General features: G+C 72.9%; 89 protein-coding genes. 64 read left to right on the top strand and 25 right to left on the bottom strand.

Annotation, left to right across the window (positions count from 1 at the left end):
* Together AH6_RS03035 and AH6_RS03030 are read right to left on the bottom strand one after the other, a co-directional pair.
* Positions 1 to 648 (bottom strand): helix-hairpin-helix domain-containing protein (locus AH6_RS03035; protein ID WP_281180180.1); only part of this gene is annotated, 648 nt, incomplete at its 3' end.
* Between the two features lie 135 nt (positions 649 to 783).
* Positions 784 to 1,737 carry an aldo/keto reductase gene (locus AH6_RS03030; RefSeq protein WP_067473060.1) on the bottom strand — a complete coding sequence of 318 codons (954 nt, stop codon included), beginning with the start codon at positions 1,735 to 1,737 and terminating at the stop codon, positions 784 to 786.
* Between the two features lie 161 nt (positions 1,738 to 1,898).
* Here AH6_RS03030 and AH6_RS03025 point away from each other — a divergent pair, with 161 nt between their 5' ends.
* A complete protein-coding gene (locus AH6_RS03025) occupies positions 1,899 to 2,528 on the top strand; it encodes a hypothetical protein (protein ID WP_067473057.1) in 630 nt (209 codons plus the stop codon).
* Between the two features lie 192 nt (positions 2,529 to 2,720).
* Here AH6_RS03025 and corA read toward each other — a convergent pair whose 3' ends face one another.
* Positions 2,721 to 3,707, bottom strand: a complete 987-nt coding sequence (gene corA / locus AH6_RS03020) for a magnesium/cobalt transporter CorA (RefSeq protein ID WP_067473054.1) — start codon at positions 3,705 to 3,707, stop codon at positions 2,721 to 2,723.
* Positions 3,708 to 3,856: 149 nt separating this feature from the next.
* On the opposite strand from corA, the gene AH6_RS03015 reads away from it, so the two are divergent.
* The 10 genes from AH6_RS03015 (at position 3,857) to mshC (ending at position 14,534) form a co-directional block, all read left to right on the top strand.
* Complete coding sequence (locus AH6_RS03015) at positions 3,857 to 4,555, top strand: MSMEG_4193 family putative phosphomutase (protein WP_067473051.1); 699 nt, start codon at positions 3,857 to 3,859, stop codon at positions 4,553 to 4,555.
* A gap of 10 nt (positions 4,556 to 4,565) precedes the next feature.
* Complete coding sequence (locus AH6_RS03010) at positions 4,566 to 5,114, top strand: DUF3090 domain-containing protein (protein WP_067473047.1); 549 nt, start codon at positions 4,566 to 4,568, stop codon at positions 5,112 to 5,114.
* 186 nt (positions 5,115 to 5,300) lie between these two features.
* Positions 5,301 to 6,077: an SCO1664 family protein gene (locus AH6_RS03005; RefSeq protein ID WP_083982168.1), complete on the top strand. Its 777-nt coding sequence runs from the start codon at positions 5,301 to 5,303 to the stop codon at positions 6,075 to 6,077.
* A 53-nt stretch (positions 6,078 to 6,130) separates the two neighbouring features.
* A complete protein-coding gene (locus tag AH6_RS03000; protein ID WP_067473044.1) occupies positions 6,131 to 6,895 on the top strand; it encodes an NRDE family protein in 765 nt (254 codons plus the stop codon).
* 214 nt (positions 6,896 to 7,109) lie between these two features.
* Entirely contained in the window at positions 7,110 to 8,891 is a 1,782-nt protein-coding gene (locus tag AH6_RS02995; RefSeq protein ID WP_083982167.1) for an ABC transporter substrate-binding protein, read from the top strand.
* Between the two features lie 80 nt (positions 8,892 to 8,971).
* Positions 8,972 to 10,171 carry an ABC transporter ATP-binding protein gene (locus tag AH6_RS02990; RefSeq protein ID WP_083982166.1) on the top strand — a complete coding sequence of 400 codons (1,200 nt, stop codon included), beginning with the start codon at positions 8,972 to 8,974 and terminating at the stop codon, positions 10,169 to 10,171.
* A complete protein-coding gene (locus AH6_RS02985) occupies positions 10,168 to 11,244 on the top strand; it encodes an ABC transporter ATP-binding protein (RefSeq protein WP_067473041.1) in 1,077 nt (358 codons plus the stop codon). The genes AH6_RS02990 and AH6_RS02985 overlap by 4 nt, the downstream gene beginning before the upstream one ends.
* The gene (locus AH6_RS02980) at positions 11,241 to 12,209 is read left to right on the top strand and encodes an ABC transporter permease (RefSeq protein ID WP_067473039.1); all 969 of its coding nucleotides are present in this window, start codon (positions 11,241 to 11,243) and stop codon (positions 12,207 to 12,209) included. The genes AH6_RS02985 and AH6_RS02980 overlap by 4 nt, the downstream gene beginning before the upstream one ends.
* A gap of 7 nt (positions 12,210 to 12,216) precedes the next feature.
* The gene (locus tag AH6_RS02975) at positions 12,217 to 13,161 is read left to right on the top strand and encodes an ABC transporter permease (protein WP_067473036.1); all 945 of its coding nucleotides are present in this window, start codon (positions 12,217 to 12,219) and stop codon (positions 13,159 to 13,161) included.
* Between the two features lie 104 nt (positions 13,162 to 13,265).
* The gene (gene mshC / locus AH6_RS02970) at positions 13,266 to 14,534 is read left to right on the top strand and encodes a cysteine--1-D-myo-inosityl 2-amino-2-deoxy-alpha-D-glucopyranoside ligase (RefSeq protein WP_067473033.1); all 1,269 of its coding nucleotides are present in this window, start codon (positions 13,266 to 13,268) and stop codon (positions 14,532 to 14,534) included.
* 3 nt (positions 14,535 to 14,537) lie between these two features.
* Here the strand turns inward: mshC and AH6_RS02965 are convergent, their stop codons facing one another.
* The 3 genes from AH6_RS02965 to AH6_RS02955 all read right to left on the bottom strand — a co-directional run bounded on the left by AH6_RS02965 (position 14,538) and on the right by AH6_RS02955 (position 16,923).
* Positions 14,538 to 15,092, bottom strand: a complete 555-nt coding sequence (locus tag AH6_RS02965; protein ID WP_067473030.1) for a TrmH family RNA methyltransferase — start codon at positions 15,090 to 15,092, stop codon at positions 14,538 to 14,540.
* A gap of 348 nt (positions 15,093 to 15,440) precedes the next feature.
* The gene (locus AH6_RS02960; protein ID WP_067473027.1) at positions 15,441 to 16,283 is read right to left on the bottom strand and encodes a PAC2 family protein; all 843 of its coding nucleotides are present in this window, start codon (positions 16,281 to 16,283) and stop codon (positions 15,441 to 15,443) included.
* 181 nt (positions 16,284 to 16,464) lie between these two features.
* The gene (locus AH6_RS02955; RefSeq protein WP_067473024.1) at positions 16,465 to 16,923 is read right to left on the bottom strand and encodes a universal stress protein; all 459 of its coding nucleotides are present in this window, start codon (positions 16,921 to 16,923) and stop codon (positions 16,465 to 16,467) included.
* A gap of 202 nt (positions 16,924 to 17,125) precedes the next feature.
* On the opposite strand from AH6_RS02955, the gene AH6_RS02950 reads away from it, so the two are divergent.
* From AH6_RS02950 to AH6_RS02895, 12 genes are all read left to right on the top strand, one after another.
* Entirely contained in the window at positions 17,126 to 17,953 is an 828-nt protein-coding gene (locus AH6_RS02950; protein WP_307190381.1) for an HAD family hydrolase, read from the top strand.
* Between the two features lie 184 nt (positions 17,954 to 18,137).
* Entirely contained in the window at positions 18,138 to 18,782 is a 645-nt protein-coding gene (locus AH6_RS02945) for a TylF/MycF/NovP-related O-methyltransferase (protein ID WP_169807790.1), read from the top strand.
* Between the two features lie 63 nt (positions 18,783 to 18,845).
* Positions 18,846 to 20,009, top strand: coding sequence for a cytochrome P450 (locus tag AH6_RS02940; protein WP_067473018.1), 1,164 nt, complete (start codon positions 18,846 to 18,848; stop codon positions 20,007 to 20,009).
* A 164-nt stretch (positions 20,010 to 20,173) separates the two neighbouring features.
* Positions 20,174 to 20,926: a class I SAM-dependent methyltransferase gene (locus AH6_RS02935; protein WP_067473015.1), complete on the top strand. Its 753-nt coding sequence runs from the start codon at positions 20,174 to 20,176 to the stop codon at positions 20,924 to 20,926.
* Positions 20,923 to 22,047: an aspartyl/asparaginyl beta-hydroxylase domain-containing protein gene (locus tag AH6_RS02930; RefSeq protein ID WP_083982162.1), complete on the top strand. Its 1,125-nt coding sequence runs from the start codon at positions 20,923 to 20,925 to the stop codon at positions 22,045 to 22,047. Before AH6_RS02935 ends, AH6_RS02930 begins: the two co-directional genes overlap by 4 nt.
* Positions 22,047 to 23,288, top strand: coding sequence for a cytochrome P450 family protein (locus AH6_RS02925; RefSeq protein WP_083982161.1), 1,242 nt, complete (start codon positions 22,047 to 22,049; stop codon positions 23,286 to 23,288). Before AH6_RS02930 ends, AH6_RS02925 begins: the two co-directional genes overlap by 1 nt.
* A gap of 348 nt (positions 23,289 to 23,636) precedes the next feature.
* Positions 23,637 to 24,083 (top strand): hypothetical protein, encoded by a 447-nt coding sequence (locus AH6_RS02920; protein WP_067473012.1) that lies wholly within the window; start codon positions 23,637 to 23,639, stop codon positions 24,081 to 24,083.
* Positions 24,084 to 24,597: 514 nt separating this feature from the next.
* Complete coding sequence (locus tag AH6_RS02915; RefSeq protein ID WP_067473009.1) at positions 24,598 to 25,599, top strand: ABC transporter permease; 1,002 nt, start codon at positions 24,598 to 24,600, stop codon at positions 25,597 to 25,599.
* Between the two features lie 40 nt (positions 25,600 to 25,639).
* Positions 25,640 to 27,394 carry an ABC transporter substrate-binding protein gene (locus AH6_RS02910; protein WP_067473007.1) on the top strand — a complete coding sequence of 585 codons (1,755 nt, stop codon included), beginning with the start codon at positions 25,640 to 25,642 and terminating at the stop codon, positions 27,392 to 27,394.
* A gap of 97 nt (positions 27,395 to 27,491) precedes the next feature.
* Complete coding sequence (locus AH6_RS02905) at positions 27,492 to 28,502, top strand: ABC transporter permease (protein ID WP_067473004.1); 1,011 nt, start codon at positions 27,492 to 27,494, stop codon at positions 28,500 to 28,502.
* Positions 28,502 to 29,596, top strand: a complete 1,095-nt coding sequence (locus AH6_RS02900; protein WP_067473001.1) for an ABC transporter ATP-binding protein — start codon at positions 28,502 to 28,504, stop codon at positions 29,594 to 29,596. Before AH6_RS02905 ends, AH6_RS02900 begins: the two co-directional genes overlap by 1 nt.
* 224 nt (positions 29,597 to 29,820) lie before the next feature.
* Positions 29,821 to 30,921, top strand: coding sequence for an ABC transporter ATP-binding protein (locus AH6_RS02895; RefSeq protein ID WP_067473099.1), 1,101 nt, complete (start codon positions 29,821 to 29,823; stop codon positions 30,919 to 30,921).
* 82 nt (positions 30,922 to 31,003) lie between these two features.
* Here AH6_RS02895 and AH6_RS02890 read toward each other — a convergent pair whose 3' ends face one another.
* The 5 genes from AH6_RS02890 to AH6_RS02870 all read right to left on the bottom strand — a co-directional run bounded on the left by AH6_RS02890 (position 31,004) and on the right by AH6_RS02870 (position 37,728).
* Entirely contained in the window at positions 31,004 to 33,505 is a 2,502-nt protein-coding gene (locus AH6_RS02890) for an ABC transporter permease (RefSeq protein WP_245679153.1), read from the bottom strand.
* Positions 33,502 to 34,341, bottom strand: coding sequence for an ABC transporter ATP-binding protein (locus AH6_RS02885; RefSeq protein ID WP_067472996.1), 840 nt, complete (start codon positions 34,339 to 34,341; stop codon positions 33,502 to 33,504). The genes AH6_RS02890 and AH6_RS02885 overlap by 4 nt, the downstream gene beginning before the upstream one ends.
* A gap of 354 nt (positions 34,342 to 34,695) precedes the next feature.
* Positions 34,696 to 35,379 (bottom strand): response regulator, encoded by a 684-nt coding sequence (locus AH6_RS02880; RefSeq protein ID WP_067472993.1) that lies wholly within the window; start codon positions 35,377 to 35,379, stop codon positions 34,696 to 34,698.
* Between the two features lie 66 nt (positions 35,380 to 35,445).
* Positions 35,446 to 36,669: a sensor histidine kinase gene (locus AH6_RS46460; RefSeq protein ID WP_067472990.1), complete on the bottom strand. Its 1,224-nt coding sequence runs from the start codon at positions 36,667 to 36,669 to the stop codon at positions 35,446 to 35,448.
* Positions 36,670 to 36,801: 132 nt separating this feature from the next.
* Positions 36,802 to 37,728, bottom strand: coding sequence for a RecB family exonuclease (locus tag AH6_RS02870; protein ID WP_083982160.1), 927 nt, complete (start codon positions 37,726 to 37,728; stop codon positions 36,802 to 36,804).
* Between the two features lie 132 nt (positions 37,729 to 37,860).
* Between AH6_RS02870 and AH6_RS02865 the strand changes: the two genes are divergently transcribed.
* The 13 genes from AH6_RS02865 (at position 37,861) to AH6_RS02805 (ending at position 52,820) form a co-directional block, all read left to right on the top strand.
* On the top strand, positions 37,861 to 39,165 hold the full coding sequence (locus tag AH6_RS02865; protein WP_307190380.1) for a site-2 protease family protein: 1,305 nt from the start codon (positions 37,861 to 37,863) through the stop codon (positions 39,163 to 39,165).
* Between the two features lie 42 nt (positions 39,166 to 39,207).
* A complete protein-coding gene (locus AH6_RS02860; RefSeq protein ID WP_157431222.1) occupies positions 39,208 to 40,230 on the top strand; it encodes a tRNA (adenine-N1)-methyltransferase in 1,023 nt (340 codons plus the stop codon).
* Between the two features lie 354 nt (positions 40,231 to 40,584).
* Entirely contained in the window at positions 40,585 to 42,348 is a 1,764-nt protein-coding gene (gene arc / locus AH6_RS02855) for a proteasome ATPase (protein WP_067472987.1), read from the top strand.
* Positions 42,349 to 42,563: 215 nt separating this feature from the next.
* Entirely contained in the window at positions 42,564 to 43,826 is a 1,263-nt protein-coding gene (locus AH6_RS02850; RefSeq protein ID WP_067472984.1) for an acyltransferase family protein, read from the top strand.
* 10 nt (positions 43,827 to 43,836) lie between these two features.
* Positions 43,837 to 45,354 (top strand): depupylase/deamidase Dop, encoded by a 1,518-nt coding sequence (gene dop / locus AH6_RS02845; protein WP_174555070.1) that lies wholly within the window; start codon positions 43,837 to 43,839, stop codon positions 45,352 to 45,354.
* A gap of 285 nt (positions 45,355 to 45,639) precedes the next feature.
* Positions 45,640 to 45,849, top strand: a complete 210-nt coding sequence (locus tag AH6_RS02840) for a ubiquitin-like protein Pup (RefSeq protein WP_067472978.1) — start codon at positions 45,640 to 45,642, stop codon at positions 45,847 to 45,849.
* A 141-nt stretch (positions 45,850 to 45,990) separates the two neighbouring features.
* Complete coding sequence (locus AH6_RS02835; RefSeq protein ID WP_245679152.1) at positions 45,991 to 47,145, top strand: endonuclease VII domain-containing protein; 1,155 nt, start codon at positions 45,991 to 45,993, stop codon at positions 47,143 to 47,145.
* Positions 47,146 to 47,282: 137 nt separating this feature from the next.
* On the top strand, positions 47,283 to 48,128 hold the full coding sequence (prcB, locus tag AH6_RS02830) for a proteasome subunit beta (protein ID WP_245679151.1): 846 nt from the start codon (positions 47,283 to 47,285) through the stop codon (positions 48,126 to 48,128).
* 21 nt (positions 48,129 to 48,149) lie between these two features.
* Positions 48,150 to 48,839, top strand: a complete 690-nt coding sequence (gene prcA / locus AH6_RS02825; protein WP_067472971.1) for a proteasome subunit alpha — start codon at positions 48,150 to 48,152, stop codon at positions 48,837 to 48,839.
* 203 nt (positions 48,840 to 49,042) lie between these two features.
* Positions 49,043 to 50,401: a Pup--protein ligase gene (gene pafA, locus AH6_RS02820; protein WP_067472968.1), complete on the top strand. Its 1,359-nt coding sequence runs from the start codon at positions 49,043 to 49,045 to the stop codon at positions 50,399 to 50,401.
* An 89-nt stretch (positions 50,402 to 50,490) separates the two neighbouring features.
* Positions 50,491 to 51,426, top strand: a complete 936-nt coding sequence (locus AH6_RS02815; protein ID WP_067472964.1) for an FKBP-type peptidyl-prolyl cis-trans isomerase — start codon at positions 50,491 to 50,493, stop codon at positions 51,424 to 51,426.
* A 63-nt stretch (positions 51,427 to 51,489) separates the two neighbouring features.
* The gene (locus tag AH6_RS02810; protein ID WP_067472961.1) at positions 51,490 to 52,194 is read left to right on the top strand and encodes a helix-turn-helix transcriptional regulator; all 705 of its coding nucleotides are present in this window, start codon (positions 51,490 to 51,492) and stop codon (positions 52,192 to 52,194) included.
* A 32-nt stretch (positions 52,195 to 52,226) separates the two neighbouring features.
* The gene (locus AH6_RS02805) at positions 52,227 to 52,820 is read left to right on the top strand and encodes a DUF3291 domain-containing protein (RefSeq protein WP_067472958.1); all 594 of its coding nucleotides are present in this window, start codon (positions 52,227 to 52,229) and stop codon (positions 52,818 to 52,820) included.
* Between the two features lie 30 nt (positions 52,821 to 52,850).
* On the opposite strand, the gene AH6_RS02800 is transcribed toward AH6_RS02805, so the two are convergent.
* On the bottom strand, positions 52,851 to 53,933 hold the full coding sequence (locus tag AH6_RS02800; RefSeq protein WP_174555069.1) for a DUF3866 family protein: 1,083 nt from the start codon (positions 53,931 to 53,933) through the stop codon (positions 52,851 to 52,853).
* A gap of 74 nt (positions 53,934 to 54,007) precedes the next feature.
* On the opposite strand from AH6_RS02800, the gene AH6_RS43325 reads away from it, so the two are divergent.
* The 9 genes from AH6_RS43325 to AH6_RS02755 all read left to right on the top strand — a co-directional run bounded on the left by AH6_RS43325 (position 54,008) and on the right by AH6_RS02755 (position 62,324).
* Positions 54,008 to 54,988 (top strand): helix-turn-helix transcriptional regulator, encoded by a 981-nt coding sequence (locus AH6_RS43325; protein WP_067472955.1) that lies wholly within the window; start codon positions 54,008 to 54,010, stop codon positions 54,986 to 54,988.
* On the top strand, positions 54,985 to 56,100 hold the full coding sequence (locus tag AH6_RS43320; protein ID WP_373861724.1) for a helix-turn-helix transcriptional regulator: 1,116 nt from the start codon (positions 54,985 to 54,987) through the stop codon (positions 56,098 to 56,100). Before AH6_RS43325 ends, AH6_RS43320 begins: the two co-directional genes overlap by 4 nt.
* Before the next feature lie 2 nt (positions 56,101 to 56,102).
* Positions 56,103 to 56,327, top strand: coding sequence for a hypothetical protein (locus AH6_RS02785; RefSeq protein ID WP_067473080.1), 225 nt, complete (start codon positions 56,103 to 56,105; stop codon positions 56,325 to 56,327).
* Positions 56,328 to 56,354: 27 nt separating this feature from the next.
* The gene (gene tatA / locus AH6_RS02780) at positions 56,355 to 56,759 is read left to right on the top strand and encodes a Sec-independent protein translocase subunit TatA (RefSeq protein WP_067472950.1); all 405 of its coding nucleotides are present in this window, start codon (positions 56,355 to 56,357) and stop codon (positions 56,757 to 56,759) included.
* 47 nt (positions 56,760 to 56,806) lie between these two features.
* Positions 56,807 to 57,673, top strand: coding sequence for a twin-arginine translocase subunit TatC (gene tatC / locus AH6_RS02775; protein ID WP_067472947.1), 867 nt, complete (start codon positions 56,807 to 56,809; stop codon positions 57,671 to 57,673).
* A gap of 126 nt (positions 57,674 to 57,799) precedes the next feature.
* Positions 57,800 to 60,568, top strand: coding sequence for a DEAD/DEAH box helicase (locus AH6_RS02770; protein WP_067472944.1), 2,769 nt, complete (start codon positions 57,800 to 57,802; stop codon positions 60,566 to 60,568).
* Positions 60,569 to 60,762: 194 nt separating this feature from the next.
* The gene (locus tag AH6_RS02765; protein ID WP_067472941.1) at positions 60,763 to 61,074 is read left to right on the top strand and encodes a DUF2470 domain-containing protein; all 312 of its coding nucleotides are present in this window, start codon (positions 60,763 to 60,765) and stop codon (positions 61,072 to 61,074) included.
* A gap of 232 nt (positions 61,075 to 61,306) precedes the next feature.
* Complete coding sequence (locus tag AH6_RS02760; protein ID WP_067473077.1) at positions 61,307 to 61,990, top strand: biliverdin-producing heme oxygenase; 684 nt, start codon at positions 61,307 to 61,309, stop codon at positions 61,988 to 61,990.
* Positions 61,991 to 62,141: 151 nt separating this feature from the next.
* Entirely contained in the window at positions 62,142 to 62,324 is a 183-nt protein-coding gene (locus tag AH6_RS02755) for a hypothetical protein (protein WP_245679150.1), read from the top strand.
* Between the two features lie 140 nt (positions 62,325 to 62,464).
* On the opposite strand, the gene AH6_RS02750 is transcribed toward AH6_RS02755, so the two are convergent.
* The 3 genes from AH6_RS02750 to AH6_RS02740 all read right to left on the bottom strand — a co-directional run bounded on the left by AH6_RS02750 (position 62,465) and on the right by AH6_RS02740 (position 67,151).
* Positions 62,465 to 63,250, bottom strand: coding sequence for a Crp/Fnr family transcriptional regulator (locus AH6_RS02750; RefSeq protein WP_083982158.1), 786 nt, complete (start codon positions 63,248 to 63,250; stop codon positions 62,465 to 62,467).
* 330 nt (positions 63,251 to 63,580) lie between these two features.
* The gene (locus tag AH6_RS02745) at positions 63,581 to 64,531 is read right to left on the bottom strand and encodes a 5'-3' exonuclease (RefSeq protein ID WP_083982157.1); all 951 of its coding nucleotides are present in this window, start codon (positions 64,529 to 64,531) and stop codon (positions 63,581 to 63,583) included.
* 121 nt (positions 64,532 to 64,652) lie between these two features.
* Positions 64,653 to 67,151 (bottom strand): SpoIIE family protein phosphatase, encoded by a 2,499-nt coding sequence (locus tag AH6_RS02740; RefSeq protein ID WP_067472935.1) that lies wholly within the window; start codon positions 67,149 to 67,151, stop codon positions 64,653 to 64,655.
* A gap of 214 nt (positions 67,152 to 67,365) precedes the next feature.
* Between AH6_RS02740 and AH6_RS02735 the strand changes: the two genes are divergently transcribed.
* The 5 genes from AH6_RS02735 to AH6_RS02715 all read left to right on the top strand — a co-directional run bounded on the left by AH6_RS02735 (position 67,366) and on the right by AH6_RS02715 (position 73,855).
* On the top strand, positions 67,366 to 68,487 hold the full coding sequence (locus AH6_RS02735; RefSeq protein ID WP_245679149.1) for a M24 family metallopeptidase: 1,122 nt from the start codon (positions 67,366 to 67,368) through the stop codon (positions 68,485 to 68,487).
* Between the two features lie 399 nt (positions 68,488 to 68,886).
* Complete coding sequence (locus AH6_RS02730) at positions 68,887 to 70,131, top strand: ABC transporter ATP-binding protein (protein WP_067472928.1); 1,245 nt, start codon at positions 68,887 to 68,889, stop codon at positions 70,129 to 70,131.
* Complete coding sequence (locus AH6_RS02725) at positions 70,128 to 71,450, top strand: ABC transporter substrate-binding protein (RefSeq protein ID WP_067472924.1); 1,323 nt, start codon at positions 70,128 to 70,130, stop codon at positions 71,448 to 71,450. The genes AH6_RS02730 and AH6_RS02725 overlap by 4 nt, the downstream gene beginning before the upstream one ends.
* A gap of 51 nt (positions 71,451 to 71,501) precedes the next feature.
* Positions 71,502 to 72,905, top strand: a complete 1,404-nt coding sequence (locus AH6_RS02720; protein WP_067472912.1) for an ABC transporter permease — start codon at positions 71,502 to 71,504, stop codon at positions 72,903 to 72,905.
* Positions 72,902 to 73,855: a carbohydrate ABC transporter permease gene (locus AH6_RS02715; protein WP_067472909.1), complete on the top strand. Its 954-nt coding sequence runs from the start codon at positions 72,902 to 72,904 to the stop codon at positions 73,853 to 73,855. Before AH6_RS02720 ends, AH6_RS02715 begins: the two co-directional genes overlap by 4 nt.
* 90 nt (positions 73,856 to 73,945) lie before the next feature.
* Here the strand turns inward: AH6_RS02715 and AH6_RS02710 are convergent, their stop codons facing one another.
* On the bottom strand, positions 73,946 to 75,175 hold the full coding sequence (locus tag AH6_RS02710) for an ABC transporter ATP-binding protein (RefSeq protein ID WP_067472906.1): 1,230 nt from the start codon (positions 75,173 to 75,175) through the stop codon (positions 73,946 to 73,948).
* A 115-nt stretch (positions 75,176 to 75,290) separates the two neighbouring features.
* Between AH6_RS02710 and AH6_RS02705 the strand changes: the two genes are divergently transcribed.
* Both AH6_RS02705 and AH6_RS02700 read left to right on the top strand, forming a co-directional pair.
* Positions 75,291 to 76,340, top strand: a complete 1,050-nt coding sequence (locus tag AH6_RS02705) for a LacI family DNA-binding transcriptional regulator (protein ID WP_067472903.1) — start codon at positions 75,291 to 75,293, stop codon at positions 76,338 to 76,340.
* An 86-nt stretch (positions 76,341 to 76,426) separates the two neighbouring features.
* Positions 76,427 to 76,867, top strand: coding sequence for an Lrp/AsnC family transcriptional regulator (locus tag AH6_RS02700; protein ID WP_083982156.1), 441 nt, complete (start codon positions 76,427 to 76,429; stop codon positions 76,865 to 76,867).
* A gap of 10 nt (positions 76,868 to 76,877) precedes the next feature.
* Here AH6_RS02700 and AH6_RS02695 read toward each other — a convergent pair whose 3' ends face one another.
* A complete protein-coding gene (locus tag AH6_RS02695) occupies positions 76,878 to 77,798 on the bottom strand; it encodes a TIGR03619 family F420-dependent LLM class oxidoreductase (protein ID WP_067472900.1) in 921 nt (306 codons plus the stop codon).
* Positions 77,799 to 77,977: 179 nt separating this feature from the next.
* On the opposite strand from AH6_RS02695, the gene trhA reads away from it, so the two are divergent.
* Positions 77,978 to 78,646, top strand: a complete 669-nt coding sequence (trhA, locus tag AH6_RS02690) for a PAQR family membrane homeostasis protein TrhA (RefSeq protein ID WP_067472897.1) — start codon at positions 77,978 to 77,980, stop codon at positions 78,644 to 78,646.
* A gap of 85 nt (positions 78,647 to 78,731) precedes the next feature.
* Here the strand turns inward: trhA and AH6_RS02685 are convergent, their stop codons facing one another.
* The 6 genes from AH6_RS02685 to AH6_RS02660 form a co-directional block, all read right to left on the bottom strand.
* Positions 78,732 to 79,271: an FHA domain-containing protein gene (locus tag AH6_RS02685; RefSeq protein WP_067472894.1), complete on the bottom strand. Its 540-nt coding sequence runs from the start codon at positions 79,269 to 79,271 to the stop codon at positions 78,732 to 78,734.
* Positions 79,272 to 79,562: 291 nt separating this feature from the next.
* Complete coding sequence (locus AH6_RS02680) at positions 79,563 to 80,771, bottom strand: acyl-CoA dehydrogenase family protein (RefSeq protein WP_067472891.1); 1,209 nt, start codon at positions 80,769 to 80,771, stop codon at positions 79,563 to 79,565.
* Positions 80,772 to 80,837: 66 nt separating this feature from the next.
* Positions 80,838 to 81,974 (bottom strand): DUF3616 domain-containing protein, encoded by a 1,137-nt coding sequence (locus AH6_RS02675; RefSeq protein WP_067472888.1) that lies wholly within the window; start codon positions 81,972 to 81,974, stop codon positions 80,838 to 80,840.
* 112 nt (positions 81,975 to 82,086) lie between these two features.
* On the bottom strand, positions 82,087 to 82,824 hold the full coding sequence (locus tag AH6_RS02670; protein ID WP_067472885.1) for a hypothetical protein: 738 nt from the start codon (positions 82,822 to 82,824) through the stop codon (positions 82,087 to 82,089).
* Between the two features lie 201 nt (positions 82,825 to 83,025).
* Complete coding sequence (locus AH6_RS02665; protein WP_067472882.1) at positions 83,026 to 84,240, bottom strand: cytochrome P450; 1,215 nt, start codon at positions 84,238 to 84,240, stop codon at positions 83,026 to 83,028.
* 60 nt (positions 84,241 to 84,300) lie between these two features.
* The gene (locus AH6_RS02660) at positions 84,301 to 85,722 is read right to left on the bottom strand and encodes a KamA family radical SAM protein (protein WP_067472879.1); all 1,422 of its coding nucleotides are present in this window, start codon (positions 85,720 to 85,722) and stop codon (positions 84,301 to 84,303) included.
* A 140-nt stretch (positions 85,723 to 85,862) separates the two neighbouring features.
* On the opposite strand from AH6_RS02660, the gene kdd reads away from it, so the two are divergent.
* Positions 85,863 to 86,921 carry an L-erythro-3,5-diaminohexanoate dehydrogenase gene (kdd, locus tag AH6_RS02655; protein WP_067472877.1) on the top strand — a complete coding sequence of 353 codons (1,059 nt, stop codon included), beginning with the start codon at positions 85,863 to 85,865 and terminating at the stop codon, positions 86,919 to 86,921.
* A gap of 46 nt (positions 86,922 to 86,967) precedes the next feature.
* Positions 86,968 to 88,299 carry a DUF2252 domain-containing protein gene (locus AH6_RS02650; protein WP_083982169.1) on the top strand — a complete coding sequence of 444 codons (1,332 nt, stop codon included), beginning with the start codon at positions 86,968 to 86,970 and terminating at the stop codon, positions 88,297 to 88,299.
* A gap of 24 nt (positions 88,300 to 88,323) precedes the next feature.
* Here AH6_RS02650 and AH6_RS02645 read toward each other — a convergent pair whose 3' ends face one another.
* A complete protein-coding gene (locus AH6_RS02645) occupies positions 88,324 to 89,187 on the bottom strand; it encodes a 3'-5' exonuclease (protein ID WP_169807789.1) in 864 nt (287 codons plus the stop codon).
* 199 nt (positions 89,188 to 89,386) lie between these two features.
* The gene (locus tag AH6_RS44510) at positions 89,387 to 90,544 is read right to left on the bottom strand and encodes a hypothetical protein (RefSeq protein WP_169807788.1); all 1,158 of its coding nucleotides are present in this window, start codon (positions 90,542 to 90,544) and stop codon (positions 89,387 to 89,389) included.
* A gap of 297 nt (positions 90,545 to 90,841) precedes the next feature.
* Between AH6_RS44510 and AH6_RS02635 the strand changes: the two genes are divergently transcribed.
* From AH6_RS02635 to AH6_RS02595, 9 genes are all read left to right on the top strand, one after another.
* On the top strand, positions 90,842 to 92,422 hold the full coding sequence (locus AH6_RS02635; RefSeq protein ID WP_067472865.1) for a fibronectin type III domain-containing protein: 1,581 nt from the start codon (positions 90,842 to 90,844) through the stop codon (positions 92,420 to 92,422).
* Positions 92,423 to 92,637: 215 nt separating this feature from the next.
* Complete coding sequence (locus AH6_RS02630; RefSeq protein ID WP_067472862.1) at positions 92,638 to 93,426, top strand: MlaE family ABC transporter permease; 789 nt, start codon at positions 92,638 to 92,640, stop codon at positions 93,424 to 93,426.
* Between the two features lie 2 nt (positions 93,427 to 93,428).
* Entirely contained in the window at positions 93,429 to 94,259 is an 831-nt protein-coding gene (locus AH6_RS02625; protein WP_245679148.1) for an MlaE family ABC transporter permease, read from the top strand.
* Complete coding sequence (locus AH6_RS02620; RefSeq protein WP_067472859.1) at positions 94,256 to 95,530, top strand: MCE family protein; 1,275 nt, start codon at positions 94,256 to 94,258, stop codon at positions 95,528 to 95,530. Before AH6_RS02625 ends, AH6_RS02620 begins: the two co-directional genes overlap by 4 nt.
* On the top strand, positions 95,527 to 96,567 hold the full coding sequence (locus AH6_RS02615; protein WP_067472856.1) for an MCE family protein: 1,041 nt from the start codon (positions 95,527 to 95,529) through the stop codon (positions 96,565 to 96,567). Before AH6_RS02620 ends, AH6_RS02615 begins: the two co-directional genes overlap by 4 nt.
* A gap of 305 nt (positions 96,568 to 96,872) precedes the next feature.
* Positions 96,873 to 97,967 (top strand): MCE family protein, encoded by a 1,095-nt coding sequence (locus tag AH6_RS02610; protein WP_083982155.1) that lies wholly within the window; start codon positions 96,873 to 96,875, stop codon positions 97,965 to 97,967.
* Positions 97,967 to 98,977, top strand: a complete 1,011-nt coding sequence (locus tag AH6_RS02605) for an MCE family protein (RefSeq protein WP_067472853.1) — start codon at positions 97,967 to 97,969, stop codon at positions 98,975 to 98,977. The genes AH6_RS02610 and AH6_RS02605 overlap by 1 nt, the downstream gene beginning before the upstream one ends.
* Positions 98,974 to 100,158 (top strand): MCE family protein, encoded by a 1,185-nt coding sequence (locus tag AH6_RS02600; protein ID WP_067472850.1) that lies wholly within the window; start codon positions 98,974 to 98,976, stop codon positions 100,156 to 100,158. Before AH6_RS02605 ends, AH6_RS02600 begins: the two co-directional genes overlap by 4 nt.
* A partial coding sequence (locus AH6_RS02595) for an MCE family protein (RefSeq protein WP_157431220.1) occupies positions 100,158 to 101,463 on the top strand: 1,306 nt, incomplete at its 3' end. The genes AH6_RS02600 and AH6_RS02595, both read left to right, overlap by 1 nt.

Genomic DNA, 101,463 nt, shown 5'->3' with positions numbered 1-101,463 from the left:
GGGCGCGCCCCGCCACACCGTCACGCCGGTGCGCAGCGCGGCGGTGACCGCCAGCGAGCGGTCCTCGGCGAGCCCGGCGCGCAACGTCTTGATCGCGGCGTCGTCCAGCAGCGGCGCGGCCGTCACCGTCAGCCGCTGGAAGCCCTCGCCCGCCGCCTCCTCGGCGACCGCCCAGCGCGCCAGGCCGAGCGTCTCCTCGGGCTCGGGCGACTCGGCGTCCTCGTCGTCGAAGGCGGCCTCGTCGAACCCCGGCTCCTCGGTGAGCGCGAGCACCTCGCCCTCGTTCAGGGCGTCCTCCACCGCGCGCCGGGGGTCGGCGGCGCCCGCCTTCTCCAGCGCCTTCAGCACCTCCGCCAGCGGCGTGACGGTGTGGCCGCCGCGGGCCGCGCCGGTCAGCAGGTGCACCGCCAGCGCCAGGCCGCGGCGCGGGTCGTCGGGGCGCGCGGCCTCGCCCAGCAGCCGCCGGGCGAAGTGGTCGGCCTGCTCGGGCCGCAGGCCCGGCACCCGCAGCAGCAACCACGGGTCGGCGCGCAGCCGCGCGGCGGCGTCGGGGCCGAGCCGGGCGGCGGCGCGGGCGGTGAGGGACGCGGGCACGCCGGTCTCGGCGAACAGCGCGGTCAGGTCCGTAGCGTCAGCGGTGTCGGTCACGGGCTTCCCGTACGAGGTCGGTGGGCGGGTCGGTGGGCTGGTCGGTGGGCTGGTCGATGGGCGGGGTCAGGGGCCTTCGGGGCGGCCGGGCGCGAGGCGGGGCGTTCCCGAGGGTGCCACGGCCGGGGCGGCCGGTCACGGATGAGCGGCCGCCATGTCGGAGACGTCGTCCAGCGCCGAGCGGATCTCCTGCGGCAGCGTCAGCGCGTCGCTGGCCAGCGCCTGGCCGAGCTGCGCGGCGGTGCGCGCGCCCACGATCGGGGCCGCCACGCCGGGCCGGTCGCGCACCCAGCTCAGCGCGACGCTGAGCGGGGACACCCCGAGGCCCTCGGCGGCGGTCACCACCGACTCCACGATGCGGCCGCACTCGTCGTCCAGGTAGGGCTGCACGAAGTCGGCGAAGTGCGGCGCGGCCGCCCGCGACCCGGCCGGGATGCCGGTGCGGTACTTGCCGGTCAGCACCCCGCGCCCCAGCGGCGACCACGGCAGCAGGCCCGCGCCCGCGTCCAGCGCGGCCGGCACCACCTCGCGCTCGATGTCGCGGCTCAGCAGCGAGTACTCCTGCTGCACCGCCACCACCGGCGCGCGGCCCGGCCAGGCCCGCTGCCAGGCGGCGGCCTTGGCCACCTGCCACCCGGCGTAGTTGGACACCCCGACGTAGCGGGTGCGGCCCGAGGCGATCGCCTCGTCCAGCGCGGCGAGGGTCTCCTCCAGCGGCGTCGCCGGGTCGTAGACGTGCAGCTGCCACAGGTCCACGTACTCCAGGCCCAGCCGGTCCAGGGAGGCGTCCAGCGCGGCCAGCAGGTGCCGCCGGGAGGCGTCGTAGCGGCCGTCGGGGCGGATCGCGGACTTGGTGGTGACGACCAGGTCGTCGCGGTCCACCAGCTCGCGCGCCAGGTGCCCCAGGATGCGCTCGCTGTCGCCGTCGTTGTAGACGTCGGCGGTGTCCACCAGGGTGCCGCCCGCCTCGACGAACGCGGTGAGCTGCGCGGCCGCCTCGTCGGGCTCGGTGTCCTGGCCCCAGGTCATGGTGCCCAGCCCCAGCCGCGACACCAGCAGGCCGCTCCGCCCGACGTGACGCTCTTCCATGCCGGTCAATCTAGCGGCCCTCCGGACCGCTCCACCCCCGGCCGCCCGCCTCGCGGTCCCGCGGGACGGGGCCACCCGTGCACCGTTCCCGTTGCCCCGCTTCACGCCCACATGGCCGGAATATGTCGCGATGAGCGGTGCGGGGGCTAGAGTGCGCGGTCATGGCGCCACCGCAGTTCCCGATGTACTCGCCCCGGTCCCCCGAGGACGACGGCGAGCCGGACTTCGCGCCGGTCCTGGGGGCCGGCCGGGGCGACGACCCCGGCTACCTGGCCTCGCTGCGCACCGCGACCGTGCTGGGCCGGATGCGGGCGACGCTGCTGGTGCTGCTGGTCGCGCCGATCCTGATCGCGGCGATCGCGCCGCTGATCGTGCAGGACGGGCGCGGGCGGCTCGGCGACGCGCCCTGGTGGATCTACCTGCCGCTGGTCGCCGCCGCGCTGCTGGCGGCGCTCGCCGCCCCGCGCGGCCCGCGCCCGCTGCCGCCCGGCCTGGAGCCCCGCCAGGCCGCCTGGACGGCGCTGCTGGCCTTCCGGCAGGCGCTGCTGCTGCGCTTCGCGCTCACCGAGGGCGTCATCCTGCTCGGCCTGCCGCTGGCGATGGTCGGGCGCAGCGAGCTGGTGTTCGCGGCCGGGTTCGTGCTCGGCTACCCGCTGCTGGTGTGGCTGGCGGTGCCGACCGCCCGCACGGTGGAGGCGATGCGCGCCCGGCTGGAGGCGGGCGGCGCGACCTCGCACCTGTGGGCGGCGCTGCTGGCGCCCGCGCCGGGGCCGGACCGCACCGACGGCTGACGACCGGCGGCCCAGCCCGCACCGATGCCCGGCGGCTGACGGCCGGCGGCTCAGCCCGCATCGGCGGCTGACGGCGGGCGGCGGCTCAGCGCGCGCCGTTGTGGATCAGCACGGTGATCACCGCGATCCACACCAGCACCAGCGTGATGACGGTGACCGGCCAGATCTTGTGCCGCTTGGAACCGCCCGCCATCACAACCATCCGCTCTTGCGCAGCCGCACGTACACCAGCACGCACACCACGACCATCACCGACATCATCGCCGGATACCCGTACAACCACTTGAGCTCGGGCATGTGGTCGAAGTTCATGCCGTAGAAGCCCGCCACCATGGTCGGCACCGCGATCACCGCCGCCCAGGACGAGATCTTGCGCATGTCCTCGTTCTGCTGCTTGCCCATCAGTGCGAGGTGCGCGGTCAGCACGCTGTTGAGCAGCTCGTTGTGCGCGTCCACCTGCCCGTCGACCCGCAGCAGGTGGTCCAGCACGTCGCGGAAGTACTCGCGGACCGGCTCGCACTCGGGCACCCGGCCCCGCACGATCTCCTGGAGCACCGGCACCAGCGGGTCCTGCGCGGTGCGGAACTCCAGCACCTCGCGCTTGAGGGAGTAGATGTCCTCGGTCACGTCGGACCCGCCGGGCCGGAACACCGCGCGCTCCAGCTCGATGATGTCCACCTCGACCTCGTGCACGATCTCGCTGTAGGTGTCCACGACCTGGTCGCACACCGCGTACAGCACCGCCGCCGGGCCGTGTTGCAACAGCTCGCCGTCGGCCTCCAGCCGCTTGCGGACCGGCCCCAGCGGGTTGCCGGTCCCGTGCCGCACCGTCACCACGAAGTCCGGGCCGACGAACAGCATGATCTCGCCGACCTCGATGTCGGAGGTGGCGTCGGCGTAGGTCAGCGTCTTCAGCACCGTGAACAGGGAGTCGTCGTAGCGCTCCAGCTTGGGCCGCTGGTGCGCCTTCACCGCGTCCTCGGCCGCCAGCGGGTGCAGCCCCAGCTCCTCGCGCACCAGCTCGAACTCCGCCTGGCTCGGCTCGTGCAGGCCGATCCACACGAAGCAGCGCCCGCCCTCCCGCTCCGCCTGGGCGCGGGCGGCGTCGAAGGCGTCGCTGATGTCGCCGTCGATGGTGCGCCGCACCCCTCGGGAGTAGATGGCCTGGTCAACGATCACGGTGGCCCGTCCTCACGCATGCCGGGGGAGCTTAGGGGAGAATGATGGACGATCGCGCCCCGTCCCCGCGACCCGGGCACCGCCTGGCGAACCGCGCGCACCCGGCCGGGGTGGGACGTCCCGGGCCCCGGCGTCGTAGAGTGCGTGCCGTGACGACGCTTCTGCTGGTGCGGCACGGCCTCACCGAGCTGACCGGGCCCGTGCTGGCCGGGTGGACGCCGGCGCTGCCGCTGGACGAGCGGGGACGCGCGCAGGCCGCCGCCGTCGCCGCGCGGCTGGCCGGGCTGCCGCTGGCCGCGGTGGTGTCCAGCCCGCTGGACCGCTGCCTCCAGACCGCCGAGGCCATCGCCGCCGCGCGCGGGCCCGCCGCCAAGGTCGAGGTGGACGAGCGGTTCGGCGAGGTCCGCTACGGCGACTGGACCGGCCGCCCCCTCAAGGAGCTGGCCGAGGAGCCGCTGTGGCGGGTCGTGCAGGCCCACCCGAGCGCGGCGCGCTTCCCCGGGCCCGAGGGGGAGTCGCTGGCGGCCGCCCAGCACCGCGCCGTCGCCGCCGTCCGCGACTGGAACGCCCGCGTCGCCGCCGACCACGGGCCGGACGCGGCCTACCTGGTGTGCAGCCACGGCGACATCATCAAGGCGGTCGTCGCCGACGCGCTCGGCCTGCACCTGGACCAGTTCCAGCGGATCGAGGCCGGGCCCGCGTCGCTGACGGTGATCCGCTACACCGAGCTGCGGCCGTTCCTGGTGCGCCTCAACGACACCGGCGGCGACGTCGCCGGACTGCTGCCCGCGCCCGACACGCGCCCCGCCGGGGGACAGGGTGACGCGCCCGTGGGCGGCGGCGCGTAGGGTCGTTGTCATGCCGGTCATCTCCTATGAACTGCCCGACAGGTTCGTCGCGGGCACCGTCGGTCGGCCCGGGGAGCGCGCCTTCTACCTCCAGGCCCGCTCGGGCGCGCGCGTGACCAGCGTGGCGCTGGAGAAGTTCCAGGTGACGCTGCTGGCCGAGCGGCTGGAGGAGCTGCTGGACGAGGTGCTGCGCCGGACCGGCGGCGACGCGGCGGTCCCGGCGGTCGCCCCGGCCGAGCTGCACGACGACGCGCCGCTCGACCAGCCGGTGGAGGAGGAGTTCCGGGTCGGCACGATGGCGCTGGCCTGGGACCCCGACGAGGAGCGGGTGGTCATCGAGGCGCAGGAGGTCACCGAGGGCGAGCCGGACGCCGAGGTCGGCGCCGACGACCCGGCGATCGCGGTGTTGCGGGTGCGCATCACCGCGGGCCAGGCGCGGGCGTTCGCCGAGCGCGCGCTGAAGGTGGTGTCGGCCGGGCGGCCGCCGTGCCCGCTGTGCGGGCTGCCGCTGGACGAGGCGGGCCACGTGTGCCCCCGCCAGAACGGGTACCTGGGCTGAGATGACGGCGACGGGGCGCGCGGGGGAGCGCGGAGCGGGCTGCGCGACGGGGTACACGGCGGGACGCGGCGCGGCGAGCACGGTGGCAAGCACGCCGGGAAGCACTGCGGCGAACACGGTGGCGAGCACGGCGGGGGGCGCGGCGGAGTGCTGGATCATGGGCGCGGGCACCGGGAGAATGGCGCCATGACGCAGCCCTCCCGGGATCGCACTCCCGCCGGCGACGGCCCGCTCGGGCCGCCGGTCTCCCCGCGTGACGTGGTGGCCGCCGAGCGGCTGCTGCTGCGGGGCCGCCTGGAGGTGGAGGGCCGCCTGGTGCAGGCGTCCAACGCCACCCTGTACTGCTCGATCGAGGGCGAGGGGCTGCGCGCGGCCTGCGTCTACAAGCCGGTGGCGGGCGAGCGCCCGCTGTGGGACTTCCCCGACGGCACCCTGGCCGAGCGGGAGGTCGCCGCCTACGCGGTCTCGCAGGCGATGGGCTGGAACGTGGTACCGCCGACCGTGCACCGCGACGGCCCCTACGGTCCGGGCATGGTGCAGCTGTGGGTGGAGCCCGACCCCGACGTCGACCTGGTGGCGCTGTCGCGTTCCGACGACGAGGCGATCCGCCGGATGGCGGTGTTCGACGCGGTCGTCAACAACGCCGACCGCAAGATCGGGCACCTGCTGCCGCCCGGCGGCGACCACGTCTACGGCTGCGACCACGGGGTGTGCTTCTCCACCGAGTACAAGCTGCGCACGGTGTTGTGGCAGTGGCGCGGCAAGAAGCTGACGGCCGAGGCCGTGCAGGCGCTGGAGCGGGTGGAGGCGGCGCTGCGCGACGGGCTGGGCCGCACCCTGGCGGGGCTGCTGACCGAGGAGGAGGTCGAGGCCACCCGCCGCCGCGTGGAGCTGATGCTGAAGCACCGCATCCACCCCTACCCGCCCGAGGACTGGCCTGCGGTTCCCTGGCCCCCGCTGTAGACCGCTCCACCCCGCCGTGAGGCGATTTGCCCGCTAGTGCTCAAATATGTGGCATGTGTACGGCGATCGTCAGTGTCGACCCCGCCTCCCCGGTCCCGGTGCTGCTCGTCGGCGTCCGGGACGAGTTCGTCGTCCGCTCCTGGACGCCGCCCGGCCACCACTGGCCCGACCGGCCCGCGCTCGTCGCCGGGCGCGACCTGCGCGCCGGGGGCACCTGGTTCGCCGTCGACCCGGGCGCGCCGCGCGCGGCCACCGTCCTCAACGGGCGCGGCCCGCTGGTCCCCGAGGCGCACCGCCTGTCGCGCGGCGAACTGCCGCTGCTGATGGCCGCCGAAGGCAAGCTCGGCGACCTGGACCTGCCCCGCTTCGACCCCTTCCACCTGCTGTGCGCCGAGCCCGACCGGGTCCGCCTGTGGGGCTGGAACGGCGCCGACCTCACCGAGCGCACGCTCGGCGCGGGCCTGCACGTGATCGTCAACAGCGGCCTGGAGGGCGAGGACCACCGGGAGGGCGGCACCGAGGACGCGTTCATGCTGGCGCGCCTCGCCCACTTCCGGCCGCGCCTCGCCGCCGCCCGGCGGCCCGAGCCGCTGCCCGGCCGGGGCGGCGCCGAGGCGTGGGGCGAGTGGCTGCCGCTGCTGCACGGCGACGGCCTGCCGCGCACCGACCCGCGGGCGCTGCTGCCCCTGCTCGACATCGGCGACGGCCGCGTGTGGGGCACCAGCTCGGTCAGCCTGGCCGCGCTCACCCCCGGCGCGGTCCGCTACGACTTCTCCGCCGCGCCCGGCGACCCCGACGCCTGGACCGCCGTCCTCTGACCGGCGCCTGACCAGCGCCGCCGCCCGTCCCGCCGGCGCGCCGCGCGTCCCGCCGCCCGACCTCCGCCACACGCCCTGATCGGGGTGCGTGCGCGCCCGTGACTCACCCTGAGTGCTAATTTGACTACCTAATGCGATCTTCGTGGGGCGCGGCGGGGCAGCCCCCTCACGGGATGGCTGGCCGAACGGTCATCACGCAGACGGGGGAGTGCAGATGGCAGCAGGGAAGCGGGGGGTGGCGGTCACCGCCGGGCTGGGCGTGGTCATGCTCGGGCTGGCCGCCTGCGGCGGCGGCGACAGCGGCAGCGGCGGCGGGGGCGGCGGCGGTGGCGGCGGGGGCACGCTGAAGGTGCTCGGCGCCTCCGACGTGGACCACCTCGACAGCTCCAGCACCTACACCACCTGGGGCGGGGTGCTGTCGCGCCAGTTCGCGCGCACGCTGTTCGGCTACAAGGGCGACGACAGCTTCGACGAGGCCATCAAGGTCCAGCCGGACATGGCCAGCGAGCTCCCGACCACCGACAACGGCGGCATCAGCGCCGACGGCCGGACCTACACCATCAAGCTGCGCGAGGGCGTGCAGTGGAACACGAGCCCGCCCCGGCCGGTGACCGCCGCCGACTTCGTGCGCGGCGTCAAGCGCGTCTGCAACCCGGCCAAGCCGTCGGGCGGCAAGGCGTACTACACCGAGACCATCGAGGGCATGGACGCCTTCTGCAAGGGCTTCGAGAAGGCCGACGCCAAGAGCGCCCAGTCGATCGCGGCCTACCAGAACGACAACCAGGTGTCGGGGCTGCAGGCCAAGGACGACACCACGCTGGTGCTCAAGCTGACCCGCCCGGCCAGCGACATCACCAACATCCTGGCGATGCAGTTCGCGGCGGCGGCCCCGGCGGAGTACGACAAGTACGTCCCCGACAGCCCCGAGTTCCGCAAGAACACGATCTCCAACGGGCCCTACCAGATCACCTCGTACTCGCCCAACAAGGAGTACGTGCTGGACAAGAACCCGAACTGGAAGCCCGACACCGACCCCACCCGGGCGCAGAACCCCGACAAGATCCAGATCACGCTGGGCCAGGAGTCGCCCGACGTCGTCCAGCAGCAGATCGAGCAGGGCGCCGCCGACATCGCCTGGGACCAGCCGGTGCCGACCGCCAAGATCCAGAGCCTGAAGTCCAACGACAACTTCAAGATCCAGGACGGCTCCAGCAGCAACCCCTACCTCGTCTTCAACACCCTCAGCCCGAACAACAACCGGGCGCTGGGCAAGAAGGAGGTGCGGCAGGCGATCCAGTACGCCGTCGACAAGACCGCGCTGGTGCAGATCTACGGCGGCCCCGACGTGTCGCAGGTGCTCAACCAGGTGATCCCGCCCGGCAGCGTCGGCTACGAGCAGGCCAATCCGTACCCGACGCAGGGCAACTCCGGCGACCCGAACAAGTGCAAGCAGATGCTCACCGCCGCCGGGTACCCGAACGGGCTGAGGCTGAAGTTCCCCTACCGGACCAGCAGCAACCACCCGAAGATCGCGCAGTCGCTCCAGGCGAACCTGAAGGCGTGCGGCATCGACGCCCAGCTCACCTCCGACTCGGCCGGCACCTTCTACAACACCACGCTGGTCACCCCGGCCGACGCCAGGGCCGGCAAGTGGGACATCGCCGCGCCCGGCTGGCAGCCCGACTGGTACGGCAACAACGGCCGCACCACCATCGTGCCGCTGTTCGACGGCCGGCACTACGGCCCCAACTCCACCAACTACGGCGGCTACAACAACGCCCAGGTCAACGCGCTGATCGACAAGGCGCTGCAGGCCAAGACCACCGAGGAGGCCGCGGGCTCCTGGGCGCAGGCGGACCGGCTGATCATGCAGGACGCGGCGATCGTGCCCTTCATGAACCAGAAGTACCCGATCTTCCACTCCTCGCGGGTGAAGAACGCGCTGTACCTGCCGCAGTACCAGGCCTACGACTTCAACCAGATCGAACTGTCGTGACCGGCCGCGGCCGGGACCGCCGCCCGGCGGTCCCGGCCGCGCCGCGGTCCGCCGGCCATCCCTGACGCGAAGGGGCGTCGATGAGTCTTCTCGAGGTGACCGACCTCCGGGTCTCCTTCAACACCGCCGACGGCGTGGTGCACGCCGTGCGCGGGGTCTCGTTCAGCGTGGAACGCGGCCGCACCCTCGGCATCGTCGGCGAGTCCGGCTCGGGCAAGAGCGTCAGCACCCAGACGCTGATGCGCCTCACCCCCGGCGCGACCGTCTCCGGGCAGGCGCTGTTCGAGGGCCGGGACCTGCTGACGGTCAGCGACAAGCGCATGCGGCAGATCCGCGGCGCCGAGGTCGGGATGATCTTCCAGGACCCGCTGTCCAGCCTGCACCCGCTGTACCGGGTGGGCCGGCAGATCGAGGAGATGATCAAGGCGCACGACCCCGGCGCCTCCCGCGAGCAGACGCGCAAGCGCGCGGTCGAGATGCTGGACCTGGTCGGCATCCCGCAGCCCGACCGCCGCGCCCAGGAGTACCCGCACCAGTTCTCCGGCGGCATGCGGCAGCGCGCGATGATCGCGATGGCGCTGGCGCTCAACCCCAAGCTCATCATCGCCGACGAGCCCACCACCGCGCTGGACGCCACCGTCCAGGCGCAGATCCTGGACCTGATGCGGCGGCTGCAGCGCGAGTTCGACACCGCCCTCATCATGATCACCCACGACCTCGGGGTGATCGCCGACATGGCCGACGAGGTGCTGGTGATGTACGGCGGCCAGGCCGCCGAGCGCGCCGGCCGCCGCGACCTGTACTACCGGCCGCACCACCCCTACACCAAGGGCCTGCTGGAGTCGGTGCCGTCGGCGGCGGGCGGCGACCGGCTCAGCGCGATCCCGGGCCAGCCCCCCAGCCTGATCAACCTGCCGTCCGGCTGCGTGTTCCACCCCCGCTGCGCCTACGTGATGGACCGCTGCCGCACCGACGACCCGCCGCTGCGCGAGGTGGGCGGCGACCGGCTGTCGCCCGGCGCGCCGCACGACTCGGCGTGCTGGTTGCCGGTGGAGGCGGCCGGGCTGGACGAGGAGACCGAGCACCTGCGGCTGCGGGCCGTCTCGGCGGGCCGCGCGCCCATCGGCCACACCCATGGCGGGACGCGCGAGCAGGTGCTCGGCGGAACGCGCGACGAGCCCGACGGCGCGCCCGGCGGGCCCCGCGACGCGACGGCCGGCGATCCTGGCGGCGAGCCGGGCGGCGCGACGCGCGACGACGGGAACGGGGACGCCCGGTGAGCGCCCCCGAGGAGCCCCTGGTCCAGGCGGAGGGCGTGGTCAAGCACTTCCCCATCAAGCAGGGCGTCATCTTCAAGAAGGAGGTCGCCCGCGTCCACGCCGTCGACGGCGTGGACCTCAGCATCCGGCGCGGCGAGACCCTCGGCGTGGTGGGGGAGTCGGGGTCGGGCAAGTCCACCCTGGCGCGCTGCATCACCGGCCTGCACCCGGTCACCGCCGGGCGCATCCTGTTCGAGGGCACCGACATCACCAGGCTGTCGGCGGCGGGCCTGAAGGCGTTCCGCCGCGACGTGCAGATGATCTTCCAGGACCCCTACGGCTCGCTGAACCCGCGCCGCCGGGTCGGGTCGATCATCGGCGACCCGTTCGCCATCCACGGCCTGGCCGACGGCGCCGACCGCAAGAAGCGCGTGCAGGAGCTGATGGAGCTGGTCGGGCTGAACCCCGAGCACTTCAACCGGTTCCCCGCCGAGTTCTCCGGCGGCCAGCGCCAGCGCATCGGGGTGGCGCGCGCGCTCGCGCTGCGCCCCAAGCTGATCGTGTGCGACGAGCCGGTGTCGGCGCTGGACGTGTCGATCCAGGCGCAGGTCATCAACCTGCTGAAGGACCTGCAGAACGAGTTCGGGCTGACCTACCTGTTCATCGCGCACGACCTGTCGGTGGTGCGCTACGTCAGCGACCGGGTCGCGGTCATGTACCTGGGGAAGATCGGTGAGGGGGCCGCGGCCGAGGAGCTGTACCAGCGGCCCCGCCACCCCTACTCGGCGGCGCTGCTGTCGGCCGCCTCCATCGCCGACCCCGACCTGGCCGAGCGCGCCGAGCGGGTGGTGCTGAGCGGCGACGTGCCCTCGCCCATCGACCCGCCGTCCGGCTGCCGGTTCCACCCGCGCTGCCCCAAGGCGCAGGAGCGGTGCGTGGCGGAGGACCCGCCGCTGGTGGTGCGCGAGGGCGACGCCGCCGACCACCGCACCGCCTGCCACTTCCCGGTCGAGCCGGGCGAGTCGCTGGCCCACAACAAGGCCGCGATCCGCCAGGTCTCGACCGAGCCGGACCTGCCGGAGGTCGAGCAGTGAGCAGCTACTCCGAACTCGAACCCGAGATCATCCCGCCCGACGCCGAACCGGTGGTCCGGGTGCAGGGCCGCAGCCCCTGGCAGTTGTCGTGGGCGCGGTTCCGGCGCGACCGGCTGGCGGTGGTCTCGCTGGTGGTGCTGGCGCTGATGCTGGTGTTCGCGCTGATGGCGCCGCTGTGGGCGTCCTGGACCGGGCACCCCTACGACCAGACCTTCCCCAAGACCGCGCTGGACCCCAACGGGCAGCCGGTGGGGCCGAGCGCCGACTTCTGGCTGGGCGCCGACCAGCTCGGCCGCGACGTGCTGGTGCGCGCCTCCTACGGCGCGCGCATCTCCCTGCTGGTCGGCATCGCGGCGGCGGTGCTGGCCTCGCTGCTGGGCGTGGCGGCCGGGACGCTGGCGGGCTTCGTCGGCGGCTGGCTGGACACCCTGATCGCCCGGCTGATGGACATCACGCTGGCGCTGCCCTACCTGCTGGTGGCGATCCTTTTGGCCACCACCTTCCAGATCTCCTCGGTGGCGGCGAGCCTGACGATGACGGTCCTGGTCATCGCGTTCTTCTCGTTCGCGGCGTTCGGCCGCATCATCCGCGGCCAGGTGATGTCGCTGAAGGAGAAGGAGTTCGTGGAGGCGGCCCGCTCGCTCGGCGCGTCCAAGGCCCGGATCATGTTCGTGGACGTGCTGCCGAACCTGGTGGCGCAGGTGACGGTGCTGACCTCCCTGCTGATCCCCACCTCGATCGTGTTCGAGGCCACGCTGTCGTTCCTCGGCGTGGGGGTGCGGCCGCCGATGCCGAGCTGGGGCTCGATGCTCGGCGAGGGCAGCGACGTCTTCCAGAGCGCGTGGTGGCTGCTGGCGGTGCCGGCGGTGCTGCTGCTGCTGACCACCCTGTCGTTCAACCTGCTCGGCGACGGCATCCGGGACGCCCTGGACCCGCGCAGCGACCGCGTCATCGGAAAGAAGTGATCGGGCCATGGTGCGCTTCGTCCTCCGCCGGCTGCTCTACTCGGTCATGGTGCTGCTGCTGGTCGCCACGCTGGTGTTCGTGTTCCTGCACATCTCGCCGGTCTCGGTGGAGCGGGTCATCGGCGGCCCCAAGGCGACCACCGACACCCTGGAGCAGATCCGCCGCAACCTCGGCCTGGACCAGCCGGTCCTGGTGCAGTACGGGCAGTTCCTCGGCCGGCTGCTGAAGGGCGACCTCGGCGACTCCTACATCAACGGCACCTCGGTCGCGCAGCTGGTCGCCGACCGGCTGCCGACCACGTTGTGGCTGGTGTTCGGCGCCGGGGTCATCTGGTTCGTCGGCGGCGTGGTCACCGGCGTGTTCAGCGCCACCCACGCGCGCGGCCTCGGCGACCGGCTGGTCACGGTGGTCGTGCTGATCGGCCTGTCGACCCCGGCGTTCGTGATGGCGCTGGTGCTGCTGTACCTGTTCTCCACCAAGCTCGGCGAGGCGGGCTTCCCGTTCTTCGAGGCCGGGCCGCCGCTCCAGGAGCACTTCCTGCGCCGCATGATCCTGCCGTGGATCGCGCTGTCGTTCCTGATGGTGGCGACCTACACGCGGCTGACGCGCGGCTCGATGCTGGACGTGCTGGGCGAGGACTACATCCGCACCGCCCGCGCCAAGGGCCTGAGCGAGCGGCAGGTGGTGTACCGGCACGCGCTGCGCTCGGCGCTGACGCCGGTGGTGACCCAGTTCGGCATCGACCTCGGCGCGCTGATCGGCTCCACCATCGTCACCGAGAAGGTGTTCGGCCTGCAGGGCGTGGGCCAGCTGGTGTTCCAGTCGATCTCGCTGGGCGACACCCCCGTGATCATCGGGGTGACGCTGATGGTGACGCTGTTCGTGGTGGTCGCCAACCTGGTGGTGGACGTGGGCTACTCCTTCCTGGACCCGCGCGTCCGGCTGTCCTGAGCGGTGCCGGGGGGCGGCTCGCGGGCCGCCCCCCGGACCGTCCCCGGCCCGCTCGGATGATCTCGGCGTAACGCCATGAACAGGGCGGAGATAAGCTTTCCGGTATGCGATCGTGGACCGCTCCCGAAGTGCCCAGCCTGACCGACGCCGGACTGCCGGAGGCCGCCGCGCCCCTGGCGCTGCACGACACCGGCTCCGGTGCGGTGCGGCCCACCCTGCGGGACGCCGCGCCCGGCGCGACGGCCCGGATGTACGTCTGCGGGATCACCCCCTACGACGCCACCCACCTCGGCCACGCCAACACCTACCTGGCCTTCGACCTGGTCAACCGGGTGTGGCGCGACCTCGGGCACCCGGTGCACTACGTGCAGAACGCCACCGACGTCGACGACCCGCTGCTGGAGCGCGCCGAGCAGACCGGCGTGGACTGGCGCGAGCTCGCCGACCGCGAGATCGAGCTGTTCCGCGAGGACATGGCCGCGCTGCGGGTGCTGCCGCCCGACCAGTACGTCGGCGCGGTCGAGGCGATCCCGCTGGTCGTGGAGATGATCGAGAAGCTGCGCGCCAAGGACGCCGCCTACACCGTCGACCAGGACGTCTACTTCCCGGTGGCGGCCGACCCCCGCTTCGGCGAGGTGAGCCGCCTCACCCGCGAGCAGATGGCGCCGCTGTTCGCCGAGCGCGGCGGCGACCCCGACCGCGCGGGCAAGCACGACCCGCTCGACGCGCTGCTGTGGTTGGCCAAGCGGCCCGGCGAGCCCGCGTGGGAGTCCCCGTTCGGCGAGGGCCGCCCCGGCTGGCATGTGGAGTGCGCCGCGATCTCCGTCGAGTATCTCGGCATGGCCTTCGACGTCGAGGGCGGCGGCTCGGACCTGGCGTTCCCGCACCACGAGATGGGCGCCTCGCACGCCCAGCTCGCCACCGGCGAGCACCCGCACGCCCGTGCGTACGTGCACGCGGGCATGGTCGGCCTGGACGGCGAGAAGATGTCCAAGTCGCGCGGCAACCTCGTGTTCGTGTCCAAGCTCCGCAAGGCGGGGGTGGACCCGATGGCGATCCGGCTGGCGCTGCTGGCCCACCACTACCGCGCCGACTGGGAGTGGACCGACGCCGAGCTCGACGGCGCGCGGGCCCGCCTGGACCGGTGGCGCGCGGCCGTCGGCGCGGCGTCCGGCCCCGACGCCGCCGCGCTCGCGGCGGAGGTCCGCGGCCACCTGGCCGACGACCTGGACGCCCCGGCGGCGCTGGCGGCGGTGGACCGCTGGGCCGAGCGGGCGCTGGCGGGCGACCAGGACGGCGACCAGAAGGGCGACACCGAGGCCCCGGTCAAGGTGCAGGCCCTGGTGGACGCGCTCCTCGGCGTCGCCCTCTAGCGATCACAACAACCCGGCCAGCTTGTACAACACCAGCGAGCCGGCGACGGCGACGTTGAGGCTGTGCCCGCCGCCCACCATGGGGATCTCCACGGCGGCGTCCAGCAGGTCCAGGGCCTCGGGCGGGATGCCGTCGCGCTCGTGGCCCAGCACCGCCACGGTGCGCTCGCGGGCGGCGGGCAGGTCGGCGAGCCGGACCGCCTCGTCGGCCAGCTCCACGCCGACCACGCGGGTGCCGCGCCCGCGCTCGCGGGCGAGCCAGGCCAGCGGGTCGCCGGTCCAGTGCACGCAGGCGGGCCGCCGCAGGGTGTTGCCGCGCTCCAGCGCCTCGGGCACCCACGGCAGGCGCGGGACGGCCAGGCACGCGCCGACCGCGTCGCAGGTGCGCAGCAGCGTGCCGAGGTTGGCGCCGTGCAGCGGCCACAGCGGCGCGGCGATCAGGTGGTCCCAGCAGGGGTGGGAGCGGCGGCGCCGGTCGCGGCGCAGCTCGCGGCGGGGACGGACGCGGATGGCGGGGGAGCCGGCGGGGCGGGCGGCCCCGCGGGCGCGGCCGCTCACCGGCGGAGGGCGCCTCCGCCCGGGGACGAAACGGTGCAGATCATGATCGAGCGCACTTGGCGGCGTGCGCGGGCCATCGCCGGGCCGGCCCGGCGGGCCGGGCACAGGTTCGGCGCCCATCCTAGGGGGTAGGTCCCGGCGCGGTGATCACCGCGACGCGGGCACCGACGCGGACCTGCGGACGAACGGAAGGGACCCCGGGAACGATGATGTGGGAACTGCTGGCCGTGATGTTGCCGGGCGTGCTGCTGGCGCTGTGGGTGTGCGCCTCGGTGAAGGGCACGGCCGACGCCGAGCGGGACCGCCGCTGAGCGGCGGCCCGGCGCCCGGCACCGGCCGGCGGGAGGGTCAGTTGGGGTCGCGGCGGCGCAGGTAGCGCTCGAAGTCGCGCGCGATGGCGTCGCCGCTGGCCTCGGGCAGCTCGGTGGCGTCCTTCTGCTCCTCCAGCGTGCGGACGTACTCGGCGACCTCGGAGTCCTCCTCGGCCAGCTCGTTGACGCCGTTCTCCCAGGCGCGCGCCTCCTCGGGCAGCTCGCCCAGCGGCACGGTGACGTCGAGCACGTCCTCGACCCGGCGCAGCAGCGCCAGCGTCGCCTTGGGGGAGGGCGGCTGGGCGACGTAGTGCGGCACCGCCGCCCACAACGACACGGTGCTGAGGTCGGCCTTGGCGCAGGCGTCCTGCAGGACGCCGAGGATGCCGGTCGGCCCCTCGTAGCGGGTGGGCTCCAGGTTCAGGGTGGTGACCAGGCCCGCGTCGGAGGACGCGCCGGTCACCGGGACCGGCCGGGTGTGCGGGGCGTCGGCCAGCAGCGCGCCCAGCAGGACGACGTTGCGGACGCCCAGCTCCATCATGATCCCGATCAGCTCGCGGCAGAACGCGCGCCAGCGCATGTTGGGCTCGATGCCGTGCACCAGCACCACGTCGCGGCCCGACGGCAGCCGCGCCCACGACAGGCGGGTGGTGGGCCAGGTGATCCCGCGGCTCTCCCCGTCGGCCAGCTCCACGATGGGGCGGGTGACCTGGAAGTCGTAGTAGTCGTCGGGGTCGAGTTCGGCGATCGGCGCCGCCCCCCATGTCGCGGCCAGGTGCTGGATCACCCCGCTGGCCGCCTCCCCGGCGTCGTTCCACCCCTCAAAGGCGGCCACCAGCACTGGATCGACCAGTTCCGGCACGTTTTCGAGTTCGACCACGCGCTGCCTCCTTCCGACGACGGGTACAGCGCCACCGAGGGGGCTCCGCATTCCCGGGGTCGGGGCCCCGTCATGATCGGTGGTGGCTGCCAGCCTACGTCCCCGCGGAGACCTACCCCGCGGTCCCGCCGCCCAGACCTGTGCCCGGCCGGGCGGCGGGGCCGCGCGCATCACGATTGCGTCACTTGCCGTCGGTGGTGTGGACGATCAGCACGTCGCAGGGGGAGCGGTGCGACAGGTTCGCCGGGACCGAGCCCAGCAGCCGGCCCGCCAGGCTGTTCAGGCCGCGGTTGCCGACGACCACCAGCTCGGCGGCGCGGTCCTTGGCGACCCGGGAGATCACGTCCACCGCGTCGCCCTCCACGGCGATCTCCTCGATGTCCTTGGCGCCGGCCGCCACCGCGCGCTCGCGGGCCGCGCGCAGCGCGTCGTCGGCGGGGGTGGAGCCCTGCACCTTGTAGGCGAGGTCGCCCAGGCGGTCGGCGGCGCTCAGCCGCTCGCGCTCGGGCATGGGGCTGTAGGCGGTGGCGAGCACCAGCGTGGCGCCGGTCGCGGCGGCCAGCTGGGCGGCCCGGTCGACCGCGCGGAACGAGGAGTCCGAGCCGTCGGTGCCGACGAGGATGGTGCGGTACGCGCTCATGCCGCTCCTTACCGAGGAGTAGTGTTCGGGGCACGCTATCGGTCTCCTGTCCCTTTCGTCACGGCGCGGGCGCGCGCCGGAAGGGAAGTGACCCGCGTCGCATCCGGGGCCCGCCGTCGCGGCTCCCGCTCCCGGCCGGACCAGGGGACCGCGCGGCCTGGCATAGCCTCGAAGCCGCCACGATCTTCGAGAGGGAGCGCCGGTGCGCGACAGCGAGCACTTGATCCAGGACCGGTCCGCCGGGACGGCCGACGGCCCGCAGGACGGAAGCGTGCAGGACGGAAGCACGCGGGACGGGGCCTCGCCGCGGCGGATCCCGCGGCCGGGGACCCCGTCGCAGGAGAGCCCGCCGCAGGAGAGCCCGCAGGACGGGGCCCTGCAGGCGGTGCTGTTCGACATGGACGGCCTGCTGATCGACTCCGAGCGGCTGTGGTTGCGGGTCGAGTTCGAGATCATGGAGTGGCTCGGCGGCACCTGGAGCGAGGAGCACCAGAAGCGGCTGGTCGGCGGCTCGGTGGACGTCGCGGTCGCCTACATGCTGGAGCTGACCGGCGCGCGGGTGCCCCCGGCCGAGGTGGGCCGCCGCATGATGGGCCGCATGGTGGAAACGCTCGCCGCGGGCGTGGAGCTGATGCCGGGCGCGGCCGGCCTGCTGGCGGAGGTCGCGGCCTCGCCGGTCCCGGCGGCGCTGGTGTCCTCCAGCCACCGGCACGTGATCGAGGCGGCGCTCGGCTCCATCGGCCGCGAGAACTTCGCGCTGACGGTGGCGGGCGACGAGGTGCCGCGCACCAAGCCCGCCCCCGACCCCTATCTGGCGGCCGCGGCGCGCCTGGGCGTCGACCCGGCCCGCTGCGTGGTGCTGGAGGACTCGCCGAACGGGGTGGCGGCGGCCGAGGCGGCGGGCTGCGTGACGGTGGCGGTGCCCGGCGTGCTGCCGATCCCGGCCGCGCCGGGCCGCACCGTCGTGGGCTCGCTGCGCGAGGTGGACCTGGCGCGGCTGCGCTCGCTGGTGGGGGAGCCCCGCCCCTGACCGCCTCCTGACCAGTCCCGACTGACCGGCCGCACCCATGGGAATGCGGCCGGTCGCCATTTTCCCGGCCCGCCTCCCGCCTTTTCCTGAAAAGAAAGGCGGAGGACACCTGGACAGTGCGACAGGCCCGGGTTACGGTGCCATAGGTGATCACGCAGGACCACTCTCCTCACCAAGGGGCAACGTGGACAACGATGTGATACTCGCCCTGGCCGCGGAGAACCCGGGAATGGGCGGGGTCGACCAGCTCGTCAATATCTATTGGGCCCTTTCGGGGGTGCTGGCGGCCGGGGTGCCCGGCGCGGTGGTGGAGATCGGCTGCCACGAGGGCCGCACCAGCGTGTTCCTGCACATGGTCGCCGAGCACTTCGCGCCCGGCCGCGACCTGCACGTCTACGACTCGTTCGCGGGGCTGCCGCCGCCGGGCCCGCACGACACCGACTACTCCAGCCCCGGCCAGCTCAGCACCGGCGTCGCCGACCTGACCAGGACCTTCGCCCGCTGGGACGTCGCACCGCCGCACGTGCACCCGGGCTGGTTCGCCGACACCCTGCCCGCCGAGCTGCCCGAGCGGGTGTGCTTCGCCTACGTCGACGGCGACCTGTACGAGTCGATCCGCACCGCGCTGACCGCGCTGTACCCGCGGCTGGCGCCGGGCGCGATCGTGATCGTCGACGACTACTGCGACGAGGTGCGCAGCCCGCGCGCCTTCGCCGGGTTCCCCGGCGTCAAAAAGGCGTGCGACGAGTTCTTCGCGGACAAGCCCGAGCGCGTCTCGGTGCTCGTCGGCACCGGAAAACTCGCCTTCGGTTACTTCCGAAAGTCCTGAGCGAGCCTTTTCCGCCGAACCGTTAATCGCCTCCGGCCGGTGTCGACATTGGCGAGGATATTCATGTCCGGAACCGTCATCGATTCCATCGCACGGCTCGCCGCGCCCGCGGCCCCGCCCGACCCCCACCCCGAGTACGACCGGCTGCGCGCCGCCGACCCGGTGTCGTGGAGCCCCTCCCTGGAGTCGTGGGTCCTGACGCGGCACGCCGACTGCGTCGCGGTGCTCAGGGACGGCGCCCGGTTCGGCGCGGACTGGCGGCGCGCCGGGGTGGACATGCCGCCGCAGGCGATCAGCGTCCAGACCCTGGACCCGCCCGAGCACACCGCGATCCGGCGGCCGCTGATCGAGGCCCTCCAGGTCCGCGACCGCGGCGAGGTCGAGCCGATGGTCGCCGCCCGCGCCCGGGAGTTCCTGGCGCGGCTGTCGGCCCGCCCGGACTTCGACCTGGTGACCGAGTTCGCCGAGCCGCTGGCGCTGGCCACCATCGCCGCCTACCTGGGCGTGCCCGAGCCCGACCCGGACTGGTTCCTGCCGGTCGCCGAGACCATCGCCGCGGGCATGGACGCCGGGGTGTGGCCCGAGCGGCACGAACCGGCGATGGCCGCGCGGGCCGAGCTGTCGGCGCTCACCGACGGGTGGCTGGCCGACCCGCCGGACGGCGGCATCGTGCGGTCCCTGGCCGACGCCGTCGCCGCGGGCGGGGTGGACCGTTCCGTCGTCGCCAACACGCTGCGGGTGCTGCTGCACGCCGGGTACACCTCGGCGAGCAAGCTGCTGGCGCTGTCGGTGATCGCGCTGCTGGAGGCCCCCGGCGGCCTGGCGGCGTTCGCGGCGGCCCCGCCGGCGCGGGCGGTGGAGGAGCTGGTGCGCTTCACCTCCCCGGTGCAGGCCATGGCCCGGGTCTGCGTCGCCGACGCCGAGATCGGCGGCAGGCGGGTGCGCGCTGGGCAGGACGTCACGTTGTTGCTGGGCGCCGCCAACCGCGATCCCCTCCGCTTCCCCGACCCGCACTCCGTGCGCCTGGACCGGCACCCGAACCCGCACCTGGGGTTCGGCCGGGGCGCGCACTCCTGCCTCGGCTCGCCCTTCGCCGCCGTCCAGGCGCGGGTGGTGCTGACCGTCCTCGCGGAGAGCTCCGCGCCCCTGCGCGCCCTGGGCGCGCCCACCTACCGGCGCACCCTGACCCTGCGCAGCCCGGCCCACCTGCGGGTGGCGGCGGGCTGAACGGGGCGGGACGCCGCGACCCCCACACAGCGGAAGGAGGGTGGCTCCCATGAAGTACTGGCACTAAGCACCAGATGAGAACCGGTGCCCGCGGCCGCCGAGCGCCCGTGGCCGCGGGCACCGGTTCCCCGCCCGGCCCGACACCCGCGACGCAGGGAGAGAGCGTGCCCACCGACCCCTATGCCTTCACGCCCGGCTACTACGACCTGTTCCGCGCCAAGGACGGGGACCGGGCCCTGCCGTCGGTGGCGTTCTTCGCCGATCTGACCCCGCCCGGCGCGGCCGCCCTGGAGATCGGGCCGGGCACCGGGCGGATCACGCTGGCGGTCGCCGAGCGCGCCGCGAGCGTGGTGTGCCTCGAACGCTCCACCACGATGCGCGCGGTGCTGGTCGCCAAGCTCGCCGAGCGTCCCGACCTGTGGGACCGGGTGACGGTGCTGCCGGGCTCGGCCCCCTCCTTCGAGCTGGGCCGCGCCTTCGGCTACGTCTACCTGGCGGGGGTGCTGGAGCACGTCCCGCCCGCCGACCGGCCCGTGCTGTTCGCCGCCATAGCCGCGCACCTGGAGCCGGGCGGGGTCTGCGCGATGGACATGGTGATGCGGCAGCCCGCCCTGGACATGCCCGAACGGGTCGTGGACGAGGCGGTGCTGGGGGAGTGCCGCTACACCCTCGCCGCCGCCGCGCGGGCCCTCGGCCCGGACCTGTCGGAGCTGCGCATGACCTACCGCACCTACCACCAGGGGGAGCTGGTCGGCACCGAGGTGGTGGAGCGGCGGCACAACATGCACCGCCCCGAGCCGGTGCTGAAGGACCTGGCCGACGCGGGCCTGCATCCGGTGGAGGGCGACGGCCTGGCGCAGGCGAGCCACGACCCGGCCGACCCGGGCGCGGTCGTGGTCCGCAAGGCCGCGTCATGACCGGCACCGGCACTGACGCGAGCACCAGCCCCGGCAGCGCCGCGACCACCGCCGCGACCACGGTCACCACCGCCGCGACTACCGCCACCGCGACCACCGCCACCACCACCGCCACCACCGCCGCGACCGGCGCCGCGACCGGCGACCGGGCCGCGCCGCCCACCGCCGTCCCGCTGGACCGCTTCTACGACGCCGAGCGGCTGGCCGCCGAGGCCCGCGCGCTGCGTTCGATGACCTGGCGCGCCCAGCGCGCCTACGGGCAGGACGGCCTGGCCGCCCGCACCGAGGTGGACTGGCGCATCCTGTCGCTGCGCGGCCCCAGCGGCGACCCCGACCGCACCGACCCCGGCGGGGCCGGGCTCGTCCCGCACGCCGACACCCCGCATCTGGCGCACGCCCCCTACACCGCCGAGGCGCTGGCGGGCATCCCCGCGCCGCTGCGCAGCGTGCGGCTGATGGCGCTGGGGCCGGGCGCGCGGGTGCACGAGCACCGCGACGGCAAGTGCGGCTACCGGTGGGGCGCGCTGCGCCTGCACATCCCGGTGATCACCAATCCGGGCGCGGTCGTGGTGATCGGCGGCGAGGAGCGGCACTGGAACGCCGGGCGGTTGTGGTTCGGCGACTTCGACCGTCTCCATTACGTGCGCAACGACGGCGCCGAGCCGCGTGTCCACCTGGTGATCGACACGATGGTGACGCCCGCGCTGCTGGAACTGTTCCCAACAGAGTTCACCGATCCGCTGCGGTGGAGCGAGGTGGTGTTCGCACGCGAGCCGGTGCCACTGAACCCCGCCGAGGCGGCCTCGTTCCGCTGCGGGTTCGCACTGCCGGCGGCGTTCCCCGACTGGTCGGAGGAGGAGCCCGAGGGCCCGCCCGCACCGGACCTGCCGGGCGCGGTGGACGTGGTGGACGGCCGCCTGACGCTGCTGGCCGGCGGCGAGCCGCTGTTCGCGCTCGTCCACCTCGGGCTCGGCGAGTTCCGGCTGGAGGGCTGGACCGAGGAACGCACCCTGCACGTCGACCTGGCCTCCCCCGAGCCGCGCGTGCGGTTCCGGGTGCGCCGGGGCAACGCCCTCAGCGAGCACGTCCGCCCCGCCCGCCCGATCCAGGAAGGCCCGTGATGACCGGTACCACCGGCGCCGCCAAGGTGTTCGACATCCCCATCGACTTCGCGCAGTGGCCCGACCCGTACCCGCTGCTGGAGGAGATGCGCGCGGAGGCCCCCGTGCACCGCGCCCGGCTGCGCGGGGAGGTGGAGGTGTGGGTCGTAACCGGCTACGACGAGGTGGTGGCGGCGCTGAACGAGCCCGCGCTCAGCGCCGACCTGGCGGCCGCGCCGCGCATCACCGCGGGGCTGGCCCCGGCCCGCCGCCGCAACGTGCTGATGGAGAGCCTGCTGGCCAGCGACCCGCCCGACCACACCCGGATGCGCGGCATCGTCGCCAAGGCGTTCACCGCCCGCCGGGTGGAGGAGCTGCGGCCCCGCGTCACCGCGATCGTGGCCGAGCTGCTGGACGGGTTCGCCGGGCGCGGCCGCGCCGACCTGGTGGAGGAGCTGGCGCTGCCGCTGCCGATCGCGGTGATCTGCGAGCTGCTGGGCGTGCCGTTCGCCCGCGACCGGTTCCGGAACTGGTCGGTGGGGCTGGCGATGCCGCCCGCCGACGGCGCGACGCTGGAGCGCGCCGACGCCGCGCGCGCCGAGATGGTGGAGTTCTTCGGCGAGCAGATCCGGCTCAAGGCCGCCGCGCCCGGCGACGACCTGCTGAGCGCGCTGGTCACCGCGCACCGCGGCGAGCAGGTCTCCGACGACGAGCTGGTCGGCCTCGCGATGATGTTGTTCCTGTCGGGCCACGAGACCACGCTGTGCTTCCTCGCCAACGCGGTGGTGGCGCTGCTGACCAACCCCGCGCAGCTGGCCGCGCTGCGCGCCGACCCCGGCCTGCTGCCGGGCGCGGTCGAGGAGCTGCTGCGCTACGACGGCCCGGTGGCGCGCGGGGTGGCCCGCTTCACCACCGGCCGGGTGCGGCTGGGGGAGACCGAGATCCCGCGCGGCGAGATGGTGGTGGTGGCGATCGGCGCGGCCAACCGCGACCCGGGGCGGTTCGGCCGCCCGGACGTGCTGGACGTGCGGCGCGAGCCCAACCCGCAGGTGGGTTTCGGGCACGGGCTGCACTACTGCCTGGGCGCGGCGCTGGCCCGGCTGGAGGTCACCGCGGCGCTGGGCGCGCTGGTCGGGCGGTTCCCGGACCTGGCGCTGGCCGAGCCGGTGGACCGGCTGCCCCGGCGGCGGGGGATGTTGCGCGGCCTGGCGTCGGTGCCGGTGACCTTCACCCCGCGGCCACCGGCGCGGTCCTCGGCGTGAGCGGGCCAGATGAGGCGGGCCGTCCGGGACGCCGGGGAAGTCGATCAGTACCCCGGTGGGGCTGCGGCCTCACCCGCCGGGCCCGGAACGTCCCCGAATCGTTGCCGGGAGTTGATCTGGCCCGTACCGCCGCGCCACCGGCCCGTCCGCCGGCCCGTACCGCCGGTCCGTGCCGCCTGATACCTGAGGTGCAGGCGGGGCCCGCCACTCCGGGGTCCGCCCCCTAGGGGGAGATCACGCCTGAGGAGGAACCCGGAGGCCCGGGAAACCGTTCCACCGGATGAGGGGCCCTCCGGCAGGTCCGTGTGACGATGGAGGGAGCATCATCGCATGGATTGAGGGGCCGGCATGAGCGACGCAGCCATCTTCGCCGTCAGCCTGGGGATCACCCTCCTCGGGCTGTTCATCTCGTGGGGCGTGTACCGCAGGCGCGGCGCCGCCTCGGGCCTGCGCGGCGCGGCGTGGTCGCTGGTGCCGGTGGCGGCCACGATGACGGGGGCGACCGGGTTCTTCATGGACCTGGCGTTCAGCCCGGTCAAGTGGGCGGGCGTGACGGTCGCGGGCCTCGCGGTGCTGCTGTACCTGGTCTCCGGCGGGATGCTGGCGCGCCGCGCCGGAGCGCCGGAGGGCGGCGGCCGCAGGGCCGCCGAGGCCCCGAAGGCGGGCAAGGCGTCCAAGGACGGCAAGGGCGGCGGGGCGGGCGGCCGCAGGGCCGTGGAGCGGCGGCAGGCCGCGCCCGTCGACCCCGAGCTGGCCGAGATCGAGGAGATCCTGCGCAACCGGGGCATCAAGTAGGGCGCCGGGCAGGGCAGCGGGCAGGACAGCGAGCGGGACGTCAGGTAACGGTCCGGTAGGCGGCGCCCGGCGGGGCGCCGCCCGGCCGCACGGCGGGCCGGGACGCCGCGTGACCCAGCGTGGTCACGCGGCGTCCCGGCCCGCCGTTCTTGTGATCATCGGCACTGACCTGCGGACGCTCGATCTCGGAACGGACTCGGTCCGGTAAAGCTTGCCGGTCCGGACCGGGTTCCCCTTGCGCAGAGTGATGTTCCTCAATGTACTGTCTGAGAACTTTGTCCGTTCTGGCGTCCGCGTCTCATGTGCCCTAGATGACGACGAGATCACAAGTCAGATACGGGTACTGGCGCAGCCCGGTTCGTGGATGGACAGTCGTGCCCGAAGCATTAGGTTTCCCTCCAGCAAACGCGGCGTAACGGGCATGGGCGCAGCGGACGATCTTCGCGACCGCCGGGCGTGCGCCGGTGGGTGCCGTGGCCGGACAGCCGTGGTCGAACAGTAGGAGGTAGGCAGCGTGACCGCACCGATCGAGGTGACCGGGTCGGAGACGCAGGCCCAGCCGGACGCCGTCCTCGAAGGGATCGAGGGCAAGGCGATCCAGGGCCGCTCCCTCGGCCAGATCGCCTGGCTGCGCCTCAAGCGGGACAAGGTGGCGCTGGCCGGCGGGATCATCGTGATCCTGCTCATCCTGATGGCGATCTTCGCGCCGCTCGTCGTCAAGCTGCTGGGCCACCCGCCCAACGAGTTCCACCAGGACCTGATCGACCCGACCCTGGGCGGCCCGACCTCGTCCCTGGGCGGCATGAACGGCGACTTCCTGCTGGGCCTGGAGCCCGGCAACGGCCGCGACCTGTTCAGCCGCATCGTCTACGGCGCCCGCGTCTCGCTGCTGGTCGGCTTCATGGCCACGCTGGTCGCGGTCGTCATCGGCACCGTGCTCGGCGTGGTCGCCGGCTACTTCGGCGGCTGGGTCGACTGGGTCATCGCCCGCCTGATGGACATCTTCCTGGCCTTCCCGCTGCTGATGTTCTCCATCGCGGTCGTCGGCGTGCTGCCCGACAAGTGGCTGGGCCTGGAGGGCAACGGCCTGCGCATGGCCATCCTGATCTTCATCATCGGGTTCTTCTCCTGGCCCTACATCGGCCGCATCGTGCGCGGCCAGACCATCTCGCTGCGCGAGCGGGAGTTCGTGGACGCCGCCCGCAGCATGGGCGCGCGCAGCCCCTACATCCTGTTCCGCGAGATCCTGCCGAACCTGGTCGCGCCGATCCTGGTCTACTCCACGCTGCTGATCCCGACCAACATCCTGTTCGAGGCCGCCCTGTCGTTCCTCGGCGTGGGCATCAGCCCGCCCACCCCCGCCTGGGGGTCGATGCTCACCGACGCGATCCGCACCTACCAGATCGCCCCGTACTTCGTGGTCATCCCCGGTATGGCGATCTTCATCACCGTGATGGCCTTCAACCTGTTCGGCGACGGTCTGCGCGACGCCCTGGACCCGCGCAGCAACCGCTGAGCGCGCTGGAACTCCCCGCTAGAGAAGCGAAAGGGTACTCATGAAAAGTCGTCCCAGAATCCTGGCCGCGTCGTCGGCCGGGGTCGTCCTGCTCGGCCTGGGCCTGACGGCCTGCGGCGGTGGCGGCGACGAGAAGACCGCCGACGGCGCGGGCTTCGAGGCCGCGGTCGGCAAGGTCGTCAACCCTTCTGACAAGAAGGGCGGCACGCTGCGGATGGCGATCAGCAGCGACATCGAGTCGACCGACCCGGGCGACATGTACTACGCCTGGTCGACCAACTACGTGCGCCTGTACTCGCGCATGCTGCTCACCTACGCCTCCAAGCCGGGCGACGAGGGCCGCAAGCCCAGCCCCGACCTGGCCGAGGGCCTGGGCGTCCCGAGCGCCGACAAGAAGACCTGGACCTACAAGCTCCGCCGCGGCATGAAGTACGAGGACGGCACGGAGATCAAGGCCAAGGACATCAAGTACGCGGTCGCGCGCACCTTCGACCGCGCCGTCCTGCGCCACGGCCCGTCCTACTTCTCCAACGTCCTGGACGCCAAGGGCTACAAGGGTCCCTACAAGGACAAGAACCTCGACAACTTCAAGGGCGTCGAGACCCCCGACGACTACACCGTCGTGTTCAAGCTGAAGGACCCCTTCACCGAGTTCAACGAGCTGGTGAACTTCTCCGGCCAGACCGCTCCGGTCCCGCAGGACAAGGACAAGGGCGAGCGCTACGGCCTGCACCCGATCTCCTCGGGCCCCTACAAGTGGGAGAAGGACTACCAGCCCGGCAAGGGCGGCACCCTGGTCCCCAACTCCAACTGGGACCAGAGCACCGACACCAACCGCAAGCAGCTCCCCGCGCGCATCGAGACGATCGCCGGCCTGAACGCCGAGGAGCTGGACAACCAGCTGCTCAAGGGCCAGATCCACGTCGACCTGGCGGGCTCGGGCGTGCAGGACAACGCGCGCAAGTCGATCCTGACCGACCCCAAGCTGAAGGCCCAGGCCGACAACCCGCCCGGCGGCTTCCACTGGTACAACCCGATCGACATGAAGGTCGTGCCGAACCTGGAGTGCCGCAAGGCCATGGTCTGGGCGGCCGACCGCGACGCGATGTGGCGCGCCTACGGCGGTGACGTCGGCGGCGAGATCGCGACCTCGATCATGCCCCCGGACGTCGAGGGCCGTGAGAAGGGCACCGACTACTACACCAAGGCCGAGAAGGGCTACAAGGGCAACGTCGAGGAGGCCAAGAAGTCCCTGGCCGCCTGCGGCAAGCCCCAGGGCTTCGAGACCACGATGATCTACCGCGAGGACCGGCCGAAGGAGAAGGGCGTCGCCATCGCCCTCCAGCAGTCGCTGGCCCGCGTGAACATCAAGCTCAACCTCAAGGGCTTCCCGGCCAACACCTACACCTCCGACCAGGCCGGCTCCCCGTCGTTCATGCAGAAGAACAACGTGGGCATCGGCACCTTCGGCTGGCTGTCGGACTGGCCGACCGGCTACGGCTACCTGTGGGCGCTGAGCGACAAGGCCGCCATCCTGCCCAGCGGCAACGTCAACATCGCGCAGATCGACGACCCGCAGATCAACGAGGCGTGGAAGAAGTCCTACACCACCGTCGACGCGGCCGAGCGCGCCAAGCTCTACAACATGATCGACGACCGGCTGCGCTCGCAGGCGGCCTACATGCCCAACGTCTACGCCAAGTCCCTGCTGTTCCGGCCGAGCACGCTGAACAACGTGTTCTTCCACAAGGGCTTCGGCATGTACAACTACTCCACCCTCGGCGTGACCCAGTAGGTCCTCCGCCGCTTCGCTGAAGAAGGCAGGTGAAGGCCGCAAGGACGGCCGGCCCGGGCCCTACCGGGACCGGGCCGGCCGTCCGGGGCCGCGCACTGTGATCGCTTTCATTCTTCGCCGGCTCGGGGGCGCGGTTCTGCTGGTGTTCATCATCAGCGCGGTGACCTTCCTGATCTTCTTCGGGCTTCCCAAGCTGGCGGGAACCACCACCGACGACATGGCCGCACGGTTCGCCGGCAAGTCTCCGACCCCGGAGGCGCTGGCGGCCATCAAGGAACGCTTCGGGTTCGACCAGCCCCTCGCGGTCCAGTACGGCAACTTCGTCAAGGCCGCCGTGACCGGCGACACCTACGACACCGGCGTCGAGAAGATCGACTGCCCGGCGCCGTGCCTGGGCTACTCCTTCCGCACCAACCAGAGCGTCACCGACCAGCTCGTCGACCGTTTCCCGATCACCCTGTCGCTGGTGGTCGGCGCCGCGGTGATCTGGCTGCTGGTCGGCGTCTCCATCGGCGTGCTGTCGGCGCTGCGCCGCGGCAGCCTGTTCGACCGCGCCGCGATGATGATCGCGCTGGCGGGCGTGTCGCTGCCCATCTACTTCACCGGCCTGCTGTCGCTGGCGTTCGTCGTGCACCAGTGGGGGCTGCTCCCACCGGTCAGCTACTCCTCCTTCGCCGACAACCCGTTCAAGTGGGCGTCGGCGCTGATCCTGCCGTGGATCACCCTCGCGTTCCTGTACGCCGCCATGTACGCCCGCCTCACCCGGGCGGGCATGCTGGAGACGATGAGCGAGGACTACATCCGCACGGCCCGCGCCAAGGGCCTGCCCGAACGCACCGTGATCACCAAGCACGCGCTGCGCGCCTCGCTCACCCCGCTGCTGACGGTGTTCGGCCTGGACATCGGCCTGCTGTTCGGCGGCGCGGTGCTGACCGAGCGCACCTTCTCGCTGAAGGGCCTGGGCTCGCTGGCGCTGGACGGCGTGGTCGGCAGCGACCTGCCGGTCGTGCTGGGGACGGTCGTGACCGCCTCGTTGTTCGTCGTGGTCGCCAACCTGATCGTGGACCTGCTGTACGGGGTCGTTGACCCGAGGGTGAGGCACAGCTGATGGCTGACAAGTCCAAGCGTCCGGCCGACATGCTGGACGGCGCGCCCACCACCGTCGAGGAGCCCGGCCGGCCGCCGACCTCCTTCCTGGAGGTCCGCGACCTGCGCATCCACTTCCCGACCGACGACGGCCTGGTGAAGTCGGTGGACGGGCTGTCGTTCAAGCTGGAGCGCGGCCGCACCCTCGGCATCGTGGGCGAGTCCGGCTCGGGCAAGTCGGTGACCAGCCTCGGCGTCCTCGGCCTGCACAACCGGCGCAACGCCAAGGTCTCGGGGGAGATCTGGCTGGACGGCAACGAGCTGGTCGGCGCCTCGCCCGACCAGGTCCGCCGGATGCGCGGCCGCAACATGGCGATGATCTTCCAGGACCCGCTGTCGGCGATGCACCCCTTCTACACCGTCGGGGCGCAGATCGTGGAGGCCTACCGCATCCACAACGACGTCAGCAAGAAGGTCGCGCGCAAGCACGCCGTCGACATGCTGGGCCGGGTCGGCATCCCCAAGCCCGACCGCCGGGTGGACGACTACCCGCACCAGTTCTCCGGCGGCATGCGCCAGCGCGCCATGATCGCCATGGCGCTGTCGTGCGACCCCGAGCTGCTGATCGCCGACGAGCCCACCACCGCCCTGGACGTGACGGTGCAGGCGCAGATCCTCGACCTGATCCGCGACCTGCAGCGCGAGTTCAACTCCGCGATCATCATGATCACCCACGACCTGGGCGTGGTGGCCGAGCTGAGCGACGACATCCTGGTCATGTACGGCGGCCGCAACATCGAGTACGGCTCGGTGGACGACGTCTTCCACCGCCCCGAGCACCCCTACACCTGGGGCCTGCTCGGCTCGATGCCGCGCCTGGACCGCGAGCGCAGCGAACGGCTCCTGCCGATCAAGGGCACCCCGCCCAGCCTGATCAACCTGCCGCAGGGCTGCGCGTTCAACCCGCGCTGCGCCTACTCGGAGCTGACCGACGGCAAGAGCACCGTCGAGCGCCCCGAGCTGCGCGAGACCGCGCCCGGACACACGGTGGCCTGCCACATGGCCGTCGAGCGGCGCCGCCGGATCTGGGCCGACGAGATCGCGCCGAAGCTGTGATGGGGAGGACCGGGGGGGTTCTCCTCCCCGACCGAGAAGGTGGAGACATCGTGAGCACAGAGGCGAGCCGGGCGGGAGAGCCGGTGGACACCCCGCCGGCCGACGCGCCCGCCGACGCGGCCGGCACCGACACCGTCGCTGCCACCGCCGCCGCGACCGGCACCGTGACCGGCACCCCGGTCGACACCGTGACCGGCACCCCCGCCACCGGCGCCGACGCGCCGCTGGTGGTGCAGGAGCGCGCCGCCCCGCAGCGGCGCGGCGAGCTGCTGCTGGAGGTGGACAACCTCGGCAAGCACTTCCCGGTCACCTCGGGCGCGATCCTGCGCCGCCAGACCGGCGCGGTGAAGGCCGTGGACGGCGTGTCCTTCTCGGTGCGCAAGGGCGAGACGCTGGGCCTGGTGGGGGAGTCGGGCTGCGGCAAGACCACCACCGGCCGCATGATCATGCGGCTGGAGGACCCGACCTTCGGCAAGATCACCTTCGAGGGCCACGACATCACCCGCATGTCGCAGGGCCAGCTGCGCCCGCTGCGCCGCGACATCCAGATGATCTTCCAGGACCCGTACTCGTCGCTGAACCCGCGGCAGACCGTCGGCTCGATCATCGGCGCGGCGTTCCGGCTGCAGGGCGAGAAGCCCAAGCAGGGCGTCAAGGCCGCGGTGCAGGAGCTGCTGGAGCTGGTCGGGCTGAGCCCCGAGCACTACAACCGTTACCCGCACGAGTTCTCCGGCGGCCAGCGCCAGCGCATCGGCATCGCCCGCACGCTGGCGCTCAAGCCCAAGCTGATCGTGGCCGACGAGCCGGTGTCGGCGCTGGACGTGTCGGTGCAGGCGCAGGTGGTCAACCTGCTGGAGGACCTGCAGGACGAGCTCGACCTCACCTACGTGGTGATCGCGCACGACCTGTCGGTGGTGCGGCACATCTCCGACCGCGTCGCGGTGATGTACCTGGGCAAGATCGTGGAGATCGCGGACCGCAACGACCTGTACGAGCGGCCGATGCACCCCTACACCAACGCGCTGCTGTCGGCGGTGCCGGTGCCCGACCCGAGCCAGCGCGGCAACCGCGAGCGCATCCGGCTCCAGGGCGACGTGCCGAGCCCGCTGGACCCGCCGCCCGCCTGCCGCTTCCACACCCGCTGCTGGAAGGCGCAGGAGATCTGCAAGCAGGTCGAGCCGCCGCTGATCGAGCTGAGCCCGGGGCACCAGGCCGCGTGCCACTTCCCGGAGAACACCACCGTCAGCGCCACCGACGCGGTCGCGCAGTCGGCGGTGGCCCCGGCGGGCGGCGACCTGCCGGCCGCCCCGGTCCACAAGGACTGACGGCGGGGACACCGAAACGGCCCGCACGGATGAGAATCCGTGCGGGCCGTTCGGCTTCCCGGCGGGGCTGCCCGGTGTGGGGCTACTCGGTGGAGATGGCCTTGAGCACGTCCATCCGCCCGGCCCGCCAGGCGGGCCACAGCGCGGCCAGCACGCCGATGACGGCGGCGACCACCAGGTAGGCGACCAGCGTCCCGGCGGGGATCGCGAGCTCGCTCAGCCCGTCGCCCTCCAGCGCCTGCTGGAGCGCCGCGCCGAACGCGACGCCGATCGCCATGCCGAGCACCGCGCCGAACACCGCGATCACGATGGACTCGACGCGGATCATGCGGCGCAGCTGGCGGCGGCTGATGCCGATGGCGCGCAGCAGCCCGATCTCGCGGGTGCGCTCGATCACCGACAGCGCCAGGGTGTTGACCACCCCGACCGCCGCGATGATCACCGACATGACCAGCAGCACCGTCAGGAACGTGACGAACTGGTCCACCTGCTGGCGGGCCTGCTCCTTCAGCGCCGCCTGGTCCTGCACCTCCAGGTCGGGGTGGTCGGCGAGGCGCCGCTCGATCGCGGTCTTGGTGGCGGCGCTGGTGTCGGCGGCCTGCACGATCAGCCGCTCGGTCTGCGGCCGGGCCGTGTGGGCCTTGTAGGCCGGTTCGGCGACCACCAGCGGGCCGAGCAGGTCGTTCTTCGCGTACAGGCCCGCCACCCGCAGGTTCTGGGTGCGGCCGTCGACGAAGGTGACCGGCACGGTCGTGCCGACCGTCCACTTGCGGGTCTTGGCGGTCTCCTCGGCGACCAGCAGGCCGTCGGAGCCCACCGCGGTGCCGCCCGCGACCGTCTCCATCCGCACGCCCCGCGCCAGCGCGTCGACGTCGCCGGACACGATCGCGCTGCGCTTACCGTCGATCTTCACGTTGCCGGTGTAGTACGGCGCGACCGACTCCACGCCGGGCACCGCCGCGACCCGCGCGGCCACGTCGGAGCCGACGCCGCCCATGCCGGTGGGGGCGACGACGAAGTCGGCGCCGAACTGCTTGTCGACCTGCGCGTCCACCGAGGCGCTCATCGACGCGCCCAGCACGTTCACCGTCGTGATCAGCGCCAGGCCGATCATCAGGGCGGCGGCGGTGGCGGCGGTGCGGCGCGGGTTGCGCAGCGCGTTCTGCCGCGCCAGCCGCCCGGGGGCTCCCAGCAGCCGCGCGAACGGCGCGCCCAGCACCCGCACCACCGGCACGCTGATCACCGGGGCGAGCATCGCCACGCCCAGGAACACCGCGAACGCGCCCGCGCCGACCGGCAGCGCGGCGTTGCCGCCCGACCCGGCGAGCCCGACGCCGATCAGCGCGGCGCCGACGAGGGTGAGCAGCGCGCCGAACGCGAGCCGGATGCGCATCGAGCGGCGCGGCAGCGCCACGTCGTCGCGCATCGCGGCCACCGGGGGGATCCTGGCGGCGCGGCGGGCCGGGAAGTACGCCGACACGACCGTGACGCCGATGCCGACGAGGTAGGACACGATGACCGGGGTGGCGGTGAAGGCGAGGCCCCCGCTCTCGCCCATCATCTGGGCCTGCAGCAGCAGCGCGAGGCCCGCCCCGGCGGCCAGGCCCAGCGTGGAGCCCACCACGCCGACCGCGACGGCCTCGCCGAGCACCGCCCGCGTCACCTGCGGCCGGGCCGCGCCGATGGCGCGCAGCAGCGCCAGCTCGCGGGTGCGCTGGGCCACCAGCATCGAGAAGGTGTTGAAGATGATGAACGCCCCGACGAAGATCGAGATCAGCGCGAACACCAGCAGGAACGTGCGGAAGAACCCCATGAACTGCGCCACGTCGCTCTTGGCGTCCTCGCGCAGCTTGGTGCCGGTGATGGCCTCCATGTTCGCGGGCAGCGCGGCGGCGACGCGGTCGCGCAGCTCGGCCTCCGGCACGCCGTCCGACCCCATCTGCACGTCGGTGAAGAAGCCCGGCTTCAGCAGCAGCTTCTGCGCGGTGGGGGTGTCGAACAGGGTGATGGAGGCGCCCATCAGGTCGCCGGTGTCGACCAGGCCCGAGACGCGGGCGCGCAGCGGCGGGCCCGGGCTGACGACCCGCACGGTGTCCCCGACGCCGAACCTGCCCTTCTTCGCGGTGTTCTCGTCGAGGGCGACCTCGGCGGGCCCGGCGGGCGGGCGGCCCGACGACATCGTGTAGTCGCCGCCGGCCACCCAGTTCGCGCCGAGCTGCGGCGGGCCCTGCTGCCCGCTCCCGACGATCTTCCCGTCGCGGCCGACGACCGCGGCGTACCCGGTGACGTTGCCGACCGGGTCCTTCACGCCGGGCACCGCGCGCAGCCGCTCCACCACCGAGGCGGGGACCGGCGGGGAGGCGGTGCCGTCGTCGGCGGACTCCGCCACCGCCTTCTTGGCGCGCACGTCGACCGCCACGCCCTTGCCGACGCGGTTGAACAGGTCGTCGAACTGCCGGTTCATGGTGTCGGTGAAGATCAGCGTCCCGGCCACGAACGCCACGCCGAGGATCACCGCGACGGCCGTCAGCAGCAGCCGGATCTTGTGCGCCGCCAGGTTGCGGAGCGTGACCTTGGCCATCATCGCGCCGCGGCCCCGCTCGTGCTCCCGCCGCCGGCGGCGGTGCGGGCGGTGTCGGCGGCGGGCCGGTCGAAGCCCTTCATGCGCTCCAGCACCCGCTCGGCGGTGGGCCCCTGCATGGTGTCGACGATCTGCCCGTCGGTGAGGAACAGCACCTGGTCGGCGTAGGCGGCGGCCGACGGGTCGTGGGTGACCATGACGATGGTCTGCCCCATGCCGCGCACCGAGTCGCGCAGGAACCCCAGCACCTCCGCGCCCGAGCGGGAGTCGAGGTTGCCGGTCGGCTCGTCCGCGAAGATGATCTCCGGGCGGGACGCCAGCGCCCGCGCGCACGCCACCCGCTGCTGCTGGCCGCCCGACAGCTCGGTGGGCCGGTGCTTCAGCCGGGACCGCAACCCCACCGTGTCGACGACGGTGTCCAGCCATTCCTTGTCGTGCTTGCGGCCCGCGATGTCCATCGGCAGCGTGATGTTCTCCAGCGCCGTCAGCGTCGGCACCAGGTTGAACGCCTGGAAGACGAACCCGATCTTGTCGCGGCGCAGCCGGGTGAGCTGCTTGTCCTTCAGCCGGGTCAGCTCGGTGTCGCCGATGAACACCTGCCCGGAGTCGACCGAGTCCAGGCCCGCCATGCAGTGCATCAGCGTCGACTTGCCGGACCCCGACGGGCCCATGATCGCGGTGAAGCGGCCGCGCGGGATGCCCACCGTCACCCCGTCGAGGGCGACGACCTGGGCGTCGCCGCGGCCGTAGACCTTGGCGACGGCCGACGCCCGTGCGGCGAAGTCGCCCGCCCCGGGCGCGGGATGCGCGTCGGCGTTGGACGGGACGGTGTTGGTCACGTGAACTCCCCTGCGTGGATGGAACCGGAGACCTGCTCGAAAGGAACGGGACCGCGTTCCCCGTCGGCGATCCCTAGTCCAGAACAGTAGGAGCGAAAACCGCCCCGGGGATGGACCCGGGGAACGGAATCACCGCTCCACCCAAGGCAGGAGGAGCGCCCCCACCGGTCGTCCTCCGGGAGTAGGACACCCCGACGTCCGAGGCAGGGTGGACCCCGGGACCGGCCGCGCCACCGCACCGCCCCCAGAGCCCCGACGGCCTTTCCACGCAGCTCAGCGCGCCTCGGGGTATCCCTGAAAGATCCCCCGGGGGCTCGTCCGCGCGGAGGGGCCGCCAGCCCGCGCGAAGAGGCGTCAGCCGCCCTGGCCCGGACGGCTCAACCCCGTCTCGTAGGCGTACACCACCGCCTGCACCCGGTCGCGCAGGCCGAGCTTGGCCAGCACGTTGCCCACGTGCGTCTTCACCGTCGTCTCGCTGACCACCAGCTCCCGCGCGATCTCGGCGTTCGACTGGCCGCGCGCCACGTGCGTCAGCACCTCGCGCTCCCGCTCGGTCAGCGTGTCCAGGCCCGGCGGGGGAGCGGCGTCCCGCACCGCCGGCAACCGCGTCGCGAACTTGTCCAGCAACCGCCGCGTCACGCTCGGCGCCACGATCGCGTCCCCGGCCGCCACGATCCGGATCGCCGTCACCAGGTCCTCGGGCGGCGAGTCCTTCAGCAGGAACCCGCTGGCCCCCGCCCGCACCGCCTCGATCACGTACTCGTCCAGGTCGAACGTCGTCAGGATCAGCACCTTCGGATCGTGCGAGGCCGCGCCGTCGCGGATGATGCGGCGCGTCGCCTCGATGCCGTCCACCCCCGGCATCCGGATGTCCATCAGCACCACGTCCGGCAGCAACGACCGCGTCGACTCCACCGCCGCCGCGCCGTCCCCGGCCTCGCCCACCACCGCGATGTCGGTCTCGGCCTCCAGGATCAGCCGGAACCCGGTCCGCAGCAGCGGCTGGTCGTCCACCAGAAGCACCCGCACGGCGTTCATCGGCCCGCTCCGCTCGTCATCGTCGCCCTCGCCGTCCTCGCCGCGGTCACGGCCCTTGCGTCCACGCTATGCCTCCAGGGGGAACCGGGCCCGCACACCGAAACCGCCGCCGACCCGGGGGCCGATCCGCAGCTCGCCGCCGTACAGGGCCACGCGCTCGTACATGCCGACCAGCCCGTGCCCGGGATTGTCCCCCGCGTCGGCCACGATCGTCGTGGTGCCGCGCCCGTCGTCCTCGATCTCCACGGTCAGGTCGTCGTCGGTGTAGTGCAGCCGGACCCAGGCCCGCGCCTGCGGCCCGGCATGCTTGAGGGTATTGGTCAGCGCCTCCTGGATCAGCCGGAAGGCCGCCACGTCCACCCCCGGCGACAACGTCCGCGCCTCCCCGTCGATCCACAGCTGCACCGCCAGGCCCGTCTCGCGCACGTGGTCCAGCAGCTCCCCGAGATCACCGAGGCCCGGCTGCGGCGCCAGCTCCCGCCCGGCGGACTCGGCGTCGCGGTCGGTGCGCAGCACCCCCACGATCCGCCGCATCTCGCTCAGCGCCGTCCGCCCCACCTCCTCGATGGTCGACATCGCCTCGCGCGCGCCCGCCGGGTTCCGGTCGATGATGCGCCGCGCCGCGCCCGCCTGCACCGTCATCACGCTCACGTGGTGCGCCACCACGTCGTGCAGCTCCCGGGCGATCCGCGACCGCTCCTCGATCCGCGCCGCCCGCGCGTCGGTGCCGCGCGCCCGCTCCAGCCGCGCCGCCCGGTCCTCCAGCTCCGCGAAGTAGGCGCGCCGCAACCGCAGGTTGCGGCCCAGCACCCACACCCCCACCACCAGCGCGTTGTTGGTCAGCAGCGCCATCGCCCCGCCGCCGACGCCGGGCAGCACCGCGAACATCACGTTGAACACGATCAGCGCCAGCACCCCGCCCAGCGCGCTGTGCGCCAGCGCCCGGTGCGCCGCCACGCTGTACACCGCGACGAGGAACGCCGCCGCGTCCGGGATCGCCGGCACGTAGTCCCACACCGTCAGCGCCAGCTCCCCGGCCAGCACCACCGTCAGCACCGTCATCGGCCGGTCGCGCCGGAACGCGATCGCCATCGTGACGACCACCACCAGCACCGTCTGCCGCACGTCCACCGGCGCGTAGTGCCCGGCGAGATCAGCCGACAGGTCCTGCAGGAACAGCTGGGGGAGCCCGACCAGCAGCAGCAGGACGGCCAGCGCGGCGTCGGCGGCCTGCGGGCGGGCCTTCAGCCAGGCACGGCAGGTGCGCAGACCACGGATGCGGGGTGACACGATTCTCACCCTAGGAGGTCGCAGCAGGTGACGGGCCCCTCCTGGACGCGGATCTGTGATCCTCCGCAAGGATGACCCGCCCGCCGCGGAAGCGACCCTCAGCGCCGCCCGCCCGCCCGGCCGTCCGCCCGGCTACGGGGCGTCGTGCGCGCGGGCGGCCGACTCCAGGTCGGCCGGGGTCGGCCGGTCCACCGGCACCACCGGCAGCGGCGGGGGAGTGCCGCCGAACTGCGGGCACCGCTCCTTGTGGTCGCACCAGTCGCACAACCGGCTCGTGCGGGGCCGCCACTCCCCGGTGTCCATCGCCCGCCGGATCGCCTGCCACAACGCCTCGACCTTGCGCTCGGTCGCCCGCAGGTCCGCCTCGTCCGGCTCGTACCGCAACACCTCGCCGTTGCCCAGGTACATCAACTGCAGCAGGCGCGGCACCCGCCCGTGCAACCGCCACACCACCAGCGCGTAGAACTTCATCTGGAACAACGCGCGCGCCTCGAAGTCGGCGCGCGGCGACGCCCCCGTCTTGTAGTCCACGATCCGCACGTCACCCGACGGCGCCACGTCCACCCGGTCGATGAACCCGCGCAGCTTCAGCCCCGAGTCCAGCACCGTCTCCACGAACAGCTCCCGCTCGGCGGGCTCCAGCCGCCGCGGGTCCTCCAGCGTGAAGTACCGCTCCAGCATCCGCCGCGCCTGCTCCAGCCACCCCGCCTGGTCGCTCTCCCCGGCCGCGTCGTCGGCGAACAGCGTCGCCAGCACCGGCTCGGCCGCGCGCAGCCGCTCCCACTGCGGCCCCAGCAGCTCCAGCGCCGCCTCCACCGTGCGGTCGCCCGCCGGGCGGTCGAACAGCCGCTCCAGCACCGCGTGCACCAGCGTGCCGCGCACCGCCGCCGGACTCGGCCGCTCCGGGATCTTGTCGATCACCCGGAACCGGTACAGCAGCGGGCAGGTCATGAAGTCGCCCGCCCGCGAGGGCGACAACGAGCCGATCACCCGCGGCGCGGCGCCGGCCCGCCCGCCCGTCCCGCCGATGGTCGTCGCGGCCGCCTCGCTGGTGTTCATGACAGTGCAGCGTAGGCGACGCCTCGGACGAAACCCCGCAGGCGATCCCCCGGCGGGCCCGCCGCCGCCCGCCGGTGGCACCGCACCGTCCCACCACGCGATCCCACCGCCGGGGGCCGTAGCATCGGTGAGGTGACAGACAGCGCACCCCCGACCGAGGACAAGCGGCCCACGGGCCCCGACGACGGGACCGGCCCCGCCGCGGCCGGCCCTGCCGCAGGGGGCCCCGGCGCGGGCGGCCCCGTCCCGGGCTCGGGCGGCGGCCCGAAGGACGGGCGGGGCACCGGCACGGGCGGCGGCCCGCCCGAGTCCGGGCGCGGCCTGCTGATGGGACGGCCCTTCGGCATCCCGGTGTTCGTGTCCCCGAGCTGGTTCCTGGTCGCGCTCCTCGTCACCGTCATGTTCGAGGGCCAGGTCAACGACATGGTCGCCCGCCCCGCCAGCTACGCCGTCTCCCTGACCTACGCGCTGCTGCTGTACGGGTCGGTGTTCGTGCACGAGCTCAGCCACGCCGTCACCGCCCGCGTCCTGGGCCTGCCGGTGCGGTCGGTCACCCTCCACATCCTGGGCGGCGAGACCGCCATCGAACGCGAGGCCCCCACCCCCGGCCGCGAGTTCCTCATCGCCTTCGCCGGCCCCCTGGTCAACCTCGTGCTCGCCGGCCTCGGCCTGCTGACGCACGCGCTGGTGCCGCTCCCGGGCGTCGCCCTGCTGCTGGTGGACGCCCTCACCTTCGCCAACCTGCTGGTCGGGGTGTTCAACCTGCTGCCCGGCCTGCCCCTGGACGGCGGCCGCCTGGTCCGCGCCGCCGTCTGGAAGATCACCGGCAGCGGCCGCAACGGCGGGGTGTTCGCCGGCTGGGTGGGCCGCGGCGTCGCGATCGCCTGCCTGGTCGCCGGCGCCTGGCTGGCCGCCCGCCCCGCCGGACGCGACGCCGCCGGCGGCGCCGAGGGCGGCTTCGGCTGGCTGGCGCTGCTGTGGTCGGCGCTCGTCGCCTCCTTCATCTGGGTCGGCGCCACCCAGGCCATCCGCGCCGAGCGGTTCCGCGACCGCCTCCCGCTGCTGCGCGCCCGCGCCCTGGCCCGCCGCGCCGCCCTGGTCACCGCCGACGTGCCGCTGGCCGAGGCCGTCCGCCGCGCCCAGGCCGGGCACGCCGGCGCCCTCGTCGTCGTCGACCACGACGGCCGCCCCCAGGCCCTGGTCGACGAGCGCGCCGTCACCGCCGTCCCCGAGCACCGCCGCCCCTGGACCAGCACCGGCGACGTCTCCCGCGCCCTGAACCCCGACCTGGTGCTGCCCGCCGACCTGGCCGGCGAGGAACTGATCGTCGCGATCCGCCGCGCCCCCGCCACCGAGTACCTGCTCACCGAACCCGACGGCCGCGTCTACGGCGTCCTCGCCGTCGCCGACGTCGACCGCGCCTTCGCGGGCGTCTGACCCCGCCCGAGCGGTCCCCGGCCACCGCTAGCCTTGGTGGCCATGAGCGAACCCACGCCGAACGGCGTTCCCACCGGTGACACCCCCGGCGCCCCGGCCGCCCCGGGCACCGGCCGCATCCCGCACGGGCCCTTCCGCCCCGGCGACCAGGTTCAGCTCACCGACCCCAAGGGCCGCATCAACACCATCACCCTCCAGCCCGGCAAGGAGTACCACTCCCACAAGGGCGCCATCGCCCACGACCAGATCATCGGCAGCCCCGAGGGCACGGTGTTCCGCTCCACCGGCGGCGTCGAGTACCTGGCCTTCCGGCCCCTGCTCACCGACTTCGCCGTCCGCATGCCGCGCGGCGCCGCCGTCGTCTACCCCAAGGACGCCGCGCAGATCGTCGCGCAGGCCGACATCTTCCCCGGCGCCCGTGTCGTGGAGGCCGGCGCGGGCTCGGGCGCGCTGTCGTGCTTCCTGCTGCGCGCCGTCGGCGAGCACGGCCTGCTGTCGTCCTACGAGCGCCGCGAGGACTTCGCCGAGATCGCCCGCGGCAACGTCGAGAAGTTCTTCGGCGGCCCCCACCCCGCCTGGCGGCTGACGGTCGGCTCCCTCCAGGACTCCCTCGCCGAGACCGAGGTCGACCGCGTCGTCCTCGACATGCTCGCCCCCTGGGAGTGCGTGGACGCCGTCGCCAAGGCCCTCATCCCCGGCGGCATGGTGTGCGTGTACATCGCCACCACCACCCAGATGTCGCGCGTGGTCGAGGAACTGCGCTCCCACGGCGCGTTCGCCGAGCCCTACGCCTTCGAGACCCTGCTGCGGTCCTGGCACGTGGAGGGCCTCGCCGTCCGCCCCGACCACCGCATGGTCGGCCACACCGGCTTCCTGGTCACCGCGCGCCGCCTGGCCGACGGCGTCACCCCGCCGGTGCGGCGCCGCCGCCCCGCCAAGGGCGCCCACGCCGAAACCGCCGAGAGCACCCCCGACAGCGCCACCGGCACCACCACCGGCACTGCCACCGGCACTGCCACCGCCACTGCCGCCGAGGCCGTCCCCGAGGCCGCCGCCGGGGCGTGACCCGCCGGGGCGGGCGGTGCGGCCTAGATCACATTCCGGTCTCCGGCACGCCCGGGAACCGACACCCCCGGCCGCACCGCACCGGCGAATTCGTCCCAGCCCCGCCGCCCGAAGGCCGCCCCCGCACCCGCCCTGAAATCGGCAAACCTTGCGGTATCACCCGGCGAGAACACCGATTTCGGCGCCTTTCCCCGCCCCGCCCCGGCATTGTGTTCGCCTTCACCGCACCCCGCCCCGCCCCGCGACGAAGGCACGGCCACGACACGAGTACCGAATGGGCAGGTTACGGAAGCGCTCCAGATAGGTAGGGTCTCTGTAGGTCGTCGGCTCTCTTCATAGAGGAGGTGACGGGGCGTGGCCGCTCGTGATGATGCTGGGGCGCGCAGGGCGCAGCAGGACAAGGAGGTCAGGGACCTCCAAACGCAGATGTCCTTCTTGGAGGAGGAGATCTCCGTACTGCGCCGCAAGCTCGCGGAATCCCCCCGACAAGTACGAGTTCTGGAAGAACGTCTCCACGAGGCACAGGCCAATCTGGCCGCAGTGACGGGTCAGAACGAGCGTCTCGTGGCGACCCTCAAGGAAGCGCGCGAGCAGATCGTGGCGCTCAAGGAGGAGGTTGACAGGCTCGCCCAACCGCCGTCGGGGTACGGGGTCTTCCTCGAGGCCCGCGACGACGGCACGGTCGACATCTTCACCGGCGGCCGCAAGCTGCGGGTGAACGTCAGCCCCGCCGTGGACGCGGACGAACTGCAGCGTGGCCAGGAGGTCATGCTCAACGAGGCGCTCAACGTGGTCGAGGCGCTCTCCTTCGAGGAGCAGGGCGAAGTCGTCATGCTGAAGGAGCTGTTCGACGACGGCGAGCGCGCCCTGGTGATCGCGCACGCCGACGAGGAGCGCGTGATCAAGCTGGCCGAGCCGCTGCGCGGGCTCCCGCTGCGCGCCGGCGACTCGCTCATGCTGGAGCCCCGGTCCGGATACGCCTACGAGAAGATCCACAAGGCGGAGGTCGAGGAACTGGTCCTGGAGGAGGTGCCCGACATCTCCTACGAGGAGATCGGCGGGCTCGGCCCCCAGATCGAGCAGATCCGCGACGCCGTCGAACTGCCCTACCTGCACGCCGACCTGTTCCGCGAGCACCAGCTGCGCCCGCCCAAGGGGGTGCTGCTGTACGGGCCGCCCGGCTGCGGCAAGACCCTCATCGCCAAGGCGGTCGCCAACTCCCTCGCCAAGCAGGTCGCCGAGAAGACCGGCCAGGAGGGCAAGAGCTTCTTCCTCAACATCAAGGGCCCCGAGCTGCTCAACAAGTACGTCGGCGAGACCGAGCGGCACATCCGCCTGGTCTTCCAGCGCGCCCGGGAGAAGGCCTCGGCCGGCACCCCGGTCATCGTGTTCTTCGACGAGATGGACTCCATCTTCCGCACCCGCGGCTCCGGCGTCTCCTCCGACGTCGAGAACACCATCGTCCCGCAGCTGCTCAGCGAGATCGACGGCGTCGAGGGCCTGGAGAACGTCATCGTCATCGGCGCCTCCAACCGCGAGGACATGATCGACCCGGCGATCCTGCGGCCCGGCCGCCTGGACGTCAAGATCAAGATCGAGCGGCCGGACGCCGAGGCGGCCAAGGACATCTTCTCCAAGTACATCCTGTCGGGCCTGCCCCTGCACCCCGACGACGTCAAGGAGAACGGCGGCGACTCCGACGCCACCGTCGACGCCATGATCCAGCGCGTCGTGGAGCGCATGTACACCGAGACCGAGGAGAACCGCTTCCTCGAGGTGACCTACGCCAACGGCGACAAGGAGGTCCTGTACTTCAAGGACTTCAACTCCGGCGCCATGATCCAGAACATCGTGGACCGGGCGAAGAAGATGGCCATCAAGCAGTTCCTGGACACCGGGCAGAAGGGCATGCGCGTCGCGCACCTGCTCGCCGCCTGCGTGGACGAGTTCAGCGAGAACGAGGACCTGCCCAACACCACCAACCCCGACGACTGGGCCCGCATCTCCGGCAAGAAGGGCGAGCGGATCGTCTACATCCGCACGCTCGTCTCCGGGACCAAGGGCGCCGAGGCCGGCCGGTCGATCGACACCGTCGCCAACACCGGCCAGTACCTGTAGCGGACACCGTCGGCGGGCCGGCCCGGCGCCGCCCGCCGACGACCGCGGCAGGCGCCGGGCGGTCCCCGTGACCGCCCGCCGACCCCGCGTCACCAGGCGGCGGGCGCCCCCGGGGCGGCCGCCGCCGTCGCATGTCCGGCATCGCACACCGGCGCCCCGCAAGTTGTCGGAAATGGCACTAAGGGGTGGTTTGTGTCCCTTAGGCTGCTCCACAAATGCCTGCCGAAACCGCCCCCCGAACCCCGCGGGTCCGCCTCTACGAGCTGGACCTGCTGCGCTTCCTCGCCGCCATGGCCGTCCTGCTGTACCACTACACCGGCAGCAGGGGCGGACCCTTCAAAGGCGAGAAGGCCCGCGAACTCTTCGACCCCGTCTCCGCCCTCACCCAGTTCGGCTACCTCGGCGTCGAACTGTTCTTCCTCATCAGCGGCTTCGTCATCCTGATGAGCGCCTGGGGACGCAGCATGGCCGACTTCACCGTCTCCCGCATCACCCGCCTGTACCCCGCCTACTGGCTCGCCGTCCTCATGATCGGCGCCATCCACCTCACCACCGGCATGGGACGCGGCAAACCCGAGACGATCATCCCCAACCTCACCATGTTCCAACAGGGCATGGGCATCCGGAACGCCAGCGGAGTCTTCTGGACCCTCTGGGCCGAGATGCACTTCTACGCCCTCATCTCCCTCCTCGTCCTCACCGGCATCACCTACCGCCGCTGCCTCACCTTCATGACCACCTGGACCGTCCTCGCCATCTTCGCCAAAGAATCCGGCAACGACCTCCTCCAGAGCGTCCTCATCCCCACCTACGCCCCCTACTTCATCGCCGGCATGGCGCTCTACCTCATCCACCGCTTCGGCCCCACCCTCATGCTGTGGCTCCTGGTCGCCTTCTCCTGGGCCTGCTCCATCCGCTACGCCCTCCCCGCCGCCACCGAAGCCCCCTACAGCATCTCCCGCGCCGACGCCTGGCCCGCCATCGCCGTCCTCACCACCCTCGTCTACGCCCTCGTCGCCCTCATCGCCACCGGCAAACTCAGCCGCCTCCGCTGGAAGCGCCTCGCCACCCTCGGCGCCCTCACCTACCCCACCTACCTCATCCACTACGAACTCGGCCCCGTCATCGCCCGCTTCCTCTACCCCACCCTCCAGCCCTGGGCCGTCGTCCTCATCATCACCGCCACCGTCCTCGCCGCCGCCTACCTCATCAACAAACTCGTCGAAGAACCCGCCGCACGCTGGCTCAAACCCCGCCTCAAGGACTCCTTCGCCCGCCTCGCCACCACCGAACCCGGACAACACCGGCACCGCCGCGCCCGCCACACCGAACCCCCCACACCCCCCGGCCCCCCCACCCCCCCGGCCCCGGCGGCGTCCACCCCCCGGGCCCCACCGCCCCCCACCCCGGCACCGGAGGCCCGACACCCGCCCATCACCCCGACACGCCCCATGGCTCCACCCCCTCCGCCCCGATAGGCTCGACGATATGAGTGTTCGGCGGGTGATGGGCATCGAGACCGAGTACGGCATCTCCGTACCAGGTCAGCCAGGGGCCAACGCGATGGTGACCTCCTCCCAGGTCGTCAACGCCTACCTCGCGGCATCAGCGGCACGGGCCAGACGAGCCCGATGGGACTTCGAAGAGGAGAACCCCCTGCGCGACGCGCGCGGATTCGACCTCGCCCGCGAAGTCGCCGACCCCACCCAGCTCACCGACGAGGACCTCGGGCTCGCCAACGTCATCCTCACCAACGGCGCCCGCCTCTACGTCGACCACGCCCACCCCGAATACTCCGCGCCCGAGTGCACCAACCCACTCGACGCCCTCACCTGGGACAAGGCCGGCGAACGTGTCATGGCCGACGCCGCCGCCCGCGCCGCCCTCGTCCCCGGCACCCACCCCATCCAGCTCTACAAGAACAACACCGACAACAAGGGCGCCTCCTACGGCTGCCACGAGAACTACCTGATGAAGCGGGAAACCCCCTTCGCCGACATCGTCCGGCACCTCACCCCCTTCTTCGTCTCCCGCCAGGTCGTCACCGGCGCCGGCCGCGTCGGCATCGGCGTCGACGGCCGCGGCGACGGCTTCCAGATCAGCCAGCGCGCCGACTTCTTCGAAGTCGAGGTCGGCCTGGAGACCACCCTCAAACGCCCCATCATCAACACCCGCGACGAACCCCACGCCGACCCCGAGAAGTACCGGCGACTCCACGTCATCATCGGCGACGCCAACATGAGCGAGGTCTCCACCTACCTCAAACTCGGCACCACCGCCCTGGTCCTCGCCATGATCGAAGACCGCTTCCTCACCGCCGACCTCTCCGTCGACACCCCCGTCGCCGCCCTCCGCGCCGTCTCCCACGACCCCACCTGCAAACACCTCCTCACCCTCCGCGACGGCCGCAAGATGACCGCCGTGCAACTCCAGATGGAATACCTGGAGCAGTCCCGCAAATACGTCGAGGACCGCTTCGGCACCGACGTCGACGACATGACCACCGACGTCCTCGACCGCTGGGAATCGGTCCTCCACCGCCTGGAGAGCGACCCCATGCAGCTCTCCCGCGAACTCGACTGGGTCGCCAAACTCGCCCTCCTGGAGGGCTACCGCACCCGCGACGGCCTCGACTGGTCCCACCCCCGCCTCCAGCTCGTCGACCTCCAGTACACCGACATCCGCCCCGACAAGGGCCTCTACAACCGCCTCGTCGCCCGCGGACGCATCGACCGCGTCATCACCGAGGCCACCGTCGAACACGCCGTCGAGGAACCCCCCGAGGACACCCGCGCCTACTTCCGCGGCCGCTGCCTCAGCCAGTACGCCGACTCCGTCGCCGCCGCCTCCTGGGACTCGGTCATCTTCGACGTCCCCGGCCGCGAATCCCTCCAGCGCGTCCCCACCCTGGAGCCCCTCCGCGGCACCAAACAGCACGTCGGCGCACTCCTCGACCGCTGCCGCACCGCAGCCGACCTCGTCGCCACCCTCACCGGCCAGAACTGACGCCACCGAGCGAAGCGACACCGCCTGAACGCCCGCGAGAGCCCCTCTCGCGGGCGTTCGCGCGTCCCGGCACCCTTGTGTGGGACCCCGGTTCAAAAGGCGTTAAGGGCCCCTGGGGACCGCCGCGAATTTGTGACCGGTATGCCCGTTTCAGCGAATGGCGCGCGGGCGATAACCCCACCAGGCCCCCGCACCGGCCACCCCGGGAAACCGGGCCCCGGTACCCGTTCACCAAGCAAGATCGGAGATAGGGTTCGGGGGTCACCGGCAGAGTGGAGGTACGGGATGGCCACGAAGGACACCGGCGGTCAGAAGCAGACCGGGCGCCGCACCGAGGAGGTCGAGGAGACCCAGGCCGAGACCACGGGCGACGTCCAGGAGCGGAACGAGGCGCTCACCGACGACGTCGATGCAATTCTGGACGAAATTGACGAAGTTCTCGAAGAGAACGCAGAGGAATTTGTCCGTTCGTATGTGCAAAAAGGGGGTCAATGATACACAAATCGGACATAGTCACTACGGAAAAGCAAGATTCTTTCCAGAAGTGACTCCGTCGAACGTGTGAACCATTAATTTAGAACACCAATGGGTCGCAGGTTTCGACACCGGAGATCGCTCCGGGGGTGGGTGGGTGAGGTGTCCGAGGGGAAGAAGTGTCGCGACTGCGGGCAGGTGAAGCCCGTCGGCGAATTCTGGAAGCGCAAGGCGTCGCCGGACGGCCTGGCCCTCTACTGCAAAGAGTGCTTCGGGCTCCGTAACGCCGCCAAATACCGACGCAAGCAAGCCGCTGATGGGAAAGAGGCGCGCCCCTACCGGCGCCACTCGGCGGTTCCGGCGGGCATGAAGTACTGCCCGCAGTGCGAGGAAGTGAAGTCCCTCGACGCGTTCGGCCGTAACCGGGCCAACGCCAGTGGCCTTGCCGATTACTGCAAGCCGTGCCACAACCGCGTCATGGCGGAGGGCAGGACCCGCAACCACGGCAGTAGCCGCAACTACCTGCTCAAGCTGCGCTACGGGATTACCGAGGCGGAGGCGGACGCCCTCCGTGAGCGGCAGGGCGGCATCTGTCTGATCTGCCTGCGCTCACCGGCCGCGCATGTCGATCACAGCCATCTGACGGGGCTTGTCCGAGGCATGCTCTGCTTCAGATGCAACGGCGCGCTCGGTCAGTTCGAGGATGACGAGTGGCGGTTGCGTGAGGCGGCCGACTACCTGGAGGGGCGGAACGCGCATTCGCGGTGGATGCGCGTGGAGTTCGGTCGGACGAAGATCCTGGGCGAGTCCCGGCGTCATCTGGAGAGTCAGCGTGGGGATGGTCGGGCGGCGCAGCTGGGTTCGTCGCGTCACTACCACCTGCGTGGGCGTTACGGGATGACCGAGGGCGAGGTGGCGTCGCTGGGGGAGATGCAGGGCGGGTACTGCGCGATCTGTTGCGACCGGCCGGGCGATCATGTGGATCACTGTCATGACACGCAGGCGGTCCGCGGTGTGCTCTGCGTCGGCTGCAATTCCGGGATGGGGCAGCTCCGGGACGATCCGGGCGCGTTGCGTCGTGCGGCGGCTTACCTGCGGGGCGACCTGGTGAAGGAGGTGCCGTCCGGCGATGACGGCGCCCGCCTGTCGTTGACGTTCCCCGACGTGGATCCGGCCGGGGTGCCGCTGGACGGCTGGGATCGTTTTCGGGAGCAGGACGCGAGTTACCGCCGGGCGCTGCGGGACATGGAGGAGCTGGTGGAGTGGGTTCCGTGGCGGGAGTTCGCGTTCACGGAGGACGCGGTCGCGGGGCCGTGATCGGACCGGTTCGCCGTGGGCGGAGCTGGGCGGGGTGATCGTGGTATGCGCTGGGGTGCGGTCGAACAGTAGGGTCGGGTGTGTCAGCGTCGGCGCGTGTCAGGGGCGTCGGCGCCATGGTGGAGGGAAGGAGTCGCGTGGCGTCCCACGATGCGAAGGCCGGACGTCTGCCCGGGTTGTTCGTGAACCCGGACACGTCCTCGTTCACGGAGTTCCTGGGGGCGTACTCGCCGGAGTTGCTGCCGGGTCGGCGGCCGTTGCCGGCGGTGTCGGCGGGGGAGGAGATCCCGCACGGCACGACGATCGTGGCGGTGGTCTTCCCGGGCGGTGTGGTGATGGCGGGGGACCGGCGGGCGACCGCGGGCAACGTGATCGCGCAGCGTGATATCGAGAAGGTGTTCCGGGCCGACGAGTTCTCGGCGATCGCGATCGCCGGTACGGCGGGGATCGGGATCGAGATGATGCGGCTGTTCCAGGTGGAGCTGGAGCATTACGAGAAGCGTGAGGGCCGCACGCTGTCGATCGAGGGCAAGGCGAACCGGCTGGCGACGATGGTGCGGCAGAACCTGGGCATGGCGATGCAGGGGTTGGCCGTGGTGCCGTTGTTCGCGGGGTACGACGAGGACCGGGACGCCGGGCGGATCTTCTCCTACGATCCGGCCGGTGGCCGGTACGAGGAGCGGGACTTCCATTCGATCGGGTCGGGGTCGGTGTTCGCGCGGGGTGCGCTGAAGAAGTTGTTCCGGCCGGATCTGTCGGCCGAGGACGCGGCGCTGGTGTGCGTGCAGGCGTTGTACGACGCGGCCGATGACGACTCGGCGACCGGTGGGCCGGATCTGACGCGCGGGATCTTCCCGGTGGTGGCGTCGGTGACGGCGGAGGGGTACCGGCGGCTCGGTGAGGACGAGGTCGGCGCGTTGGCGCGGGCCGTCGTGGAGGAACGTTACGACTCGCCGGGCGGTCCGACCGCCCCGCTGCGATAGAAGGGATGCAGACCGGTGTCCATGCCGTTCTACGTGTCGCCCGAACAGCAGATGAAGGACAAGGCGGACTATGCGCGGAAGGGGATCTCGCGGGGTCGCAGCGTGGTGGTGCTGCAGTACGCCGACGGGATCCTGTTCGTGGCCGACAATCCGTCGCGGGCGTTGCACAAGATCAGTGAGATCTACGACCGGATCGCGTTCGCGGCGGTGGGGAAGTACAACGAGTTCGAGAACCTGCGGCTGGGCGGGGTGCGGTACGCCGACATCAACGGGTACCAGTACGACCGGCGTGATGTGACGGCGCGGGGTCTGGCGAACGTGTACGCGCAGTCGCTGGGGACGATCTTCACGGAGACCAACAAGCCGTACGAGGTGGAGTTGGTGGTGGCGGAGGTCGGTGAGACGGCGGAGACCGACCAGATCTACCGGTTGACGTTCGATGGTTCGGTGGCCGACGAGCACGGTTACGTGGCGATGGGCGGTCAGGCGGACGCGGTGGCGCAGGCGTTGAAGGAGCGGTACGTCGAGGGCGCGTCGCTGGTGGAGGCGTTGCGGACGGCGGTGCGGTCGTTGGAGGCGCAGGACAACGATCGTCATCTGGAGGCGAAGTCGCTGGAGGTGGCGGTGCTGGACCGTAACCGGGAGCACCGGTTGTTCAAGCGGCTTCCGGCGGCGCGGATCGAGGCGTTGCTGGCGGAGGCGGGGGACTGACCTCGGGGAGTCGCCGGCGGTTTGGTGGGGTGTGACGGCCCGCTGTGGTCGTGCTGTCCGGGTTTGCCCGGGGGTGCGGCCGCGGCGGGTTTTTCCCGCCCGCTTAATGATCTACAACGTAAAGGCGCGGGTTCGGGAGCGGCTGCGAAACAAGGGGCTGCGGAGGCTGCCAAGTCGGCGTCCGGCCGCATAGGGTCGTGGATGTGGACAGGCGCATCTTCGGGCTTGAGAACGAGTACGGCGTCACCTGCACCTTCCGCGGGCAGCGGCGGTTGTCACCCGATGAGGTGGCCCGCTACCTGTTCCGCCGGGTGGTGTCGTGGGGCCGCAGCAGCAACGTGTTCCTGCGCAACGGCGCGCGGCTCTACCTGGACGTGGGAAGCCACCCCGAGTACGCCACGCCCGAGTGCGACAGCGTCGTCGATCTGGTGACGCACGACAAGGCCGGCGAACGCATCCTCGAGGGGCTCCTCGTGGACGCGGAGCGGCGGCTGCGCGAGGAGGGCATCGCCGGCGACATCTACCTGTTCAAGAACAACACCGACTCGGCCGGGAACTCCTACGGCTGCCACGAGAACTACCTGGTGGGGCGGCACGGGGAGTTCGGCCGGCTGGCCGACGTGCTGATCCCGTACCTGGTGACGCGCCAGATCATCTGCGGCGCCGGCAAGGTGCTGCAGACCCCCCGGGGCGCGGTGTACTGCGTGTCGCAGCGCGCCGAGCACATCTGGGAGGGGGTGTCGTCGGCGACGACGCGGTCGCGGCCCATCATCAACACCCGGGACGAGCCGCACGCCGACGCCGAGCGGTTCCGGCGGCTGCACGTGATCGTGGGCGACTCGAACATGAGCGAGACCACGATGCTCCTGAAGGTGGGGGCGACCGACCTGGTGCTGCGGATGATCGAGGCGGGCGTCGTCATGCGGGACCTGACGCTGGAGAACCCGATCCGGGCGATCCGGGAGGTCAGCCATGACATGACGGGCCGCCGCAAGGTGCGGCTGGCCAACGGGCGCGAGGCCAGCTCGCTGGAGATCCAGAAGGAGTACTTCGGCAAGGCGAAGGACTTCGTGGACCGGCGGGGCGGCGACGCGACCGCCAAGCGGGTGCTGGACCTGTGGGAGCGGACGCTGCGCGCGGTGGAGACCGGTGATCTGGACCTGGTGGCCCGGGAGATCGACTGGGTGACCAAGTACCAGCTGATCGAGCGGTACCGCCGCAAGTACGACCTGCCGCTGTCGTCGCCGCGGGTGGCGCAGCTGGACCTGGCCTACCACGACGTGCACCGGGAGCGGGGGTTGTACTACCTGCTGGAGAACCGGGGTTCGGTGGAGCGGGTGACGCGCGACCTGGCGATCTTCGAGGCGAAGTCGGTGCCGCCGCAGACGACGCGGGCGCGGCTGCGCGGGGAGTTCATCCGCAAGGCGCAGGAGAAGCGGCGCGACTTCACGGTGGACTGGGTGCATCTGAAGCTGAACGACCAGGCGCAGCGCACGGTGTTGTGCAAGGACCCGTTCCGGTCGGTGGACGAGCGGGTCGACAAGCTCATCGCCGGGATGTGAGGTAGCCGGCACCGGCGGGCTACCGGTTGGTCACCTGAGGGGTAGGGTGAGCGCTCAGCAGCGCTCACCCACCCCCGAAGGAACCGTGCATGCGCCGTCGTCTCGCCGTGTTGCCCGCGGTCGCCGTGCTGGCCGCCGCGTCGTTGTCGTTGTCCGCGTGTTCGAGCGGCGACGATGTGCAGGTCGCGGTCAAGGGCGCGTTCGGCGCCCGTCCGGAGGTGTCGTTCCCCAAGGGCGGCAAGCCCGAGGAGAAGCTGGCGGTGAAGACCCTCGCCGAGGGCAAGGGCGCCCAGGTCCACAAGGGCGATCTGGTGGTGGCCGACTACGTCGGCTACCGGTGGACCAAGGCCGGTTCCAAGCTGCTGGCCAGCAGCTTCGACGACGGCAAGCCGGGCGCGTTCCCGACGGGGGAGCTGGTGCCGGGGCTGGAGAAGGCGCTGGAGGGCGCCCGTGCGGGGTCGCGCGTGGTGGCGCGGATCCCGCCCAAGGACGGGTTCGGCGACAAGGGCGACAGCCGGAACCAGGTGGGGGCCGGGGACTCGCTGCTGTACGTGCTGGACGTGCGCGCGGTGTACTCGAAGACGGCCGCGGCGCAGGGCAGGCAGCAGGCGCTGAGCGACGCGAAGTTGCCGCAGGTGACGCCAGGGTCGGGCGCGCAGGGGCCGCTGGTGACCGTGCCGAAGGCCGCCGCGCCCAAGACGTTGCAGGTGCGGACCCTGGTGCAGGGCGGCGGCGCGGCGGTCGAGAAGGGCCAGCTCGTGGCGTTGCAGTACACCGGGTCGTTCTGGCGCGACGGGCAGGTGTTCGACTCCTCGTGGCGGTCGGGCCGCCCGTACGCGGCCACGATCGGGACCGGCCAGGTGATGAAGGGCTGGGACCAGGCGCTGGTGGGGCAGAAGGTCGGCAGCCGGGTGCTGGTCGTGGTGCCGCCCGCGCTGGGCTACGGCGCGAAGGGGCTGGCGCAGGCCGGGATCAAGGGCACCGACACGCTGGTGTTCGTCGTGGACGTGCTGGGCGCGCACTGACCCGACCACCCGCTCCGGGCCGTCGACTCTAACATCAACGCCGGTTGTTCTTAGAATGGCCGGATGGAGGACATCGACGCGATCGCGTCGCTGCGGGACCCGGTCCGGCGGCGGCTGTACGAGTACGTGGCGGCCCAGGGGCGCGAGGTGGGCCGCAACGAGGCGGCGGAGGCCGCAGGCGTGCAGCGCACCCTCGCGGCCTTCCATCTGGACCGGCTGGTCGAGGCCGGGCTGCTGGAGGCCGACTCCCGCCGCCTGACGGGCCGTTCGGGGCCGGGCGCGGGCCGTCCCGCCAAGGTGTACCGCCGCTCGGCGGCCGAGCGGCAGGTGTCGCTGCCCGCCCGCGACTACCGCACGGCCGCCGACCTGCTGGCCGAGACCGCCGAGGCCGCGGGCCTGGACACCGCGCTCTGGGAGACCGCGCGGCGGCGCGGCCGGGAAATGCGCGGCCCCGAAGGGCGGCCCTGCGCGGACCTGGCGGAGGTGGCCGCGCTCCTGGCGACGCGCGGCTACGGCCCGTTCATGGACGACCCCGCGGGCGAGCACGGGCACGAACAGCAGGACGAAAGCACTCCCCACCCTGCCCTCCGCCTGCGCAACTGCCCCTTCCGGTCGGTCGCCGACCGCTTCCCGCCGCTCGTGTGCGGCATGAACCTCGCCCTGCTCGAAGGGCTCCTGGACGGCTCGGAAACGTTGCGCGCCCGCATGGACGCGCGCCCCGGGCTGTGCTGCGTGGTGGTGGAGGCTTCTAAAAACAATGAAGATTGACATAGAAGCCGGGGGCATGGTGGGCTGACCCCATGAACGCCCCCACGCACGCCTCCGCCACCCCCACGACCGCCCCCGCCCCCACGCCCCGCCTCCACCTCGCCCAGTTCAACGTCGCCGCCCTCCGCCATCCCCTCGACGACCCGCGCACCGCCGGCTTCGTGGCGCGGCTCGACGAGGTCAACGCCCTGGCTGACAACGCGCCCGGCTTCGTGTGGCGGCTGGTGGAGGAGGGCGCGGCCGACGCCACCGGCCTCCGCCCGCTCGGCGCCGACGTGATCGTCACCTACTCGGTGTGGGAGACCCGCCAGGCGCTGTGGGACTTCGTGTACCGCAGCGGGCACCTGGAGTCGATGCGCCGCCGCCGCGAGTGGTTCCACCGGCCCACCGCCGCCCACCTGGTGTTGTGGTGGATCCCGGCCGGGCACGTCCCGACCGTCGCCGAGGGCGTCGAGCGCCTGGAACTGTTGCGCGCGCAGGGTTCCTCGCCCCGCGCGTTCACCTTCAACGCGGGCTACGGCGCGGCCGAGGCCCTGGCGGCGGGCGCGGTGGACGGCCTGGAGGCGGGACCCGGGCAGGGCGCGCGGGAGGAAGGCATGATCGAGAAAGCCCCCGCCCCGGCCTGACCGGCCGGAACGGGGGCGGAGAGAGAAGGGTCAGTCCAGCAGGGCGGCGGTGTGGCGGCCGGCGGCGGCCGCGGTGAGGAAGTAGGCCAGGTCCTCGTCCAGGCGGCGGCCCATCGTCGACAGCCGCACCCCCCAGTCCTTCTCGGCCGCCTCCAGGGCCTCGCGCAGCCCCTCCACGCCCACCGGCACCAGCTCGTGGCGGTCGCCCAGCTGCGCGGCCTCGGCCGCGACGCGCGTCCCGAAGTCGCCGCCCAGCTCGGGCACGGGGATGTCGGCGCGGGCCAGCGCCACCCGCCCGTAGGCGGTGATGCTGTGGTGGGACACCCCCAGGTGCCGTTCGCGCCTGTCGCCCTCGCTGACGCGCAGGGAGCCGACGGGACGTCCCGACAGCACCGCCGCCGCGTTGACCGCCTCCCCGGAGGTCACCCCGGAGAAGCCCCACTTGGTGCCGGTGCCGAGGTTCCCCGGCCCCTGCGCGACGATCGCGACGTCGGCGTCCAGGACCAGGCGGGCCGCCAGCAGCCCGGTGTGCACGGTGACGGCCTCCAGGTCGCCGCCGAACGCCTGCCCGGTCGTGACGGTCGCCGCCAGCGCCCCCGCGTCCCGCAGCCGCGCGATCGACATCGAGAACCAGGCGGGCAGCGCGCCCCCGTCGGGCATCACGTACACCACCCGCGCCCCGGGCCGCGCGGCCAGCAGCCCCGCCAGGACCGGCGGCAGCGCCGAGTGCAGGTCGGCGACGACCACCGGCATGCCGTCCAGCGAGTCGGCCTCGCGCAGCACCGCGTGGTGGGGGGAGTCCTGCTCGTCGGCGCCCAATACCGTGGCCTGGAGCGGCGTGTAGCGGGCTTTGACCAGGTGGCCGGGTCCGGCCGGATCGGGCGGCAGCCGGTCGGGCACCGCCACCACCATCGCGTAGCCGCCCGTCCCCAGGCCCATCGCCAAGGCCGTAGTGTTGAGCAGGACGGAATCACCGGGCTCCGGCCGCCCCACCAGCGCGGGGTAGGCGAGGGCCCGCGCGGTCCCGTCACCGTCGATCGAGACATCCAGCTCGACCGCCCCCGGCCACTCCCGGCGGACGTTCTCTACCGTGCCTTTGCGCCATCGGATCACACCGGAACGGTAGCGTCCTCGGAGACGGAACGCGGGGACGGACCGGGCACAGCGAGCGAGAAGGTGGTGGCGAAGTGTCGCGGCGCAAGACCGAGCGCCTGCTCAACCTGGTGGTCTGCCTGCTCGCCACCCGCAGGTACCTGACGGCCGAGCAGATCCGCCGGGCGGTCCCGGGCTATCCCGACTCCGACGAGGCGTTCAAGCGCATGTTCGAACGCGACAAGGAGGAGCTGCGGGAGCTGGGGGTGCCCCTGGAGGTGGGCAGCGACCAGCAGGGCGGCGGCGGCGAGGAGATCGGCTACCGCATCCCGCCGCAGGCCTACGAGCTGCCCGACATCCACCTGACGCCCGACGAGGCCGCGGTGCTGGGCCTGGCCGCCCGGGTCTGGCAGCGCGCCAGCATGGCCGAGGCCGCCTCCGGCGCGCTGCTGAAGCTGCGCGCCGCCGGCGTCGACACCGACGTGCCCACCGCCGTCGGCATCGAACCCCGCGTCAACACCGGCGACCCGGCCTTCCCGGCGCTGTGGGAGGCGGTCCGCGACCGCCGCCCCGTCGCCTTCGACTACCAGGGCATCGGCCGCACCCAGGTCGCGCGCCGCCACCTGGAGCCGTGGGGCGTGGTGAGCCGCCGCGGCCGCTGGTACGTGGTCGGCCACGACCGCGACCGGGGCGAGTCCCGCGTGTTCCGGCTGTCGCGCATCACCGGCGAGGTCGTGCCCGACGGCCCCGCCGACAGCGTCACCGTGCCCGCCGACGTCGACGTGCGGCGCATCGCCTTCGACCGCGGCGACCCGGTCGCCGAGCCGCGCCCGGCGCAGGTGCTGCTGCGCGCCGGGGCCGCCCAGGGCCCGCGCCGCTGGGCCCGCGAGGTGCGGCCCGCCGCCGGCGACGGCTGGGCCGGGTGGGACGAGGCCGTCCTCACCTTCCGCGACGTGGACCGCTTCGCGCCCTACCTGGCGCGGTTCGCCGACGACGTCGTGGTGCTCGACCCGCCCGACCTGCGCGAGGCGGTCATCCAGCAGCTCAAGGCGGTACTGGCGGGGAGCGACCGGTGAACGAGACCAGCGACGCCGTGAAGGCCACCAAGGCACAGGCCAAAACGCAGGCCAAGCCGCAGGGCAAACCGGCCGGGAAGGCCGCCGCGACCACCTCCACCGACCGGCTGGGCCGCCTGCTGGCCCTGGTGCCCTACGTCGTGTCGCGCGACGCGGTCGCCCTCGACGAGGCCGCCGCCGCGTTCGGCGTCACCGAGAAGCAGCTCATCGACGACCTCAACCTGCTGTGGTGCGTGGAGCTGCGCGCCCCCGACCCCTACTGCCCGATCGACCTGTCCTACGAGGGCGGCGAGATCACCGTCACCGAGGCCGAGTCGATCGCCCGCCCGCTGCGGCTCAAGGTCGACGAGGCCAGCGCCCTGCTGGTGGCGCTGCGCATGCTCGCGGGCATCCCCGACCTCCAGGACCGCGACGCCCTCAGCCGCGTCATCGCCAAGCTGGAGACCGCCGCCGGGGCCGCCGCCTCCCAGGTCAGCAGCCAGGTCACCGTCGAGGTCGACGCGGGCGGCGACACCGTGGGCCGGCTGCGCCAGGCCATCGGCGCCGGCCGCCGCGTCCACCTCACCTACTACGTCCCGGCCCGCGACGAGAACACCGAGCGCGACGTCGACCCCATGCGGCTGCTGGTGGTGGAGGGCAACACCTACCTGGAGGGCTGGTGCCGCCGCGCCGAGGCGGTGCGGCTGTTCCGCCTCGACCGCGTCACCGCGCTGGAGGTGCTGGACGCCGCCGCCGAGGTCCCCGCCGGCGCCGAGCCCATCGACGTCGACGCCGGGCTGTTCCGGCCGTCCGAGCACGACGTCCGCGTCAGCTTCGAGCTGACCCCGCAGGGCCGCTGGGTCGCCGACCACTACCCGTGCGAGAGCGTGGAGGAGCTGGGGGAGGGGCGGCTGCGGATCGTGCTGCGCACCCCCGACACCCGGTGGGTGCGCGGCCTCGCGCTGCGCCTGGGCGACCAGGGCCGCATCACCGCCCCCGCCGACCTGGCCGAGGGCGTGCGCGCCGACGCCGCCCGCGCCCTGGCCCGCTACGAGACCGCCGGACGCGCCGCCCATCCGGGCGGCCCGGACGACCCGAACGTCCCGGCCGGGACGCGCCGAGAGGGGCGGTGACCATGCCCACCGCGACGTGGCTTACGGTGGCGATGAGCTTCGCCGGACTGCTGGTCCTGGCGTTCTGCGGCTTCAAGGTCCACCTGGGCGTGCGCCGTCTGGCGCGTGAACTGGACCGGACCCGCAGGCGGCTGGAGCCCGAACAGACGGCGCTGCGGAGTGAACTCCACGATCTCCAGGAGGCGCATGCGGCACGCGACTCCGGAGACGGCGTACGATCGGGTTGAGTACCACCTGCTGAAGAGGGAATGTCCATGGGTAGCTTTGGCACGAGCGAGATCCTGATCGTCCTCCTCGTCGTCCTGCTGTTGTTCGGCTCCACCAAGCTGCCGCAGCTCGCGCGGTCGCTCGGCAAGTCCGCGCGCATCCTGAAGGCCGAGACCAAGGGCCTGCGCGACGACGATGACGACGCTCCCGCCGACACGCCCGCCGACCGGGCCGCCGGCCGCGACGCCGACCGCGTCCAGGCCCAGGAGGCCCGCGACCGCGCCGCCCAGCTGCGCGAGGAGGCCGCCCGCCTGGAGCGCGAGGCCGCCAATGTCCAGCCCGGTGCCCAGCCCGGCGCCCAGCAGCAGCCCTACCGGCAGGGCGCCCTGCCGTCCGGCGAGCCGATCCAGGGCGTGCCGGTCGCCGACCGCGACCGCTTCGGCAAGTCCTGACCCCTCCCGACCCCCGATCGGCGGCCTAGACCCCTGAATCCCCGACGATGAAGCTCCTGAGCTCCGCGCAGGCCAACCCCGACGGCCGCATGCCGCTGCTGGACCACCTCCGCGAGCTGCGCAACCGGCTGATCAAAGCGATGATCGCGCTGGTCATCGGCATGATCGTGGGCTACGTGTTCTTCCAGCCCATCTGGGACCTGCTGAAGGAGCCCTACTGCCAGATCCCCCAGGCCCGGGAACTGAACGACAAGTGCACCCTGGTCGTGGACGGCATCTTCAGCCAGTTCTTCGTGCGCCTCAAGATCGCCATGATCGTCGGGATCGTGCTGTCGTCGCCGGTGTGGCTCTACCAGCTGTGGGCGTTCGTGGCGCCCGGCCTGTACAAGCGCGAGCGCCGCTGGACCTACGTGTTCCTGACGGTCGCGGTGCCGCTGTTCCTGGTCGGCGCGTGGCTCGCCTACCTGTTCGTCGACAAGGGCCTGCAGCTGTTCCTGGGCGGCTTCTCCATCGACGGCGTCACCGCCCTGGTCAAGGTCGACCAGTACCTCAGCTACGTGCTGGCCATGCTCGTGGTGTTCGGCGTCACCTTCGAGCTGCCGCTGCTGGTGGTGATGCTGAACCTGGTCGGCGTCCTGACCTTCCAGCGCATCAAGAAGACCCAGCGCATCGCCGTCTTCGGGATCTTCGTGTTCTCCGCGGTCGCCACCCCCAGCGGCGACCCCGTCACCATGCTGGTGCTGGCCCTGCCCACCGTGGTGCTGTACGAGATCGCCGCCGTGCTCGCCTACTTCAACGACCGGCGCCGCGGCCTCACCGCCGACCCCGACGCCGAGCTCGCCGACGACGAGGTCTCCCCGCTGCGCCTGGAGGAGATCGACGCCGAGCTGGAACGCGGCGACCGCCGCCCCTGAGCCGCCGTCGCCGGGCCGCCCCGAGCCGCCCCTAGAGCCCACGACCGGACCGCTTCCGGGTAAAACGGGTCACCCGAACCCGCCCCGGAGTGCATAACGGGCCGGTCGAAACCGTAGGCTCGTTCCATGACCACCCCCGACACGCAGTCGGCCGACCAGTCCCCGGCGGAGCGCTACGCGGCCCACCGCAAGCGCAACGCCGGCAGCGGGCCCGCCCTGCTCGACTTCCAGACCCTGTACGACTTCCCCCTGGACCCGTTCCAGATCGAGGCGTGCCGGGCCCTGGAGGCCGGCAGCGGCGTCCTGGTGGCCGCGCCCACCGGCTCCGGCAAGACCCTCGTCGGGGAGTTCGCGGTCCACCTCGCCCTCACCGGCGGCCGCAAGTGCTTCTACACCACGCCCATCAAGGCGCTGTCCAACCAGAAGTACGCCGACCTCGTCAGCCGCTACGGCCCCGACAAGGTCGGGCTGCTCACCGGCGACAACAGCGTCAACGGCGAGGCGCCCATCGTGGTCATGACCACCGAGGTGCTGCGCAACATGCTCTACGCCGGGTCGCAGACCCTGGCGGGCCTCGCGTTCGTGGTCATGGACGAGGTCCACTACCTGGCCGACCGGTTCCGCGGCGCGGTCTGGGAAGAAGTGATCATCCACGTGCCGGACTCGGTCCGCATCGTGGCGCTGTCGGCGACCGTCAGCAACGCCGAGGAGTTCGGCGAGTGGCTCCAGGCCGTCCGCGGCGACACCGCCGTCATCGTCGACGAGCACCGGCCCGTGCCGCTGTTCCAGCACATGCTGGTCGGCACCCGCCTGTACGAGCTGTTCGTCGAGACCGGCAAGGGCGGCGGGCGGCAGGCCCGCGTCAACCCCCAGCTGCAGCGCATGGCGGTGGAGGAGGTGCGCCGCGCCAAGGTCAACCAGGGCCGCCGCACCGGCCGCCGCCGCGAGTCGCGCCCGCAGCGCTTCCGGCCCCCGATGCGCCCCGACGTGATCTCCCGGCTGGAGCGCGCCGGGCTGCTGCCCGCCATCACCTTCATCTTCTCCCGCGCCGGCTGCGACGCCGCCGTCCTCCAGTGCCTGCACGCCGGGCTGCGCCTCACCTCCAAGGAGGAGAGCGAGGAGATCCGCGCCCACGTCGAGCTGCGCACCGCCGACATCCCGCGCGAGGACCTGCGCGTGCTCGGCTACGACGACTTCCTGTCGGCGTTGGAGCGCGGCATCGCCGCCCACCACGCCGGGATGCTGCCCACCTTCAAGGAGATCGTCGAGGAGCTGTTCACCCGCGGCCTCACCAAGGCGGTGTTCGCCACCGAGACCCTCGCGCTGGGCATCAACATGCCCGCCCGCACCGTGGTGATCGAGAAGCTCGACAAGTGGAACGGCGAGGCCCACCTCGCCCTCACCCCCGGCGAGTACACCCAGCTCACCGGGCGCGCCGGGCGCCGCGGCATCGACGTCGAGGGCCACGCGGTGGTGCTCTGGTCCCCGACGGTCGACCCGAACTCGGTCGCCGGGCTCGCCGGCACCCGCACCTACCCCCTCAACTCCAGCTTCCGGCCCTCCTACAACATGGCCGTCAACCTGGTCGGCGCCGTCGGCGTCGAGCGCGCCCGCACCCTGCTGGAGGAGTCGTTCGCGCAGTTCCAGGCCGACCGCGCCGTCGTCGGGCTGGCCCGGCAGGTCCGCAAGAACGAGGAGGCGCTCGCCGGGTACGCCAAGGCCGCCGAATGCCACCTGGGCGACTTCATGGAGTACGCCGCGCTGCGCCGCCGCCTGTCGGACCGCGAGGCCGAGCTGTCGCGCGAGCGGTCGTCGTCGCGCCGCGCCGAGGCCGCCAGAGCGCTGGAGCACCTGCGGCCCGGCGACGTGATCCTGGTGCCGTCGGGCCGCCGCACGGGCCTCGCCGTCGTGCTGGACCCCGGCGTCGGCCGCCGCTCCGACGGGCCCGCGCCGCTGGTGCTCACCGCCAACCGGTCGGTGCAGCGCCTGTCGGTCCTGGACTTCCCGCGCGCCGTCGAACCCGTCGAGCGCATCCGCATCCCCAAGTCCTTCAGCCCCCGCAACCCCCAGGACCGCCGCGACCTCGCCTCGACCCTGCGCAACAAGGTGCCCGACGACGTCGGCGACCTGCGCCGCCGCCAGCGCGACGCCCCGGCCTCCGACGACGCCGAGATCGGCCGGCTGCGCGCCGAGCTGCGCCGCCACCCCGTGCACGGCTGCGACAAGCGGGAGGACCACGCCCGCTGGGCCGAGCGCCACCACCGCCTGGACCGCGAGACCGAGCAGCTGCGCCGCCGCGTCGAGGGCCGCTCCCAGGTCATCGCCCGCACCTTCGACAAGGTCTGCGCGGTCCTCCAGCAGCTCGGCTACCTCGACGGCGACGACGTCACCGACGAGGGCCGCCGCCTCGGCCGCATCTACAACGAGCTCGACCTGCTCACCGCCGAGAGCCTGCGCGAGGGCCTGTGGGAGCGCCTCGACCCCGCCGAGCTCGCCGCGTGCGTGTCGGCGCTGGTGTACGAGTCGCGCCAGCCCGACGACGCCGCCCGCCCCCGCACCCCCACCGGCGCCGTCCAGGAGGCCCTGGGCTCGATGGTGCGGCTGTGGGGGCAGCTGGAGGCCGTCGAGGAGGACAACGGCGTGTCGTTCCTGCGCGAGCCCGACCTCGGCTTCGCCTGGACCGCCTACCAGTGGGCCCGCGGCCACGACCTGGACGAGGTGCTGCTGGAGGCCGGCATGACCGCCGGCGACTTCGTCCGCGCCGTCAAGCAGCTCCTGGACCTGCTCGGCCAGGTCGCCGACGCCGCCCCGCCCAACAGCCACATCCGCAAGACCGCCCGCAAGGCGATGGACGCGATGCGGCGCGGCGTCGTCGCCTACTCCTCGGTCACCTGACCCGTGGCCCCGCCCCCGGCCCGTCCGCCCCGGACCGGCCGGGGCGGGTCCGGCGCGCCTCCGACTCGCCAAAGTTAGGTAAGCCTTACTAGGGTGAGGCCCACCTGAACGGTCGTGAACCCGCACGTCAGGCGGCCGCCCGGCCGCCCGGCGCGGGCACGGCCGTGGGACCGCGAACCAGGAGGGCCTGCGCCATGACCGAGAACGACCCCTTCACCGACGACGTGGTGCGGCAGATCATGCGGCACATGAACGACGACCACCCCGGCGACTGCGCGATCATCGCCCGCGGGCTGGGCGGCGTCCCGGACGCCACCGCCGCCCGCATGAGCGGCATGGACGCCGACGGCATCGACTTCGCCGCCACCGTGGACGGCGCCGAGGTCCCGGTGCGCATCCCCTGGAGCGGGCGGCTCACCGAGCGCCCCCAGGTGCGCCACGAGGTCGTCCGCATGTCCGACGAGGCCCGCAGGGTGCTCGGCCTCGCCCCGAACGACGGCCACTGACCCGGCCCTCTCGGCCACGTCGCCGATTCCGGACCCGGCTCCGGCCGCCGAACCCGGCCGCTGACCTCGGCCATCCGTTCCCCTCTGGCCATTCCGACGCGGCGTCGGTAAAGTAGCCGACGTCACGTCGGAAAAGTCGGCTGCACCCCCTTCCGGTGCGAGTTAGGTAAGGCTAACCTCATCTCACTCGGCCGGAACGGTCGGCCGACGGACGGAGGGGACGCGGATGGGCATGTCCGAGCAGGCTGCGGGGCGCGCTGAGGGACAGGACGCGGGGTTCGCGGCGGAGCTGCGGGCCGCCACCTGGAGCGACCACGGCGACAACGAGGGCTCGGCCTACATGTCGGCGCTGGTCGAGGGACGGCTCGGCCGCGAGGAGTACGCCGTCCTGGTCGCCCAGCTCTACCACGTCTACGACCTGCTGGAGCGGGCCGCCGAGACCATGGCGGCCGACCCCGTCGCCGGGCCCTTCGTCTTCCCCGACCTGCGCCGCCGCGAAGCGCTGGAGGCCGACCTCGCCTACCTGTACGGGCCGGGCTGGGCCGCCCGGATCGAGCCGGGCGAGGCCGCCACCCGCTACGCCGAGCGCCTGCGCGAGGTGTGCTTCGACTGGCCGGGCGGCTTCGTCGCCCACCACTACACCCGCTACATGGGCGACCTGTCGGGCGGCCAGTACATCGGCCGCCAGGTGCAGCGCAGCCTGGACCTCGGCCGCGACGACGCCGGCGTGCTGTTCTACCGCTTCCCCGGCAAGCCCAAGGGCTACAAGGACGCCTACCGCGAGCTGCTCGACGCCGCCCCCTGGGACGCCGCCGAGCGCGCCCGCGTCATCGACGAGGTCAAACTCGCCTACCGGCTGAACGCCGACATCACCACCGAGCTGAGCCGCGAGCTGCGCATCGAACCCGCCGCCTGACCGGCGACGTTCCCTCCGGCCCGAATAAGGGACATCCTTAATCGGCTATTGGAGCGCGCAGGGAATGTGGGGTGGTTTGTCCCCCCGCGCATCGGAGATCACGCCGGTGCGCCTCGGGGGAAGCCCGGCGCCCCGACTGACCCGGAGGTCCATGATGCTCGCGATCGCCGCCGCGGCCGTGTTCGCCCTCGCCCTGCTGTTCGACCTGGCCGACATCTCCTCGGACGCCTTCAACTTCCAGACCCTCATCACCGTGGGCCTGCTGTTGCTGGCCCTCCACCTGGCGGGAGTCGGCACCAGCACCAACTGGCGCGGCCGCAGGGGCCGCCGCTGACGGCCCGCACGCGAACACGACGACGCCGCCGTCCCCACCAGGGGACGGCGGCGTCCGCGCGTGACGGCGTCGGCGTCAGGGCATCGCATCCAAGCCCGTTGCCGATGTGCGGCCTCGCAGCGTGCCGCCGGCGCGCGGCGTCAGGGGTCGGGGTGGCCGTCGGCGTAGGCGCGCAGGCCCGGCAGGTCCAGCACCACGATCCGCCGCCAGCCGGTGTCCACCAGCTTCTGCCTGCGCAGCACGCCCAGCGCCCGCGCGACCGTCTCCCGCGAGGCGTCCATCCAGCTGCCCAGCTCCTCCTGCGACAGCGGCGGCGCGATCTCGATCCCGCCGCCCCGGGCGGGCGGCGCGTACCGCGCCGACAGCTCCGCCAGATGCGCCAGCAGCGCCGCCAGCCGCTGCGCGCCCTTCGCCGACACGTTGGCCTGCACCCGGCGCCCGGCCTCGTCCAGCCGCCGCACGAACGTGCCGCTGACCAGCCGCCACACCTCCGGATGCGCGTCCAGGTAACCGGTGAAACGCGCGGCCGGGACCACCAGCGCCCGCACCGGGCTCAGCGCCGTCACCGTCGCCGACCGGTGCCGGCTGCCCAGCACCGCGCTCTCGCACACCAGATCGCCCGGCCCGCGCACCGCCAGCACCACCGCGTGGCCGTCGGCGGTCGTCGAGGCCACCTTCGCCCAGCCGCCCTCGATGATGATGATGTGGTCGGACTGGTCGCCCTGGTAGCACAGCGGCACCTTGGCGGCGTAGGCGCGCGGCCGCGCCACCTCGCGCAGCCCGGCGCGCTGCGCCTCGTCCAGGGCGTCCCAGAACGCCTCCCAGCGCGCCTTACCGGCGCCCGGGCCCGCGTGCGGACCGGCGTGGGGGGCGTCGTTGCGCGGCGGGGGCGGGCCGAAGCCCTGCGGGTAGGTCCTCTCGGTCACCGGGATTCCGTTTTCTGCGGCCTGCTCGCGAGCGGGCCCGCGGGTCGGTTCGGCGGTTGCGGCGGACGTGCGGCGGGAGCCCTGGCAAGCGCCGCCCGCCGCCGGGAGGACCGGGGCCCGCGGCAACTGGGGGGAGTGGGGCGGTGAGGCCCATCGCCACGGGCACCGGTCGCCCGTATCCCAAGGAGAACCCCTTCTCGATCACGATGCTGCACCCGTGGGCACGTCCGCCGTGCGTCCTCTGACACACCACCGGAACCGCCCGGTCAGGCCATCGTCAGCCGCCCGCCGCCGCCCGTCAAGGCCGCCGCGGCGCGCCTGACACGCCGGTCAGGATCCGGCCAGCGCCTTCAGCAGCCGCTCCACCGGGCTGTTCAGCCCCCACCGCTCGGCCAGCTCCGCCAGCGCCTCCGGATCGCGCGGCGCGCGCGGCAGGTCGTCGTCCAGGGCGCGCAGCTCGGGGGAGTCGATGTCGGTGACCACCCGCACCACCGTCTCGGCCGCCGCCAGGTAGTCGCGCGCGCCCTCCAGCTTGCGCCGCGCCGCCGCCGGAAGGCCCTCCCGCACGTCCGAGTCCAGCGCCTCCAGCAGCCCCGCCAGCGACCCGAACCGCGTGATGAGCGTCGCGGCCGTCTTGTCGCCGACGCCCGGCACGCCCGGCAGCCCGTCGCTGGGGTCGCCGCGCAGCGTCGCGTAGTCGGCGTAGCCGCGGCCGGGGATGCCGTACTTGGCCGCGACCTCCTTCTCGCCCAGCACCTCCAGGTTGCGGATGCCGCGCGCGGTGTACAGCACCAGCACCGGGCCGCGCTCGTCCACCAGCTGGAACAGGTCGCGGTCGCCGGTCACCACGTCCACCGGCCCGCGCTCGCGGCCCGCCGTCGCCAGCGTGCCGATGACGTCGTCGGCCTCGTAGCCGGGCACCCCCAGCCGCGCCAGGCCGACCGCGTCCAGCACCGCGTCGATGACCGGGAGCTGCACCTCCAGCGCGTCGGGCGTCTCCTCCCCGGCCCCGCCCGCCGCGCCGTCCGCCGCGTCCGCCCCGGCCACCCGGTGCGCCTTGTACGACGGCAGCGCCGCCACCCGGAACGCGGGCCGCCAGTCGGCGTCCATGCAGCACACCAGCCGCTCGGGGGAGCGGTCCGCCACCAGGCGGGCGATCATGTCGATCAGGCCGCGCACCGCGTTGACCGGCGTGCCGTCCGGCGCGGTCACCTTGTCGGGCACCCCGTAGAAGGCGCGGTAGTACAACGACGGCGTGTCCAGCAGCATCAGCCCGCTCATGGCGTTCATCGTGCCACGCACCACCGACGTTCGGACCGCGCCGCCACGACCACCGCGCAGGTCGCACGACCGCGCCCGGCGGGCCGCCGCGCCGGTCGAGACGCTGCAGTCGCCGCGCCCGTCACGTCACCTGGATCGCCAGCAGGCAGGTGTCGTCGAGGGGGTTGGCCGCGCCCAGCGCCACCAGCACGTGGTCGATGACGCCGTCGGGTCCCTCGCCCGGCCGTTCCTGCACCGCGCGCCGCAGCAGCTCGAACCCGTCGGTCAGGTCGCGGTCGCGGCGCTCCACCAGCCCGTCGGTGTAGAACAGCAGCACGTCGCCGCGCTCCAGCCGCAGGGTCGCCGCCTCCAGCGGCGGCGCGTCCACCGCGCCCAGCAGGATCCCCTCGGGCGGCCGCAACGTCTCGGCGCGCTCGCCGCGCAGCAGCACCGGCGGGGGATGCCCCGCCTGCGCCCACGTCAGCGTGCGCGTCTCGGGCGCGTACCGGGCCGCGATCGCGCTGGCGGTCAGCGACCGGTGCCGGTGCAGCAGCAGCCGGTTCAGCCACCCCAGCAGCCGGTCGGGCGGCGCGCCGGTGCACGCCAGCCCGCTCAGCGCGTTGCGCAGCCGCGCCATGCCCGCCGCCGCGGCCAGGCCGTGCCCCGACACGTCGCCGATCGCCAGGAACACCTCCTGCTCCGACAGCGCGGTGGCCTCGTACCAGTCGCCGCCGACCCGCGTCCGGCTCTGCGCCGGCAGGTACCGCACGGCCGCCTTCAGCCCCGGCAGCGTGCGCGGCCCGCGCGGCAGCGGCAGGATCGCGCGCTGCAACTCCACCGCGATGTGCCGCTCCTCGGCGATGCGGCGCCGCTCGCGGTCGAGCTGGCGGCGCGTGGCGGCCAGCGTCTCGTCGGCGCGGCGGCGCTGGCTGACGTCCTGGAACACCGCGTGCAGCGCGATCGGCGCGCCCAGCGGGTCCAGCACCGGCTCGGCCATCACCCGCAGGTGCCGCACGTCGGCGCCCACCCGCACGCGCAGCTCCAGGTCGGCGGGCTCGCGGCGGCCCAGCAGCGTGCGCATCAGCTGCTCGGCGCGCGGCAGATCCTCGGGCAGCACGTGGTCGGCGAGGCCCTCCAGCGGCAGCGGACCGGCCGTCCGCGACCGCCCGAAGATGGTGTAGAGCTGGTCGGACCAGGAGATGTCGCCGCCGGCCAGGTCCCAGCGGCTCCACCCCAGGTTGCCCAGCCGCTGCGCCTGCGCGAGCTGCCCCGCCAGGTCGGCGGAGTCGTCGTGGAACCGCCAGCTCGCCAGCACCCCGCCGCCCACCCGGCACGCCCGCACGCTCAGCGTGGTCGGCACCAGCCGCCCCTCGCTCAGGCTGGCGTAGTCGCGCGGGCCCCGCCGCAGCGGCACCCCCGACTCCAGCACCCGCACGTACTCGTGGAACAGCCCCGACACCGCCAGACCCGGGTACCGCTCCAGCAGCCGCACCCCGACGATGTCCTCGGCCCGCCGCCCGGCCAGCTCGGTCGCGTCAGCGTTGACGACGTCGATCTGGAAGTCGACGACCTCGCCGTCCTCGTCGCGGATCGGCGTCATCAGCGCGCCGGGCGCCTGCACCGCGTCCAGCAGCGCCCGCAACCACGGCGCGTCGGCCGCGCCCCCGGCCGCCGGCGCCAGGTCCCGCAACCGCCGCGCGCACGCCGCCAGCACCGACCGCACGTAGCGGCGGGTGCGGCCGTCGGGCGCCGCGTCCGGCGACCAGGTGATCTCGGCGGCCCCGATGACGCGGCCGCCCGAGTTGAGCGGCACGCACGAGTACGGGCCCGGCAGCTTCGCCGCCGCCCCCACCAGCGCCAGCCGCGCCGGGTCGGCCTCCCACAGCGGCGCCGCCGACCGGACCGCGCGTACCAGCCCGACGTTGCAGTGCGGCGGGATGCGCGCCCACTCGCTGACCACGTGCGCGGGCAGCGCGTACGCCCCGGCCACCCGCAGCGCCCCGTCCGGCTCCAGCACCGTCAGCAGCACCGCGCTCGCGCCCAGCCAGCCCAGCGCCTCCTCGCCCAGGCGCAGCGCCAGCTCGTCGGGGCCCCGGGCAGCCTCGAACGCCGCCGCCGCCAGATGCCGGGCCGCCGCCAGCGGCGCGGGCAGATCACCGCCCGGCGTGTCCGTAATGCCGGTGTCCGTAATCCCGGCATCTGCCGTGCCGGTGTCCGTAATTGGGGGAGCGCCGGGGTGCGCGTGGCCGCTGTCGGCGACCGGCCCGCCCTCGCCGTCACCGTCCGTGACGGCGGTGGGCGGGGCCGCGCCGGTGCCGGGGCGCGCGTCGGGCACGTCCGGCGGGTCCAGGTAGGCGGCCGGGGCGAACACCGCCGCCGACCGCGACGCCTCCTCGGCGGCCGCGTCCGCGTCGACGCCCAGCAGCAGCGCCGCCGCCGACGCGGGCCGCACCCCCGCCTGCGCCGCCAGCTCCAGCAGGTGGTCGTAGGCGGTCTCCACGCCGCAGCCCAACCGCTCCGCCAGCAGGCCCTTCGCCTGCTCGACCACCGTGCGGGCCCGCTCCCCGCGGCGCTGGGCGTCCAGCTCGTGGCGCAACCGCTCCACGGTGGCGGCGAGGGCGAGGGCCTGGCTCTGCTGCATCACCGGCCCCGCGCTCAGCGGCGGCCGCCGGCCCCGGCGCCCCCGGCGGCCGCACGCGGGACGACTGGGATGCTGGTGGGGTGTCCGCAGCGGACATGCCAGTGTCGGAGCATGTACAGAATGTAACAGGACCTGCTCACTGGGGAGGAGGAAGCGGTGATTCCGCCACGGTCACCCCGTGACCGGAACACCGTGACCGGAAATGGAGACGGGTGTGACAACGGAGTTGTATCCGCGGACGCGGGTCGCCCAGGTGCAAGAGGCCGTCGCCCGGGCCGGCCTGGGGGCGGTGCTGCTGACCCCGGGCCCGGACCTGCGCTACGTCACCGGCTACGACGCGCTGCCGCTGGAGCGGCTGACCTGCCTCGCGGTGCCCGCCGAGGGCGAGGCGTTCCTGGTGGTGCCGCGGCTGGAGCTGCCGGCCGCCCGGGAGTCCCCGGCCGGGGACCTGGGCGTGGAGCTGGTGGCCTGGGACGAGACCGACGACCCCTACGCGCTGGTGGCGCGGCGGCTGCCCGCCGGGCTGACCGGCGCGGGCTCCCGCGTCGGCGTGGCCGACCGCATGTGGGCCGTCATGGCGCTGCGCTTCCGCGCCGCGCTGCCCGCCGCCGAGCAGGTCGCCGCCGGGTCGGTGCTGCGCGAGCTGCGGATGCGCAAGAGCGCCGCCGAGGTCGCCGCGCTGCGCGAGGCGGGCGAGGCCATCGACCGCGTGCACCGGCGCGTGCCCGACTTCCTCAAGCCCGGCCGCACCGAGCGCGAGGTCGGCCGCGACATCGCCGACGCCATCATCGCCGAGGGCCACGCCACCGTGGACTTCGTCATCGTCGGGTCGGGCCCCAACGGCGCCAACCCGCACGCCGAGCTGTCGGACCGCGTCATCGGCCCCGGCGAGCCCGTCGTGGTCGACATCGGCGGCGTCATGCCCAGCGGCTACTGCTCGGACTCCACCCGCAACTACTGCGTGGGCGAGCCCCCGGACGACTACCGCCGCTACTTCGAGGTGCTGCGCGCCGCCCAGCGGGCGTCCTGCGACGCGGTGCGGCCCGGCGTGACGCCCGAGGCGGTCGACGCCGCCGGCCGCGACCTGATCGCCGACGCCGGGTACGGGGAGCTGTTCGTCCACCGCACCGGGCACGGCATCGGCCTGGAGGTCCACGAGGAGCCCTACATCGTGGCGGGCAACACCGAGCCGCTGGAGCCCGGCATGGCCTTCTCCGTCGAGCCCGGCATCTACCCGGGCCCGCACGGCGCGCGCATCGAGGACATCGTGGTGTGCACCGAGGACGGCCACGAGCGGCTGAACAACACCGGCCGCGACCTGGTGATCGTGGGCTGAACCGGCGGCGCGCCGCCGGCGCGCGGCGCCGCGACGGCGTGCCGACCACGCGCCGACAGCGCGGCGACCACGTCCCGACAGCGCGCCGACAGCACGGCGACGGTGTGGCGACAGCGCCGCGACCGCACCGCGACACACCGCCGCACGTGAGGGCGGGGACCCGGCCGGGTCCCCGCCCTTTTCCGTCGGCTACCGGCAGATAACGATCTTTGCACCAAATGGCGCGGCGGCCGTCCGGCGGGTTGCCAGCCGTCCGCCAAGGGCGGTACTGATTTTGCTCATCGTCCGGCGGGTTACGAACGCGTGTTCCCCCCGTCACGGGCGTGTGACAGGCCGGGGACGGCTCCCCGGCCGGGGCCGAACACAGCAAACGCAGCAAACGCAGCAGAAGGAGACGCCGTGGCAGAGGTCGCCCTGACAGGCGTCGGGAAGGTCTATCCCGACGGGACCCGGGCCGTGACCGACCTGAACCTCACCATCGCCGACGGGGAGTTCCTGGTCCTGGTGGGGCCGTCCGGCTGCGGCAAGACCACCGCCCTGCGCATGGTGGCCGGGCTGGAGGAGATCTCCGAGGGGCGGGTCACCATCGGCGACCGCGTCGTCAACCGGGTGCCCTCCCGCGACCGCGACATCGCGATGGTCTTCCAGAGCTACGCGCTCTACCCGCACCTGTCGGTGCGCGACAACATCGGGTTCGGGCTGTCGCTCCGCAAGATGCCCAAGGCCGAGATCCGCGAGCGCGTCGAGCGCGCCGCCGGCATCCTCGGCCTGGTCGAGCACCTGGACCGCAAGCCCCGCAACCTGTCGGGCGGCCAGCGCCAGCGCGTGGCGATGGCCCGCGCGATCGTGCGTGAGCCGCAGGCGTTCCTGATGGACGAGCCGCTGTCGAACCTGGACGCCAAGCTGCGCGTGCAGACCCGCGCCGAGATCGCCCGCATCCAGCGCGACCTCGGCGTCACCACCATCTACGTCACCCACGACCAGACCGAGGCGATGACCCTCGGCGACCGGGTCGCGGTGATGAAGAAGGGCGAGCTCCAGCAGGTCGCCCCGCCGCAGGAACTGTACGACCGGCCCGCGAACCTGTTCGTGGCCGGGTTCATCGGCTCACCCGCCATGAACCTCGTCCAGGGCACCCTGACCGGCGACGCGGCGAACCCGCGCCTGGAGGTCGGCGGCCAGACCCTCACCCTGCCCCCCGAGGTGCTGGCCGACCGGCCCGACCTCGCCGGCTACCTCGGCCGCGACCTGGTGGTCGGCGTCCGGCCCGAGGACATGGAGGACGCCGGGCTGGCCGACGCGCCGGCCGGCGCCGGGCAGTCCGACCCCGGGCCGGGCCGCACCCTCACCTCCACCGTCGAGCTCGTCGAGGCGATGGGCTCGGACGTGCTGGTGCACTTCGCGATCGAGGCCGCCCAGGTGGTCACCGAGGACACCCGGGAACTCGCCCGCGACGCGGGCACCGACGTGCGGGAGGCGCAGCGCACCGACCTGATCGGCCGGTTCAGCCCGCGCACCCGCGTCAAGGTCGGCGACCCGGTGACGATCAGCGTCGACACCGGCCGACTGCACTTCTTCGATATCGACACCGGCGCGTCCGTCTGGGGAACCGGGGCCGCGCCGTCAGGGAAGGATGAAGCATGAGGATCAGCAGGCGCTTGACGGGTGCCGCCGTGGCGGCGGGCCTGCTCCTGTCCGCGGCCGCGTGCGGCGGCGGCGACGACAAGAAGGACGACGGCGGCGACGCCGCCGCCAACGGGCCGCTCAAGGGCACCAAGGTCGAGGTCGCCGCCAAGTGGACCGGCCCGGAGGAGAAGAACTTCCGCGACGTCCTCAAGGCGTTCGAGAAGAAGACCGGCGCCACCGTCACCTACGCCTCCACCGGCGAGAACACCGACGCCTACCTCGGCCCGCGCCTGGAGGCCAAGAACCCGCCGGACGTGGCGATCCTGCCGCAGCCCGGCCTGCTCCAGCAGTACGCCGCCAAGGGCTCGCTCAAGCCGCTGGCCGCCGACGTGGTCGCCGAGGTCGACAAGAACTTCGCGCCGTACTGGAAGGAGCTGGCCTCCGCCAAGGGCCAGACCTACGGCGTGCTGGTCAAGGCCGCCTACAAGTCCATCCTCTGGTACCGGCCGCAGGTGTTCTCCGACGCCGGCGTGCAGCCCCCGGCGACCTGGGCCGACCTGGTGAAGGCCGCCGGCACCCTGCAGGACGCCGGGCAGACCCCCTTCGCCCTGGCCGCCGGCGCGCAGGACTCCTGGACGCTGACCGACTGGTTCGAGAACGTCTACCTGTCGCAGGCGGGCGCCGCCAACTACGACAAGCTCGCCAAGCACGAGATCAAGTGGACCGACCCGACGGTCGGCAAGGCCCTGGAGACCCTGGGCCAGATCTGGGGCAAGGGCGACTTCCTGTCCGGCGGCGTCTCCCAGGCCACCAAGACCAAGTTCGACTCCTCCATCACCGAGGTGTTCGGCCAGCAGAAGGCCGCGATGGTCTACGGCGGCGACTTCGCCGCCGCCAACATCAACACCACCAAGTCCAAGGTCGGCACCGACGCCAAGGTCTTCGCCTTCCCCAAGGCCGGCGACACCGCACCGGCCCTGCTCGGCGGCGACACCGCCGTCGCCCTCAAGGACGGCAAGGGCGCCCAGGAGCTGATGAAGTACCTGGCCTCCCCCGAGGCCGGCAAGGTGTGGGCGGGCCTCGGCGGCTACCTGTCGCCGAACAAGAACGTCGCCCCCGACGCCTACTCCGACCCGGTGGCCAAGGAACTGGTCGCGCAGATGCAGCAGGCCGGCGACGCCGCCCGCTACGACATGTCCGACCTGACCCCGGCCGCGTTCGGCGCCACCCCCGGCAAGGGCATGTGGGAGGCGCTGCGCGGCTTCGTCCAGAAGCCGACCGACGTCAAGGGCACCCAGGCGAAGCTGGAGGCCGAGGCCGCCAAGGCCTACAAGTAACCCGCGAACAACGGCGCCCGACCACGAGGAACCCCTGAATGAAGGCTCCGCATGAGTGCGCATGAGGAGGTGCCGCCGGCCGCCACGGCCGGCGGCGCCGCCGCCGTCGCCCCCGGGACGGCGGACACCGGGACCCCCGGTGACAAGGCCCCCCGCCGCAGCCGCCGCGAGGGACTGACGCCGCCGTCATGGCTGGCGCTGCTGTTCCTGCTGCCGGCGCTGGTGCTGCTGGGCTTCCTGGTGGTGTACCCGATCGTCTACTCGGTGATCCGCAGTTTCTTCGACGCCGGGGGCGACTCCTTCGTCGGCCTGGACAACTACGCCGGCGTCTTCCAGGGCCACGACAACCTGGTGTCGGTGCGCAACACCGCCGTCTGGGTCGTGGTCGCGCCGACGGTGGTCACCATCGTCGGCCTGCTGTTCGCCGTGCTCGCCGAGCGGATCCGGTGGGCCACGGTGTTCAAGCTGGTGGTGTTCATGCCGATGGCGATCTCGTTCCTCGCCTCCGGCGTCATCTTCCGGCTGGTGTACGAGCAGGACCCCGACAAGGGCGTGGCCAACGCCGCGATGGTGGCGATCCACGACACCTTCGCCGGCGGCGCGAGCTACCCCGGCGCGGGCCCGCGCAACGGCGACGGCCAGCCGGTGAAGGCCGAGGGCGGCGCGGTGGTCACCACCGCCGCCGTCGACCCCGGCCGGACGGCGCTGGTGCCGCTGCTGCGCGTCAAGCCCGAGACGCTGCCCAAGACCGCCAAGCCCGCCGCGCAGCCGCCGTCCGCCCAGTCGGGCGAGGTGACCGGCACGGTGTGGTTCGACTTCACCAAGGGCGGCGGCGGCCAGTCCAACGCCCCCAACGCGGGGGAGAGCGGGCTGCCCGGCGTCACGGTGGAGGCGGTGCGCGGCAGCAAGGTCGTGGCCACCGCGACCACCAAGGACGACGGCACGTTCACCCTGAGGAAGGTCGGCGACGGCCCGGTCACCATCCGGCTGCCGCAGGACAACTTCACCGCCTCCTACCGGGGCGCCGAATGGCTCGGCTCCACCCTCATCACCCCGGCGATCATCGTGTCGTACCTGTGGGTGTGGGCGGGCTTCGCCATGGTGCTGATCGCCGCCGGGCTCGCGGCCATCCCGCGCGACGCGCTGGAGGCGGCCCGCGTGGACGGCGCCACCGAGTGGCAGGTGTTCCGGCGCGTCACCATCCCGCTGCTGGCCCCGGTGCTGGTGGTGGTGCTGGTGACGCTGGTCATCAACGTGCTGAAGGTGTTCGACCTGGTGTTCATCATCGGCGGCGGCGATCCCAACGCCAGCGTGCTCGCCCTGCAGATGTGGACCGAGGCGTTCGGCGGCGGCAACGACCAGGGGGCCGGCAGCGCCATCGCGGTACTGCTGTTCCTGCTGGTGATGCCCGCCATGTTGTTCAACATCCGGCGGCTGCGGCAGGAGCGCAAATGAGCACCGCGGACAGGACCGACACGGTCGAGCCCGCCGAGCGGGACGACGACGGCGCCAACGGCAACGGCGCGGCGGGCTCGCCGCGCCGCGGGTTCGCCGCCCGCGCCACGGCCCGGCTCGGCGGCGGCCTCGCGCAGGCGCTGCTGGCGCTGGTCGCGCTGTTCTGGCTGGTGCCGACGCTGGGCCTGCTGGTGGCCTCGCTGCGCTCCAACGCCGACAACAACGCCGGCGGCTGGTGGCAGGTGTTCACCAAGCCGTCCCAGCTCAGCTTCTCGTCCTACTCGGCGCTGCTCGACAAGCCCGACTTCGTCGACTCGTTCTGGAACACCATCCTGATCACCGTGCCGACCACCGTGCTGGTGGTGGTGATCGCCTCGCTGGCGGCCTACGCGTTCGCCTGGATGGAGTTCCCCGGCCGGGACTGGCTGTTCCTGCTGGTGGTGGCGCTGCTGGTGGTGCCGGTGCAGGTGGCGCTGCTGCCGGTCGCCAAGCTCTACGGCAAGATCGACTTCGGCGGGTTCCAGATGTTCGGGTCGATCGCCGGCGTGGTGCTGTTCCACGTCGCCTTCGGCCTGCCGTTCGCCATCTTCCTGCTGCGCAACTTCTTCGCCGCCATCCCGCGCGACCTGCTGGAGGCGGCGCGGATGGACGGCGGCTCGGAGTGGACGATCTTCCGGCGGGTCATCTTCCCGCTCGGCGGCCCGGCCATCGCCTCGCTCGGCATCTTCCAGTTCCTGTGGGTGTGGAACGACCTGCTGGTGTCGCTGGTGTTCGCCGGGACCGACTCCCAGCCCATGACCAAGTGGCTGCAGTCGCAGATGCGCCAGTTCACCGGCAACATCGACATCCTGGCGCCCGGCGCGTTCCTGTCACTGATCATCCCGCTGGTGGTGTTCTTCGCCTTCCAGCGCTACTTCGTGCAGGGCGTGCTGGCCGGCTCGGTGAAGTAACACGGTGAAGTGACGCGGTGAAGTAACGGCGTAGAACGCGAGCGGGTCCGGCGGCACGTGCCGCCGGACCCGCTTCCGTCGTGCCGGGGATCAGTCCTTGCTGATCTTCGGGGCCTCCTGGTGGCCGATCGCCAGGCCGCTGGTCGGGTCGAAGAAGTGCAGGCGGCGGGTGTCGACCGCCAGCTCGACCTGCTGCCCCGGGCGCACGTGCGAGCGGGCGTTCACGCGCGCGGTCCACAGCGCCTTGTTGTCGGTCAGCGGGATCGCGGTGTCGGCCGCGTCGCCGTCGGCGGCGTCCTCGGCCAGGTCGGCGGTGTCCTTGTGCTCCACCGGCGGCGCGTCGATGGTGAAGATGACGTTGATCTCGCTGCCCAGCTCCTCGGTGACGCTGCTGGTGACGCCCATCGGCGCCCAGGCGGAGTCGGCGTGCGCGGCGTCCTCGAAGTCCGAGGGCCGCACGCCCAGGATCAGCTTCTTGCCGAACCAGTCCTCCAGGCCAGGCTTGGCGGCGACCAGCTCGTCGGGCACCGGCAGGTCGAACCCGGCGAAGCGGACGCGCGCGCCGCCGTCGCCGCGGGTCAGCTCGGCGTCCACGAAGTTCATCGCGGGCGAGCCGATGAACCCGGCCACGAACAGGTTGACGGGGTTGTCGAACAACCGCTGGGGGGTGTCGACCTGCTGGAGCTTGCCCTCGCGCAGCACGCACACGCGCGAGCCGAGCGTCATCGCCTCGATCTGGTCGTGGGTGACGTAGACGGTGGTGACGCCGAGGCGCTCGTGCAGCTGGCTCAGCGAGGCGCGCATCGACACGCGCAGCTTGGCGTCCAGGTTCGACAGCGGCTCGTCCATCAGGAACGCCTGCGGCTCGCGCACGATCGCGCGGCCCATCGCCACGCGCTGGCGCTGGCCGCCCGACAGCGCGGCGGGCTTGCGGTCGAGGAACTGCTCCAGGCCCAGCATCTTGGCGGCCTCAAGGACCTTCTTCTTGCGCTCCTCCTTGGAGGCGCCGCGCAGCTTGAGGCCGAACTCCAGGTTCTTCTCGACCGTCATGTGCGGGTAGAGCGCGTAGTTCTGGAACACCATCGCGATGTCGCGGTCCTTGGGCGCCAGGTCGTTGACGACCCGGTCGCCGATGGAGATCTTGCCGCCGCTGATCTCCTCCAGCCCGGCGATCATCCGCAGCGCGGTCGACTTGCCGCAGCCCGACGGGCCGACCAGCACCATGAACTCGCCGTCCCGGATCTCCAGGTCCAGCCCGTCCACGGCCTTGACGCCGCCGGCGTACACCTTGTCCACGGCGTCCAGCACGATCTTGGCCATCGGGCCCCCTCACGTTGGAAACGTTTCCATCCTGTGCAGTTCACCAGGGGTTTCCTCCCGGTATGCGCATTCAATACTATGGAAACGTTTCCGGCGAAGGGGCGGGCGCGATTCCATGGCGACGACGATCAAGGACGTGGCGGCCGCCGCCGGGGTGGGCATCGCCACGGTGTCGCGGGTGTTGTCGGGCACCGGCTCGGTCAGCGCCGCCACCCGCGAGCGCGTGCTGGCCGCCGCGCGCGCCCTGGACTACCGGCCGAGCGCCGTCGGCCGCAGCCTGAAGACCCGCCGCACCGGCGGCATCGGCCTGGTGGTGCCCGACGTCACCGACCCCTTCTGCGCCGAGCTGGTCGCCGGGGTGCTGGCCTGCGCCCGGTCGCTGGGCGAGCACGTGCTGCTGGACGCCGCGCACGGCGACCCCGAGCGCGAGGCGGCGATCGTCGACCGGCTCGTGGAGCAGCGCGTGGACGGCATCATCGCGCTGCCCGCCGGGGACGTCGCCGCCTGGGAGAGCGCCGTGCGCGTCGGCTGCGCGGTGGTGTTCGCCGACCGCGCCCTGCCCGCGCTGCCCGCCGTCCCGGCGGTGCTGGCCGATGACGCGGGCGGCGTGCGCGCCCTCACCGAGTACCTGACCGGCCTCGGGCACCGCCGCGTCGCCTACCTCGGCGCGGCCGGGCCCGGCCAGGCCCCCGGCGTGCGCGAGCGCGCCTTCCGCGACACCCTGGCGGGCCTCGGCCTGCCCGTGCATGAGGACCTGGTCGTGGCCGCCCGCCCCGAGCGCGACAGCGCCTACGCGGCCGCCGCCGGGCTGCTGCAACGTGGCACCGACGCGACCGCCGTGCTGGCGGCCGGGCACCTGCTGGGGGAGGCCGCCGTCCTGGTCGCCCGCGAGCTGGACATCCGGGTGCCCGCCGACGTGTCGATCGCGATGGTGGACGACGTGCCCTGGGCCGAGCTGTGCGACCCGCCGCTCACCGCCGTCGCCCGCCCCGGCCACGACATGGGCTACCGCGCCTGCGAGGCGGTGCTGCGCGACAGCGCCCGGCGCGGCGCGCACCGCCCCGTCCCGCTGCCCACCGAACTGGTCATCCGGGGGAGCTGCGGCCCGCCCCGCGGCGCGCGCGGCGGACGCCGGGCGTCCGGCGACCCGCGGGGCGGCCGCTGACCCGTCCCGTACCGGATCGTCATATCGGACGGCCCCGTATCCGGGCCGGGGAGGCGCGGCGCCGCCCGGCGCGCTAGATTTCCCGCGTGGAGGAGATCGATCGTCAGATCATGGCCCTGCTGGCCGAGGACGGGCGGATGAGCTTCACCGACCTGGCCAAGGAGACGGGCCTGTCGGTGTCGGCGGTGCACCAGCGGGTGCGGCGGCTGCAGAAGCGCGGCGCGGTCCGCGGCTTCACCGCGCTGCTGGACCACGAGCAGATCGGGCTGGCGCTGACCGCGTTCGTGTCGATCAAGCCGATCGACCCGGCCGCGCCCGACGACGCGCCCGAGCGCCTGGCGCACCTGGCGGCGATCGAGGCGTGCCACTCGGTGGCGGGGGAGGAGAGCTACATCCTCAAGGTCCGCGTCGGCACGCCCAACGACCTGGAGGAGCTGCTCCAGCAGATCCGCAAGGCCGCCAACGTCGCGACCCGCACCACCGTGGTGCTCAGCACCCCCTGGGAGGGCCGCCGCCCGGCGCTGTGACCGGGAGGCGTCACAGGCGCGGCGCGAACGCCTGGAGCGCCTCCCGGGCCAGGAACATCGAGTCCCACGGGTCGGCGTCGGGACCGGTCAGCTCGGGGTCGAAGTTCAGGTCCACGAACAGCTCGGTCACGCCCCGCGCCGCCAGGTCGTCGAAGTCGGCGCGGATCTCCTCGTGCGACCCGGTCAGCGGCGCGCGGTCGGGCAGGCCCGCCTCGCGCACCCGCACCGCGCCCCGGCACACGAACCGCAGCGCCGAGGCGTCGCGGCCGGCCTTCTCGGCCTCCTCGCGCACGACGTCGATGGAGCGGCCGATGCCGGCGAGGTCGGCGCGGCTGGAGCTGACCCAGCCCGCCGCCAGCCGCCCGGCGCGCCGCAGCGCGGGCTCGGCGGTGCCGCCCAGCAGGATCGGCGGCTCGGGGTACTGCAACGGCTTGGGCTCGGCGAGCGAGGCCGGGACGTCGTAGAACTCGCCGTGGTACTCGCTGACCTCGTCGCCCCACAGGGTGCGCAGCGCCGCCAGGTACTCCTCGGCGCGCGCGCCGCGCCGCTCCATCGGGACGCCCGCCGCCGCGAACTCCTCGGGCATCCAGCCGAGGCCGAGGCCGAGGTCCAGCCGCCCGCCGGACACGTGGTCGAGGGTGGCGGCCTGCTTGGCCAGCACCGGCGGCGCCATGAACGGCATGTTCACGATCGCCACGCCCAGCCGCACCCGCTCGGTCCTGCCCGCGAGGTAGGCGAGGGTGACCAGCGGGTCGGGGACGTTGCGGTAGTTCTCGGCGGCCTCCCGCCCGGCCCCGGCGGCGGGGACCAGCAGCCGCTGGAGCGTCCAGACCGAGTGGTAGCCGAGTTCCTCGGCCTGCTGCGCGATCAGCACCTGGTTGGCGGGCGTGGCCCACGCGCCCGCCACCGGCACGGCGAACCCGATCAGCACGGTGCTCCTCCTCGGTTCCTCGGTGACGCGGGGGCCTTGACAGAGGGCCCGGCCCGAACCTTACAGCGTCAAGGTCCAGGGCACTGGCGACCCGCCATCACAAGGTGCCGCGAATCACCCGAATACCCCGATGAGCACGGGATATCTTGAGGGCAGACGACAGTACGAGGAGGCTCGGGATGCGACGACCGAAGGATCTGGCGGAGGCGGTCAAGCCGAGGTTGCGCGGCTGGCTGCATCTGGGGACCTTCCCGGTCGCGCTCATCGCCGGAGTCCTGCTGGTGGCGTTCGGCCCGACCCGCGAGGCGCGCCTGTGCGCGGCGGTGTACGCGCTCACCTCGGCGCTGCTGTTCGGCGTCTCGGCCGCCTACCACCGGGGCCGCTGGTCGCCGCGCGTCGCCGACGTGCTGCGCCGCTTCGACCACGCCAACATCTACCTCATCATCGCCGGCACCTACACGCCGTTCGCCTACCTGATCCTGGACGGCATGGCGCGCACGCTGGTGCTCGCGGTCGTGTGGGGCGGCGCGCTCGCCGGGGTGCTGTTCCGCATCCTGTGGACCAACGCGCCGCGGATGCTCTACACGGCGCTGTACATCGGGCTGGGCTGGGTGGCGGCGTTCTTCGTGCCGCAGTTCATCGAGGGCACCGGCGTGGTCGTGGCGCTGCTGGTCGCGCTCGGCGGCGTGCTGTACAGCATCGGCGGCCTGGTCTACGGGCTGCGCCGCCCCGACCCGTCGCCGCGCTGGTTCGGCTTCCACGAGGTGTTCCACGCCTTCACGGTGGCGGCCTACGTGTTGCAGTACATCGCGGTGTCGTTCGTGGTCTACCGCGCGGGCGCGGTCTAGACCGACTGGGCCGGACCGGGAGTCCAGGGGCCGCCCGATGCCCTGATCACACGTACCGCCATGCGGCCAGGGCGGCGCGCCGCTGTCAGGGGGCGGCGACGATGAAGCTGGCGTTGCCGAAGCCGACCTCGTCGCCGGGCCGGACCCGGGCGGGGCCGGTCAGCCGCCAGCCGTTGACGCGGGTGCCGTTCATCGACCCCAGGTCGGAGATCATCCAGCCGTCGTCGTGCCGGTAGATCTCGGCGTGGAAGCGCGAGACGGTGAGGTCGGTCAGCACGAACTGGCAGCCGGGCGCGCGGCCGACCACGATGCGGGTGAGCCCGGCGGGCGGCAGCGTGAAGCGCGGCAGCCGGGGCGTGCGCCAGGCCGACTCGATCCGCGCCGTCACGTGCGACACCGAGGAGATCAGTCCGGTCAGCCGGTTGACGACCCGGTTGGTGGAGGGCAGGTCGTGCACGACGTCGGCGAGCTCGGCCTGGCTGCGGGCGCGCAGCACCTGCTCGACACGGCGCTCGAAGGTCTCCTGCGACATGCGCCCCTCGGCGACGCGGTCGCTGAGCACGCGCAGCACACGATCGCGCTCCATATCGGACGCTCTCACCGGATATGAAGGCCGACCGTCCATAGCTGTGAGTATCCAGATCCTGTCGATTGCTGTCTACACGACCCCGCAAGCCGAGATGAATCCTCCGCCCTGCTTGATCAGACGGCTTTCCGACCGGTCAGGTTCGGAACGCTTCGGGAGATCTCCCCATCGGACGATCTTCCCCCTCCTGACCTGCGCCGCCGGCGTGACCAAGATTGGGAGACGTTTGGGAGACGATCTCCATGTGGCGCGGCTGGGCCGGGAACGGGGCGGGCGCCGGGCGGGCGGCCGGGGAGGGCCGCGCCGCACGGCGCCCAATGAGATGGCGGGTCAGCGGGACAGCAGGTCGCGGGCGATGTGGGTCACCTGGATCTCGTCGGTGCCCGCGTAGATCTGGAACGACTTGGCGTCGCGGGCCAGCTGCTCCACGCGGTACTCGCTCATGTAGCCGTTGCCGCCGAACAGCTGCACCGCCTCCATCGCCACCTCCGAGGCGGCCTGCGCCGAGTACAGCTTCATCGCCGACGCCTCGGCCAGCGTCGGGGTGCGGCCCTGGCGCTGCATCTCCACGTGCCGGAACACCAGGTTCTGCACGTTCAGGCGGGCCACCTCCATGCGGGCCAGCTTCAGCTGGATCAGCTGGAAGTCGCCGATGCGCTGGCCCCACAGCTCGCGCTTCCTGGCGTAGTCCACCGACAACTTCAGGCACTCCTCGATGACGCCGAGCGCCATCGCGGCGACCCCGGCGCGCTCGGTGACGAAGTTCTGCTTCGCCGACTCCTTGCCGCCGCCCGACCCGGCCGCCAGCAGCCGGTCCTCCCCGGCGCGCACGTCGTTGAGGAACAGCTCGCCGGTGGGGGAGGAGTGCAGGCCCATCTTGCGCAGCGGCCTGGTCTGGTCCAGGCCCGGCATCCCGCGGTCCAGGACGAACGTCAGGATCTCGCGGTCACGCGCGGGGCGGCCGTCGTCGAGCTTGCAGTAGAAGACGATGGTGTCGGCGTAGGGGCCGTTGGTGATGAAGGTCTTGGACCCGTTGATGACGTACTCGTCGCCGACCTTGCGCGCGGTGGCCTGCATGCCGCCGAACGCGTCGGAGCCGGAGTTGGGCTCGGTGATGGCCCACGCCCCGACCTTGTCGAGCGTCAGCAGGTCCAGGCCCCACCGCTCCTTCTGCTCGGCGGTGCCGCGCTTCATGATGGTCCCGGCGGCCAGGCCCAGGCTGACGCCCATCGCCGACACCAGGCCGGGCGCGACCTTGCACAGCTCGATCACCGGCAGCATGCTCATCGCCGCGTTGCCGCCGCCGGGCCGGTCGTCGTCGGCGCGGGAGGGCTCGCCCGCGCGCTCCTTGTCGAGGCGCGACCGGAACGACGAGCGCGCCATCTCGTCCATGCCGAACGTCTTGTACAGGCCGCGCAGCAGGTCGTAGGGCGGCAGCTCGCCCGAGTCCAGCGCGTCCAGGTTGGGCCGGACCTCGGCGTCGATCCAGTCGCGGACCGCGTCCCGGATCATCAGATCCTCGGCTGACCACTCGATCATGCTCGCCTCCCAAAGATGGCTCTGCCTGACAGCGTGCCCATCCAAGCAGAGCCTGAAAGCGAGCGCTTATTCGGGGAGGGGCCCGCCGCCGACCGTCACCACGTCGGCCAGGATGCGGCCGTCGGGCAGCCGCCGCGCGGCCGACGGCGAGTCGTAGACCACCATCAGCCGCACGCCCGGCGCGGCCTCCTCGGCGGGCGCGGCCTCGTCCAGCACCGCGATGCCCTCGGCGTGGTCGTCGCCGTCGCCGTAGGGCAGGCCGCCCAGGTCCTCCAGTTCGGCGGCGGGCACGACGTCGGCGGCGTCGATGGTGGCCGCGCCGCGCCAGCGCACCACGCGCACCGGGCCGTCCAGGTCCATGGTGGGGCCGGTGAGGATCAGCAGGTCGTCGCCGTGCGGGCACAGGTCGCGGATGCCGAGGCCGCCGAGGTCCAGGAAGTGCGTGCGGTAGCGGGCCCTGCCCTGTTTGCCCTTGCCGATCGGGCGCAGCCGCAGCCGGTGCGGGTCGGCCGGGTCGGTCTCGGGGTGGATCTCGATGAGCACCGCCCAGCCGCGCAGCACCGGGCCGCGCAGCCCGATGTAGAGGCGGTCGCGGTGGGCGGCGACGCCCTCGATGTCGATGCCGTTGTCCTTGCTGGGGATCGGCAGGAACGGCGCCAGGTGCGGGTCGTCGGCCAGCAGGTCGGTGATGGCGTCGCCGCGGCCGCCCAGCACGGCGGCGGTGCGGTCGGGGCCGCCGTCCTCGCCGGGCGCCGAGCGCACGACCTCCGGCAGCCCGTCGGCGCCGGTGACCAGCGGCAGCCGCGCCAGGATGAACCGGTTGTCCTCGCGCACGACGCTCGCCAGCCGCTTGCGGGCCTTGCCGTCGGACTGGCCGGGCTTGACGCGCTTGCGCTTGAGGCTGTGCGAGCCGATCGCCCACAACCAGCCGTCGCTGCGCGCCAGGCCCTCGATGTCGGCCTCCTCGTCGGGCCCGGCGGGCAGCTCGACCAGGTCGGCCAGCGCCACGGTGCGGTGGCCCTCGTAGGCGGTGACCAGGCCGTCGGGGCCGGTGCGCGCGGTGAGCCGCTCGACGGTGGCGGTCTCGTCCCCGGCCACCCACAGGCAGCGGCCGTCCTGGCGCACGGCGGACAGGTTGGTGTGCGTCTCGGCCTCCCGGCTCGCACGCCCGAAGGACAACTCGACCTGGCGTTCCACGATCATCTGCCGATGTTCCCATACAACCGGTGCGGGACGGCACGAACCGGGCGGACCGGAGGCGGCCCGCCCGGTCCACGGCCGGATCAGGGGCGGATCAGGGACGGGATGGGGCCGGTCAGGCGGCCAGCATCGCCCGGTGCACCTGGTCCCAGTAGCCGGCCGTCAGCTCCAGCAACCCGTCGAACCCGGCGCGCAGCCGCGCCAGGTCCTCCCCGTCGCGGCACAACCGGGCCGCCGACGCGACCGCCTCCTCCCGGTCGATCTTGGCGGCCTCGCAGATGTGCACGTAGAAGTACTCGCTCATGTGGTGGAAGGCGTCCTCGTCGTACAGGTGCTTGTAGTTGCGCAACCCCTCGTACAGGCGGACCGGCGCGGGATGCGCCAGCAGCTCCTGCGCCAGCAGCGCCCCCTGCACCACCCGCCGGTCGGGGTCGGTGAACAGCGCGCGGCGGCCCTCGGTGAACGAGCGTGTGCCCGGCAGCGGGTCGGCGGCGCGCAGTTCGGCCAGCGTGTAGGGCGTGCCGCGCAGCCGGCCCAGCAGGTCGGTGAGCATCATCTCCTGGAGCAGCAGGTGGGCCTTGGCGGGATCGCCGCTGCCGTACTCGGTGTACAGGTGCTTCACCCGCTCGACGCGGGAGGCGAGGTCGTCGGCGTGCAGCACCGACAGCGCGGCCATCAGCATGGTGTCCACCGTGCGCGCGTAGAACTCCCGGGCGAACACCTCCACCTGGCGGTGGGGGAGCGGGCCCGACATCCAGTGCCGGTAGAAGGCGTTGTCGAGGGCGGGGTGGCGGCGGACACCGTCGGCGAGGCGCTGGATCTCGGCGGTGGCGTCGAGCTGCTGGCTGCGCATGGAACTCCTTGTCCGGTGGCAATTTTCCGGAGGGACGAAAGGGACGCAACTATGTTGCGCAGCCGTCCGGAGGCACCGACAGTGGCGATCATGACCGAACCTGGTCAGGTGCGTCACCTGCCACGTCAAGGGGGTGCGGCCGTGACAGGATCTGGCGGGCGGGCCATAGTCGCCTACCTCGGCGGCACGCCTTCCTGCCCCTCAGCCGTCCCAGACGACGGGCAGCCGCTCGGGCTTGCGGAACACCAGGCCGTGCGGCACCGGGAGGTGCCCGGGGGCCAGGCGAAGGCCCGGCAGCCGGTCCAGCAACGCGCGCAGAGCGGTGCGGGCCTCCAGCCGCGCCAGGTGCGCGCCGAAGCAGAAGTGCGGACCGTGCGCGAACGCCACGTGGTCGCCGGCGTTGGCGCGCCGCACGTCGAAGCGGTCGGGGTCGGGGAACACCCTCGGGTCCCGGTTGGCGGCCGAGATCGACACCCGCACCAGATCGCCCGCCCGCACGGTGACGCCGCCCAGCTCCACGTCGGCGGTGGCGTAGCGGTCCACGACCGCCGCCGCCGGTTCCAGCCGCAACGACTCCTCGATCGCGGCGTCCAGCAGCGCCGGTTCGGCGCGCACCAGGGCGAGCGCGGCCGGGTCGCCCAGCAGGTGCAGCGCGGCGTTGACGATCATCGCCTCGGTGGTGTCGATGCCGCCGAACATCAGCACCGCCGTGTTGGCGACGATGTCGGCGGTGGTCAGGTCCCGCCCGGCGGCGGCCACCGCCGCGGGCAGCGACGACGACGGGTCGTCGCCCAGGGACGCCTCGACGGCCGCGCGCAGCTTCGCGTAGGCGTCGCGCGCCGGGGGAGGGGTGTCGGGAGCGCCCGCCGTGATGGCCGACACCGCGTCCACGAACGCGCCGTACCAGGACCGCACCGTCGCGGCGTCCACGACGCGCTCGCCCCGCCCGGCCAGGCCCAGCGCCTCGGCGACCACCGCGACCGCCAGCGGCCCGGCCAGCTCGCCGCGCAGCTCGGCCCGCCCGGCCGGGGCGAGCGCGGTGACCAGGCGGTCCACCTCCGCCTCGACGAAGGCGGTGAAGCGCTCGCGGGTGCGGGCGGGCCGGAACGGGTGCGCGAACGGCTCGCGGTGGCGGGCGTGCGCGGGCCCGTCCAGCGACAACATGCTGGGCCCGACGACCCGCGCGGTGGAGAAGCGCGGGTCGTCCACGGTGAAGGCCGCCGCGTCGCGCATCACGCGCACCGCGAGGTCGCGGGCGGTGACCAGCCAGCCGCCGAACGCCGGGAGCCAGGAGACCGGCTCGCGCTCACGCAGCCGGGCGAGCGCGGGGTGCGGGTCGTCCTCCAGGGCGGCGGCGGTGACGGCCGCGCCGACCGGGAAGCGGGATGCGAGATGGGAGGTGAGGGGGTGCGCCACCTGCGGCAGCGTACCCGCCCCGTTAATGATCTACAATGTAAAGGCGTCGACCGTGAACGCTCACTCCCCGACGGCCTGACGCCGTGCCCACCACTCGCGCCCCGCCTCCGACAGCGTGTAGATCGGGTCGTAGTACTCGTAGCGGCGCTTGAGCGCGTCGGGGTCGGCGGTCTCGATGCCGGTCCGGTAGTTCTTGGTCCAGTAGGAGACGCCGCGCTCGCGGTCGTAGTCGGCGAGCTGGTGCACCCAGCGCTTGCCGACGTAGGGCACATCGCACACGATGCGCGGGGTGGCGAAGCCCGGCAGGTAGCCCATGATGGCGTGCTGGAGCTCCTGGGCCTCCCACACCGCCAGCCGCCAGTGCTCGGCGGCGGGGATCATGTCGCACATGTACAGGTAGTAGGGCAGGATGCCCGCCTCGTCGAGCAGCGCGAACGACAGGTCCAGCAGCTCGGCGGGGGAGTCGTTGACGCCGCGCAGCAGCACGCCCTGGTTGCGGACGTCGCGGATGCCGGTGTCGAGCATGGCGCGGGCGGCGCGGGCCACCAGCGGGGTCACCGAGCGGGCGGCGTTGACGTGGGTGTGGATCGCGATCTGCACGCCGCGGCGGGACGCCTTGGCGGCGAGGCGTTCCATGCCGGCGCGGACCTCGTCCTGGAGCCAGTGCTGGGGCAGGCCCATGAGGGCCTTGCTGGCCAGGCGGACGTCGCGGATGTTGTCGATGTCGAGCAGGGCGTCGAGGAACTGCTCCAGGCGGGGCCAGGGCAGGTTGGCGACGTCGCCGCCGGAGACGACCACGTCGCGGACGCCGGGGGAGCGGCGCAGGTAGTCGAGCATGGCCTGGTGGCGGTCGGTGGGCTTGATGGTGAACTTGTGCTTGTCGACGGCGGGGGTGGAGTTGCCGACCAGGTCCATGCGGGTGCAGTGGCCGCAGTACTGCGGGCAGGTGGGCAGCAGCTCGGCCAGGACCTTGGTGGGGTAGCGGTGGGTGAGGCCCTCCACGGCCCACATCTCGGCCTCGTGCAGGGAGTCGCGGGCCGAGTAGGGGTGCGACGGCCAGTCGGCGCGGCGGTCGCCGTCCACGGGGATCATGTAGCGGCGCACGGGGTCGGCGAGGAACGCCTCGGTGGAGGAGGTGTCCATGGTGTTGAGCATCTGCGGCGGCACCAGCATGGACATGGTGGCGCGGCCGGCCTGGTCGCGTTCGAGGTCGGCGTAGAAGGACTCGTCGAGCAGGTCGCCCATGACGCGGCGGAGCTGGCGGAGGTTCTTGACGCAGTGGGCGCGCTGCCACTGGGCCGACTCCCATTCGGCGGTGGTCACGTCGCGCCAGGCGGGGAAGCGGCGCCAGTCGGGTTCGTGCAGGGGGCGGCGGCGGTAGGCGTAGGGCTGCCCGGCGTCCTGCTCGGTGCCGGTGCCCGTGCCGGTCGCGGTGGAGGCGGGTCCGGCGGTGCCGGGTTCCGGGTGCAGGGCAGTGGTCATCGTCGACCTCTCCTCGCGAGACGTGGTGCACAAAAGTCTTGTATATGCCCGACGTTACGGGAAGAATTTCGCTTGAACCAGAGTTGGCCCGGACATCTTCCGGGTCGCAGTCGGACATCAGGGTCGAGACGGGACGAGAGATGATCGATCGCCGCACCGGCGCGGGGCTGCACCGGGTGCTGGCGCCCGCGGGCGTGCTGCCGCAGGCCGCCGACCGCCTGGACGCCGACCCGCGCGTCGGCCCCGACGAGGTGCGGGTGCGGGTGGAGCGCCTCAACCTGGACGCCGCCTCCTACCGGCAGCTGCACACCGCGTTCGCCGGGGAGCCGGACAAGATCCGCGCCGAGGTGCTGCGGATCGTCGGCGAGCGCGGCAAGATGCACAACCCCGTCACCGGGTCGGGCGGGATGCTGGTGGGCGTCGTGGACGAGGTGGGCCCGGAGTCACCGCTCGGCCTCAAGCCCGGCGACCGCGTCGCGACGCTGGTGTCCCTGACGTTGACGCCGCTGGCGATCACCGACGGGCTGGCCCGGTGGGACGGCCGCTCCGAGCAGATCCCCGCCGAGGGCCATGCGATCCTGTTCGCCCGGTCGATCGCGGCCGTGCTGCCCGGCGACCTGCCGGTGCCGCTGGCGCTGGCGGTCATGGACGTGTGCGGCGCGCCCGCGCTGACCGACCGCGTGGTGCGCGGGCTGCCCGGCCAGGGGGCGGCCCCGGTGGTGGCGGTGCTGGGCGGCGCGGGCAAGAGCGGTTCGCTGGCGCTGGCCGCCGCGCGGCGGGCGGGGGCCCGCACGATCGGCCTGGTGCCCACCGCCGCCGAGCAGGAGTGCCTGGAGGCGGCGGGCCTGGCCGACGTGGTGGTGCGCGCCGACGCCCGTGACCCGGTGGCGGTGTCGGCGGCGGTGATCGGGGCGCTGGGCGTGCCCGCCGACGTGACGGTGGTGTGCGTGGACGTGCCGGGCTGCGAGCACGGCGCGATCCTGGCGACCGCGCCCGGCGGGACGGTGGTGTTCTTCTCGATGGCGACCTCGTTCCCGGCGGCGGCGCTGGGCGCCGAGGGGCTGGCGGCCGACGTGACGATGCTGATCGGCAACGGCTACGTCCCCGGGCACGCGGAGATGGCGCTGGACCTGCTGCGTTCGGTCCCGGGGGTTCGTTCCCTGTTCACCGCGCGCACGGTGGCCGATTCGGCACAATGACTCGGGCATGCCCCCCGCGGACCCGAACACCGAGGAGACACCCCCCATGGCGAGCATCACCGAGGCCCTGCGGCGGCGCGACCCGAAGGAACGCCGGACCCAGATCGTGGACGTGCTGGTGGAGGCGTTCTCGGACCTGATGGAGCGCAGCCCGGCCGAGTTCCGGCGGCGGTTCCGCAAGATGGCGTCGGACCCGTTCGCCTTCTACCGGGGCAGCGCGTGCCTGTTCTACGCCGACATCGTGGACGACGAGGACCCCTGGGCCGACGAGCGCACCAGCCGGGTGTGGATCCAGGGCGACCTGCACGCCCAGAACTTCGGCACCTACATGAACGACGACGGCGTGTTCGTCTTCGACGTGAACGACTTCGACGAGGCGTACGTCGGGCACTTCACCTGGGACGTCAAGCGCCTGGTGGCGAGCCTGGCGCTGCTGGCGTGGAGCAAGGCGATCTCCGACGACGACATCCGCCGCCTCATCGAGACCTACGTGCGCGCCTACGTCGACCAGGTCCGCCAGTTCGCCGAGCACGAGGGCGACTACCAGTTCGCGCTGACCCTCGACACCGCCGACGGCTACGTGCGCGAGGTACTGGTGCAGGCGCTGGCGTCCACGCGGATCGCGCTGCTGGAGGGCAAGACGCTGGTCGAGCAGCAGGAGCGCCGCTTCCGCAACCGGCCGGGCGTGCGGCGGCTGGGCGAGGAGGAGCGCGCCCGGGTGGAGGCGGCGTACCTGGAGTACCTGGCGACGATCCCGGCGGAGAAGCGCTTCAAGAGCCTCACCTACCGGATCAAGGACATGGTGGGCGCGTCCGGGTTCGGCATCGGCTCGGCGGGCCTGTCGGCCTACAACATCCTGGTGGAGGGGCACAGCCAGGCGCTGGAGAACGACGTGATCCTGTCGATGAAGCAGGGCAACGTGGCGGCCCCCTCGCGGGTGGTGGACGACGAGCGGATCGCGGCCTACTTCGAACACCACGGCCACCGCACCGCGGTGTCGCGCCGGGCGCTCCAGGCCAACACCGACCCGTGGCTGGGCTACACCCAGATCGACGGCGTGGGCTACGTGGTGCAGGAGTTGTCGCCCTACGAGGAGGACCTCGACTGGTCGGCGCTGACCGAGCCGGACGAGATGGTGTCGGTGCTGGACGACCTGGGCCGCGCGACCGCCAAGGTGCACTGCGTGTCCGACTTCGACTCCGACCACACCCTGGTCGGGTTCCAGGTGGAGGACGCCATCAACGCGGTGGTCGGCGCGGACGAGTCGGCGTTCGTGGAGGCGATGGTGGCCTTCGGCACCGAGTACGCCGCCGTGGTCCGCGACGACCACCGGCTGTTCGTGGACGCCTTCCGCAACCACGAGATCCCCGGCCTGTAACCGGCCCCGGAGCTCCGGGGCCGGTCAGGCGATCCAGCGTTGCGGGTCGTCCTTCAGCGCGTCGATGACGCTGCTGGCCTCGGGGCTCGTCAGCTCGGTCGAGCTGGCGATCGGCCGCTCCACGATCTTCGACAGCACCCGGTAGCGGTCCTCGCCCTTGGTGACGCCGTGCCGGGACAGCAGGCTGTTGACGAACTTGACCTGCTTGTCGCTGGCGGGCTGCGACGCGGTGCGCGCGCGGGGGCGACGGCCGGGCAGCGGAGGCTGCCAGGCGGGGTCGGCCTTGGCCATGGTGTGCAGCAGGCCGAGAGTGGTGTAGGTGTCGGCGAGGGCGCGGTGGCCGCTGCCGGGCTGCTTCTGCCACCGGTACTCGCCGCGCGTCTCGTCCCACTCGCCGATCCACTGCGAGTAGGGGAGCATCACGTCCTCCCAGCGGGCGCGCGCCATCCAGCGCTCGGCCGCCGCCAGGTCGCCGCCGTTGCTGTAGGCCACCGCCTGCTTCAGCACGCCCCGGTCGAAGGAGATGTTGTAGCCCAGCACGCGCCGGCCGTCGAGCAGGGCCGCGAGGTCGGCGTAGGCGCGCTCGTGGAACGCCTCGGCGCTCTCGACCGCCAGGGGGTGGATGCCGTGCACGGCGGTGGCCTCGGGGGAGATGGCGCAGGCCGTGCCGACCAGCGTGTCGTACAGGGCACCGCCACCCGCGGACACCACGCCGATCTCGCAGATCTCCACGTCGTACTTGGCGGGGTCGTCGTCGGGCAGGTCGGTGTCGTGGAACGCGGCGGTCTCCACGTCCAGGATCACCGTGGCCGGGTCGGCGAGCACCTCCCGGGCCCACTCGATCGCCTCCAGGCGGTCCTTGTACCGCTCGTCGTCGCTCTTGGCCACGATCACCCCGCTGTCGAACCCGTCGCCGTCACTGATGGTCCTACACCACGGTACCGACAGTGCATGGCTCTGGAGGCCGCGTCGGGGAACGCGGGCAGGGCCTCCGGCGGGGCGTTCCGCACGGATTGCGCAGCTCCGGCGGTGTGCGGAGCACGGCTGCGCCGCCGGAGAAAAAGGGATGATCCTGGGGCGGCTGAGGTCAGGGACGGGACGGCCGGTCCGGCAGCAGCGCCAGACGCAGCGTGACCGCCGAGCGCGACCGGGGCGGACGCGGCGCGGCGTGACGGCCTGAGCCCGAGCGCCGCGCCGGGGCGACGACGGGCATGGGCACGGTCGCGGACTCGCCCGGAGGCACGGGAACGGCTGTGGGCACGGCCACGACGGCGGGCACGTCCGCAGTCACATCGGTGGACGGCACATCGGACGGCACATCGGCGGGAACCGGCTCGACCCGCGCCGGGCGCGCGACGGCGCGGGCCTTGCGGCGGCGCGCCCACAGCCGCGTCCCCAGCAGCGCCTGCCCGGCCAGCAGCGCCGACAACCATCCGGCCTGCACCGCCGTCAGATCCGACGTCCCGAGTTCGGTGACGCCGCCGCGCAGCGCCGTCGAGGGCAGCGGCGCGCCGGTCCCCGCCTTCCCTCCGGCCACCTGCGGCGAGGCGATCGGCGGCAGGGCCACCTGCGGCGCGTCGGGGTCGGCCGGAGCCAACGACGGGGCCGAATCCGTCGGCAGGCTGGGCGCACTGGGCGTGCCCCCCGGCGGCACCTGCGCGTTCGGCGGGGGCGTCGTCCCCGGCGGTGTGGAGGGGGAGGCGGGCGCGGTCACCCTCAAGGTGGTGGCGGCGACCGCGTCCAGCGCCCCGGACGCCGACGCCCTGGCCACGATCGACACCGCGCCCGGGGACGCGCCCTTGGGGATCGACACCACCGCCGACACCGTCTCCCCGCCCGAGCCGACGTCGCCCAGCGACACGCTCGACGGGCTGACCCGCAGCCCCGCCGCCGACAGCCGCAACGACGCCGAGTGCGCGGTGGCCCCCGAGGAGCGCACCGACACCGTCGCGGTCACCGCGCCACCGGCCGCCACCGTGGAGTCCGACACCGACACCCCCGCCCGCAACTGGGGACGGGGCGCGGGGGTCGTCGGCCGGGTCGGCGTCGGGCTCGGGCTGGGCTCGGGCGGCGTCGGGGTGGGGCTCGGCGACGGCGCAGGTTCGGTGGGGGAGGGCGTGGGCGTCGGCGTCGGGTCGTCGGGCTCGGCCGCCAGCGCCGCCACCGGCGGCACCACGGCCACCGCCAGCACCACCGCCGTGCCCAGGCCCGCGACGGCCGGTCTTCCTCCCGCTCGCCACACCACGTCGTCCGCACCTCCATCACCGGGGAATGGCGATGGCACCACGCCCCGTCCGGCCGCTTCAACCGGTGCGGCGCGATGTTGGCGCGAGGCGCGCGTTTTTTCTTCCGAGTTGTACGGGAACGCACATTCAACGGCCCCAGGAAAACGCTCCGGAATGTGCGTCCACGGCTAATACAAGACGGCGGAATCATCGCCCGGCGCTAGATATCGGCGAGCGGTTCCCCGATTGCTTGTCGGCGATATCGCGCCGTCGTTACGCTGCCCGCCGCCGGACGCCCCCTGCCCGAAAGGTGCCGCGTGAAGGCCCACTGGAAGACCGCCGGGAAGACCGGCACGGCCCTGGCGGTCGCCGCCGGAGCGCTGTGCGCCCCGGCCGGGGCGCCCGCCGCCGCCGACCCCGCCGCGCTGACGCTGACCTACACCTGCGACTACCCGCTGATCGAGAAGCAGCCGCTCACCGTCAAGATCAAAACGGACGTGCCGAAGACGATCAAGGCGGGCGAGCCGTCCCCCGCCCTGCACATCGAGGTGCTGTCCACCGTCGGCCCCGAGACCACCTCGGGCCTGGCGCTGATCGGCGCCGAGACGTTGGAGGGCACCGCCACCTCCCACAACACCGTGGACCTGCCCGACGGGCCCAGGGACGTCGAGGTCCCGGTCACGCTCGGCAAGGTGAAGGTGCCCGTCGAGGGCGGTTTCGACATCCCCGGCCAGGGCGACGCGCCGCGCCTGGTGTTCCCGCGCCCCGGCACCGGGAAGATCTCGGTCGGCCGCCTGGCGCTGCACATCGTGGCGCGCGACAACAACGGCGTCCAGATCACCGACCCCGATGTCAGCAACGTGCCCTGCGTGCTCAACCCGGGCCAGGACGCCACCCTGGCCACCTTCCAGATCGTCGACGGCGGCGGCGACCCCGGCGAGCAGGACACCGAGCCGCCCACCGCCCCCGGCACGCCCGCCGTCACCGCCGCGACCGCCACCAGCCTGTCGCTGAGCTGGCCCGCCGCCACCGACGACCGGGGCGTGGCCGAGTACGACGTCTACCAGGGCACCAGCAAGGTCCTGACCGTCGCGGGCACCAGCGGCACCGTGACGGGCCTGACCCCCGACACCGCCTACACCTTCACCGTCCGGGCCCGCGACGCCGCCGGCAACGCCTCCCCGGCCAGCCCGCCGGGCGCAGGCCGCACCGGCAAGGCCGACACCGTGCCGCCCGGCGAGGCCACCCCGCCCGAGTGCGGGAAGCTCACCGGCCCGGCCAAGACCACCCCCGCCTGCGTCTACATGGCCGGGTACTCCAACCTCGCCAAGCTCGGCGCGGCCACCGCCCTCAACGACCCCGCCTACGCCGAGCCCGCCCCCACCAACATCGTCATCTACCCGCCGGTGAGCGGGAAGTTCGGCGCCGACTTCCAGTTCGTGCGGCCGATGCGCGGCGCCGCCACCACGCTGCAGTTCCGGTTCATGCCGGTCACCGCGAAGATGGAGCTGACGCAGGTGGACGGGCCCGGCCGGATGGACGGCACGCTGGTGCCCGGCGGCGGCTACACCATCAAGGCCACCGCCCGCATGTCGGTCCGGCTGCACGACGTCCGGGTCAACGGCACCCCGCTGGAGGTCGGCCCGCGCTGCCGCACGGTGCGGCCCGCCGAGCTGGTGCTGACCGGCGGCACCCCCGAGTACAAGAGCATCCTGCTGGGCGGGCCGCTGCGCGGGGTCTACACCGTCCCGCCGTTCACCGGCTGCGGCGTCGGCGAGGACCTGTCCCCGCTGCTGACCGCCGCGGTCTCCGGGCCCGGCAACGCCGTCAAGATGATGCAGGGCAAGATCTGCATGCCGCAGCAGCCGACCTGCCCCCGGCAAAAGCCCGAACGCTGAGTTGAGCACCGAACCGGCCGCCGGAACGCGCCATTCCTTTAGCGCCCGCGGAAATTCCGCTGTCACCGGTTGCTAAGGATTTCCCGGCCTGTTGATAGGCGTTCACCGCCCCCAGTAGCGTCCCGCAGCAGGCCGGCCGGAATCGCACCGGACCGGATTGAGGAGAGACGAGCCATGCACACCGAACACCGGGAGAACCGGCCGGGCGGCCGCCCATGACCGCGCCCCAGGTCTCCTTCCCCGGCGCCGGCGCGCTGCGGCAGACCGGGAACCTGTTCGCGCTCGGCGCCACCGTCCTCGGCCAGATGTTCCGCCGCCCGTTCCAGGTGCGCGAGTTCGTCGAGCAGTTCTGGTTCATCGCCGGGGTGACGATCCTGCCGACGGCGCTGGTGTCCATCCCGTTCGGCGCGGTCATCTCCCTGCAGGTCGGCTCGCTCACCCAGCAGCTGGGCGCCCAGTCGTTCACCGGCGGCGCCAGCGTGCTGGCGGTCATCCAGCAGGCCAGCCCGATGATCGTGGCGCTGCTGATCTCCGGCGTCGCCGGGTCGGCGATCTGCGCCGACATCGGCTCGCGCAGCATCCGCGAGGAGCTGGACGCCATGGAGGTGCTGGGGGTGTCGCCGATCCAGCGGCTGGTGGTGCCCCGGGTGCTGGCGTGCGTGGCGGTGGCGTTCCTGCTCAACGGCCTGGTGTCGGTGGTCGGCGTCGCCGGCGGCTACTTCTTCAACGTCCTGATGCAGGGCGGCACCCCCGGCGCCTACCTGGCCAGCTTCTCGGCCCTCGCCCAGCTGCCCGACCTGTACGTCAGCGAGTTCAAGGCGGTGCTGTTCGGGTTCATCGCCGGGGTCGTGGCCGCCTACCGCGGCCTGAACCCGCGCGGCGGGCCCAAGGGCGTCGGCGACGTCGTCAACCAGTCGGTCGTGGTCACCTTCCTGCTGCTGTTCCTGGTCAACCTCGTCATCACCGGGATCTACCTGCAGGTCGTCCCGCCGAAGGGCGGCTGACGGTGGCGCTCCCCGACGCGATGCGGCCCGGCCGCTGGCTGGCCCGCCTGGACGCCCCCGGCGACCAGCTCCTCTTCTACCTGCGCGCCCTGCTGTGGACGCCGCGCACGATCCGCCGCTACCTCAAGGAGGTGCAGCGGCTGCTGGCGGAGGTGTCGTTCGGCAGCGGCGGCCTCGGCGTCATCGGCGGCACCATCGGCGTGATGATCGCCATGACGCTGGCCACCGGCATGATCGTGGGGTTGCAGGGCTACTCGGCGCTCCAGCAGATCGGCACCGCCGCCTTCACCGGCTTCGCCTCGGCCTACTTCAACACCCGCGAGATCGCCCCGCTGGTGTCGGGCCTGGCGCTGTCGGCCACCGTCGGCGCCGGGTTCACCGCCCAGCTCGGCGCGATGCGCATCAGCGACGAGGTCGACGCCCTGGAGGTCATGGGCATCCCCTCGCTGCCCTACCTGGTCACCACCCGCATCGTGGCGGGCGCGGTGGCGATCGTCCCGCTGTACGGCATCGGCCTGCTGTGCTCCTACGTGGCCTCCCGCCAGGTCACCGTCTGGTTCAACGGGCAGTCGGCCGGCACCTACGACCACTACTTCGGGCTGTTCCTCGCGCCGGCCGACGTGCTGCTGTCGTTCCTGAAGGTCCTGATCTTCAGCGTGCTGGTGATCCTGTCGCACTGCTACTACGGCTACCGCGCGGTCGGCGGCCCCGCCGGGGTGGGGCGGGCCGTCGGCCGCGCGGTGCGCACCTCCATCGTGCTGATCAGCGTGACCGACTTCTTCCTCAGCCTGGCGATCTGGGGCACGACCACGACGGTGAAGGTGGCCGGATGAGACACCGCCGACGACAAGCCGCCGGAACCGCCGGCCGCCGCCTGGCGGGCGTGGTGTTCCTGCTGGTCCCCGCCCTGCTGATCGGGTTGTCGATCGCCGTCTACGACAAGCGCTTCACCACCGTGTCGCTGGTGACGCTCAAGACCGCCAGCGCCGGCAACGAGATGCACCCGCACGCCGACGTCAAGCTGCGCGGCGTGGTGGTCGGCGAGGTCCGCACCATCACCGCCGACGGCGGCGGCGCGACCCTGAAGCTGGCGCTGCGCCCCGACAAGCTGCGGCTGCTGCCCCGCAACGTCCAGGCCCAGATGTTGCCCACCACCCTGTTCGGGCAGCGGTACGTGGCGCTCATCCCGCCCGCCGCCGCCACCCCCGCGCGGCTGGCGGCGGGCGACACCATCAGCCAGGACCGCTCCTCCAACGCCATCGAGCTGCAACGCGTCCTGGACAACCTGCTGCCGCTGCTGACCGCCGTGCGCCCCGCCAAGCTGTCGGCCACCCTCACCGCGGTGTCGCAGGCCCTGGACGGCCGCGGCACCGACCTCGGCCGCACCCTGGTCGAACTGGAGGCGTACCTGCGCCGCTTCAACACCAACCTGCCCGCGCTCAACCGCAGCATCAGGGACCTGGCCACCCTCAGCCACCACTACAGCGAGGCCGCCCCCGACATCCTCCAGGCATTGACCGACCTGACCCATACCAGCCGCACCATCGTCGCCCAGCGCGACGAGCTGGCCGCGCTGTACGAGTCGGTCACCAGCGCCTCCCAGGACCTGACCGGGTTCCTGCGCGAGAACTCCGCCAACCTCATCCGCCTGTCGGCCACCAGCCGTCCCAGCCTGGAGGTCATGGCCCGGTACGCGCCCGAGCTGCCCTGCACCCTGAAGATGGTGACCGAGTTCGTGCCGCTGATGGACCGGGTCCTGGGCAAGGGCACCGCGCAGCCGGGCCTGCACGTGGACGTGCGCACCGTCCCGTCCAAGGGCCGCTACCTGCCCGGCCGCGACCGCCCCGTCTACAAGGCCGGCGGCGGACCGCACTGCTACCCCGCCCCCTACGGCGCGCCCGCCGCCAAGGCCGCCCCGGCCACCGCGAACGGCCCCGTCGCCGTCGCGCGCGGCGGCCTCGGCCTGCCCAACTCGCCCGAAGAGAACCAGTTGGTCAACGAACTGCTCGCCCCCGGCCTCCAGGAAGTGCCCGAGGCCCTGCCCGACTGGAGCAGCGTGCTGGTCGGCTCCGTCTACCGAGGTACGGAGGTGACGCTTCGATGAACCGGAGGAGCCTGGCCGGGCCGCTGCTGAAATCGCTGGTGTTCATCGTGGTGACGGTCGCCGCCACCGCCGTGCTGGCCACCAGCATCGCCCAGACCGGCGGGCGCGGCGACACCGCCTACTACGCCCGCTTCACCGACGCCTCGGGCCTGCGCGACGGAGACAGCGTCCGCATCGCGGGCGTGCAGGTCGGTCGCGTGGACGCCATCACCGTCGCCGACCGCCGCCTGGCCCGGGTGCGCTTCACCGTCGAGCGCGGCCGCACGATCCCCGCGACCGCGACCGCCACCATCAAGTACCTCAACCTGGTCGGCCAGCGCTACGTCGAACTCGACCGTGGCACCGGCGCGGCCGGCACGCTGCGCGCCGGGGCGACGATCCCGCTGGAGCGCACCACCCCCGCGCTCAACCTGACGCAGCTGTTCAACGGCTTCCAGCCGCTGTTCGCCGCGCTGTCGCCCAAGGACGTCAACCAGCTCGCGGGCTCCATCATCCAGGTGGTGCAGGGCGAGGGCGGCACCGTCACCGAGCTGCTCACCACCATCGGCTCGCTCACCGGCGCGATCGCGGGCAAGGACCGCGTCATCGGCGAGGTCGTCACCAACCTCACCAGCGTGCTCGACACCGTCAACGCGCGCGGCGACCAGCTCACCGGCCTGGTCACCACGCTGCGGCAGCTGGTGTCGGGCCTGGCCGCCGACCGCAAGCCCATCGGCGAGGCCATCGGCGCGCTGGACGCCCTGGCGGGCAGCACCTCGGCGCTGCTGCGCGAGGGACGCGACCCGCTCAAGCGCGACATCGCCCAGCTCGGCCGCCTGTCGGACAACCTCAACGACGACGCCCCGACCGTCGAGCACTTCCTGCGGACCCTGCCGGGCAAGCTGACGGCCATCGGGCGGCTCGGCTCCTACGGCTCGTGGATGAACTTCTACATGTGCGAGGCCATCGTGACCGGCGCGACCTACCAGCAGGTCCCGGGCGAGACCCACCCCGCCCCGACCGGCGTCCCGAACACGGCGGCGAGGTGCGGCAAATGAGATGGCCCGGAAAGCGCCGCAAGCCCGCGCCGCCCAGCACCCCGTCCGCCCCGTCCGCCCCGCAGCCCCCGCCCGGCGACGCGGCGACGCCGGAGCCGCCGCCCCAACCCCTGCCAAGACGCCGCTCGAAGGCACCCGACAGGGCCCGCCCAACGGCCACGCCGAACACTCCGGCAGAACATCCGAACGAGCCCGGCCGCCCGGCACCCGAGAGCCCGAATAAACCGGGCACCCCCAAGACACCTGTGGGCCCGATCGCACCCGAGCCCACAGGCCAACCTTCACCGGCGGGCCGCACCACGCCCATGCCCGAGCCCGCCCGCCCCCGGCCCGTCGCCACCGTCCTGCCGCCCCTGCCCCCGCAACCCCGGTTCCGGCTTAAGCCCGTCCGGGACCGCAACCCCGTCACCGTCGCCGTCACCGGCCTGGTCGCCATCGTCGTGTCGGCGCTGGTCGCGCTGTCGGCCGACGACCTGCCGGTGATCGGCGGCGGCACCACCTACACCGCCGAGTTCGGCGAGGCCGCCGGGCTGCGCGACGGCAACGAGGTCCGCGTCGCGGGCGTCAAGGTCGGCAAGATCACCCAGGTCGCGCTCGACCGCGGCAAGGTGCGCGTCGCCTTCCGCGTCAAGGACACCTGGATCGGCGACGCCAGCACCGCCGCCATCGCCATCAAGACCCTGCTGGGCGACAAGTACCTCGCCATCGACCCCCTCGGTGCCAAGGCCCAGAACCCCCGCGCCCGCATCCCGCTGTCGCGCACCACCTCCCCCTACGACGTGACCCGCGCGTTCGAGGACCTCGCCGGGACCGTCGGGCAGGTCGACTCCCAGAAGCTGGCGCGCAGCCTGGACGCCATCTCCACCACCTTCGCCGGCACCCCGCCCAGCGTCCGCAAGGCCCTGGACGGCATGTCGGCGCTGTCACGGACCATCTCCTCCCGCGACGCCGAACTCGCCCGCCTGCTGTCGGGCACCCGCCAGGCCACCGGCACCCTCGCCGGGCAGAACGACCAGTTCACCGCCCTGCTGCGCGACGGCAACGTGTTGCTCGGCGAACTGCGCCGCCGCCGCGACGCCATCCACGGCCTGCTCACCGGCACCCAGGAGCTGGCCCGCCAGCTCACCGGCCTCATCGACGACAACCAGCGCCAGCTCCGCCCCACCCTGCAGGCCCTCGGCCGGGTCAGCGACCTGCTGCTGAAGAACCAGCGCAGCCTGGACCAGGCCCTCAAGCTCGCCGGCCCCTACACCCGGCTGCTCGGCAACACCATGGGCAACGGGCGCTGGATGGACGGCTACCTGTGCAACCTCGTCCCCAAGAACTACCTGCCGCCCGGCACGCCCCCCGCCGGCGACTGCCGCCCGCCCAAACAGGCCGCCGGAAAGCGAGGCCGCTGATGCTGACCCGTATGCGCGTCGCGGTGGCGCTGCTGGCCGCCGCGCTGGTCGCCGTCGCGGCCGCCACCGCGCTGGTGGTGTTCCGGCCGCCGCCCGGCACGCGCGTCACCGCGCTGTTCACCGAGGCCATCGGCGTCTACGCCGGATCGGACGTGCGGGTGCTGGGCGTGAAGGTCGGCACCATCGACACCGTCCGCGCCGAGGGCACCCGCGTGCGCGTCACCCTCACCGTCGACCACGGCGTGGACGTCCCGGCCGGGGCCCGCGCCGTCGCCGTCGCCCCGAGCCTGGTCTCCGACCGCTACATCCAGCTCGCCCCCGCCTACACCGGCGGCGCGCGGCTGGCGTCGGGCACCGTCATCCCGGTCGAGCGCACCGCCACGCCCATGGAGCTGGACAAGGTCTACGCCAGCATCAAGAAGCTGGCCGCCGACCTGGGCCCCAACGGCCTCAACCAGAAGGGCGCGCTGTCGGACGTGCTGGGCACCGGCGCCGACAACCTGCGCGGCAACGGGCAGGCGCTGCGCACCACCATCGAGCGGTTCGGGCAGGCCGCCAAGACCCTCACCGGCTCCCAGGACGACCTGTTCGCCACCATCGACAACCTCCAGAAGTTCACCACCATGATCAAGGAGAACGACGGGCAGGTCCGGCTCGCCGAGCAGCAGCTCGCCGAGGTCACCGGCTTCCTGGCCGCCGACCGGCAGGAGCTGGGCGGCGCGCTGACCGCCCTGGCCGACGCCCTGGGCCGCGTCGAGCGCTTCGTCCGCGACAACCGCGCGCTGCTGAAGGACAACGTCGGCAAGCTCGCCGACATCACCCGCACCCTGGTGGACCAGCGCCGCTCCCTCGCCGAGGTGCTGGACGTCCAGCCGCTGAACGCGGGCAACCTGCTCAACGCCTACGACCCGGCCACCCGCACCCTCCAGGGCCGCGGCGACCTCAACGAGATCGGCCTGCCCCTCCCGGCGGCGGGCACGGTCGGAACCGGGCGGGGGACCGGCCAGTGAGAACCACCACCCGAACGACCACCCGGCCCGCCGCCCGCCCGGCCACCGCCCGGTCCGTCCGCCCGGCCGCCGCGCTCACCGCCGCCGCCCTCGCCCTCACCCTGACCGGCTGCGCCGGAGTCCAGGACCTCCCGCTGCCCGGCGGCGCCGACCTCGGCGACCGCCCCTACACCGTCACCGCCACCTTCGCCAACGTCCTCAACCTGGTCCCGCAGTCGGCGGTGAAGGTCAACGACGTGGCCGTCGGCCGCGTCACCAAGGTCTCCCTGCCCCCGGGCGGCTGGACGGCCGAGGTCACCATGCTGGTCAACCGCCGCATCAGGCTGCCCGCCGGGTCCTACGCCCACCTGCGCCAGTCCAGCCTGCTGGGCGAGAAGTACATCGCCCTGACCGCCCCGCCCGGCACCGCCACCGCGACCACCGCCGCCGCGTCCCTCGGCGACGGCGCGCGCATCCCCCAGGAGCGCACCAACCGCAACCCCGAGGTCGAGGAGGTGCTCGGCGCGCTGTCGCTGCTGCTCAACGGCGGCGGCATCGCCCAGCTCCGCACCATCACCACCGAGCTCAACAACGCCCTGCGCGGCAACGAACCCCAGATCCGCTCCCTGCTGGAACGCCTGGCCACCCTCACCGGCAGCCTGGACGCCAACAAGAAGGGCATCACCGACGCCCTCGACGGCCTCAACCGCCTGTCGGCCACCCTGCGCGGCCGCAGGGAGCAGATCGCCACCGTCCTCGACGACCTCGCGCCCGGCCTCAAGACCCTGGAGGAGCAGCGCGGCGCGCTGGTGCGGATGCTGACCTCCCTGGACGCGCTGTCGAAGGTGGCGGTCCGCACCGTCGAGCAGAGCCGCGCCGACATGGTCGCCGACCTGCACGCGCTGGAACCCGTCCTGCGCAAGCTCGCCGACGCCGGACGCGACCTGCCCCGCTCCCTCCAGGCCCTGGTCACCTTCCCCTTCACCGACGCGGTGCTGCCCGCCATCAAGGGCGACTACCTCAACGTCTACCTGCGGACCACCGCCGTCCCCGGCATCGAGGTGATCCCGCCCATCACCCCACCGCCCACCACCGGACCACCAGCGAAAACGCCCGCCAAGACACCCGCGACCCAGCAGTCGGCCCCGCCGCTGCCACTGCCCTCCACCGGCGACGCCGGACCGGCGGGGGAGGGGACCTGATGCTCACCCTCGGCACCCGCCTCAAGAACATCGCGTTCGCCATCATCGGCGTGCTCGCGATCGGCTACATCGCCCTCAACCACGCCGACCTCGGCCGCTTCGTCGGCCTCGGCGGCTACTACGTCGTCAAGGTCGACCTCGCGCAGGCCGGGGGACTGACCACCAACGCCGACGTCACCTACCGCGGCACCTCGGTCGGCCGCGTCGGCACCCTGCACCTGACCGACGACGGCGTGGTCGCCGAACTCCGCATCGACCACGACTCACCCAAGATCCCCCGCGACACCCGGGCGGTGGTCGCCAACCGGTCGGCGGTCGGCGAGCAGTTCCTCGACCTGCGCCCCGCCACCGCCACCGGCCCCTACCTGGCCGCCGGGACCGTCATCCCGCGCTCGGCCACCCAGACCCCCGCGCCCGTCACCGACCTGCTGACCAGCGTCAACGACCTGGCCGCGTCCGTGCCGCTGGACGCGCTGCGCACCGTCGTCGACGAGTTCGGCACCGCCTTCGCCGGGCAGGGCCCCAACCTCGGCGTGCTGCTGGACAGCGGCCGCTCCTTCACCCGCGCCGCCCACGAGCACATCGAACCCACCAGCCGCCTCATCCAGGACGGCCAGACCGTGCTGCGCACCCAGAACGAGCAGGCCGACGCGCTGAAGTCGTTCGGCCGCAGCGCCCGCCTGCTCGCCGGGCAGCTGCGCACCTCCGACCCCGACCTGCGCCGCCTCATCGCCGCCGCGCCCGGCGCGTCCGGCGAGGTCGCCGGGCTGGTCCGCGACCTGGACCCCCACCTGGGGGTGCTGCTGGCCAACCTGCTCACCACCTCCGACGTCCTGGTCACCCGCGTGAACGGCCTGGAGGAGCTGCTGGTCAAGGTGCCCGCCGCCGTCTCCGCCGGCACCTCCATGATCCGCGACGGGCGGCTCCAGTTCGGCATGGTCACCACCTTCTTCAACCCGCTGCCCTGCACGCGCGGCTACGAGGGCACCCCCTACCGCGCCGGCCTGGACACCGGCCCCGCGCCCGCCCTCAACACCGCCGCCCGCTGCGCCATGCCCGCGAGCAGCGGCGTCAACGTGCGCGGCGCGGCCAACGCCCCCACCGGCGGCCCCGTCAAACCCCCGGCCCGCCCCGGCTCGCTGGGCGCGCCCACCGGCGGCGACGCCGCACTGCCCGGCGCGCTGGGCCTGCCCGCCCTGCCCGGCCCGTCCTCCTCGTCCACCCCGTCGTCCACCCCGTCGTCCACCCCGTCGTCCACCCCGTCGTCCACCCCGTCGTCCACCCCGTCGTCCACCCCGTCGTCCA

The sequence above is a fragment of the Actinomadura hibisca NBRC 15177 genome, from assembly GCF_001552635.1.
In the GTDB taxonomy this organism is placed as follows: Bacteria; Actinomycetota; Actinomycetes; order Streptosporangiales; family Streptosporangiaceae; genus Spirillospora; species Spirillospora hibisca.
The sequence above is the reverse complement of the archived record's forward strand: the minus strand, read 5'-3'. Positions and strand labels throughout refer to the sequence as shown.

Bases quoted from the DNA above. Each gene is read 5' to 3' on its own strand.
- AH6_RS02660 (WP_067472879.1), bottom strand. From the start codon at position 85,722: ATGACCACTGCCCTGCACCCGGAACCCGGCACCGCCGGACCCGCCTCC.
- AH6_RS02805 (WP_067472958.1), top strand. From the start codon at position 52,227: ATGAACGCCCCCACGCACGCCTCCGCCACCCCCACGACCGCCCCCGCC.
- AH6_RS02710 (WP_067472906.1), bottom strand. From the start codon at position 75,175: ATGGCCAAGATCGTGCTGGACGCCGTGGACAAGGTGTACGCCGGCGGC.
- AH6_RS02760 (WP_067473077.1), top strand. From the start codon at position 61,307: ATGTCCGAGCAGGCTGCGGGGCGCGCTGAGGGACAGGACGCGGGGTTC.
- mshC (WP_067473033.1), top strand. From the start codon at position 13,266: ATGCGATCGTGGACCGCTCCCGAAGTGCCCAGCCTGACCGACGCCGGA.
- AH6_RS02785 (WP_067473080.1), top strand. From the start codon at position 56,103: ATGCCCACCGCGACGTGGCTTACGGTGGCGATGAGCTTCGCCGGACTG.
- AH6_RS02650 (WP_083982169.1), top strand. From the start codon at position 86,968: ATGGCGAGCATCACCGAGGCCCTGCGGCGGCGCGACCCGAAGGAACGC.
- AH6_RS02870 (WP_083982160.1), bottom strand. From the start codon at position 37,728: ATGAACACCAGCGAGGCGGCCGCGACGACCATCGGCGGGACGGGCGGG.
- AH6_RS02610 (WP_083982155.1), top strand. From the start codon at position 96,873: ATGCCCGAGCCCGCCCGCCCCCGGCCCGTCGCCACCGTCCTGCCGCCC.
- AH6_RS03010 (WP_067473047.1), top strand. From the start codon at position 4,566: ATGCCGGTCATCTCCTATGAACTGCCCGACAGGTTCGTCGCGGGCACC.
- AH6_RS02715 (WP_067472909.1), top strand. From the start codon at position 72,902: ATGAGCACCGCGGACAGGACCGACACGGTCGAGCCCGCCGAGCGGGAC.
- AH6_RS02770 (WP_067472944.1), top strand. From the start codon at position 57,800: ATGACCACCCCCGACACGCAGTCGGCCGACCAGTCCCCGGCGGAGCGC.
- AH6_RS02890 (WP_245679153.1), bottom strand. From the start codon at position 33,505: ATGATGGCCAAGGTCACGCTCCGCAACCTGGCGGCGCACAAGATCCGG.
- AH6_RS02685 (WP_067472894.1), bottom strand. From the start codon at position 79,271: ATGGACGGTCGGCCTTCATATCCGGTGAGAGCGTCCGATATGGAGCGC.
- AH6_RS02720 (WP_067472912.1), top strand. From the start codon at position 71,502: ATGAGTGCGCATGAGGAGGTGCCGCCGGCCGCCACGGCCGGCGGCGCC.
- AH6_RS02940 (WP_067473018.1), top strand. From the start codon at position 18,846: ATGTCCGGAACCGTCATCGATTCCATCGCACGGCTCGCCGCGCCCGCG.
- AH6_RS02900 (WP_067473001.1), top strand. From the start codon at position 28,502: ATGGCTGACAAGTCCAAGCGTCCGGCCGACATGCTGGACGGCGCGCCC.
- AH6_RS02815 (WP_067472964.1), top strand. From the start codon at position 50,491: ATGCGCCGTCGTCTCGCCGTGTTGCCCGCGGTCGCCGTGCTGGCCGCC.
- AH6_RS02615 (WP_067472856.1), top strand. From the start codon at position 95,527: ATGAACCGGAGGAGCCTGGCCGGGCCGCTGCTGAAATCGCTGGTGTTC.
- tatC (WP_067472947.1), top strand. From the start codon at position 56,807: ATGAAGCTCCTGAGCTCCGCGCAGGCCAACCCCGACGGCCGCATGCCG.
- AH6_RS02705 (WP_067472903.1), top strand. From the start codon at position 75,291: ATGGCGACGACGATCAAGGACGTGGCGGCCGCCGCCGGGGTGGGCATC.
- AH6_RS02925 (WP_083982161.1), top strand. From the start codon at position 22,047: ATGACCGGTACCACCGGCGCCGCCAAGGTGTTCGACATCCCCATCGAC.
- AH6_RS02920 (WP_067473012.1), top strand. From the start codon at position 23,637: ATGAGCGACGCAGCCATCTTCGCCGTCAGCCTGGGGATCACCCTCCTC.
- prcA (WP_067472971.1), top strand. From the start codon at position 48,150: ATGCCGTTCTACGTGTCGCCCGAACAGCAGATGAAGGACAAGGCGGAC.
- AH6_RS02675 (WP_067472888.1), bottom strand. From the start codon at position 81,974: ATGATCGTGGAACGCCAGGTCGAGTTGTCCTTCGGGCGTGCGAGCCGG.
- AH6_RS02975 (WP_067473036.1), top strand. From the start codon at position 12,217: ATGGTGCGCTTCGTCCTCCGCCGGCTGCTCTACTCGGTCATGGTGCTG.
- dop (WP_174555070.1), top strand. From the start codon at position 43,837: ATGAGTGTTCGGCGGGTGATGGGCATCGAGACCGAGTACGGCATCTCC.
- AH6_RS02850 (WP_067472984.1), top strand. From the start codon at position 42,564: ATGCCTGCCGAAACCGCCCCCCGAACCCCGCGGGTCCGCCTCTACGAG.
- AH6_RS03000 (WP_067473044.1), top strand. From the start codon at position 6,131: ATGTGTACGGCGATCGTCAGTGTCGACCCCGCCTCCCCGGTCCCGGTG.
- kdd (WP_067472877.1), top strand. From the start codon at position 85,863: ATGATCGATCGCCGCACCGGCGCGGGGCTGCACCGGGTGCTGGCGCCC.
- AH6_RS02605 (WP_067472853.1), top strand. From the start codon at position 97,967: ATGCTGACCCGTATGCGCGTCGCGGTGGCGCTGCTGGCCGCCGCGCTG.
- AH6_RS02740 (WP_067472935.1), bottom strand. From the start codon at position 67,151: ATGCAGCAGAGCCAGGCCCTCGCCCTCGCCGCCACCGTGGAGCGGTTG.
- AH6_RS03025 (WP_067473057.1), top strand. From the start codon at position 1,899: ATGGCGCCACCGCAGTTCCCGATGTACTCGCCCCGGTCCCCCGAGGAC.
- AH6_RS02990 (WP_083982166.1), top strand. From the start codon at position 8,972: ATGAGTCTTCTCGAGGTGACCGACCTCCGGGTCTCCTTCAACACCGCC.
- AH6_RS03030 (WP_067473060.1), bottom strand. From the start codon at position 1,737: ATGGAAGAGCGTCACGTCGGGCGGAGCGGCCTGCTGGTGTCGCGGCTG.
- AH6_RS02840 (WP_067472978.1), top strand. From the start codon at position 45,640: ATGGCCACGAAGGACACCGGCGGTCAGAAGCAGACCGGGCGCCGCACC.
- AH6_RS02755 (WP_245679150.1), top strand. From the start codon at position 62,142: ATGATGCTCGCGATCGCCGCCGCGGCCGTGTTCGCCCTCGCCCTGCTG.
- trhA (WP_067472897.1), top strand. From the start codon at position 77,978: ATGCGACGACCGAAGGATCTGGCGGAGGCGGTCAAGCCGAGGTTGCGC.
- AH6_RS03005 (WP_083982168.1), top strand. From the start codon at position 5,301: ATGACGCAGCCCTCCCGGGATCGCACTCCCGCCGGCGACGGCCCGCTC.
- AH6_RS02670 (WP_067472885.1), bottom strand. From the start codon at position 82,824: ATGCGCAGCCAGCAGCTCGACGCCACCGCCGAGATCCAGCGCCTCGCC.
- AH6_RS02620 (WP_067472859.1), top strand. From the start codon at position 94,256: ATGAGACACCGCCGACGACAAGCCGCCGGAACCGCCGGCCGCCGCCTG.
- AH6_RS02765 (WP_067472941.1), top strand. From the start codon at position 60,763: ATGACCGAGAACGACCCCTTCACCGACGACGTGGTGCGGCAGATCATG.
- AH6_RS02910 (WP_067473007.1), top strand. From the start codon at position 25,640: ATGAAAAGTCGTCCCAGAATCCTGGCCGCGTCGTCGGCCGGGGTCGTC.
- AH6_RS02860 (WP_157431222.1), top strand. From the start codon at position 39,208: ATGAGCGAACCCACGCCGAACGGCGTTCCCACCGGTGACACCCCCGGC.
- AH6_RS02630 (WP_067472862.1), top strand. From the start codon at position 92,638: ATGACCGCGCCCCAGGTCTCCTTCCCCGGCGCCGGCGCGCTGCGGCAG.
- AH6_RS02955 (WP_067473024.1), bottom strand. From the start codon at position 16,923: ATGAGCGCGTACCGCACCATCCTCGTCGGCACCGACGGCTCGGACTCC.
- AH6_RS02680 (WP_067472891.1), bottom strand. From the start codon at position 80,771: ATGATCGAGTGGTCAGCCGAGGATCTGATGATCCGGGACGCGGTCCGC.
- AH6_RS02745 (WP_083982157.1), bottom strand. From the start codon at position 64,531: ATGAGCGGGCTGATGCTGCTGGACACGCCGTCGTTGTACTACCGCGCC.
- AH6_RS02930 (WP_083982162.1), top strand. From the start codon at position 20,923: ATGACCGGCACCGGCACTGACGCGAGCACCAGCCCCGGCAGCGCCGCG.
- AH6_RS02995 (WP_083982167.1), top strand. From the start codon at position 7,110: ATGGCAGCAGGGAAGCGGGGGGTGGCGGTCACCGCCGGGCTGGGCGTG.
- AH6_RS02725 (WP_067472924.1), top strand. From the start codon at position 70,128: ATGAGGATCAGCAGGCGCTTGACGGGTGCCGCCGTGGCGGCGGGCCTG.
- AH6_RS02880 (WP_067472993.1), bottom strand. From the start codon at position 35,379: ATGAACGCCGTGCGGGTGCTTCTGGTGGACGACCAGCCGCTGCTGCGG.
- AH6_RS02810 (WP_067472961.1), top strand. From the start codon at position 51,490: ATGGAGGACATCGACGCGATCGCGTCGCTGCGGGACCCGGTCCGGCGG.
- tatA (WP_067472950.1), top strand. From the start codon at position 56,355: ATGGGTAGCTTTGGCACGAGCGAGATCCTGATCGTCCTCCTCGTCGTC.